The following is a 115,343-nucleotide window of genomic DNA, read 5'->3' on the forward strand; positions in this document are numbered from 1 at the left end:
AATACTTTTTAAATTTTCACTAACTCCAATAAAAACATCTTTTTTATCCAAAGACTTGCTGATATTTTCATAAATCTGGGTGTCGAACTTCTCCTTAAAATTTACAACCAATATTATATTCTCAGTTAATCCCTTGAGAAGGAAATCAAATTTTTGTGCATCATCATTAAATTCCTGACACATAATCATTGAACTCATTTGGGAAATAAATTTATACCCATTACGATTTTTAGCATATAGGTTAATTGAAAATGCTGTTTCAAAAAGTTTGAATTTAACAGTTAAACCTGCAATTGGTTTTAATTTGTGTTTTTGAGACAACTTAAAAAAATCCGCTAGTCCATATAGCGTTTCAATATCATTGTAAATCACAAATTTAAATTTATTATCACTTGCAAATTGAAAATAGTCTTGTAATGTTATTAAAGAATCTTGAAAATTAAAACAGCTTCTCACATTAAGTAAGGGGGTGTACACAAAAATCACCTTGCTTTCTAGTTTAAGATTACAAATAAAAGCAGAGTCACAACAATTAAGGCGATTATTAAATAAATAGTTATTCTAAAAATCATTGGCCCTTTAATTTTAACCTTACGACGGTTAATTTCTCCGCTGCTCAATTCGATGTAGTCATTATTATTTTGATTATTTTTGCTTATTTTAGTAATTGTTAAATCATCATCATTAAAATCTTCTGTTACTACTGTATCATTTGTTTTTTGTTGGTCAATATTTTTTACAAGCGAACCTTGGAAAATACCATATTTACCCTTTTGAATTGACTTCGGTGCCTTTTTGGTTTTTTTCTCCTGTGCCTTCAATTATATTCCCCTCCTTTACTATGTAATGTTTAATTGAGTTTTTTATTGTATGGTCTAATATTTCTTCTCACAAGATTTGCTCTTCTTGTTGCTCTGCACGATACTTTCGTGGTTTTGTAACTGGATTTTTAGGAACATACATACTACAAACATCATCAAATGGTAATATTGAAGTTTCGTAGGTATCAATCGCTTTCGATATTTTGATTATTTCTTCCTTATCATAGGTTACAACTGGTCTTATAATTGGTAAATCTGAGACACTGTCAATAACACCAATACTCTCAATTGTTTGACTAGCAACCTGTCCTAAAGCTTCTCCTGTGATTAATGCTTTGGCATTAATTGTTTTGCTCAATTGGTTGGCGATTCTAATAAACATACGACGCATTAAAGTGATACGATATGATTCATCTTTGATATGCATTAGTTCTTGAAGTAACAATCCAAAATCACAAATATAAAGTGAGAATGAATTCTGATTAAAACGAGCAATTTTTTTAGTTAGACTAAAAACTTTTTCTAAAGCCTCAGGAGTTGTATGTGGTGGGGTCATGAAGTGAAGAAAATCAACTTGCATTCCGCGCTTCATAGCTAAAAAAGAAGCTACTGGTGAGTCAATTCCCCCAGATAGCAAACAAAGTCCCTTACCACTAACCCCAACTGGCAATCCTTTTAAAGCGGTAATTCTTGAGGTGAAAATATAGGTTTTTTCTCTTTTAACAATTATTTCAATTTTAGTATTTGGATTATGAACATCAACTGTCAAATTATCAGTATTAAAAAGGATATTTTTAGCAACCACTTGTTTAATTTCTTGAGATGTCAGCATAAAAGTTTTATCTTTTCTTTCAACCTCTAATTTAAAACTACCTCTGGGTGATTCCTTGGCAATATTTAAAGCTACTTGAGAAATTTTGTCAATATCATTTTCAACTTCATCAACTACAGATAGTGAGTATATTCCAAAAGTGTCTTGAAGATTCGCTAAAACTTCATCTAGTAAATTATCTGAAAGTACATCTATTTTTAAACTGTTATGACTTTTGATAAAAACCACTTCTTCACGAAATGGTTTCAATTTGAACTTAATATTTTGTAGTAACTTATTTATAAAAAAGTTTCGGTTGGAACCCTTTAAAGTTAACTCTCCGTAACGAACTAAAATATGTTTCATGATTATTCCTCTATTTTACTTTCTTTGATTTTTGTTTTTTAAATTGGTGATTTGTTTAAAAGAGTAACCAATCAATTGATCAAGATGTCTGTTGTGGTAATATTGTTCTGCTGTCGCAATTATTTGCTCTGCTGCTGGATGAACATCAACAAACCTTTCAATATATAGGATTATTTCTTGAGAAATAAAATCTAAAAATATTGTATCATTTATTTGACTAGATAGTTTCCAGGCTCTTTTGGCTAAATCGTTAATTTTTTCTGAAAGGTATTTTTTCTCTTCTTCACTGTCTGCGTGAACAATTCTTTTTTCTTCAAATTCAGTAATTGTTTGATTTAATTCATCGATTGAAATTAAGTATTTTTTTAGCTCTGGAACACTGCGGTGTTGGTTTATTTTAACCTCACACTGACTCAAAATTGACTGAATGAAAATAACATCATTTAATAAATGTTCCATGCTTGAAGTTTTACCCTCAATTTCAATTACTGAGTTTTCTAAATTTTCAATATTTTCTAAAGCTCTTTTAATAACAATTTTAGAATTATCTTTCAACAAGCCCAAATCTAACTCTGCAATATTCGAACTTGTATCAATAACTGCAAAAATTTTGTATGCCATTTCCTTGGTTTTCAGAAATTCATAACGGGTTTTTTCAAAATTATTTCATTCCGGACTTGGGGCTTTATTAATTGCCTTGATTGATCTGTGGGCTTTTTCAATATTTGCACAAGCAGTATCGATTTCCTGGATAAAGTATCTCATCTTTTCATCGTTTTCTTCAAAGAAATTTTTTAAATTATCATCATACTCAACTTCATTAATAAAGTTTCTAATCAAATCAAAAATTTCAGCCAGGAGTTTATTCGCTTTTCGGTATTGCAATCTTTTCAGTTCGTTATTAATTTTGATTCTTAGTGTGTCCACATTGCTTTCCAAAATAGAATACTGTTCAGCGGTTTTAGTTATTCTTTCATTGGCTTGACCAAAAGTTACGTACTTATTTTTTAACTCAATTAATTTATTTGGAATAGTGGTTAGAATAGTTGAAATAATTGTTGGTATATTATCTAAAAGCTCAATTAGGAAAATAAGACTATTATCAATTTTATACAAAACATCTCATGATTTACGATAATTTCCTTCTTCTAATTCGATATAAAATTCCTCAAAAAAACCTTCAATTTGTTGAATGGTGTCTGCAAGTTTGACCTCATCAATTTCAATTTTACCAAAGGTTAACATTGTGGCTTCTTCTTTTAAATTTTGGAATACTTCTCTAACAATGATTGAGTTACTTCTTTGAATTAATTCAATTTCAATCGCATCTTCAATTTCCTCGTTAATTTCTTGGACTTTTCTTTTGATTTCTTGTAATGTTAAGTAAATTTCATTAACTTTTCGGTAGTTTGATATTAAGGGTAAAGTTGCTTTACGGTTATTAATTATCCCACTTAATGAGTCAAAAATTTTCTTTAGTTCCTTTTCGAACAATAATTCATATTTAGTTCTTCAAACCATCATTTCTTGTTCAAATACCTTGTTGACATTATTTATATTTGAAATTCTTTGAAGATGAATTTTTAGCGGGGTTCGTTTCAAAATATCTATTGTATCCAAAGAGTGGGCAATTTTAGAAATAATTGCACGATAAACGCAAAATAAGATAACAATAATTACAATGGCGAAAAAAATGGCGAAAAAAACGGTTCAACCAACAATGTCGATTGTGCTTATATTTGAACTTAACAATAGCAAATTTTCTAACATAAAGACCTCTTAAAAACTATTATAGCATAATAAAAAACATTGAAATAGTTGCTTATTGATAATTAATGTTGAGTAATTGAAAAAACCTTGGTTTGCCGTTTGACAATTACTAAAATTTGTATATAATTAATTTGTTATATAAGATATCTGCGAATAAGTATGTTAGGCTAACTGTTTATTAACAATTTACAGTAACCTTTAGCAGTAAAGGCGAATTTATAAACTCTTCCCAACAGGACTTATTTTTATCTCATGTTAACAAAGAAAAACTTTAGGAGGCTTAAATGTCAAGATACACAGGATCGACATTCAAAAAGGCTCGTAGATATGGTTTCTCTATTTTAGAAAATGGGAAAGAATTTAGTAAAGGTAAAAAACGTACAACAGCGCCAGGACAACACGGATCTAAAAGGGTTAAATTGTCTGGTTATGGACTACAAATGCAAGAAAAACAAAAGGTTAAATTCATGTATGGATTGACTGAACGTCAATTCAGAAATACTTATGCAAGAGCAAAAGGTATGCAAGGAATTACTGGTACAAACTTCTTACAACAATTAGAATCTCGTTTAGATAACATCGTTTATCGTATGGGATTAGCAATGACTAGACAAGGTGCTAGACAACTTGTTAACCATGGTCATATTTTAGTTAATGATAAAAAAGTTGATATTCCATCATACAATGTAAAAATTGGAGATAAAATCAAAGTTAAAGAAAATATGGCTAAAAACTCAAAAATTGTTGAAGCATTAACCAATAACCAAGCAACAGTAAGTTTTGTGAAATTTGATAAAACAAAACTTGTTGGTGAATATGTTCGTTTCCCAGAACGTTCTGAATTAAATCAAGAAATCAACGAAGCACTTATAGTTGAATGATACAACCGTTTAATCAAATAAGATTATAAAAAAATGACTCAGATGAGTCATTTTTTTATTTGTAATTTAGACTATCCTATTTGTTTAAAGATGTCTTGAATAATGCTTGTTGTTAAAACAAATGAAGAAGATTCTGAGATTACCCTAGCAGTTGAAATTGTAAGGAATGTCAAGTTGTCAAAGTTACTTTTATCTTCTGAAACTTTTAATTCAATTTTACTATTTGCTATTGCTAAAAACTTTTCGTTGGCTAATAGGAGTTTTTTAGTAGCTTTAATAATATCATTTAAATTGTTTGACTCCAAAATATCGATTAGACACTCTTCAAAAAAACGAAATTGTTCAGGTTTTTCATTTTTATCCACAAACTTGTCAAAAGTTCTAATTAGGCTTGATATATTATTTTTTAGCAATGAGATAGCAAAACTATTATTTACTGTTGAAATATCTAAATTTTCAACCTCTGAATTACTTCCTAAGTATTTAATTTTAGAAATACAAGAGACTGCAGAATCAAGATTTTTTTTAACAACTCTTGAGAAAACCAAAGTTTTCATAAAATCTTTCATATCCTGTTCAGATTTGATATCAACTTTATTAGCAAGTGACTCGATTTTTTCAACACTATCTGAGATAAGAATTATTATATCTTCTAGATTTTCCTTTAAATGTTTTTCATCAATTTCTTTAAGAAGATTAGCTAGTTCACGATTTATTTTCTGATCCATTGGGAATATTTCCCTTAATTCCTCACAATAATATTCAACTAAAGATTTTAGGTTATTTTTCCCTATTTCGCTTAATAGCATTTTTAGACCCCCGTTTTTTACTTAATTATAATAACATAATACTTTCTTTTTCCTCTTTTGATTAAGTAGAAAATTTTATCAATTGCTTTTATATTTTCGATAAAAATACCTTCGTCTTGTATTATTTGTTCATTAATTGAAATGGCTTTTTGTGAAATAAACTCACGTAATTCTCTTTTAGAAGTACCTACACCAACCTTAATTAAGGCTTCAAGAATATCGGTTTTCTTACTTATTTCACAACTAGGTAAACTTGAAATTGCAGTTTTTAAAACATCAGCTTTTAAACTTAAAATATCTCCTGTAAAAAACGCCTTAGTAATTTCTTTGGCTTTTTTTAAACCTTCTTCTTTATGAACAAATTTTGTAACTCATTCAGCTAAGTTAGTTTGCATAACTCTTTTACTAGGTTCACTTTTGTGATCCTTAACGATTTCTTTGATTTTTACTTCATCAAAATCAGTTAAGAATTTTAAAAGCATTTCACAATCATTGTCATCTTGATTGAAGAAAAATTGGTAAAAGTCGTACTCACTAGTTTTTTTAGCATCCAACCAAACAGCCCCTGATTCGGTTTTTCCAAACTTGGTTCCATCTTTTTTGGTCAATAAATTCATTGTAATTCCTGCAGCCTGAGCTTTTTCTTTACCCAATCGAGAAGTAATGTAGTCAATACCACTTGTGATATTACCTCATTGGTCACTTCCCCCAATTTCTAAATAACAATCATTATTTGTGTATAAATGAAAAAAATCATAAGCTTGTAACATTGTGTAAGAAAACTCTGTTACACTTAATCCAGTTTCAACTCTACTAGAAACACTCTCTTTTGCTAATAGATAACTTAGGTTAAATGATTTACCAACATCTCTTAAAAATTCAATTAAGCTCATTGATTTTAGTCATTTAGCATTATCTTGAAAATCAACATTTGGTATTAAAGATTTTAATTGATCATTAATTCCTTTAACATTTTTTTCTAACTGTTCAACTGTTAAAAAAGCTCTTTCATCTTTTTTAAAACTTGGGTCACCGATCATTCCAGTAGCTCCCCCGATTACAGCGATTGGTTTAAACCCGGCTTTTTGGAATCTTAGTAAATTAATAATTTGAATTAAGTGCCCTACATGCAAAGAGTCTGCTGTTGGATCAAATCCACAGTAAACTCCTTTTCCATTTTTTTGGGCAAATTTTATTTTGTCTTCGTTTGTGAACTGCTTTAACAATCCTCTTCATTCTAACTCTTTTAAAATATCCATTTTATACTTCCTTTTTAACTACTCTGTTACTGTCTTCTTGGTTTTAATTTTACGAATTGAAGTCTTGTTTTCTGAATTATTTAACTTAGACTCAATTTGTTGATCGCTTTCTTGGTGCGAAGTTTTTGAAGCTTCCACAATAGGTTTATTTGATTTTTCATAAATATCAGTTGCCCCATCAATGGCGCTTACAGTCATTCCAGCAACATCTTTTGTAATCGCAATCATATTTGGAGACATTGCAACAGACTTACCTATTTTAATGGCACCGATTCCAATTTTTTCTAAAGCTTTATAAGCAATTTCTTTAGTTTTAGCTAAATCCAATTCCTCACTTGCTAATCTTAATGAATCAAGTTGCATTTCAATATTAGCCACAACTTCATCTGATTCTTGTCCTTGAGATTTTTCTCAAACTTCTTCTAAAGTAATTATTAATTTTTTTATTTGTGGACGATATTTTTTAAGGCTCTTGATAAAGTCAGCTCTTAGTTCTACGCCTTTTTTTGGAGCCAACATCATACCAATTGTCATTCAACCGGCAATTTTAACTAATTTAAACACTTAAAAATAACCTCCCTATTAATCTTCTGAATTAGCAAATTCACGTAATTTATCAACTAATTTGTACGCAACATCACGGTTTTTTGTAGCAACCTTTACTCATGACTTTACATTTCTTTTGGCAAAAGCATCAAAAATATCAATATAATTTGAAGCTTTGGCGATTGTTTCAACTGAAGCATTTAGCATTTCTGATTTATATGCTAAATCTTCAAAGAAATAGTCAACTTTTTTAGCAGCAACGCCGATTTTTCTTAGTGTTGCCATTGAGTAAAGAACCAGGATAATTGTAAGTACAAGTAAAACTAAAATCAAAACAATTTGAGTTGTTTGAACTGAAGTGTTTGCGAATAATAAAGTATTTTTCATATCTAATCTGCCCTCTTACTAATACAATTATACATTATAAAAAAGATTATGATTTTTTTTCTTAAAAATCATAATCTCTTTGGGCCTATTTATTAAAGTAATCTTTTCATTTTTTTGTGTCAGGTTTGCTTATAACTTCTTTAAATTCCATTGTTTGTTCCTTATTGTCTAACTCTCTGGCCTTAGCCATAACCATAGTATTATTTCAACCTTTTTGATTTGCCTTGGCAATTGGGGCTTCCATAGTTAAAGTTAAATTGGCCTTTTCATTCATTTTCATCATTCTTTCAAAAATCGGGTTTCGATCACGCATATATTGCATGTTACCATGATTTTGAAGTTGTTTGTGATAGTTTGACTGTCAGGCATCTTTTGGTGCAACCGAACGCTCAAAACCACCTTTTGAAACTTGGCTATTAATAACTTTTAGTTTATTAGCTCTTCCTGATGAGGCGATACTTGCGTTTTCATAAATTTGTTTTCGACGATCTTTTAAACTAAGATTTTGAAAATCAGATTTAATTTTTGGCATTTCCTTATTGATTTTTCTCATCGCTTTAACAAAGTTACTTTTAGTTTCAATTGTTTTAGCAATTAAGTCTGCATCTTGAATGTCGTTTTTTTCTAAGAAATCAAAGTGCATTTCCATTTCAGTGGTTTTTTCGATTAGCTGGTCAATTTTTTTCTCCAATTTTGAAAAATCTTTAGAGATTGCCTTGAAGTTTTTTTCTTCTTGATTTTCGGGTAATTTTTTAATTGATTCCAAACTTTCTAAAAAAACTTTTTCTCTTGGCAGAATTAAGGTTGGATCTAAGAAAGGATCGTTACCTCTGCTATTCTCCTCAACAATTTTCTTTCTAGTGCGAGGAATAATTAAGTTAGATTTTGGGTCTAACTTCGGATTTAAAGGACTTTGATTATTATTAGAACTATTACTTGCCTTTTTGTTTAATAGTTCTAAGGACTTTTTTAGAGACTTTTTCTCTTCTTCATTTTTTTGTAAGTGATTTTGGGTCTCTTTGATTAATTCTTCAGAATGAGCTTTTTTACCATATTTTTTCTGGAAATTCTTAATTTTTTCACTTAACTCTTCAAGCTCTTTTTGCTTTTCGTTTAAAAGTTTCTCTTTTTCTGTCAGTAACTTCAATTTACTTTCGATGTTATCTTGAATCATAATTAATTCGTTTGTTCTTTCAGCATCAAATTCACTACTTGATAAATTAGCGGTTTGGTTTTTATGGAAACGATCAATTTTTTGTGAATTTTTTTCAGCAACGCGGAAATTAAATGAGCGTGTATTTGATAAAGTTGAATCCATATTATTTTCGCGTTTTTTAGCTTGTTCAGCTTCCAATCTTCTAGCTCTCTGTAAATCAGTTTCATATCCCTTTGGGTTATTTTTTTCGATAAAATCTCTTGCGCGATTTGAATAACTGTTAATATCTGATTTGGTTAAATCAGTATACAAATCCTCTGAGTGAACTCCCGATTTTCGAGCCTCTTCAATACGACGTAATTTTGAAATTATGGGGTTATTTTCCTCTAATTCATTTAATAAATTACCACTATTTTTTTGAGCGTTTGCAATAACTTCTCCTAGTTTTCCTGAAAGAGCCGGTTTTTTGGCACGCAATTTCTCTAAGTGTTCTTTAACAAATTGTTCCTCATCAGCTGAACTTCTTGCTGGCTGATTTTGATTAAACTCAGATTGAGCCCCACCGTCTTTATCAGCAAAAACAGGATCTAAATTTAAAACAGGATCATCATCAAATGCTCAATGATTGGGCTGACGTTCTTTAACCTCGATATTCTCATTTTCTAATTCCTTTTTCTTAGCTTTTTTATTAAATAATCCCATAAATATACCTCTACTATTATTTTACTATTTTTTGATACTAAATGAGAGATTTTAGTTAATTCTTACTAAGCGAGTAGATTCCTTGAACTCTCTTCCAAACTTAGCTTGAGGTTGGCCATTTAATAACACACTATCCCCTGTAAAGCTTGCTACCGGTTTTGTAATTGCTTCACCAACCCCATAAATATCTACTGGAGCATTTTGACTCTCAAACTCATTAATTTTTTTAGCATCAAATCCTGAAGAAACTATTATTTTGACATGATTAAAACCCGCCTCATCCATTGAAATTCTTAATTTTTTGATTAATTCAATGCTAACACCATTAAGTTCTTGATTTTTCAAAGGTTTGATATTTTGTAAACTTTTATCAGTTAAATTTTTAGCAGTATCAACACGAACAAACTTTAAACGATCTTTAAATTCTTGACAGCATTTTAAAGCATCTGTGATACAGTCGTTATTATAATCAACCAAAGCTACCAATGGTGCTTGTGGATAGGTTTTTTCAAAATCATGAAGCGCAGCAATTAAATCCCCATTATAAGCTTGAATTAGGGCATGGGGCATAGTTCCCGAAGGTTTTTTAACTCTTAGGTCATCAATAAACTCAATGGCAGCCAAAGAGACAAAATTACGCATTCCTCCGTGATAAGATGCTAGTCCATCAAATGCTTGATTAAAATAAATATCTGCACGATCATTCATGTTTAAAACCATTTTACCCCCAGCCGCTTGAATTATTCTCGCTGAGTTGGTGGCAACACTCGTCATTCTCGATAAAACTCCATCAATCATTCCTTCTAGGAAACCAAAATCTTGATATTTACCTGTTATTCTTAAAACTGGTTCTAAAGGATTAACAATACTTCCTTCTGGGAGAGCCAAAATTTCTAATTCTTCAAAATTTTTGCACGCAAACTTAATCAGTTCAATGACTACATCCATTCCTGAAAGTACAGCATTTTCAGTTCTTTGAAAAAATTGCATTGTTATTTTAGAATCGGGACGATTCTTTTCAATAATAGTTTTAGTTTTTATGAAGTAGTCTGCTAAATACTCATTATTCAATATTTTCTCATTAAAGTAATACTTATTTGTTTTCAAATTCTTCTTCCCTCACTCTCAAAAAATCTTGTCCAATAAACTTCTCTCATTTGTTGTCCAATAAGATAATCCCAGATTCTCCAAAGTTATGATTTTTTAGTTCTAATTCCTTAGCTGAACAAAGCATCCCAAAAGATTCAATTCCTTTTAATTTTGACGCTTTGATTTTCATACCATTTGGCATTCAAGTTCCAATTGATGCTAAAACTGCTAAACTGTTAGAAATAACGTTTTTAGCTCCACAAACTATTTGTAATGTTTCTTGGCCGTTATTTACCTGACACAAGTTTAAATGGGTTTCGCTAATTGGTTCTGCCTTTTCAATCTTAACAATTGTTAGTTGTGGGGTGTGGACGATTTTTTCTTGTTTTAATTTTGCCAAAATTTGATTAACAAAATCTATCACTTCCCTATTATGACTTACCATCCCAGGTGCGATCTTCAATTTTTTTCCCACATTAAAGATATTTAATCCAACAAGATTTTTGTCTTTATATAACAAAGTGTACTCCTTGTTTTCAACTATTTCTGATTTATTTTTATCAATATCATTTAAAATTACGAATAATGAGTCAAATTGATCATTATAATATATTCCTGCCTTAAAATTCATACTAATCTCCAAACTATTTAAATATTTCTATTGAATATTATTATATCAATTATATAATATTATAGTCTCAAAAAGATGGAGGAAATAAAATGAAAATTGCAATATTAACAGACTCATCATTTGATGGTAAGTTGAGCGAAGTAAAAGACTTGTTCAAAGTACCACTAATGATCACTAGAGATAGTGGTGAGCAAATAAAAGATGACGAAAAATTAAGTTATGAAGATTTCTACAAGATGTTAGAAGTTGAGAAATTAAAAACTTCTCAAACAATACCAGAAGAAATGTTAAAAAGTTGAGATAACTTATTGAAGGACTATGATCAAGTAATAGTTGCTTTGTTGTCAAAAGGTTTATCTGGACAATTTAATACTGCAACTATGTTAGCCAACGATGAGCCTTATAAAGGTAAAATCGTTGTTGTTGATACCAACGGTGTTAGTGTTGTCCTTGATCGAATAATAGACAAAATTAGAATGTTTATTGACCAAGGAAAAGATGCATTCGAAATCAAAGAAATTATTGAAAATGAAGTTAATAAAAATTTTAGAGGTTTTATAATTCCTAAAAACTTGGAAGTTTTAAAGCGTGGAGGTAGAATCAAACCTGCTGCTGCTGCTCTTGCCAAATTATTAAAAATAACACCAATTCTGAGATACGATGGTGAAATTGATAAGTTTAACACAACAAGAACTTTCAAAAAAGCAATAAAAGAATCAATTGAACAAATTAAAAAAGAGTGTCCAAATGCTGATACAATAGATATAAGTTATTCTAAATCAGATGAGCTTCTAATACAACAAGTAAGAGGTTTGGTTGAAGAATCAGGGATGAAAATAGGTAAGTTCAATCAATTATCAAATGTAATAGCAACACACACAGGTACAGAAACATTCGCACTGATGTGTTGGCTGAGTTAAAAGGAGTAAAGAAGAATGAAAATAGGTGTTTTATTAGATAGTTCTAGTGGGGCTACGAACGAAGAACTAAAAGGAACTCACGTGGAAGTTATCCCTTTGCACATTATTTTAGAAGATGAAAGTGATTTAAGCGATACCAGAGAAAATATTGAAAAATACGATGTTTACAAACGCGTTAACGAAAAGGAAAATGTAAAAACAAGTCAAGCTTCACCAGGTGAACTTGAAGTTAAATACAACGAAATGTTGGAAAAATACGACCACGTAATTCATATAACAATTACTAAAAACATATCAAGTATGCAAGACACTGCAATTATGGTTTCAAACCAAGAAGAGTTTAAAGGTAAAATTACAGTTCCCGAACATAACCTAGCAGCAACAGCTATCAGGGATTGTGCGCTTTATTTAAATAAACTAATTAAAGAAGGTGAGACTGATATTGCTAAGTTAACTAAGAAAATTGCAGAATTCGAAGCAGGTTTCATAGCTATTATTGTACCTGGTGATTTATCTAAATTAGCTAAAGGTGGAAGAGCTGTTAAAATATTTGCATCAATATTGAATGCATTTAAAACAAAAGCCGTTATTCACTGAGCAGCTAAACCTAAGAAAATTGCTATGGCTAGAAAAATTAGTATTATCATTGAAAAAGTTTCGATGATGTTGGAAAAAACTTATGGTAAAAATGGCTACAACTTAAAGCTATTAACTACTTGAGATATTCCTAAAAAACTTTTAGAGACAACTCGTACTGATTTGGAAGCTGAAGGAATTAAGTTTGAAGAAGCTTATTTACCATCAATTTATGCTGTACATGCCGGAATTGAAACTTTGGGCTTTGTCGCATATAGCAAAGAATTTGATTACTAATAAAATTAAAAATAATGCTAAAAAAAACACCTCTAGGGGTGTTTTTTTTAGCATTATAGGCTCGTTTAAGCATTTTTAGAATCCTGCTGTGGTTTTTATTTTAAACCACTTAAAAAGTGGTATTTTTGTCTAAAATGGCAGGGGTGACAGGACTTGAACCCGCGACACTCGGATTTGGAGTCCGATGTTCTACCAACTGAACTACACCCCTATAAAAAAAGACCACAAATAGTGGTCGATGTTTTTAAAATGGCAGGGGTGACAGGACTTGAACCCGCGACACTCGGATTTGAAGTCCGATGTTCTACCAACTGAACTACACCCCTATTTTTCAACAAAATAATTATACTTCATTTTTGCAAAAAATTCACTAAAAAATAAAAAAGTAAATCAATGATTTACTTTTTTTAAACCTTTTATGTTAAAAATTACTTTTAAAAACTTTCAACAATTTTGTTTTCATGAGTCATATCAACTTGTTGTTTACCTTCGTTTTTACAAGTATCACAAACTCCATGAGCTTCAATTTTCAAGTGATTGCTAGTTAGGTTGTTGGCTCTACATATTTTGTTTATCTCTTCTAAAATACCAATTTGATCTTCAGATTCAGGAACATGTAATACCTTCGCACATAAGTCACATTTTAAGTGAATTGAACTATCACCTAAAACTTCATAAATAATATGTTTACCATTAAAAGTATTAGCAAAAATTAAGTGTTCATTTAATAGCATGTCTAGTGTGTTGTAAACTGACATAACATTTACTGAACCAAATTCTTTTTCTACTTCTTTTATAATTGCACTCGCTGAAACATGTTGCTTTCTTGTGATTACCTTAATTATTGATAATCTAGCTCCTGTTAGTCTTACACCTTTTCTTTTTAAGGATTGAACCATTTTCTCGTACGTTAAAGTCATCTTTATCCACCTTTATTTTTTTAATTCTGATATTATTTTATCGAGCTGCCCAATTGTTTGAATACCCGGCAAGTCTTCATCTGGAATTGTAAATCCCAGATTTTCTTCTAATTCAACTACTAAATCCATCAAATCTAAAGAGTCAAGGCCTAGATTTTTGAATAAAGTATCTTTGGTTATTTCACCTTTTGCACCTTTTTGTTTAAGTGCCTTTTTTATTTCTTCAAAATATTTCATTTAACAAACACCTCTCTCTATTTGAAGTTTTTAACCTTATAAAATCAATGATACGTAAAATTATTATTATACCCATAAATTACTTCGATTTCTCTTGGTCTAACTTTATCGTCAAACTTAAATCTCAATTCTGAATTTATCGGTAGTGGTATTAAGTATAATCACTTCTTAATAAAACTATACTTAAAATATTCTAAGTTAAAGTAATAATAATAAGAATTTAGCCTCTTATCTATATTAACAAAGTTCAAAACTTCATTAACATTAAATTTAAGGCTTTCTGGTGGTAAACCAAATAGCTGTTTTTCGTCTATCTTGGAGCTACCAAATCCGTTTTCTTTCAAATCCAATTCTTTGGAAAACTCTGACTTGAAATCAATCTTGTCATAGGTTTGTTGTTTGATGATTCCATAAATAAGCGATGAGAGAGAACCCAAAAATAGTGAAAAAAATAGTAAAATAAAAATTTTACTTTTATTTCGCCTAGACATTTTTTTCTGCCTGGCTTTCCAATTCCTGAAACTCAGCTAAATTAAAATCATTGATATTTACAAAACGGCTGATTATGTCGGGAGTAAACAAAAAACAAATTTGATATTGTTCTATTGAGTCTCCATTAATAATATTATCATATTTATTTAGAAAAAACATATTATAATTGGAAATCCGCTCATTAAATAGGGGGATTTCAAAATTTATTTTAACTCCGGATATAATAACACCTACATCTAGAATTTCTTGATCATTAAAATTAGGATTTTTAATCAAGCCGTTCACTCCTTCTTGATAGAAGGCTGGACGCACAACCCCCAAAAAGGGGTCAAAAACGGTCTTATTGGCGATGCTAACATTAAATTCGACAGGTTCATCTTCAAATCCCTGTACATGGGAATTATCAGATTCAATTTTGGATAATAAATCCACGGAATAAAAAGGTTTTATTTTAGTACCTGTCAATGATCTCAGATTAAAGTTAACTTCTGGGTTTTGATTAACAATTAAGCCTGCTTGAATGGAGTTAAAAAAATTACTGCTTAAACCAAAATTTTCGAGTTCTTTTGGGTCAATTTCTAGCTGGATTTGAGTTATTACAGTAAAAAGCTTTTCTCTTACCATTGCATCTTTTTTATTCTCATCTGGAAAACGCACCATTACCCTTCTGCTGAAAATCTCGCGATAATACCCAATTTCATCAATATCAGGATTGTATTGCATATAGGCATAAGCCAGAGAATAATCAACAAATTGGTGATAGTTTAATTTCTCAGAAAATTCCCCACCGCGTCTGGCAAAAGTATCAATGGTAATTAAACCTTGGTTAATAATTTTGCCCGGATTTAACGAATCAATTTTTTTGAAACTCAATTCATATTGGATAGTATTACTACCATTTAAATTCATATCCTCCACTGGAATTTCAATTTTTTGAAAACCCTTATAATCATTGTAATTATCCAAGGTTCATTTTAAATTGCCGAATTTAAAAATGTCCTTTTTTTGATTTTCGATTTTTTTGGTGATATCACCGTGTTTAGTAAATAATTTTAACTCGACATTTTTTAGGTCAGCCCCAACATCTCTAAAATTTTTTATGTTTCTTCTGAGTTTTACACCACTTCTACCTGCTGTAGAAAAATTAGGTCTCAAATAGATCTCAAAATGAGCGTTTTTCTCACTTCCAATTACTTGATTAATGAATACTGCATCTAAACCAATTTCAATTTTATCAAGTCCAGTACTTGTGATTGCTTGGACTCTAAGTTTTTGATTTTCAACATAACTTAGGCTGTCTTGACTTGATAATGATTCATCGTTTTTTTGTTCTGTTACTTGCATAAATACCTCCTTAATAATATCGTATAAAGAGCTTATGAAGACAAAAAAACCTAGTCTCATTAACTAGGTGTAAGTATCTTTAATGGGGCGTATAAAGGGAATTGAACCCTCGAATGCTGGAACCACAACCCAGTGCGTTAACCACTTCGCCATATACGCCATTTTTGTTGAAATACAACAAAAATATTATACAAAAAATAATAATTGATTACAAATAAATTTGAAAAATTATTCAAAAAATTTCATAAATCGCTTTTTATCACTTGACACAATATTGGTAAAAATGTTCTGAAATACAAATAAAAGTGAAAATAAGGAACTAGACTTATTAAACCATAATGGATGATCTTTATCTTTGATGTTTATGACACATTCATAATTATCACGATAATTAACAGCCGAATTTATAGAAATGAAAATCACTTTTCCACCTTGATTTTTAACCTTATTAGCATTATCAATTATAAATTCATTAGTTCCATAACAAACAAAGAAGAAGACGAATTTCTCATCACTGTGTCTAACAAAATACTCTAATTGTTGTTGATTATCGATAAAAACTGGGGGAATACCTATTGAAGTCATTTTTTGACTAAACTCTTTGGACATATTTTGAGTATCATCCAAACTTACTAGGACAACAGTTTTGGTGTCAAAGACTAATTGGGAAATATTTGAATAGTAATCCTTGCCTATTAAATTATCGTTTTGCTCTAAAACTTCGTTGATTTCTCTTAAGAGTTTTTTTGAAAAATTATCATCATTGTTAAAAATTACTTTACGATTTTGTTCTTTTTCAGATAAATAAATTTCACAAACAACTCTTAAACCACCAAAACCATCTAGATTAAGTTCTTTACAAAAACGCGTCACCGAAGATGGTGAGGTTAGTGATAACTCAGCTAATTTGTTAAGTGAAAAGGAAGAAATTTGGTTCAAATTTTGCATGACAGTCAGGGCGATATAGTTCTTCTTGTCATTTTTGTTTTGCGATATTTCTTTTATTTTTGAAATAATATTATAAACGTTCATTTTTCCTCCTTTTTAAATTAGCCAACCATCAACAGTTCTGGTTTTTCTAATATTTCTTTTAGTGTTGATAGGAATCTTCCTGATTCACTCGCATCAATAATTCTTTGATCGACTGTTAAACTTATACTCATAATAGCTTTGATTGCTAGTTTTTCTTTTTCAACAACAATTGGTTTTTTAACCACTTTACCGACTCCAATTACAGCAGCATTTGGATAAAAAATTGTTGGTGTAGCGTGAATTGCCCCAACGTTTCCAAAGTTAGCTAACGTAATGGTGCTGCCCGTGGTTTCGTAGTTGAATAGTTCTCCCCTTCTCAAACGATTAGTCATTTCTCTAATATCAATGGCCACTTGTTTGACAGTTAGTTTCTCCACAAATTTTAATACTGGAACAACCAAACCTTCACTAGTTTCAGTTGCTAATCCAATGTTATGATGGTTTTTAACAATCTGCTGGTTTGTTGTTGGGTCATAGGTTGAGTTGATTTTTGGGTATTGCTCTAATGCTAAAGAAACTGCCTTAGTAATAAAAGCAATTGTTGAAAAGGCTAGACCTGTTGGATCATTTTTCTTTAAAACATGTTTTAGTTTTAGAATTGCTGTCATATCAATTTCTGTTGAAATTGATAATGGAGGAATATAATTTTGACTTAAAAGCATCGACTTAACTGCTGGATAGCGAGTTAGTGAAATATCTTCGCGTTTCTCATTTAGTTCATCTGAATTATTAAATTCTTGATATTGCATGTTTTGTTTTGGACTTAAATTAATGAAACTTGTTTGATTGTTTCTAAATAAATCTTGCTCGTAATTAACATCTTGAAGATCTTGATTTTGGTACATTTTTTGTTTGGTCAACGGGTTAGTAAATTCTTTAAACTCTGGTTCTGGTTTTAAGTTCTGATCGAAATATTCTGACCCTGGTTTTGAAACTGGTTTAACTGCATCAAAAGTATCATAAAATTCTTTCATATTACTTTTAATTGCTTGTTTTATCTCTTTATCAAAATCTAAATCTGGGGTGTTTTTGTTAGTTCCAAAAGTTTGCATCATATTTTGCATCATAATGTATTGCATCATTTTATTAAAGAATTCATCATTGTTTTTTTCTGGAATTTTGTTTGAACTATTACGCATAGATTCAATCACATTTTCAAGTTTGTCCACGGATTTTAGTTGATTTTTTAGATTATCAATTTCTTTTTCTAAGTAATCACTAGTTTTATTGTTTAAGTTTAACTGCTCTTCTAATTTTGCGTTTTCATCTTTTAATCGTTGTAACTCGTAATTAGCTTTTTCTTGTTGGAATTTCTCTTCTTGTTTTTGCAATTCTTGAGCTTTTAACATAGATTTTTGAGCTTTAGCAATAGCATCTTCAATTACTTTTTGAGTTTCTTTTTCTTGTTTTTCTTTTTCCAAAAGTTTTTGAGCTTCTTTTTCTTTTCTAAAGACTTCAGGATCTGTTTCTAGTAATTTTTCAATATCTTCCAATTCTTTATCTACGTGTTTTGATAAATTTTCATTTTCCATTCAGTGTTCAAAATCTTTTTGACCATCCTTGGTATCAGTATAATTTCTCAATACTTTTTTACCAGTTTTTGAATCAAAAGTTTCAACTTTTTTCAAAAATCTTTCAGGAACATCATCAATCATTATCGGTAATGAATTGATTAATTCTAGGTTGTCTGCGTCAAATTCCGAATGTTTATTTTGTAAATCAGGACTTTTATCATCCATAATTGCTTTCATTCTATTTTTAATATCGTCTTTTTGAGTTCTAGAAGAAATAATTGATTCACGTCTTTGATCATCATACAAACTAGCCATTTTTTTAAAATTATATGAGCCATCATCTCCGGCATTCTTTTTCTCTTCTAGCAATTGAGATGGTGATTTTTTGGGTAGTTGAACTTGTCCGTGTGAGTCTAAATCATGAGAATCGATTAAAAGGTCATCTTCTAAATCTTCATTTTTAACTAAAGGTTTCTTTGTTGTTCACATATTATCTCCTTCTAAATCTTCTACAACCTTAGGTTTTTCTACTTGCCTTGTACGAACTACTTTTTGAGCAACAAAATTTGGCTCTCCAAGCGCATCAGGATCCCCCCCTGAGGCATTTAAACGTTTCATACGGTCGTTAATAATGTTTCTCATTATCATTGGTCGACCATTTGAATCCAATCTATCCATGGCACTAGTTATTTTTTCTTCCTCTGGAATTTCCTTAAAGTCATTATCCTTTAATAATTTGTTTTTTCTAGCTTCTATTATTTTTCTAAATTTTGATGCCCCAGTTGAATTGTCAATTTTGAACATTTCTGCATCCTTAAAAACTTCGTCATTTTTAACCTTACCTAAATTTGCTTCTTCTTCAGGGTTTGCTTTTTTGGGAGCCGGAGAATTTTTTATTGATTCTGCAATATTTTTACGCATTTGTGCAAATTTATCAAGTGAAGTATCATTTTCCAATTTTGATAACTTTTCTTGAGAATCCATTATATCATCACGAGTAGATGAAAACGGAGTTACTGCCATGAAGTTTTTATCGTATAAAACGGCACCAGAAAAATCGTCGCGATAATCTTCTGCATCCTGAAATTTAGAAATTTCACTTTGAGGAATATTCATCGGTATTTCGATATCAAATTTTTCTTCCTCAAATTCTGTGCCTTGAGTTTCTTCTTCTTCTTCTTTTTTGGCTGATTTCTTATTTTTTTTATCATCAATTTCTTGATCTTCATCAATATAAATATTAGCAATTATACTACCATTTTTAACATTTGAACCAAGTTTTATAGTTTTAACGACAACTCCACTATAATTAGATTTTATTATAGCTTCACCCTTGTTTGTTTCAACGAGCGCAAAGTCTTCACCTATTTTCACTTTGTTGTCATTAAAAAGTCATTGCTTTAAAACGCCTTTAGAAGGCAAATTACGTGCCCTTAAATGAACCATAGTATGCCCCCTCATTAAATTCCTTTTAATTATACCATATTTTAAGCTTTCTAAGGTAGTTAAAATCGCACTGACACCGATTGCGCGGTTAAAAATAAATATAAAAATATTCAAAAAGAACCCTGACGGGTTCTTTTTGAATATTGTTATGAAACAAATTACATTGTTGATTAACCGCAGTTATCAAAAGCGGTTAAAATCGAGTTAAAAGTTTTGCATAAAGAAGAAACATTGCTTTTTACCATTTAGATAATTAATGGAACTCGTAGTTGTAAGTTAGACTTATCTATCATACAACTACACTTATTGTATGATATTTGTATAAAAAGTCAATATAATTTTAAAAAATATTTTAATAAATGCGAAAATAAAAAAATCCTAAACAAGTAGCAATAAAGCACTTATTTAGGAAATTAATGTTATTAAGCCGACATCTCTGCAGAATTTTTAGCAGAATTTTTATTATTTTTCTTACCTGATTTTAGGCTTTCCTCAATTAGTTTCTCAAATTCAGCAAACATTTCTGTTGGTGGTTCGGGTTCTAATATTGGTGCTGGTTCGGGAGCTGGAGCTTGAACAATTACTGGTTCGGGAGCTGGAGCTTGAACAATTACTGGTTCGGGAGCTGGAGCTTGAACAATTACTGGAGCTGGTTGTACGTAAACTGGAGCTGGTTGTACAACAACTGGTTCGGGAGCTGGAGCTGGTTGTACGTAAACATTTTCGTGATTACATCCACCTTGATTTTTGTTAAATAAGTCTTCAACACTTTTTGGCAAACTAGTATCCATGATTATTTTGTCCAAGTTGTAAAAGTAATCATTATTCATTGAATTTCCTAACATTGGTGAAGAAATTGGTCCTACAAAAGTATTTTCTGGATATGTGAAAACACCCATATTATATGTGTAAAATCAACGTCCATTAGCAAAGAAAAATTGATTATTTTGATTGGATCCCATTGGTGAGTTCATGTAATTAAAATTTTGTCCGTTCATAATTTAACCTCTTTCTTAATGTATATTAATTATACCATATTTTTGCTCCATTTGGAATGGTAATCAGCTGATTTCTACTTTTTAGTAATTACTAAGTATTCTGGGTTTGCCTCAATTAGGTTATTATTCTTATTGTAAAAAATATTCACCTTAACTGCTCTTGATTTTGTTGGATTCACCATTGGTGAATTTCTTTTTAGTTCCTTGTTTTTAACATTATCCAAAGAACTACGAAAGAAATTAATTCATCCCGGAATTAGTGCAAAGACAGTTTCTAAGGGACCTATAAATTGTCCATCATCTCAAGTAACAACATCACTTCCGTTTGTTGCATACAAATTATCATTTGCTAAGAAAATAAAGTAACCCTCTTTAGGAATTACTCTTTTGATACTTTTGAATTGTATTATATTGTTCATATTTTAACCACCTTAAATCTAGAAGTTCTCAATAATCTCTTCCATATTAATTGATATTTTTTCAAAGACATCTAAAGGCAAGTTGTTTCTAACTAAGTATAAGAATAAGTAGTTAACTTCAAATTGCTTGTTAAATACAACGATAAGTCCGTTTTGTGTCGCCTCATCTTCAATACAAGAAATGTTTTTAGATCTTAAGAACTCGGCAATTTTTTCTGGGTCTCCAGCAACAACAACTCTGTATTTTAAATCAAGGTCAACAGCTTTAGATTCACCTGAATATAGTAATTTTCCTTCCTCAACAACAGTTAAAGAATCAAATAATCCATAAAATTCATCGATGTTGTGGGTTGTTAAAATAATTGTTTTACCCTCTTCTTTAAGACGTTCGAAAATTGCGTAAATTTTCTTTCTTCAAATAGAATCAAGGTTGGCTCCAGGCTCATCTAAAACGATGACATCTGGATTTTTTAGTAAGGCAATAATTAAACTAACCCTGTTTTTCATTCCGAAAGAAAAGGCACGAATTGATTTAGTTCTATGTTCTCATAATTCAAATAACTTAACTAAGTATCTGATGCGGTCCATTCGGTATTTCTTTGATGTAATTCCTGAAATTCGCGCAATTGTAATTAAGTATTTTCATAATGAATCTTCAACTAATGCGAAATCTGTTGGTTGGTAATAACCTAGGTTTGCATTTTGCTTTCAATTACTTCTACGTTGTCTTCCTTCAAAAGTAACTTGACCACTATATCTATAAATTGATCCAATAATTGTATTAAGAATAACACTCTTACCTGAACCTGATGATCCAAGAACGGCGTGAAATTCCCCTCTTTTAATATTAAAATTAATTGGTCCAATTTTAAATTTCTTAAAAGTTTTAACAAAACCGTTAAAAGTAATTATATTGTCGCTCATAGTACCCTTCCTCTCTAATTGATGTCCATGCGTTTAAATACTATTGCTGATACTAATAATAAGAAGAAACATGCTATTGAATCTCCAACTACAAACATTCAACTATCTGATTTGTAATCTTTTCATTTATCAAACTGAACAAATAAAGCGTTTTCATTATTTCCTGAAGGTTTTGCCTTAATTATTGGTTCATCATATGACAAGAATAAGTTCTTTTGATCTTCAAATGAAATACTTGAATTTGATTCTGGGTTAAATCAGAAATCTGAATATGAGAATCCTCTAGTTGATGTATAGAAATGCAAGAATTTCTCTAGGAAGTTAAAGTTCGAAATTATTTTATAGAAATTAGTTTTACTTTTGTAATTTTTTCATGCTGAGTCATTTTTAATTGTTAGTCCATCAATATAAGTATAATCAGATGTTTGGTTAATGAAGTAGTATTCCAAAATTCTAGCTGCCAAATAAGTTGGTTGGTAAGCTTTTACCATAAAACTAGCCATTGCTGTTGTTGTAGCTGATTCTGTGCTACTTGGACGTAGAGATTGACTACCTTCAACATAAGATCTAACAATACTGTTAAAGTGGTCTTGACTAACTTGTAACTGAGTTCCCCCAGTTCCTTTTTGTACATAACTTGCTTCTTTATTAAAATCTATTAATGAACCAAATTTGCTTGAGTTTGCATAAAACATACGGTATTCACCGATATCTAGTTTTAAACCTTGCGGAATCGGAGTATCTTTTGCATTTGCTTGCGCTGTAAAGAATGCAATTAAATCATCATAGTAGTTAGCAAAATCTGTTAGCACTAAGTATTTTCTTTGGTCTTTTTCATTTCCAGAGTTTTGATATTTAGAAATTAAACCATCGATTTCACTTCTTGACACAAAACTTTTAAAAACGAAGTGGAAAGTTGCTCTTTCTCCTCTTTGAGGGTGAGTTGATGAATCTCAAATGGCATCACCCGGGGGAACACTTTGTAATAAAACGTTGTTTAAATCCGCAGTGTCCTCTGTTGTTTTTAGAAGCCCCAAGTCTCTTCATAGAGCTTGTCTTTCATTTAATGCACAATTATTTTTTCCTGGTTTTTCAATGTCAACAACACAGTCGGCATTTCCTCTTTCTCAATCCATTTGGATATATCTACCACTTACAAAGTAATCGTTTATTCATGATGATAAGTTTGGATATTTAATTCTTCCTGTTCCAACATATTTTTGAAAATTTAAACGGTTTTCAACTTCTTTTGCTTTAAATGAAGTATCTGGTGTATAACCTCATTCTCCAGTGGTATCCGAAAAACTAATTGAAATACCTTCTAAAGATTGACGGTAAAATTGGTAAGGTAGAGAACAAATAAATGTTGCTGCAAGCAAGAATGTAAATAATATTAAAGTAAATGCTTGTGAGAAAATTAAGTTCACGAAAGTACAAAATGCAACCAAACAAAATGCTGCAATAATTGAATAAATAAATAGTGTTAATCAGAATCTTATAAATACAAGGTTAATTTTTAAGTGCGCTGGCATAAATATTGCAAACATTGTAAGTAAATTGATTGATATGATCATTAATATTAAGAATAAACTAGCGAAGAACATTGAGAAGAATAATTTTACTCTCGAAATTGATTGAGCTTGGTAAATTATAATACTCTTATCTTCAAACTGGGTTTTTCAAATTGTTTGAGTAATTTTCATAATTGAAACAAAAATAATGAAACTCATAAATACTACGAAAAAGTAATCAAAGTAGCTTAGAATTTGAGCATTTGTTTTTGCAGTTAAAAATAAAATTGAAAATGCGATTGAAATCGCAACTGAAACAAGTAACAAAACAAACGTTGATTTTTGCTTTAATAATTTAACAAAAATTACGTTTGTAAATGCCGCACCAGTAATTTTTATCTTTGGTTTGGTAAGGTTGGTGTCTTGTTCTACTGCTGTAGGTTTTTCCTTATAAACTTGTGGTTGTGATGCCATCTTACTTCCTCTTTCCAATATAAAAGTAAAAAATGAATTTTTCATTCAAATTTTAATCTTTAATTATTATACACAAATTTCACGAAAAAACAATAAGCAAGCGCTTATTGTTGTCTTTAAATTAATAGTATCACGAATTAATATAAAATAATTTTTTTTTAATTTTTAGTGTATTTTTTTATGTCATTAAGAATCATTTTTTCCTCATCCGTTCTGAAGGCAAAAATATTGATTGAACTTCCCTTTTTGCTAATTTTTTTGAAATCACTGTATGGGGCTATGTTTTTTTCATCGTCAATTTCTAATGGAATTAGTTTAATTTTTTCAATAATTTTAGCTCTAACTACATGAGAGTTTTCACCAATTCCAGCTGTAAAAATAATTCCATCAATTTTTTTAGAATCCAAATTATTTAAGTACTGTACAATTCATTGTGCCACTCTTTGAGTATACATTTCTAAGGCAATTTTAGCCTTTTTATCACCTTTTTCAGCAGCGATTGTAATATCTCTCATATCACTTGAAACTTCGCTTACCCCCAGAAGACCAGATTGTTTATTTAACATTTCAGTTATTTTAGAAGCATCTTGTTTAGTTTCTTTAATCATATACTCAATAATTGAAGGGTCAACACTTCCACTTCTAGTCCCCATCATCAAACCATCTAATGGAGTAAATCCCATAGTGGTATCAAAAGATTTACCATTTTTAACACAACAAACACTAGAGCCATTTCCTAAGTGACAAATCACCAAGTTCAAATCCTGTGGTTTTTTTTGATTTATTTCAGCAAAATATTTACAAATATATTGATAACTTATTCCGTGAAATCCATATTTTCTAACTTGATGTTGTTCATACCAATTATTTGGAACTGGGTATAAATATTGTTCTGCTGCAATAGTTTGGTGAAACGAGGTATCAAATGAAGCTACTTGAAGAACTTTTGGTACTATATTTTCAAACGCTTGAATTGCCACCAATGCTCCAGGATTATGAAGAGGTGCTAATTTTACACTTTTCTTAATGATATCTTTTACCTTTTCGTCAATAATAACACTTTCTTTGATTTCCTCTCCACCGTGAACAACTCTTGACCCGATTGCCTTAATTTCATCATAACTTTTAATAATTTTTAAATCTAAAAGTTGATCTAAAATTATTTTAACAGCCATTTCATGATTTTTCATTTCAATTTCTGCGGTAATAGATTGACCTTGATATTTAATAACAACTTTTCCATCGACACCAATTCTTTCAGCTAATCCTTCGGCAATTGTTGTCTTACCTTCGATATTATCAAAGACCTTAAATTTTAATGAGCTACTGCCCGAATTTATAATTATAAACATGTTATTTAACTCCTTTATTTTTTAACTGCTTGATATAAAGTTATTATCGATGTGTTAAATACGTCAACCAAAGACGCTCCCCTTGATAAATCATTTACAGGAGAATTTAGTCCTAAAATGAAAGGTCCAGCAGCTTGATAACCCCCCATTCTTTGCGCGATCTTATAACCAATATTGCCAGAATTTAAGTCGGGAAAGACAAATATATCTGGCCTTCTTGTCAAAGAAGACTTGGGTGCTTTTTTTGCGCGAACTTCATTGTCAAAAGCAGCATCAAATTGGATCTCACCTGTATAAACAAATTTTTGAGCTGACTGATTTAATATTTCCACAGCTTTGCCAACTTTTTCCACTGACTCTCCTTTTCCTGAACCTAAAGTTGAATAACTAAGTAGCGCTAATTGTGGATTTTTAGTTTCCAAACTGATTGCAAAATCGGCATTCATTTTAGCAATTTCAGATAATTGTTCTGGGTCGGGATTTAAGTTCAATGAACAGTCAGCAAATAAGTAAGATTCATCATATTTTGTCATAATGATTGAAGAACAGGCCAGTTTGAACTCTGGTTTAGTTTTAATAATTTGTAGTGCTGGTTTTAAGGTATCAGCTGTTGAGTATTTTAAACCACAAACCATGCAGTCAACTTTTTGTTGCTTAATTAGCATTGTTGCAAAATAGTTATTTTGTTGAACTAATAAAAAAGCTTCATCATATGATAATTTATTTTTTCTTAATTCCACTAATTCTTGAGCCATTTTCTTTGTGTCATAGGCATCAATACAAATCACCTCAACTTTGGGGTCTAAATTTTTAGGAACTTCTGATTGCTTATTGAAAATCACCACCGGGATTGCAATATTTTCTTGTATTAATTTATTAGCTGTTTGGATTATTTTATCCTCACCACCCTCAGGAAATACTATTCTTAATTTATTATTATTTTTTATTAATCTGTCTTTTACTTCATTTATTTTTAACATATTTACCACCTTTTATTCTTTTTTTTGATAAGAATTTATTTCTTTAATAATGGATGACGAAAGTTGTCTGGTTGGTAGATCTGATATAAAAAACACAGTCTCAATATTGGCGTTCACAGACTTATTACCATCAGCTAACATTATTTCATATTTTAAATCATCAGAGTTGCGCAAACCCCTTACTAAGAAATTAACATTATGTTCCTTGGCGAAGTCAGCTGTCAGTTGGTGTTCATTTTTAAGAACTTTAACATTATTAACTTTAGCTAAAAATTTTTCAATATGAGTTACTCTTTCGTCTAGATTCGTTTGATTGGGTTTATTAATATTTTTTGTGACAACAACCCAAATCTCGTCAAAAACCTTCAACGCCTTATAAATAATTTCAAGATGTCCTTGATGTATTGGATCAAAGCTACCAGAGTAAATTCCTATCATACTTGTAAATCCTTCTTATCTTCCTACTATTATTAAAGCACTTTTTAATAATAACTTTAGTTTTTATTAAAAATAATTGCAAATATTAATTTGGTATAATAATCTTGAGGACACGAATATGGCAAGTACTTTATTAATTGATGTTGGTAATACAACCGTTGACTTTAGGGTTTCAAATAATATCAATCAAGAAATTGTGAAATTAGAGCGAATTTGAACCAAGGATGAAAGCAAGCAAAATGAGACATTTTTGAAAGAAATCTTCAAAAATGGTTTTGAGAAAATTATATTTTCATCTGTTGTACCAAATTGAAGCCAACTAATTTATAAAGTAACTAAAGAATTGGAAATTCCCACATTAGAGGTTAAGAATAGCTTTAGTCACGATTGTGATGATTTTAAAAATATTAGTTTAGAAAAATTAGGGTCGGACTTTATCGCCAATTACTATGGCGTTGTTAAGAACTTAAAGCTAAGTGATTGTGTTGTTGTCAGTATGGGAACAGCTACCACAATTTTTAAAATTGAAAAACATAAATTTCAAGGTACCATTATTGCAGCGGGATTAAAAATAGCCTTAGAAAGTCTGGTTAAAAACGCCGCTCTTTTAAGTGGTCAAGAATTTAATTTTAGTAATGCACTTTATGGTCAAGATACTAAAACTGCCATTGAAATTGGGTCTATTAACGGTCATTTTGAAATGATTAAAGGACTAATTAATAATTTTAAATTAGGACCCGATGTTCCAATTATAATAACTGGGGGCAATGCACACGTGCTTTATGACCAATTTAGAGGACAAAATTATCAAATCATTGAGGAATTGATTTTTCTGGGATTACAGTGACTTAGCTCTCAAAAAAATGATAAATAAAAAAATGGCTTTAAGCCATTTTTTTATTATCTTAAGTTAACCTATTCGTCATCACTTGCAGATGCTTTTTGGGGATTAACTAACTGGGGATTTTGCCCTTCTTGTTTGTTAACTCATCGTTCATAAGATTTAAAGACTTTTTCTTCGGGATATTTTTCATTAACCATATCATAAATCAACTGATGGTTTTGTGATTCTAAACCTTTTCAATCAACTTTGTTTGCTTTTAACACAAAGTTAGTTAAGTTAAGTTCTTTTAAAATTGTAATTAGTTTTTTATCACTAGCTGTTGAGAACATCATTTCACGATGACGTTGGCGAGCTGAAAAGATTCCTAGAATTGTAAATAACAATCCAAAAATTAGTAAGTAACCAAAGTTGGCTAAAATGATCAAGTTGTCTGTGAGATTTTGACCACTAACAGCTATTCCATAAATAATAGCTCCTTGACCGTGAATTGAATATGTATATGGAGCGATATAACTTAGGACTTCAAAAAATCCAGATTGCATAAAAGTGGGGAAAGTTCCTCAACCCGAAGATAAGTTGATTACTAAGAATACAACACATAAAAACTTACCAACGGTTTGATCTCTAAAACTAAATCAAAGGGCATTAATAATTATTGTGAAAATTATTGTTGTAAATACCATTCATAAATAAAGTAGTCCAAAAGAGGCTCCAATTACATGGAATCCTAAACCAAATACTGACAACATTAGAATAGTAATTTGAATAAATGCAGTTGCTATCATTAATGTCAGCTTCCCAAAATAAAAGGAAATATTTGAGGCACTAGAAACTCTTTTTTTGCGATCATATATAAAGGTTTGCATTAGAACTCCAACTCATGCACCAATGCATAAGAAGAACTGTCCTAAACCTAAGCCATAAAGATTGTGTTCAATCCCATCAATATGGCTGGTTAAACCTTTTGAAAAGTCTGGTAGTAAATTATTGGCTGAATTGATTAAGTCAATTCCCATTTGGGTAATTTTTTCAATTATCTTAATAGCTTGACTATTTGTTTCTGGAGCTAATTGTAACATTTGTTGTAAAGTAGCTAGAAGTAAACTTGGTCCCGCATCAACTAAAGCCCCAGTTTTAAAATTGTCAAAAAGATAAATAAATTGTCCAAAAATAAAATTATTTCGATAAGTCGATCAAATATTAATTGGTGAATCACCAAAAGCTGCTAAAAGACTTTTGAAATCACTTGATTCTTTGATATTTGCCTTCTGGTTGATGTGATCAAAAATATTTATTATGTTAACAGAAAAATCATGAGGTATTTGCATTTGCACTCAATATTTTTTAGTCTCAAAAGTTTTTCAAGAACCATCTTCATTTTGGGCGGCAATTTTTGAAGCCTGGTCACCATTTTTATATTCAACATTACTTAGTGTCATTGAGTCACTAATCTTGAATTCAAATTTCTCTTTTTTTGTATCATAGCTAATTCCTGGAATTGTATTTGATTGTCAAGTTTGCATAATCAAATCAAAAACAGAGACATAATAGTGATTAAAGTTTCCATCAACTTCTATTCTGGTATTATTTTGGGTTATGACAGCTGCAGCTTTAGTGAAATCAAATTTTTGATTACCAACTTCAACTTCTTTACCATCTTTATCAATATATGATTTAGCCACTCCAATACCTTCAACTGGAAGCGCTCCTTCAGTTTTACCCGAAACTAAATTAACTTTGCTATCATTGCTAATAATTCCCATTGGAGCTAATCCAATATTGGGAATGGGGTCTCAAAAAGCTCAAATGCAGAAGAAAGCATATAAAAAAGGTACAAAACAAATTGCAACAAATTTTATTACTCTCTTTTTACTGCTAAAGACGCGTTCTTGAAACTCTGATTGAACTACTTTTCAATAGTTTTTCATTTTTACATCTTCTTTCTTTTTACAAAAAATAAGATCAGGTATAAAAACGACTAGAACATTCCGCCGCCAAAACCTTTTTTACCCAAACCTCCAAGATTTGGCATACGTCCAGATTTTAGTTGCTTAGTCATTTCCATAACTTGCTTCTTACCTTTATCAAATTGTTGCAATAATTCGTTGTATTCTTTTTCAGTTCTACCCGAACCTTTAATTATACGTTGTTTACGATTTATTGCTTTTAATACACGCGGCTCGCGACGTTCTTTCAAAGTCATTGAGTTCATTAAAACGTTTGCTACAAACAGTTTTTTTTGAGCTCCCTCTAATTGACTTTCAGTAAGTTTTTGAGCCCCGGGAATCATTTTCATAATTCCTCCAAGATTTCCCATTTTAGCTACTTGAGCTAATTGGTTTCTTAAATCTTCTAGGTCGAATTGTCCCATGAACATTCTTTTCATGGTTTTTTCCATAGTTCTTTGATCAACAACTTCAGTTGCTTTCTCAAAAAGGCTATCGACATCTCCCATCCCCAAAATACGGTCAGCCATACGTTTGGGGTGGAATTCTGCTAAGGCGCTGATACCTTCACCTTCCCCGATAAATTTGACGGGTAAGTTGGTCATGCTTGTAATTGAAAGAGTCGATCCCCCACGAGCATCCCCATCTAATTTGGTAACAATAACTCCTGTTAACTTCAATAAATTATCAAACTCTGTTGTTACATTTATGATATCTTGTCCAGTCATACCATCAACCACAATTAAAATTTCTTGAGGTGATACAGCTTTTCTAATATTATTTAATTCAGTCATTAAATTTTTATCAATTTGCAAACGACCAGCTGTATCTAAAATTACAACGTCAAAGTTTTCTTTGACAGCATAATCCATAGCTTCTTTAGCTGTTTTTACAGGGTCTTGTTTCCCTTTTTCAAAAGTTGTGAAATTGTTTTTACTTCCCAATTCCACTAATTGATCAATCGCTCCGGGACGGTAAATATCTAATCCAACAGCTAAAGGTTTTTTACTGTATTTTTTAGAAACTAAGTTTGCTAATTTACCAACAGTGGTAGTTTTACCAGCTCCCTGTAAACCTACCATCATAATTACAGATGGACGTTTAGCTATTTCTAAACCTTTGTTAGTTTTCCCTAATATTTCAACTAATTCTTCGTGAACTAATTTAACCATTTGTTGGTCTGCACGAACACCCTCTGAAATATATTGTCCAGTAGCTTTTGACTCAATTTTACTAATAAATTTTTTTACAACTTCCAAGTTAACGTCAGCTTCAATTAAAGTCAATCTAATTTCTCTTAGAGTTTCTTTAATATTTTCTTCTGTTAGTGTGGTTTTTTTCATATTTTTTTCAATAGATTTTTTCATTCTATTGGCTAAAAAATCTCCAAATCCCATAATTTCACCTCAACTATCATCTAATAAATTGTATATCAAAAAAACCGTTTCTAAACGGTTTTTTTAAATATTTTAACGGATTATTTTAACTTCACGTTTTTCTCTAATAATGGTCATTGTTATTTCTCCAGGAATTACAACCTCTTTGGTAATTAACTCTTGAAGGTTATTTAATATTCCAACTAGTTGTCAATCTTCAACTAGTTCTGGGTCAACAATGATACGAATTTGTCTACCTGATTGAATCGCATAAGCATTTTGAACTCCCTCAACTGATTTAGCAATTTTTTCAATATCACTCATTCTGTTTAAGAAGTCCTCAGCTGAGTTATTTCTAGCTCCTGGTCTTGATGCTGAAATTGAATCAGCGATTGAAACAATAGCTGCAATCAAGTCCTCTCTTGCAAAATCACCGTGATGTGATGCAATTGAATTAATTACAACTTTATCTTCACGATATTTTTGCGCTATATTAATACCCAATACTACATGACTACCTTCTTCTTCAAAATCCACCGCTTTACCGATGTCATGCAATAATCCCGATCGGATTGCTAATTTTGTATTTAGTCCTAATTCAGCTGCAATTGTACCTGCTAATTTAGCCACTTCAATTGAGTGTAATAAGACATTTTGACCATAACTTGTTCTGTACTTCAATTTACCAATAAGTTTTATTAGTTCTATATCCATATTGAATATTCCCAATTCTTCAATTACTTGAGTTCCAGCCTCAAGAGTTATTTGTTCAATTTCTTTTTGTTGTTTTAGGATTTCTTCTTCAATTTTCACTGGTTGGATTCTTCCATCAGCGATCAAGTTATTCAGTGCTCTTGTTACTATTTCTCTTCTAATGGGGTTAAAACTTGAAATCGTGATTATATTTGGTGTTTCATCGATAATTACATCAACTCCCCCAAAACTCTCCAGCGCTTTAATATTACGGCCTTCTTTTCCAATAATTCGACCCTTAATATCATTTGTTGGCAGTTTGATGAAGCTGGTTGTTTTTTCAGCAACTACTTCTACTGCATATTTTTCCATTGCAGCTACAATTAATTCGATTGCATTTGTTTTAGCATTGTTATGAGCTTCTAGTTGTTTGTTTCTAATAAGTGAGTTTAACTCTTTTGTGAACTTATGTTCAACACTCTTAAATAAAACTTCCTTAGCTTCACTTTGAGAAATTTTGGATGCAATTTCTAATGCTGAAATTACGTCCTCCAATTTTTTTTCATATTCTTTATATTTGTTGTTTGTTAAAGTTTCTCTACTAGAAAGAGACTCTATTTTTAACTCTAGATTCTTTTCTTGAATACTAATTTCGTTAACTTTTTTTTCTAAATCTGTTTCGAGTTTAGAAATTTCGTATTTTTTCTCCATAATTTTCTTTTCTGCTTGAAATATAATTTCATCTGACTGAATTTTTGCATCAGCTGTCGCAGAAATTAGGATTTTTTTGGCTTCGTCTTGAGCTTTTTTAATAAGTCGTTGTCGACGTTGGCTAAAACATAGAACTAAGATCGCTATTATCGCTAAAGAGAATAGGACGGTTAGTGCTATGATAGCCTCAACGGCTGTTCTTGAATTCATTTAAATCTTACCTTTCTTTTGAAAAGCAAGCGGATTTGTGTATAACACTTATTAATTTTACTATTTTTTTATCATAAAGTCCATCAGTTAAAATAAAAAGTTCTTGCAAAAGAACTTTTCAAAATATTAATCAATTATATTTGCATAATCCTCAACGCTAACTCTAATTTTTTCGCGATTGTTGCCTGCATAATTATCATCAGGCTTACCAAGAGCAAATCCAAAAATTGGGCGGCGTCCATTTTTTAATAAATTCATTTCTTGTAAGCTTTGGGTTAGTACATCTACAAAAAATCCTGTCATGATTGTTGAACCTATATTTAGTTCGGTCGCTTTCAATGACATATAACCAATATGAATTCCGGCGTTGATTTTGTCGTATTCTTGGGCGAAAGACATGTTAGGATATATTTTCAAAAGATTATTTTTTATCTCTTTCTTTTTATCTTCATACATTTTAGAAAGTTTCAGTAGTTTTTCGTCCATTAATTTACCATCTTCAACCTCGTAAGTTGGAGTTGTAATTCCTAAGACAATAATCAAAGCACTCGCTGATTTAATGTTTTCGCAGTTATAACCTTGAAATGCTTCAGCAATTTTATCTTTTACTTTTTGATTTAAAATAACAATGGTTTCTACTTGTTGGAGACCAAAACCACTTGGTGCCATTCTTCCAGCATTAACAATCTCTAAAATTTGTTCTTTAGGGAGAATTGCTCCTTGTTGATATTTTTTAATTGTTTTTCGTTCTTTTATTAATTGATCCAAATTTTTCATATTTCCTACTTCTATTTTTCGACGTTTATAACTGCTTCTAGTTCTTCACAAATTTTATCATAATGTTCTGTATTGCTTGTTAATCAGTTCTTAACGACTTCTTTACCTTGTCCAATTTTTATATCTTTATAAGAATATCATACACCTGATTTGGTCAAGATATTGTATAAAGATGCTAGTTCAATAATTTCTGAAAGTTTATCAATTCCTTTATTATAATTGATTGTGATTTGAGCAACTTTAAATGGTGAGGCTACCTTATTTTTGACAACTTTAATTTTAACTTTGTTGGCAATTGGATTACCGTTATCTAAAATTGTTTCTCCCTTTCTTACATCAAGTCTGACTGAAGAATAAAATCTTAAGGCTCTTCCGCCTGGTGTTACTTCAGAGCTTCCAAAAATAACTCCAACTTTCTCTCTTAATTGATTAATAAATATTACCACAGTATTTGTTCTTGAAATTATTCCATTTAATTTTCTTAAGGCTTTTGACATTAATCGTGCTTGTAAACCAATTGATTGATCTGACATCTCTCCTTCAAGTTCCACTTTTGGAACTAAGGCAGCTACTGAGTCTAAAATAACTATATCTATAATATTTGATTTAACTAGCATTTCTAAAATATCTAATGCTTGTTCTCCTGAATCTGGTTGAGATACTAAAAGATTATTTGTATCGACTCCAATATTTTTAGCATACATCGGATCTAAGGCGTGCTCTGCATCGATAAAAGCAGCTCTTCCACCTTTTTTTTGAGCTTCAGCAATGGCGTGCAATCCCAAAGTGGTTTTTCCACTTGACTCTGGGCCATAAATTTCAATAATTCGTCCTTTTGGATATCCCCCGATTCCGATAATGTCATCTATTAAAAAAGATCCTGTTGATATCGCGTCGATTTTTTTTCGCTCAATATCACCCAATCGCATGATAGAACCTTTACCGAAATTTTTTTCAATATTACTTAATACGGTTTTTAGAATTTCTTCTTGAGAATCTTCTTTTTTATCTTTTTCATCAATCAAACTCATAAAAACCTCTTTTGTTGCTTCTTTTACTTTATTGTACATTCTTTACCTCCAAAATTAAATCGTATATTTAATTATGAAAATCATTTTTAATATAATAAATTAGTTGCTCAACACAAATTTTGACAGCTAATTTCTTGATTTTTTTTCTAGAATTTATTTTTAATTCAATTTTAATAACCTTTTCAAAATCACTAGTTACAATTGCTATAAAGCCCAGGCCGATATTTGGATTATCACTTGGTCCTGGTCCAGCATTTCCTGTAAAGCTAACGCAAATATCACTATTAAATTTTTTTAAAGCACCTTTAGCCATTTGCAGCGCAACTTGCGAAGAAACAGTGGTGTAATTTTCCAAAGTTTCTTTTTTAACATCAACTATGTTTGTTTTTGATTCTATTGAATAGGTAACTAAACTTCCAGAAAAAACTTTACTAGCGTTTGGAATATTGGTAATTTCATTTGCAAATAAACCTCCTGTAAAGGATTCACAAGCACAAATAGTTAAATTTTTATCAATAAGCAGTTTTAATAACTTTTTCACTATTACTCCTTTAAAAAATTTCTTACAAAAACACAAATCAAATGTTTGTCCTTTTGTAAGAAATTGAGATTCTATTATCATAACCCACGTTTTGTTCCTATTGCTAGGCATCAATCATCTATCTACCTTACGGTTCAAACATCGGTTCATTTCCCTTTGTCTAATTCCTCTACCAAAATTTGAGTTTCTTGCTTGTGGAGTTTACCCGTTCCATTTCCTGGTTTCCCATTACTCGTCTCTGTGGCACTTTGTAAGCATTCCGTGTGTTAAAAACATTTAGGAATTACTTTTGTCGTCACCTATTGGTGCCTAGGGTTATCTTTTCCCCTAGCACAATCACTACTTCCATCTCAGGATGTGCAAGCGTGGAGTTTCCTCTACAATAATTTTTCAATTGCAGCGATTGATTCAAATAAAACCTCAAATTAGATTTTACACTATTTTTGACCTAAATTTTGCTTTTCTAGGTTAGCAATTCGTTTTAAAATTGAACTACTATTAACACCACTTCGAGCTAGTTTATCTAATTGTTGTTGTGACAGTTGTAAACTGGCAATAATTTTATCATTTTCTTCCATTAAATTTCTGTTTTCAATTTCTAAAGTTGATAATTTGTCCTTAAGTTTTTGTTGCTCGAATTCAGCAATTTCATAATCTCTTGTTATTTCATCTAAAAATAAGTCGACTTCTTCAACTTTATAACCTTTAAATTCAACTGTAAAATCCTTTTTAGCAATATCTTCTTTTTTGTATTTAACGTAATTCATTTTATACCTCTTTTATAAACTAATTTTATCAAATTAAAATTAGTTTAAGTAAAAAAATATTTTTTTGTCGTAATGGTAGTGGAGGTAAAAATGAATTTGCTATTAAATAAGGGAATGTTTCTAGAAACAGTAATCAACCATGCTAACGAATACTACAATGATAATAATATTGCTTTAATTTCTAAAATCAACGTCAATATTAATCTGGTCAAAGTTGAAAATAAACAAATTACTAAAGCTAATTTTAAAAAGAATTTTAATTGCGACTATATTGGCATTTACCAGGGTATTTATCTTGAATTTGAAGCTAAAGAAACTTATAAGGATTATTTCTCCATCGTTAATTTGAAAAAAGACCAACACGATAAATTAACCCGAGTTCAAGAACATTTAGGTTTGGGATTTTTAATCATTTATTTTCATAACTTTAATAAGTATTTTATTGTTAGCATTACTAAGATTAATCTTTTAAAAAGTAGCGATAAAAAAATACCCATGTCTTGATTTGAAGATTACGGGTATGAATTATTTATGAGCAAAAATATTGTTTTTGATTATATTAAAGGGGTTAATCAGCTAATCAATTGTATTTAGTTAGTTCTTTTGGTTTAGACCTAATTGAACTCTTAATTAATTTTTCAAGTGTTTCATAATCTTTAATATCATTTGTAATTATTAATTCTGTAAGTGTTTGAATTGAGATGTCTCTTTCCAAAAAATTCTTAATCGAATTTTTTTGATCTTCATTCATCGGAATTTCGAACTGATCTTGAATTATTTTTACTAAGTTTGATTCACTATTTTTATTAGCCAAAGAGTTTTCACAAATAATAGCTAATTGAGTGAACAATGGTGATAAATTAATTATTGATTTACCATTCTTATTTTCAATTTTAATAAACTTTGATTTAACCAAATTAGAGATTTGCGAATCAATTTCTTCAATAGTTAAAGTCATAAAATCGCTTAATTCTCTAGCTGTTACAAACTTACGATCGTCACTTGATAATTGCATTATTAGCAAAATTATTAGAACTTGATTTTCATTTAGACCGATAGTTTTGTAATAATATAGCAATAAAGATTTTTTTTGAATTATTCGATTTTTAATTAAGTCAACTAACACGATATCTCTCCTTTAAGATTAAAATGTTGCGCGAGCAACATTTTTTATATTTTAAATTGATTATTTACTATTAGCAACTGCTTCTTTAAGTTGTTTTGCAACTTTGAATTTAGCAACTTTTGTTGCAGCAATTTGGATTTTTTGACCACTTGATGGATTAATTCCTTCGCGAGCTGCTCTATCAGCAACTGAGAATTTTCCAAAACCAGCAATTGATACTTCATCCCCAGAAACTAAAGCTCCTGTCAATTCTTCAAAAATAAATGAAACCATTTTGTCAGCCTCAGCTTTTTGTACATCAAAACTAGAAGCTAATTTTTCTGATAATTCTTTTTTTGTCATTTTTAATACCTAATCTTTCTATACTAATATAATATCATTAAAAATATTATTAATAGTCGCACTTGGCACTTTATTATTATAGAGTATTTGATACATGATTTCAAACAAAGGTAAATGAATATTTGCTTTCAAAGCCATTTTATGGGCGATTTTACAAGCTGTTACACCCTCAACTGTGAATCCATAATTTTGCAATACTTTTTGAGCATCGTCTGTTTTGGCTATTTCAAGTCCTAATGAGAAGTTTCTTGATTTATGACTTGTTGCAGTTAAAATCAAATCTCCTAAACAAGCAAAATTTGTGAAGGTTTCAATTTTAGCTCCATATGCTAGACCCAGTTTCATAATTTCATTATTTCCAATGGTAATTAAACTAGCTTTTGAGTTATCTGAACCTTCAAACCCAAATAGTATTCCACTAGCTATGGCCACTGTATTTTTTAAAGCGGCACTAATTTCACAGCCCTTTAAATCACTTGTTGGAAGAACTCTAAAGTACTCGTTGTTAAAAACTTCAGCAATTTGTTTAGCTACTTGAACATCTTCGCTACAGCTCATTATACAAGTTGGTTTTCTTTTGATAACCTCAATAGCCACTGATGGACCAAATAAAGCTCCATAAGATTTTAATAAATTAGTACCCTCAAATAACTTAACAACTTTTTTACTTAAAACATCAAGATTTTCTTCATCTAATCCCTTGGCTACATTTATAATAATCATTTGGTGTTTTGCATATTTCTTAACTTCACTGATTACTTTCTCAATCGCTAAAGTTGGAACCCCTAAAACTAGAATTTCTGTTTTTTCTAAGGCTGCGGGCAAATCGGAGGTTGCTTTAATGTTTGAGTTCAATAATAAATCCTTAAAAAACACAGAGTTTTTATGGTTCAGATTTATATCATCGACTTGATTATTATCGATTCCATACATCACCACTTGATGGGAGTTATCAGCTAAAACATTAGCTAAAACAGTTCCATAAGCACCAGTTCCTATAATTGTAATATTTTTCATATTAATTCCTACTTTCTTTCTCTAAATATTAGATTCATTGGTACTCCGTCAAAATCAAATTGTTGACGGATTTGATTTTCTAAAAATCGCTTATATGAAAAGTGTACATAACTTGGGTTATTAACAAACATTACAAATGTTGGTAAATAAGCCTCCACTTGTGATCCGTAGTAAATTTTTAAACGTCCCCCATTATGATTTGGAGCCGGGTTTAAAAGTTGTGCTTTATTTAAAACTTCATTTAAAACGCTGGTCTTAATTCTTTTTTTCAAGTTTTCATTAACATGCTCAACAGCAGAAAATATTTTGCTAATTCTCAAATTTTCTTTAGCAGAAATAAATACCATATGAGCATATTGAAGATATTTAAAGTACGCTTTAAATTCTTCTTCTTTTTTAATCATTGAATTGGTGTTTTTATTTTCGATAATATCTCATTTATTTCCTATTAATATAATGGGTTTATGCTCTTCAAAAGCCAAACCACCAATATTGGTATCTTGATCTGAAATCGGAACTGAAGCATCGATAATTAGTAAAACAATATCTGCTTTATTAATACTTGTAAGCGACCTAAGATAACTATATTTTTCTAAATTCTCATAAATACGGCCTCTTTTTCTGATACCTGCAGTATCAATCAGGACGTATTTTTGATTATTAACAGTTATCTTACTATCTACCGCATCAGTTGTGGTTCCTGAAATTTCACTAACAATCATTCTATTTTCACCTGTTATTGCATTCACCAAAGATGATTTTCCAACATTAGGTTTACCAATAATTGCAATGTTGGTAACATCTTTTTGATTAATATCGGGTTGTCTTGGCATCGAGTTTACAACTTTATCAAGCAAATCTCCCACTCCGATTCCATGAGTTGAAGAAATTAATGTAGGTTCTCCAAAACCTAAAGTCATAAATTGGTAAGCTTCTTCATCTGATTCTTTCTTATCGTATTTATTCACTGCTAACAGAACTGGTTTTTTTGATTTATAAAGAATTTTAGCAACAACCTCATCTTCAGGAGTAATACCTTCACGATAATTTATAACAAAGACAATAACATCAGCTTCATCAATCGCTATTTCTGCTTGCATCTTAATTTCTTTGGCAAATGGTGCATCTTGTAGGGTGATACCTCCCGTATCAATTACTATAAATGGCAATGTTAGTCATTCAGCAGTACCATACATACGGTCTCTGGTTACACCCGGGATATCTTCAACAATTGCTTTTTTTTCTCTAATTATTCTATTAAAAAGAGTTGATTTTCCTACATTGGGTCTACCAACAATAGCCACAAGACCTTTTTTCTTCATTTATAATCAACTCTTTTCTAATTTATTTTTTTATCAACAGCTTGGAGAATTAAATCAACAGCTTGGTTAATTGTCAGATTGCTATTGTCAACCAAAATCGCATCTTGTGTTTTAACTAAAGGACCTTGTTCTCTTTGCATGTCACTTTGATCGCGATTTTGGATTGCTTTTTTAATATCTTCAATGATATTTGGGGTTATGTTTTGTTCTTGATTTTGTTTAAATCTTCGCAAAGATCTAGATTCCACTGAGCAATCCAAATATATTTTTAGCTCCGCATCTTTTAGAACAACTGAACCAATATCACGTCCAACAACAACAAAACCTTTTCCTTGAACTAAATTTCTTTGTTCAGTTACCATTCAGTCGCGAACTTCTTTATTAATAGTTATTTTATTAATATTTTTGATAATCTCATTTGATGATAATTCATTGGTCACATCAATATTATTAACATAAACTCTGTCTGAATTAATCTTAAAATCAAATTCTTTTAGTAAATTAACAATTTCTGAATTTTCATTAAAGTTGATTTTTTTGTAATTTGCAAATCAAGTAAAAGCACGATACATTAAACCAGTATCAAAAAAATGATAATTTAATTTTTGAGCTACTATTTTCATTGTAGCTGATTTACCACTCCCTGCTGGTCCATCCACGGCAATATTGATTTTTTTCATATTTTACTCCCTTAAATAACTATTGTTATGACAATTGCTAAAACCATTAACAAAATTAAAACTGGCAAGATAAACACAATTCAACTAAAACGGTGTTTATACATTTTGGTTTCTTTCATTAATAAATTATAACCACGTTCATTTTTTTCCCCAACCTCTTTTAGCATTGCTGGAGTTGTTCTCTTATCAGCATTTCTAACTTTGGTTACTGTGGCAAAATTAATATCTGAATTTAAATCAACTTTTTTATCACTTTTACGGCGTAATTCTTGAACTTGATTTTGAAAATTCTGTTCATTCAATGAAATCTTTTGATAGTAATCAATGAATTTTTGACTGGTTAAATTAACAACGTTTTTGTCATCCATTTTTTCAGAAATTGCATCCTTTTTGGTTGATAAACTTTTCAATGAGTCCTCATTTGATAGAAGTTCGTTGTAAAATCGACGCAAATCATATTTTAATTCATCTTTTATTAAGGATTTTGATTTGTCTTTATCTAAATAAGGTTTTTCAATTGTGTTTTTTTTGTCAAATTCATTAACTTTAGCCTTAAAATAGTTTTTATCAATTGCATCTAAGGTTTTAAAAACTGCCGCTATATTTGAGCGTTCCATTTGACTTTCACGTTCAATTATAATATCGCGATTTACTCGTTCATGAAGAGTGCGATTTCTCTCCATTCTAGTTAAATGCTTGTTCACAATATCACCTACCATATCTTAATTATTATAAATTATTTTGCCATTAATTACTAAACAATAGTAATATTATTATAGGTGAAAATATGGACAAAAAAAGAACATGAATCGATCAATCAATTTGTATCGGCTGCCAAGCTTGTGTAGAAATGGACGAAAATGACATTTTATTCATGGATGAAAATGGCCTAGCTCAAGCTAAGCCAAATGATTTAAAACTAGAAGAATCACAAATGGTCTGCCCAACTGGTGCTGTTAATATTGACGATAACTAAAAATACTTTGCTAAAAGCAAAGTATTTTTTTTACATATAACGGTGGTTAACTGGTTTCATACGTTTTTCAACAACTGCAAAAACTATGTAAAATAGAATGTATCTAGCAAGTTGGATTCCAAACGCTGCTCCAGCGAATTTTCCAATAAATGGTTGGATGTTTCCTCAACTAGCGTCTCCAGAATGATCATGGCCTTCATGACCGTGATCGTGGCCCGCATGTCTTGGACTAATGTAACTTCCCATATCATTGCCCATTTCCGCGCCATGATCGTGTCCTGCGTGCCCAGTAGTAATACCCCCACCAGAAAGACTAACAACATATAGTGAAAGTAAGTAAAGAGCTGTTGCTACAAAAGCTGCGGCTGGAACTATTACAGCCATTGGAATTCAGCGTTTCATTGCATCAACTTTCTTATTCGGATCAATATGAAATACTGAGTTTCTAAAGATTAAATAGAAAATTGCTCAGAACAAGAATACTACTACCATGTAAGATAACATATCAAATACGATTTGTACTGGACTGTGATCTGAATGCAACAAGAAGTGAATTCAAGGCACTACAACGGCTATAAATTCTGAGAAGATTAGTCCTAATGTTGGAATTGAAATAATAGTAACAAGTAGGTCTAATATTCTAATATTCATTTTTACCCCATTGATTGGGATTGAAAAAATTGTTTCTGATAAGATATCTAAGAAGGTTGCTACAATTGCTAAACCTAGGAAAACTGAAGTTGCTGCAATTTTAAAGGTTAAGTTTTTCTTGTTAAAAATAAAGTGATTTTTAATAGAAAAATCATCTGGGGTTACATCGTCGTGTTGACCTTTTGATGTAAAGTGATGTTCGTCGTGGTAATGGTCACGTTTATCGTGACCTTGTTCTTCATCTGAGACGAGAACGTCGTGATCTAATATTTCTCCATTGGCACCCTGGCCTAAGGTCGCTTTAGACTTTTTATTTTTGTCATTATCGAAAGCTGACATTTATTTCCTCCTTAATTATATTTAATATAAATAACCTTCTTAATTAATTATATATCATATCTTTTGAAAATCAAGTCAATCGCGTAAAATATTGATAAAAAAATGATCGTGTTTAAAACAACTTTAACAAAGTTGAAAATTAGAATTGGTATCAACAAATAGTTGCGGCTTTCTTGGGGAACCCCATACATTTTTAGCAAGAAAGCTCAATTAATTAAAACTCCAAATCCAGCCCCTGTAATAGCACAAACCATCCCAGCCAAACCTTGAGAAATATAAAGGATTTTTAGGTGTTGTTTTTGGTTTTTAACCCATTTAACAAAAACCTTATAGAAAATGTAATTAAAGACTCAAAAAGTAAGTACCGAAACCAAGTCGATTAAATTAATGGCAAAAATTCCAATGGGCTCATCACCGATTAATAGACGCATTCACGATGCTAAAATCACAAATATCAAGGTGTAAAAAAGATTTAGCACATACAAGCAGATAAAATAGGTAATGAGTGTCAATTCTAACACTAAAAAAGTTACGGGAGGTATTTGAACTAACCCCAAAACATATTTTGAAAAAAGCGCCAGAAAAATATTCAGTGCTAATAGTAAACCTAAAAATGCCACCCTTAAACTAGTTATTTTGAAGTATTTATTTCAATTGATTTTTTGATAACGAGTTTTAAAATCCATATTTATTTGTTCTTGTTTTAATTTCATAAAAACTCCTGCATAATTAATTAAATTTTATCTTATTTTTAACTTTTTTGTAATACAATTTATTTAGTTATAAGGAGAGAAATATGAGTAATAATGTTATTGAGATGATTGTTGAAATTCCAAAAGGAAGCAGCAATAAATATGAGTATGATAGTTTAACTAAAAGAATCAGCTTAGATCGTGTTTTATATGGAGCTAACTTCTATCCAGGAGAATATGGCTTCATTGAAAACACTTTGGATTGAGATGGAGATCCCTTGGATGTTATTAGTTTAGTAACCTATCCAACTCTTCCTGGAGTTGCTGTTAAAGTTAGAATTCTTGGAAGCATTAAAATGATTGATAATGGGGAAATTGACACCAAACTATTTGGAGTATTCAATGATGATCCTCGCTTTAATAGTTATCAAAAACTAAGCGATGTTCCTCAACATTTAAAAGATGAAATTGAAAATTTTTTCCTTCAATATAAAGCACTGCAAAAAAAATCAGTGAGAATTGATGGTTGAGGAGATTTAGCACACGCCCAAAAAGAAATTAAAGAGTGTCAAGAACGCTACAAGAAATACGAAAAACAATTAGCAAAACCAAACGGTAAAGAAGAAATCATGGCTGAATGAAAAGCCAAAGGTTTAGGTCAAGCATAAAAAAGTTCTCAAATTGAGAACTTTTTTATTTTATAAATGTAGAGGTTTATCTTGAAGTGCAATAGCAACTTCCATGATAGCCTCACTAACTGTTGGGTGGGGGTGAACTGATTTAGCTAATTCAGCAATAGTTCCTTCTGCCACCATTAAAGTTGTAATTTCAGAAATCATATCTGTTGCTGTGGAAGCTATGATATGAGCCCCTAAAATTTGACCGTATTTAGGGTCAATTATCACTTTTACAAATCCATCTGTATTTCCATCAGCAATTGACTTCCCATTGGCAATTAAGGGGAATTTAAAAGCCTTATAAGGGATATTATCCTTCTTAACTTGCTCTTCGGTTAGTCCAACAGCTGCAACTTCTGGGGAAGTATAAATACAAGAAGGCATAAAGTTATAATTCATTTTAGTTGGTTTACCAACAATATTTTCAATAGCCACCTCAGCTTGATTTGAAGCCACATGAGCTAACATTATTTTGCTAGTAACATCACCAATTGCATAAATATTGGGAACTGAAGTTTGACAATAGTCATTAATTTCAATACCCCCACGAGGATTTAAATTGATGGCAGCTTTACCAAATTTTGGTAAAACTGGTTTACGTCCAACAGATTGTAAAACGTAGTCAAATTCAACACTCGTTTCAACTCCTTCTTTATTTTTAAAGAAGATTTTTTTACCCTCAATTTTAATGATTTGTGCATTGGTTTCAATTTTAACATTTGGTCGAGTTAGAAGTTTTCTTGTCATCTCTTTTGAAATATCTCTATCAAGGATTTCTAAAATTGTATCTAGTCCTTGAAGAATAGTTACCTGAGTTCCTAGGCGACGAAATAGTGAAGAAAACTCAATTCCAATAACCCCTCCCCCAATAATAACAATTTTTTTAGGTATTTCTTTTAAGGATAAAGCTTCAGTTGATGTAATTAAAGTACCTTTTTTCTTAGCTTCGTCAAACCCTGGCAAGGTCAATTCATTGGCACTACTTCCCGTGGCAATTATCAGATTCTTAAATTTAACAACCTCATTATTAACTGTCAAACTATTGTTGTCAATAATTTCTGCTAAACCATCAAGGCGATCTACTTTATTTTTCTTAATTAAAGCTTCAACTCCACTAACTAGTTGTTTAATAACAGCTTCTTTTCTTTTTAACATCGCGCTTCAGTCGGGTTTAATTGAATCTGCATCCACTTTAATTCCGTATTTTTCCGCATTTTTCATTGTATTATAAACACTCGTGCTTTTAAGTAAGGCCTTGGTTGGGATGCACCCAACATTTAAACATACTCCACCATAGTACTCTTTTTCAATTATCAGAGTTTTCAAACCATGCTGAGCGGCTTTAATTGCAGCAACATATCCACCCGGACCTGCTCCAATTATTGCTAAATCGTATTCTCTCATTTTCTCAATCATCACTTTCTAGTTTATAAATAATGCTAAGGGGTTTTCTAATAATTGGGCAATTTGAGTTAAAAATCTTCCTCCATCTGCACCATCAATTATTCTGTGATCAACTGTTAAAGATAGCGGTAACATATATTTGGTTACAATCTCTTTTTCACTATTAAATCCTAGTTGTTCAATAATAGTTCCAACACCCAAAATAGCTGCTTCGGGGTGGTTTATAATTGGTGTGGCAAACTCAACTCCAGCTGAACCAAAGTTTGAAACTGTAAAGGTTCCTCCTTTAATATCGCTTGGGGTTAAATTATTATTTTTAGCTTTATTAGCTAAATCTCTGATTTCATTTGATATTTGATTAATGGTTTTAAAATTAGCATTTTTAACAACAGGAACAACTAATCCACGAGGAGTGTCAACAGCAATTCCGATGTTATAAAATTTCTTAATCAACAGGTCATCGCCATCAAGACTGACATTAATATTTTCAATTTGTTGCAAAGTAATGGTTACAGCTTTTACTATAATTGGTAGATATGTCACCTTAAATGTTTCTCCAATTTTTGAATTTTTTAATTCAGCACGAAGTTCGACAATTTTTGAAATATCCACAGTTTTAGTTAAAGTAACTGCAGGGATAACGGTGTGTGATTGACTCATCGCTTTTGAAATGGCTTTTCTCATTCCTGTTAATGGTTGGCGAATTACTTCTTCTGTTAAATCTAATTTAAATTCTGAAATTTTATTAACAGCTTCTTGTGTTGGTTGAACCGCTGGTGAATCAACAACAGCTCCGCTTTTTAAAACGTCTTCAACTAAAATTCTATTGTAAGGACCGGTTCCCTTAATTTTACTTAAATCAATGTTGTTACTTGCAGCAATCTTTCTTGCCAATGGGGTTGAACGATAATCATCATTTGTGGTACTTTTCTCAACTTTTTCTAAAGTTCTAGGTTTGATCAATTCATTTGAAATGGGAACAGCCCCCACAACACTAGCCCCTTCTTCAACTTTTTCAGTTTTCTCAGCTTTTTTAGCTGGTTCTTGGGGTTTTGGTGAAGCCTGTCCACCTTCATCAATTTCAATTACCACATCACCAACTTTAATTAACTGTCCTTCTTTAATATTCACAGCAGATATAATACCATTTACTGGTGCTGGAATTTCTGCGGTGACTTTATCAGTTTCAACAGTGAATAACTCATCACCCTCTTCAACTTTATCTCCAACTTTAAAATTAACTTTGAAAACTGTCCCTTCTGTTAATCCCTCTCCAATATCGGCAAATTTTACTTTAAACATATTTATTCCTCTTCTATTAAAATCTAAATTCTATTATTTTTCTAATTTTATCAACAATCTTATTAGTGTCTGGTTGATGGAAGTACTCTGCAGCATCAAACGGAATCATAATATCATATCCTGTAACTCTTTCACAAGGAGCTTTTAAATACTCAAAACATTCATTTTGAACACTGGCAATGATTTCTGATGATACTGAAAATGATTTAACAGCTTCATGAACAACCAATAGTCTTCCAGTTTTCTTAACAGATTCAACAATGGTTTTTTTATCTCATGGTTGAATAGTTCTTAAATCAATTAATTCGATTGTAGCGTTAGGATTTTCCGCTTTATAAGCTTCAACAGCTTTTTCACAGTCAACCACTTGAGCTCCATAAGTAACGATTGTTAAGTCATCTCCCTCTTGAATTTTATAAGCTTCTCCTAATGGTAAAGTGTAATATTCTTCTGGGATTTCTTGTTTAAATGCTCGATAAATTTTAGTTGGTTCCAAAAAGATTACCGGATCATTTGATTCAATGGCTGCTAGTAGCAATCCTTTAGTGTCAAAGGGGGTTGATGGGATTACAACAGTTAGACCTGGACAATGAGCAAACATTGCTTCAACTGCTTCAGAGTGATGTTCCAAGGCTCTAATTCCTCCACCCATTGGCATACGAATTACCATTGGACAAGTTCAGCGTCCTCTTGTACGATTTCTAAAACGAGCTACGTGGGTAAAAATATTTTGCAATGCTGGATAAGAGAAACCTTCAAATTGCATTTCCACAATTGGTCTCATTCCAGCAACACTCATTCCAATTGCTTGTCCTGCTAAGGTAGCTTCTGCAATTGGGGCATCAAATACTCTTGATTCACCAAATTTTTGTTGTAAACCAACGGTTGCTCTAAAGACACCACCTTCAAAACCGGCATCTTCTCCGTAAATTACTATATTACTATGTTTTTCCATAGCTATTTCTAAAGCATGGTTTAATGCTTGAATATTATTGAATGCTGGCATTAGTGTCCACCTCTTTCATAACCGTGTTTATCAAAATGCTCTTTTGCTTCTTGATATTGTTCTTCTAATAGGTCTGGCATTTTCTCATAGTTATATTTGAAAATGTCAATTAATTCTACTTTGTTGTTTTCAACAACTCATTTAAATTCTGCTTTGATAAATTCCTCTTGTTCTTTATCTAGTTGAGCTTGTTTTTCATCATCTCATAGTTTTTTACTTTCCAAGTATTTTTTAGTTCTAATTAAAGGATCTCTAGTTAAGGCAGATTGAAATTCATCTTCGGGACGATAAACTTTTGGATCATCAGATGAAGAGTGAGCTCCAAGACGATAAGTTACAAACTCAATCAAACTTGGTCCTTTACCCTCACGAGCTAAGGCAATTGCTTCTTGAACAACAGCGTAAACAGCAAATAAATCATTTCCATCCACAATAATGTTTCTCATTCCTACAGATATACCTTTAATGGCAAAGTTAATTGCTTTAGTAGCTTTTACTCTAGGAGTTGAAATGGCTCATTGGTTATTTTCAACCATAAAAATACAAGGTACTTCGTGAAGTTTTGCAAAGTTCATAGCTTCGTAAAATTCACCCTCACTACTTCCCCCATCTCCTGTTGTAGTTAAAACTACGTTTTTAGTTTTTTTATACTTTTCTGCAAACGCAATTCCTGAGGCATGTGAATATTGAGTAGCAATAGGAATATTTACTGGTAAAACATTGATTCCTTCTGGAGTTACATTTCCCATTTCATTTCCCGATCAATACAACATTATATTTCTCATTGGAATTCCAGCAGTTAATCATGCGGCGTTATTTCTATAGGCGCCAACGAATCAGTCTTGACCCTTATTAACTTGCATAGCGTAACCAACTTCGGCAGCCTCTTGTCCTGTCGAACTTAGAAAAGACAGCATTTTTCCAAGTCTCTGCATTTTGTTTTGATAATTATCTTGATTTCTAGATAGGTTCATAATTTTGTAAGCTTCTAGAACTTTTTCATCTGTTAGTTCTTTTGGTCGTAAACTTTCATTAATTATTTTTCCATCAATATCTAGAATTTCAACGCGCTGATTTTTGGCTGAATCATATTTTTCAAAAAATTTCATTTTTTTCTCCTTCATTACACTGATTTTTTCAGTAATATTTTCTTCTCTAGTGGTAATCAAAACCTTGGCGTTATTTATTAGATTGTTGTTTTGTTTCTGATTATTTGGTTGTTTTTCGTTATTTGATTTATTTTTACCTTTTTTAACCCTAAGAGTTTTATCCTTAGTGTAGAAATTAGTTAAATAGCAATTCGATAATTTCATTTACTGTAAAATTCTCCCCAAAAACATCAACAACTAATTCGTCAGTTATTATCGGTTTGATTACATCCACTTTATAATTTACATTAATTAATAAATCTTCAATTTTTTTAGTTCCTGAGTTTCCCAGAAAGTCACCATAGAATTTTGCCCGAATAATCTTGTCATCTTTAATATTTAAGTTTACCTCAATTAAGCCTTTGGACTCAAAGTAGGCTTTTTTTGTATAATCAAATTCTTCTTTTTCTTGAAAATTTCAATTATCTGTTATAAATTTATTTTCTCTCAAGTCATTGATACGGTTTAATTCTGCTTCACTAAATTTGATTTCTTCAAAACTTTTGGATATCTCCTCAATTAACATTTCTTTGAAATCTGCTAAACTAAGCTGAAACGGTAAAAAATCTTTAATATTAGCAACTCTTGATGGCACTGATTGAACCTTTTTGGATTTAATCTTTAGTTCATCCACATTTAAATACTTACCAATTAATTCCAAATTCATATCAAAAATAAGGGTTCCATGATGTAGTAACCGATTTTTATAGCGGCATTGGGCATTACCTGAAACTTTTTTGCCTTCCACTACAATATCGTTTTTGCCAGAAAATTTAGCATTTACATTGAGTTTATTTAGAACTTCAATTACTGGTTCTAAAATTTTTTCATAAGTTTTTGGTGAGTCATCATCAACATTAAGGATAAATGAAAAGTTCAAATTTCCTAAATTGTGGTAAACCGCTCCACCCCCAGAAATACGACGAATAATATTAACTTTATCATTAAAACAATTTAATTGGTTAATTTCTTGATAAGTATTTTGATTTCTTCCAACTACAATGGTGTTGTCATTTTGCCATAAAATAAAGATAACATCTTTGGTATCTCGTTCTAAAAGTGTTGATTCAACTGCTAAATTGTAGTAAGGGTCTACTGATTTGTTGTTTAAAAAATGCATTTATTAACTCCTCTCTTTCAAAAATTATACTACCATTATGGTAAAAAAATGATAATAATTTCTAATTTAAATAATATTATACGGAGATTATTATAATAAAGTGTTATTATAATAATGTCAGTAGACAAAAGGAGACTTTCAAATGAAAACTATTATTATCGGTACTAATCATACCGGAACAACAGCAGCTAGAACGCTTAGAAGAACCAATAAAACTATGGAGATAGTTACTTATGATAAAAATGATAATATTTCATTTTTAGGTTGTGGTATCGCTTTATGAGTAAAAGGCGATGTAAAAGATGAAAAAGAATTATTTTATGCCTCACCTGAAATATTGGAGCAAGAAAATATCAAAGTAAAAATGCGTCATGAAATGATTGAATTAAATGAAGCTAAAAAAACTGTTCGTATTAAAAACTTAGAGACAGGAGAAATATTTGATGATAATTACGATAAACTAATCATCGCAAATGGTAGTTGACCAATAATCCCTCCAATCGAGGGTATTAACTTAGAAGGAATTAATGTTGTTAAAATATTCCAACATGGACAAAAAATCTATGAAGCTAATCAAAATAAAAATATTAAAAAAATTGCCGTAATTGGAGCTGGTTATATTGGGATCGAACTTGTAGATGCTTTTGCCGCAAACGGTAAAGATGTAATATTAATTGATGTGGCCGACAGAATTATGCCAAGATATTATGACCACCAATTTACAGATCTAGTAGAAGCTGATATGAAAAAAACTGGGGTTACCCTGAAATTAAATGAAGGGGTAAAAAAATTCAATGGAAAAGATGGTAAAGTAACTGAAGTTGTGACCGACAAGGGAACTTATCAAGTTGATATGGTAATTTGAGCCGTTGGATTTAAACCTCAAACCGAAATGTTCAAAGGTAAGCTTGATTTAGCAGCAAATGGGGCAATTATTACAAACGAATTTATGCAAACTTCAAATAAAGACATTTATGCAATTGGTGATTGTGTAGAGGTGTTGAATTATGCTTCTGGTAAAAAATCTTACTTGGCCTTGGCCACTACAGCTGTGAGAACCGGAATTATTGCAGCCTTAAACATTACAAATGGGAATAAATTACCTTCAAGTGGTTTTGCAGGGGCAAACGGAATATCAGTTTTTGGATGAAATTTAGCAGGAGTCGGAATGAGCGAAACTGCTTGTAAAGCCGATAAGGTTGAATATGATTCGATAATGTTTACAGATAATGACAGACCCGAATTCATGGAAACATATAACCAAGTTTGAATCAAAATAATTTGAGAGAAAAAATCTCGCCGAATTATTGGAGCTCAAATCGGTTCTCTAGCCAACCACACCGAAGTTATGTACATGTTTTCCTTAGCAATTCAAAAAGGATTAACAATTGACGAACTTCCTTTAGTTGACATCTTCTTTTTACCTCACTTCAATAAGCCTTATAATTTTATAACTCTAGCTGGTCTTGAAGTTTTAGGTCTAAATTATTTTAAAAAATAATATTTTAATTAGAAATTATTAAATGCTATCAGATTTTAAAAACATCTATTAATAAGGCTTTGGTTGAGATATACCAGAAATCCTATTATAGATGTTTTTAATTGTCTAAAATGGCAATATTTTAAACTAACTACCTTATTTTTAATAAATAAAAAACCGTGTGGTAAGCACGGTTAGAATCTTATGTTTAACATTGATTTATTTTTTTTAATTTGTTTATTATTGGATTTGACATTCCCGAATCTTGTTCTATTGCATCATCTAAAATTTTTGCTTTATCAAATCTTGAAACAGATGGTTTTAATCGATCACCTGTCTAATCATTTCCAAAATTTCTTAAAACTTTTTCTTTATACTCTGCATCACCCACCAAAGCTTCGCTAAGCGCAGTTGCTCTTTCATCAAATTCCCCAATTTTAGCAACACTATCCTAACGTTCTGCATCAATTGCCAATCCATTTTATGAAATTTTTTCAGAACCTGTTCATTTGATTTCGTTAATATAAGAGTTCTTGATATTCAGGTATCCAATATATTTTTTAAAATCATCTCAATAGATTTAGCCTACTCCAAAGTTGTTCTGTCAATTAAGACATTTACATTTGCAGTTGTAGAAATTCTCTATTATGTGCTTTGCCATTTTCTTTTCTTATAATAAACTAGGCTAGTGAACCCAATTGCTAAAGTAATATTTTTTTCTTTTGGGACGGCGTCAATTGATTCAACTTGGATTCCATCTCTTAGCGGGTTACTTGAATCTAAGACAATTCCATTATAATTAATATTTGTGGTCACTTCTTGAACTATACTAGAAGCTATTTTTTCACCGGAAATATTTTCGTAAATAGGAGTTGAAACCTTTTTAAAAACATTGCTATTTCTATCTTTTAAATCCTCGCCATGATTTTCAAAAACCTTTATTGTTAAATATAAAGGATGAACAGCAGCATCTTCAGAAACTCATTCATATTGTTTAAATGATTCTGCAATGGCTGTTTGAAAAATAGCTGTTACTTCTGCTATAAATTCATTAACAACTTGATGATCGAAATCTAGTTTAGCCTCTTTTTTAGCACAACAAACTACCCCTCAAAGGAGATGAAATCACAGTTGAAGATACTCCAAGAATTGTTAATAATTTTTTCATAAAGTCTCCCACTTGTATAATTTCAAAACCCCTTAGATAATCTAAGGGGTTTTGAAATAAATTTTTAATTTAATTATAGTAGTTGAACATTGATTTGGTTATTCTTATTTCTTTATTTGTTTTCTTTCTCTTTTTTCTGATAAAGGTTTGTTGTCTACCTGGATGCTGATCAAAAAAGAAAGTAACAGTTTTTCGGGTCAAATCTCCGTATGAAAAGAAGTAAGTTTTTAAAGTTACATGATTGCTTTCGGTGAAGTAATCGTTGAAAAAATGAACTCTATAAATTTGAGATGTTTCTCGAGAATAATAACTTTGAACATATTTTGGTAAATCACCAGTCTCGTCGCTTTCAAATGCTGATTTCAAGCTTAATTTCTCCGCAATTAGATCCGCTTCCCTATTGTTAAATAATTTATTACATTTATCTTGAGTAAACGAGATAGGTGACGAGTATCCTAAGTCTCAATTAGGATCTATTTTTTCATCGAAGCGAAAGCGATATGGTTGGTTCCAATAATCACTTAGAACTGTTTGTCCCTTTAAATTAAATAATTTTTGTTGGTATAAAAATGAGTAATAAATAAAATTCTCGTATAATTCTTTACTTGATTTTTTAGTTGTTTTTTGTCTGATAAATATGGTTGAATCAGGAAATTCGTAGATTCCCCCTTCTAATTTAAATTTTATTCCACTAATTTGATAACAATAGGCCGCAATTGTTCTTTGATCTTCGCCACCCACAGTATCAATGGCAAAGGCTGAATTATTTGATGAAATTAAAGATTGCAGCACAAGACTATCATTAATATTGTTTTTTAAGTTGAATTGATTTATTGATTTAGAAATGTCCATATTTTTGTCAATAATGGCATTATCAAGCTCGGCTTCTTCCTCTGATTTAGTTACTAATGGTTTCAACCAATCCCCAGTTTGATCATTATAAAGATTTCTTAAAACATTATCTTCAGAAGTTTCATTACCTGTTAAAGCTTGATTTAAGGCTTCGACTCTTTCATTAAGACTTCCGATTTTAACTTGGCTTACATACCGACCTGCATCAATTGAAGAAGCTGAATCAATTTTTTTCTCAAAATCAAATCAACTAATTTCTTGAATATCGGGGTTAACACTGAGACCCTCAATTCTTGTTTTAATTTGATTTTTCAAACCGCTATCTTTTCAAATTTGTTCTGTTACTTGAGATAAATCACCTTTATCACTTTCAATAAAATATTCATTAGCCATTTTTTCATTAACTAATTTAGTAAAGCTATTAGTAATTTCTTTAGCTTTTTCTGCAGTAGTTTTACTCCTAAAGACATTAATTGTTGTTTGAGTTGAAAGAGGTTGGTTAGTTTTCTCACCGCTAAATTCTTTGTAGTAAATTAACGTTTTAATTCCAACAACAATTTTTAAATTTTTATCATTTTGAGTTACTTTAATACTATCTATTTGAATTCCATCTTTTAAGGGAGTTCCTGTATCAAGTAGTACTGGATTAAAGTTAATGTTAGTCGAAACTTCTCTAACAAGATTGGCATTAATTTGCTCATTTGGTATAATTTGGTAAATACCTGCTGATACTTTTTTATAAAAATCGCTGTTTGTATCTTTCATGTCCTCTTCGTGATCAATAAAATCTTGAATTGATAATCCTAAGGGTTTAAGATAATCTTCCTCTGATATTAAAGCATAAGGCTTAAATGCCTCTATAATGCCAGTATCAAAAATAACAGTTGTCTCAGAAATAAACTGATTTAGTGCTTGTTGATAATCATATTCTCTTTTAAGTTGTTTTTTTTCACAACCCACAACACTTAGTGGTGAAACAACAACAAGCGAAGCTGTTCCAAGAATTCCCAATAATTTTTTCATAATTTCTCCCTTTATTTATAACATATTAATATTATATTAAAAACACACATTTTTCAAGAGCCAGAGCTTTGAAAAATGTGTGTGAGAATATCTTTTAAAATATCGCAAAAGGTCCGAAATATTTCATAAATTCAACATTTTTGGTAATTCTAAAAGTTGGGATTAATAAATAAGGAATTGATCGTGAATAAACTCTAGCTGCTAGATAATCACTTTTATAACCCGTCATTTGATCTTTTACGAAAATTGAAACTTCCATTTCATAGTAATCTTCTAGGCTAATTTTTAAATTCTGAGCCATCAGAAATAGGATAACTATTCCTATAAAAGCAGATATGGAAGTTAATGAAAGGACCGGCACCCTGTATAAAAAAAGTAGAAAACTATTTTGCAAAATTATTTCCTCAAAATTTATTTTTGCAAGAATATATAAAGCGAAAGAAAAAAACATGAATAAGTAATAGATTACTCTAAAATAGATTGGAATTATTACCACAACTCTGCGGTAATTCATTATGTTAGTATTCCTATTATAAATCTTTGATGCTATTCATATTTGTCCTAAAATATAATCAATTTCATAACCCACTGAGTTGAAAGTAACAATCGGAATTAAAATTAATTTCTTCTTACGTTTTAAATTACAAAAAGTTTTAACATAGGGAACATCCCTTTCATAAATAATTTTCAAATCAGTGCAATTGGTATAAAACTGAAATTTTTGAATCATCTCTTCAATCTTGGCACTTGAAATATTTATATCAGCTGACTTGATTAAGGGAACTTCAGTTCTTGAATAATAAAGTGAGAAATATAATCGAATACTTAATAAAAATACAATTGTTGATAACAAAGCAACTATCAAAATTAAATTCATACTATTTAAGTTATTCATTTTGAATTCTCCCTTCTAAAGAAAGAAATATCTATGCGGCATTGTGATAGACATCTTGAACATCTTCTAATTCGTTCAGTCTATCAATTAATTTCTCAAAATTTTTCTTTTTCTCTTCATCATTAATTACTACTTCATCATTTGCTAACATTGTGGTTTCTGCCACTTTATATTCGCTTACCCCTATTTTGTCAAGGCATTGGCGAACCTGGTTAAATCCAGCAAAAGTAGCATAAACAAAAGTTAAGTCACCTTGCTTAACAACATCATTGACTGGTGCTTCAAATTCCATCATAGCTTCTAAAACAGCTTCTACATCAAAACCTTCAAAAGCAAAAACACTAGCTGATTGGAATAAATGGGAAACTGATCCTGAAACCCCAATTTTACCATCATTTTTTTTGAATACGTCCTTTATTTCTGCAATTGCACGATTGACATTTGAAGTCAGAGAGTCAACAATTATAGCAACATTACCCGGTCCATAACCTTCATAACGATTAGAAATAAATGATTCACTATCAGAACCAGCGGCCTTTTTTAAAGCCCTCTCAATTGTATCTGTTGGGACTTGTTTTGACTTCGCTTTATCAATTGCACTTCGTAAAGCCAAGTTGGCATTAGGGTCAACTCCTCCTTGTTTGGCTGCCATATAAATTTCTTTAGCTGCTCTTCCATAAATCGCAGACTTCATAGCTGCGGTTTTTGCCATATCAGCTTTTCTAACTTCATGTGCTCTTCCCATTAATAAATCCTACTTTCTTTGACTATTAATTTATTATATAATATTTTTTAAAACAGAGAAAAATTATTTGAAACTAAATAAAAAACCCAAACTAATAAACTAATTAGTTTGGGTTTAATTTCTTGAATACTATTTCTTAGGTTTTAAGCTTGGGTCCATTTTATAAATTTGATTCATAATTAGTTCCATTTTAGCATCCATGTCATCTGTTTCTGCATCAACCACAAAGAATGGGAAAGTTGCCTTATGTTTTTGATAAAAATCGTTGTAGCGGTTGTTTAAGGCTTCTCAGTATTCTCTACCCATTAGCCCTTCACTGTCGCGGCCTCTAGTTTTAATTCTTTCCATCGCTTTATCTGTTGAAACCTTTAAATAAACAATAATATCGAACTTAACTCTTTCATCAGGAATTGATAAAGTTTGTAAAACCACATTTTCATAAAAATCATTGTAAGTTTTAAAGTCCACATCATTGACGTTTCCTAAATCATGATTTACTTGCATAAAAATAGGATCTTCTAAAATTGTTCTATCAAATATTATTTTCTTTAATTGTTGTGCTTGTTTAAGTTGTTTACTTCTAGCTGCTAACATGAATATTTGCATTTTAAAAACATTGTTTTTAATATCCTCATAGTAAGCTTCAAAGTAAGGGTTGTTGTCAATTGGTTCGGGAAAAATCTCGTGGCCAATTTTTTTACTAATATATTCTGATACTGTCGATTTACCAGCTCCTACAGTTCCAAAAAGTGCTATTCTCATATATTATCCTCATTTCTTAACTTTTTTTTATTATAACTCAATACTAACTAATTTTAATTCATTACTTATTAATATTTGAATCTCTATCCCCTTTTCTTCTCACGGCTGTGAAAATACCATAGAATTGTTTAACTTCATGCGGTTTTAAAGGACGATAAGTTCCCGGGTTCAAGTTGTCGATTCCCAAAAATTCAATCTTAGTTCTTTTTAATTTGACTAAGTAAATATCGGCTGCTATTAGCATTTTCTTAACATGATGTTTTCTACCCTCAGCAATTGTCATTTCAATCACAGAGACATCTTTATCCTCATCATATTTAATTAATTTTGAGGCAATTGCCTTAGTTTTGTAATCTTCATCTATTGTTACTCCACGAGTTAATTGCTTCACTTGAAATTTAGAAACTTTACCCTTGCAAAGTGCTTGGTAAGTTTTTGTAAATTCATAACGCGGGTGCATTACAAAGTTTGCAAAATCCCCATCATTGGTCATTATAAGCAAACCTGAAACATCATAATCCAGACGACCAACAGGATAAACTCTTTCACTCATATTCTCAAAATAATCAGCCACTGTTGGGCGGTTTTTGGGGTCTTTCATTGTTGTTAATACTAATCTTGGTTTATAGAATAAGTAGTAAACTTTTTCCCCACTAGAAATAACTTCTTTGTTAGAAATGGTAATTTTTGCATCAACTGGAAATTTAGTTCCCAGTTCTTTAACAACAATTCCATTTACTTGAACTTTTCCAGCCAGTATTAGTTCCTCAGCTTTTCGTCTAGAGGCGTAGCCACGATTTGCTATTATCTTTTGTAAACGTTCTTCCATTGTGATTACCCCCTATTAAAGATGTCTGTATCTTGTCCATCCTCACTGGTTGGTAATTCTGGTAATTCTGATAAACTGTTTAAATTAAAAAGTTTTAAAAAATCATTGGTAACAGAATATAACATTGGTCTTCCTGGCAATTCTGATTTACCCATTTCCTTAATCAAGTTACGCACTTTTAATTTATGCATAATTTGGTCACAACCAACTCCACGAATTTGTTCTATTTCTGGCTTAGAAATCGGCCCCTTGTAGGCAATGATCGATAGAGTTTCAATTGAAGCCGAAGACAACTTTGATTCTAATTTGATATTGGCCATTTTAACCATATAGTCGTGATATACTTTCTTAGTTGTCATTCTATGTCTATTTCCTGCAAATTTTTGAATATCTAATCCTGAGGAATTATCGTTTTGATACTTTTCTTTTAATTTCTGAAGCGCTTCTTGGATTGTGGTTTCATCTTCGTTTTCTAAAATCAAGTGAATATAGTCTTCACCAATTCCTTCATCTCCACTAATGAATAATAAACCTTCAATAATTCCCATTATTTTTTGTATGTTCATTTTTTCAGTCCTTTCTTAAGCATCTACATTTAATTCTAAACTATTATTTTGATATTGGATATGAATATCGTCTTCAAATTGGTTTATTGATAAAAATTGGTTTTTGGCTAAATCTAAAATTGCCAAAAAACTTGCCACAAGCATCTGAATCGTGAATTCTTGCTCTATCAAGAAATCCTCTAATAATCAAACGCGATTTTTATCAGACTCTAATATTTTAACAATCTGAGCACTCATAAATTCTGGTGAGATATCTTTTCTGGTGATTGTTTTAACACTTGGTGTTTTTAATTGATTTTTCTCGATTGCCTTTAAAAATATATTAGCAAACTTGTTTAAATCAATATTAATTGGTGCTAACGGCAGTTCATCATCATCTATTTTTAAAACCTTAACAATTGACTTGGGTTTTGAATGAGTCTGCATATATTCAGCTTGTTTTAATTTAAAAAAATCTAATGTTTGCTTAATTTTGTGGTATTCTACTAAACGGCCCAGAAGTTCAGTACGTTGGTTTTCCTCAAAATCATCATCTAAATTAACCTCTTCTTTTGGTATTAAAGTTTTAGATTTTAATTCTAGCAGATAGGCCCCCATTACCAAATATTCACTAGCAATTTCTATATCGAGTTCTACAAATGAGTTGATATATTCGATATACTGATTTGAAAGTTCAATTAGATTTACCTCTAAAATACCAATTTTCTTTTCCTTAATTAAGTGCAAAAGCAAATCCAAAGGACCGGTAAAATTATCTAGTTTAACTTCATTTCAAATTTTCATAATATTCTCCTAATTCTGGTTTTTAATTAACTTTTGTTGATACTCTAAAATATTGTTAATTTCTGCGTCATCTTTGAATGTATCATTAATAAGCAACATACATCTACCAATTATAATAAAAAGTAAAATTATCGATAAATTAATGTTATATTGTGATGATGGGTCGGCAAAATCATGCTCTAGATTATTGCGCAACTTTCTAACGTAATGCCAAGCGTTTGAAAATCTAATTGTATTTAATCCTTTTACTAACGTTTCTTGATCTTGAGCAGTTTTGGTAAAATTGCTGGCATCATTGGCAAAATTAATAAAAAATTTTAATGACAATTCCTTATTATCAAAATTAGTGTTTTTAAAATACTTCAAATTCAGGTGATTAATAATATAGGCAAGTTTATCAAAAATTGAAAATAAATACTTAAACATTTCATTTTGCTCATGAAATTGAACAGAATTTATCTTAAATAGCTTTTTATAATCTCTTAAAGATTCATAGCGATATGACTTTTCCAAGTAATATCTTACCATAGATTTGACCTCTGTAAATATCATAAAATTGAAGAAAACAGTTTTTTGAAACAAGCATCGTTCCAAAATTTCCTTGCAGTAATTTAGATTGTCAAATATTAAGTCTAAATCATTTTCAACGTCAAATTCATTCTTAAAATTAATGTCCAAATCTCGACCACTTTTTTGACTAATTTGAGCCAATTGAAAAACAAGTTCATCATTTGAGAAAACTTCTTGGTCAACAAAATTGGTTATTTTACTAATTGTGCTTTTAAATTCTGCTGACTTCATTGGATACCTAGTCAGGTTGTCATTAACATCCTTTAAGGTCATGAAATCTTTATAGTTTTTATTCATTACAATTGTCCTCTATTTTTATTATAGACTATAGCTAATGAACTTTCACCAATAATGGCGTATTTGGTCAAAAAAAATCTTTCAACTTAATAAAAGATTTTCAATATTTACATATTATAATTTGGCGCTTCTTTAGTTATTTCAACGTCGTGAGGGTGAGACTCTTTTAGACCTGCATTAGTTATTTTAACAAATTTGGCCTTATCTCTCAGTTCAACAATGTTTTTAGAACCAGTGTAGCCCATTCCGCCTCTTAAGCCTCCGATTAACTGAAATAAAACTTCTCCCACAGTCCCTTTGAAAGCAACTCTACCTTCAATTCCTTCAGGCACTAATTTTTTAGCATCTTTTTGGAAATAACGATCACTGCTTCCACGTTTCATAGCGGCAATACTTCCCATTCCCACATAGGTTTTATATTTCTTACCATTAACAATTAATTCTTCTCCTGGTGATTCTTGAGTTCCAGCTAAAACACTTCCAAGCATTACACAATTGGCTCCCGCAGCGATGGCTTTGGTAATATCCCCAGAAAATTTAATTCCTCCATCCCCAATTACAGGAATGTTATTTTTAATACATCAAGAAGCTACATCATTAATAGCACTGATTTGAGGAACCCCAACTCCAGCCACCACTCTAGTAGTACAAATACTTCCAGGTCCAATTCCTACTTTAACACAGTTGGCTCCCGCCGCAACCAAGTCCTGAGCAGCTTCTTTAGTAACAATGTTACCTGCAATAATATCCAAATTTGGGAATTTTTTGCGAATTTGAGCTACAACTTCAATTATGCCTTTACTGTGTCCGTGGGCTGAATCAACAACAATAACATCAACACCAGCATTTTCAAGCGCTTCAACTCTTTGCAAAGTATCACTTCCAGTTGAAACAGCTGCTCCAACACGTAAACGTCCTTGACTATCTTTACAAGCGTTTGGATAGTCGTTGCGGTTGTTAACATCTTTGGTTGTAATTAAACCAACAAGCTTATTTTTTTCATCAACTATTGGTAGTTTTTCAATTCTGTTTTTAATTAAGATTTTTTTTGCCTCGTCCAAAGAGATTTTTGGTTTAGCTGTAATTATGTTATCTTTAGTCATAACTGAGTCAACACTATCTTCAAATGAGTTGGCAGCTGCTATATCTCGATTAGTAATAATACCAATTAAAAAGCCTTGATTATCAACTACTGGAAAACCCGATACTCGATAATAAGCCATTAATTTATCAGCTTCCGCAATAGTTGTAGTTTCGCCGATTGTAATTGGGTCATTTATGAAACCAGACTCATTACGCTTAACTTTCTCAACTTCTCCTGCTTGTTTTTCAATTGATAAATTTTTATGAATAATCCCCATTCCACCTTCGCGAGCCATAGCGATAGCTAATTTAGATTCAGTTACTGTATCCATTGCAGCAGATAGGAACGGAATGTTCAAAGTTATTTTATTTGTTAGTTTAGTCTGAAGGTTAACTTCACTTGGAATTAACTCACTTTTTGCTGGCACTAGCAAAACATCATCAAAAGTTATACCTGTTGCTATAATTTTACCATTTAAATCGTTTGTCATATTATTACTCCCATTCTATTGTTCCTGGTGGTTTTGATGTTATATCATAAACTACTCGGTTAACGTGATCTACATTATTAATAATTAAAGAAACTACATTTTCGATAAAATCTCATGGTAAGTGAGAAATGGTTGCTGTCATAAAGTCTATTGTATTTACTGAGCGAATGCTTGCTAAGTAATCATAAGTTCGATTATCGCCCATTACACCAACAGTTTTTACTGGTAGCAATACTGCAAAAGCTTGATCTACTTGATTGTAAAGACCTGCTTTTCACAATTCATTAATGAAAACATCATCAACTTCTCTTAAGATATCAGCCTTCTCTTTAGTGACTTCTCCAATAATTCTAATACCAAGTCCTGGACCAGGAAAAGGATGGCGATTTATCATAACTTCAGGAATACCTAAAGCTAAACCAACTTTTCTAACCTCGTCTTTAAATAAGTCGCGAATTGGTTCAAGTAATTTTAATCCCATTTCTTCGGGTAAACCCCCAACGTTGTGATGAGATTTAATGGTTTTAGAAGCGTGATCTGGAGAACTTGATTCAATAACATCAGGATAAATAGTTCCTTGAGCTAATCACTTAGCTTGTTTCATTTTTTTGGCTTCTGAGTTAAATACCTCGACAAATTCTCTTCCAATTATTTTTCTCTTCTCTTCTGGATCGGTTACACCTTTTAGGGCCTGATAAAATTGCTTAGAAGCATCAACCATTTTTATTTTCATATTAAAGTTATCTTGATAAGTTTTTAAAACTTTTTTAGCTTCATCTTTTCTTAATAATCCAGTATCCACAAAAATACAAGTTAATTGACTTCCGATTGCTTTTGAAATTAGTGCTGCAGCCACACTAGAATCAACTCCCCCAGATAATCCCAGGATTACTTCATCTTGTTTAACCTTATCCTTTATTAAATCAACTGTCTGATTAATAAAAGAACTCACTTCTCAGTTTGCCTCTGCCTTACAAATATCAAAAACAAAGTTTTTAATCATGGTTCCCCCATATTCTGAATGGGTTACCTCAGCGTGAAATTGAATTCCATAAATTTCTTTACTTTTATGCATAATGGCCGCTACACTTGAATCTGAGTGTGCTAATTGAATAAACTCAGGAGGCATTTTAGTCAAGTGATCGGCGTGACTCATTCAAACAAGTTTTTTGTCAGGAACTCCCTTAAATAACTTATTACTTTGATTGTCTAAGAACAACTTTGCCTTACCAAACTCTTGATTATCTGCAAGTTCAACTTTTCCCCCGAATAAGTTAGTTATTAATTGCATTCCGTAGCAAACCCCTAAAATTGGTAAATTCAAATCAAAAAAAGCTGGATCAATTTTATAAGATTTTTCTTCATAAACACTTGAAGGGCCTCCTGATAAAATTATCCCTTTAAGATTTGGATAATCGGTCATTTTGGCTGCCAAAATTCTGTGGTCCAAAACCTCTGCTAAAACTTGATTCTCCCTAATTCTTCGGGCAAGCAATTGGGTATACTGACTACCAAAGTCTAGGATTATTATTTGTGTTTGTATCATAACTTCTCCTTTTAAACCATTAATATTCTTAAAATTATATTATATTAGACAAGCATAAACAACCTTTAATGATTAAATTTTAACTTTTGTAATTTAATATTTATTATATGTGTGCTAATATGAATGTGGAGGGATAAGATGTTTAAATTTAAAAATCATTATAACGATATTCTGGTAAATAACTTCATTAGTTTTAATAACGATCCGGATTTAAATCAAGGACTGATTAAAAAAACGGTTCACGAAAGCGAAAATTGGTTGGAGGTCGATTCAAGTAAAACAAACTTAAAGATCAACTTCTTATATTCAAAACCCTTGTTAACAGCAGAAGACAAAAATAAGAGTAAATCTATTATTGAAAAGTACACCAAGCTTGGGCAAAACATTATCTGGGTGATGCTTTCTGAAAGTAAGGATAAATTATCAAAAGACCAATTTCAAGAATTAAAACTGGATTATGAAGTTACTTATGAAGCTATGATTATGAAACTAAGCGAGGCTGTGATACGCGAGTTTCAAGTACCAGCTGGATATGAATTGAAAAAATTAGAACCAAAATACTTAAACCAATTTATAGACCAAATTGATGATGGGTTTGGTAAAGGTGTTATTGATACAACAAAATATGCCACTATACTGAAAATGAACAATGAGCAAAATATTTGCGAACCAATCTTCCTTTACCACGACAGCAAAATTGTTGCTACAGGAAATATTTATTTTGGATCACAAGCTTGTGTAATAGATGATATTACAGTAAATAGTAATTATCGAGGGAAGGGTCTAGCTTCTATTATACTTTATGAACTTTTATCAAAAGCTAGAACTTTTGGTTGTGAAAACCTCTTGCTGGTAGCTACAAAAGATGGTCTTCCAATCTATAAAAAAATGGGATTTCAAAAAACCGGATTAAATATAGAAATATATGAAACAAGAAATTAGTTTTAATAACTAATTTTTTTTAGTCTCTTTACTTCTAATTATGGTAAAATTTTGGAAATGGGTGGTTAAATGTATACTAGAACGCAAACAAGAAAAGTAATGGTCGGTCCTTATCAAATTGGTGGGGATAATAATGTGATTATTCAATCAATGACAACTACTAAAACTCACGACCTTAAAGCAACACTAGAACAAATAAAACAACTCCAAGAAGAAGGTTGTCAAATTGTGAGAGTTGCTGTATTGGGAATTAATGATGCTCAGGCTCTAAAAGAGTTAGTTGAAAAATCACCAGTTCCGATAGTGGCAGATATTCACTTCAATCACAAGTTCGCTTTAATGGCAGCTGATGCTGGGGTAGCTAAAATAAGAATTAATCCAGGAAATATTGGTTTGAAGGAAAACACAATTGCTGTGGTTAGAAAGTGTCAAGAAAAAAAGATTCCTATTCGTATAGGAATTAATTCAGGAAGTCTTCCAAAAAAAATAGTAGAAAAGTTAGGTTGGACTCCTGCTGCGATGGTGGAAGCCCTTGGAGAACATATCAAGATTCTAGAGGAGTTAAATTTTTATGATATTATTTATTCTCTAAAAGCGACTGACCCATTAATGGCAATAGAAGCTTACAATCTTGCAGCACAAAGATGAAATTACCCTTCTCACTTAGGAATTACTGAGGCTGGAAGTTTGTTAAACGGAGCTATTAAGTCAAGTTTTGGTTTAGGACATTTACTAATGCAAGGATTGGGAAACACAATTAGAATTAGTTTAAGCGAAGATCCCATTGAGGAAATTAAAGTTTGTAAACGTTTGCTAAATGCTTTGGGATTATATGATAATATTGTTGAGGTTATCGCTTGTCCAACATGTGGAAGAATTGAATATTCAATGAATCCAGTTGTTAGTGAAATTGAAAAATTTGTGGAACCACTCCACTTCCCCTTCAAAGTGGCCATTCTTGGTTGTGTTGTTAATGGTCCAGGGGAAGCTAGTCACGCAGATGTTGGTATTGCTGGAGGTAATAAAGGGGGCATCATTTTTAAAAAAGGTAAGATATTTAAAACTGTACCCCAAGAAATGCTTGTACCTGAATTAAAGGAAATTATCACTCAGGCCTATAATGAATATAAAAAAATCAAGTAACTAGTTACTTGATTTTATTTTTTCTAGAATTAGACTAAATGAGTAATTTTGAAATCTCAAAATTTTATTTTTTTCTAATACTCATTGTGTTAGAAAATCTTGAATATCATTTTGATTAAAACAAGATTTCAGTTGGTCATTATTTTTTATATTTAATAATAAGTCTTTGTTTATTTTTATCTGACCGTTTATTCAAATTAAGAGTTCTTCTATTTTTTTAGTACTAATATTTGCAATGTTTTTATTTTCCAAAGCTTCAATTAACATATCCTTAAAATCAGAATTTGTGTTAAGATTTTTATTGATTTCAAAAAACATAGTTTCTTGAATGGCGTTTAGAATAATAGAGATTTGTTCTTCGGGTAAATCAAGTTCTTTTAATACAAACAAGTCCGCTTGATTAACAATATCGCGTTTATTTATTCAGGCGCTTGTACAAATAAAACTTATCAAATCCAAATCACTAATATCGGGCTTAATATTTTGTAAATTCAAGTAATTTATAAAGTCCACAGCCACCTTATGATTTATTGATGAAATTTTGTTTTCTTGGCAAAATTTTGAGAATTCAGTTTTAAGAGATTGGTTTTTTATCTTTAACATTTACTTTAGCTCCATAGTGAAAACATCATTTCAAATTTGGTTTGGTTCTAGGCTTAAAATATTGTCCTTATTTGAAATGAAATTATCTTTTCTATCGTTAAAGTCTGCTGAACCAAACCAAGGTTCGATGCAAATATAATCACTCTTATTATCCTCAGATCATAGAAGGCAAACTGGATATTTCTGTAAATTTATTTTGAAACTTTTCTCGTCATCTTGGTATTCCACAAAATCACTTTGTAATTGATCACTTCAATAAAATTGAGAGCCTTTAAAGTTGATGTCTTTAATTTGAACTTTAGTGAAGTCAAATTTATTTTCAGGATTTCTTTTTAAATAAAGCATATCTTCATTATCGGTGTAAAAGATTTCTTTTTTTGAAAAAGTTAAGCATCCCTCTTGTTTAATTAAGAATGCTGGGTGATATCCAAAGCTAAAAAACATAGTTTCTTTTGATAAGTTTTTAACTATAAAATTAGTTTTTAAACTTGATTCTTCAATTTTAACTTGGAAATCAATTTCAAATTCAAATGGATATTGTTCAATAAACTTTTTACCACTTTTTGTTGAAAAAGTCACTTGCCCTTCAGACTCATTTTTTATTTCCCAATTACTTAAGTCTCTGAAAAAACCATGTCGAGGTAAAGTAAATACCTTATCTTTATGAGTAAAATTATTATTTTTTAAAGTACCACAAATCGGAAATAGTATGGGTCAGTTCTTCTGTCAACTATTTGAGTGTTGATAGGTAAATTCTTTCGAACCCTTTTTAATACTTCTTATTTCCATATTATTTTTATCAATAGTAACTTTTATATCTTTATTTTCTAATTTATACATTCGTTTTCTCCTTTTCAACTATTCGAGTCTCTGCTCTCTGTAGCGTTTGACTATGATTTAATTTTATCATATCCAAGTTAGCCTGCCTAACATCAACATAATTACTTAGAACCTTATCGATCGTGAAGTAAAATATTAAAATTAAAACCATCGTTAGACTTGCTAAAATACTCATCCCTATATTTCAAGCAACAAAATAATGATCTTGGATTTGTTTTAAATCAGGATTGTCCACTAAACTTTGGATGTCTGAATCATAGTTAAATATTCACACCTTATTTTTTTGCAATGATCGTATAACCCCTTCACAAATAAAAGTTGCTAGAATTCCAGAAGAAGCCACAATTCCAGTTACTGGAAAATTCTGAATACGATAATTTCACATAACCGCTAGAGCAAATAGTCCATAAAATATTTGAGCCACTGCCATTGTGATTAGAAATTGAAAAAGAATAATCATAATAGGATTTTTTAAAAATCCTATTATTGATAATCAAATTGCTAGACATAATAAGTTGGTGATGAAATGATATTTATATCCCATTTGTGGGAGAACCATTTTATAGATTAAGTATCCAAAAAATATTTGGGGTAAATAGTAAAGTGACTGATTCAATCGTAGATAAATTTCTATGGTAGAAATTTTGCTATGGTTGACCAGAATTATTTTTAAATATTCCTCAAAAAACAACCCTCCTGAAATTTCTGAGATGAACACAATAACAAAAGTTGCTAAAGATAAATAAATTACATAAATATATTTAAATGAGTCTAACTCACTACGAAATTGAAAACTAAATGTTCCCACATAGTTGGAGTTTTCTTTGTAGACAAATGAAAGTCCAAAAGCTAAAACTGAAGCTATAATAACTAGGCAAAGCAATGTTTGAACTTGGTAACTAACTTGATAAATGCTAACAAGTGCAAAAGTATAATTAGCAATAAAGTTACCAAACAACATCATCGAGGCAACTGTTATAGTTGAACCGATGGGATTTAAACGATAAAAAGTCTGTTCACAAACTATTAAATAGTGCAAAGTGTTGGCCGATAGAGAAAAACCAATTAAAATTAAACTAAAGTACAAAGTTATAAAATTTGGTTCTTTTAAAATAGCAAAATTCAATAGAGCTAAGATAGCGCCCATAAATAAGGTTGCATTTGATATCCAATATCAAAGTCTTCTGCTCTTTAATTTTCCTGTAACTAATGTAGCGATCGGTTTAAAAATTATGGCTACAAAATTTATACCAAAGAAAACTATTAATGTAAAGAACAGATTACTATTTTCAAAAACTAGATGCAGCGAGGTCTCTCACGTAACCACCTTGATAATTAAAGCAGCTGCAAACCAAAATAAAAATATTTCTAAGTAAATCAGTTTTCTTTTTAAATCAGTTTTTTCGTTTTTGAGCATAAAAAAAATTGAAACTAATGCAACTACTATTAAAATCGGGTTTAAAAAAATTAAATCTCAATAGTTTTGCATTACTTTTCAATCCTTTTCTAAATTACATTTCGTTTACAACATTAATACCAATTAATTTAAAGGCGTTTGATAAAACTTGATAAACTGATTTAACCAATGCTGTGCGTTGACTCGATAATGGCTTATTTTCAGTATCAACTATTTTTGATTCTGAGTAGTATGAATGAAATTGTCTTACTAAAGTTTGAACATAGTCACAAATAATGTGAGGCGCTCTTTCTTTGGCGGCATACTCAACAGTTTTGGTAAATTTGTCTAATGTTAACATAATTTGTATTTCTTTCTCACTTGTTAGTAAGCCGAAATCATCTTTAGCTTGTGGAATTTTATTTTCCTCTGCCTGCTTAAGAACTTTAAAACTTCTAGCTGTTGCATATTTAGCATAGTAAACAGGGTTAGAACTATTTTTCTTAGCAACAATATCTAAGTCAAAATCCATATGACTTGAAGCAGTTTTTGATGAAAGCATATATCTTAAAGAATCTTTACCAACTAATTCTAATAAATCAATTAGTCAAACCGCGGTACCGCGACGTTTAGACATTTTGTATTCTTTTCCATCTTTAACAAGACGAACCATTTGAATCATATCAATATCAAGGCAATCACTTGGTGCTCCCAATAATGAAAGTCCCGCTTGCATTCTCACAATATAACCGTGGTGGTCTCCACCTCAGAAGTTAACCAATTTATCCGCTTTACTTCTTAACAAACGTTCTTGGTGAGTTGCTAGATCTGGGGTTATGTAGGTGTAGTCTCCTGAAGATTTAGTTAGTACTCGATCCTTGTCATCATTAAACTGAGTTGTTTTTAATCATAGGGCCCCATCTTTTTCATAGGTTGCTCCCATTTTTTTGTAACTTTCCAACATTTTTTCAATTTGTTTTTCATCATACATTGCTTTTTCAGAAGTATAATGTTCAATTTCTACTCCAAAATCATTTAATTGCTTTTTAATTATGTCCAAGAAGAATTTAGTTGACTTAGTTTTAAATAGTTCCATAACTTCATCATCATTAATTTTTTTATCCTCATAGCTAATGTTTTTAAACTTATCTCCATATTCAGCCACAAACTGCTTTGCAACAAATTCGTACGCCTCTCCTGAATATGAATCTTCGGGTAATTGAGCATTAACTCCAAGTTCTTTTAAATAGTGAACAAAGACAGTAATCGCTAAAATATTAATTTGATTTCCTGCATCATTTGTATAATATTCAGTTTGTACATTAAATCCTGCAAAACTCAAAATTTTGGCCACCGAATCACCGATAGCACCATTTCTAGCATGACCCACATGTAAATATCCAGTTGGATTTGCTGATACTAATTCTAAATTATATGTAAAGTTCTTTTTAGGACCTGACCCAAATTTTTCCTTTGATTTTAAAACCTCTTCAACAACTTTGGCAATTTGTTCTTGCTTTAGATTGATATTAATAAAACCAGGACCAGCCACACTAACTGATTCAAATTTTTTAGAGGCCAATAACTTGTCAGCTACTTGGGCTGCAATATCTTGGGGCTTCTTTCTTAATTGCTTAGCTGCTGCTAAGGCTACGTTAGTTGAAAAATGTCCGTTTGTTTCATTTCTGGGGTTTTCAATTACTGGACTGACATCCAATTTTAACTCTTTTAACACTTTTTTTAACTCGTCTTGAACGATTAACATATTTTTACTCATTTTATATTACCTCTTCTCTTTTTCTATTAATTAATGACTTGCTTCTTTTCAGAAGTTGCTTTTATTGGTTTTGAATTAACATCTAAATTATAAAATCTGGTTTCAAAGTCTTGAAACTTTTTATATAACTTAGCGAATTTAATTTTATCGTCCTCGATTTGCTTTTTAAGTTCTTTAATCGACCTATTACTTTTTGTTAACTGATAATGGTAGTGGGCAATTTTCTTGTATTGTCTAACTAAATTATAAACGATATATGTAAAGAAGTAAAACAAAAATAGACCTCAAACTATCGGTAGGCCGAACAAGATAACTTTTTTGGTAACTTCTGATTTGGCAAACAATTCTAAAAATAATAATATAGCACTAAATGAAATCGCTAATGAAAATAATACCAAAAGTCATATTGTCATTATTTTAAACGAACGAAAAACCTTAGATTTTTTTAATATATCACTCCCCGATTCAGAAGGTTGATTAAATAACGATTTAGTCTCTTGTGAAAAATTGATGCGATATTTTTTAGGATTTTTAGAGCTGCTTGACCCATTTAAACCATCGGTGTTGTGATCAAAGTTATCAAAACTATTAATAAATACTTCAGTTTCTGCTGTTTTACTTTGTAAATCCAAGGCAAGCCGATTTTTGTCCTCCATAATTGTTGGTTTTTCATTTTTAGCTAAGATATCAATATTGCGAATCCTCATAGTTGTTGGTGCAAAATCATCTTCTTCTTCAACTGGATTCAATTCCGCATCATTGGTAATTGAAATCGGCTCCACAAAAGTTGTTTTAAAAGCTGTGTGGTTATTTGTCACTCCAGTATAAGTAGTTTTAGAATTTCCATTGCGTAGAGTATTTTCTTGTAATCGCTTTGGGATAAACTCGGATGTGGTGGTATCTAAAGCTGATTTTAGTTCTGCTATACTATCGTTAACCGATGTTGGGGTTTGATCTAAATTGGAATTAACTGAATTTTGGGAAATATTGTTAATTGTGAGAGATTTTGAACTGCGAGATTTGTCAATGTTTATATGAGATAACTGGTTTTTATTGATTAAAAGTGTTTTTTGATTAATCAAATTCTTGATTTCAAAAAAAGTATCACTGTTTTGTTGGTCTAACAAAATCTCTTTTTTATTTAGTATGACATAATTTTCATTGTGATAAGACACAACCATTCCGATTTTAAAGTCCATAATTTCCATCCCTTTAACTTTAAGTATATATTAAGTATTGACATTTTTTCAAGTTTATTAATCAAAAAAACGGAAAATTAAAAAAACCAAATTAAATTTGGTTTTTTTAAATAGTCATTATGTCTTTTTCTTTATCTTTGGTAACAGTTTCTAATTTAGCAATAGTTTCATCTGTTAGTTTTTGAATCTTGGTTTCTAAATCTTTAACTAAATCTTCTGGAATTTCCTTAGATTTTTTGGCTTTATCCATTGAGTCACGACGTTCGTTTCTAACTCTAATTTTGAAAGTTTCTAGCTCTGCTTTAAGTTTTTTTACCAAGTCTTTTCTAATTTCCTCAGTTAAAGCTGGAATATTAATTCTAATCAAATCAGCTTCTGAAATTGGGTTTAAACCTAAATTAGCCTTATTGATTCCTGCCACAATCGCAGCTATTTGAGAACGATCATATGGTTTAATAACCAATTGTTGAGGTTCGGGTGCTGAAATTTGTGCTGTTTGAGCAATTGGAGTCATTGATCCATAAGCATCAACCATAACTGAGTTTAACATTGACGAGTTAGCTCTTCCAGTACGTATTTTTTTTATATATTCGTTATAAGCCTCTACTGTCTTATTCATATTGTTTTTTGTATTTTCTAAAATTGTGTTGTGCATTTTTTTCTCCTTATTCGATGATTGTTGATTCTATCTCACCATGAGCAACTTTTATAATATTATCTTTACCATTCATATCGAAAACCTCGATTTTTAATTTGGCATCTGCTGAAAGTGTCGCTGATGTTAAATCCATTACTCGAAGTTTTTTATCAGCAACTTCTTGATGAGTTAATTTGTTCAAGAAAACAGCTTTTGGGTTAGTTTTTGGATCCGAATCATAAACTCCTTTAACTCCATTTTTAGCCATTAATAGCGCATCTGCTTTAACTTCGATTGCTCGAATGCTTGCTCCTGTATCTGTTGTGAAATAACTAAATCCAGTTCCCCCGGTAAAGATTAAAATATAACCTTCGCTTAGTTTATCACGAGCTTCGCGATAATTGTATGGTGTGGTAACTGTTTTAATTTCTAATGAAGAATAGACTCTAACTTTTTCGTATCCAAGACTTTTTATAGTTGCCTCTAAAGCCAGTCCGTTCATAATAGTTGCCATCATTCCCATGTAGTCACCATTGATTCTATCCATACCTAAATTGCTAGATAAATTACCTCTTCAAATATTTCCCCCACCAACAACAACAGCTATTTGTAGCCCTTCTTTTACCAAAGAAATTATTTGTTTAGCGACATCTTGTACTTTTTCTTGATCATAGATATCCTTACCCTTTAAGGCCTCGCCGCTAATTTTTAATAAAATTCTCTTATACTTTAAACTCATTATTCTACCTCTTTTTATTATTATATCAAAAAGAATTTACTATTTGTATGTAATACTTTTATATTTGTCCTTAAATAAGCTTAAATTTGAACAAATTAAAGGAACCACTATCAAGAATACAACATAATCAACTATGGTATTTATTGAATTAAAAACTAAAGAATAAGTTCATGCATTGAAACCAGGTCATGGAAATGTTGACCAAAACATTACCCCAGCAATTACTCTTGAGAAGTAAATTCACAAGATTGGGGCACTAATGAATAATATGAAGTCAAGTTTTCGAAATGAGTTAGAATCATTTCTGCTTGGCTTTATTAGTGCTGCAAATGTGATTCCAATTGGAGGCACTCAATAATCAAAGATGAACTGAGGAACGTTTATAATGAAAGTTCCTGGGAAAAACCATTCAAAGCCACCACAAATGACTGAGCAGACTAAAACCTTTGTCCAATCACATATAAAAGCTAGAAAAAACAGCGGGATGAACTTAATTGTAATGGTGATAAAAAATGGCAATTGGGGAACTAATGAAGAGACAAAGCCTAAGGCAAAATAAAGAGCAAAACACAAAGCAATAAAAACATAGTCAAAAATAATTCACTTTTCTGGCTTAAAACTGAAAAACGGTATTGTTTTTTTATCCTTCATTAAAACCATTGTGAATGTATAGAAATCGATGGTAAAGATACCAAAGAAAAGGAGTTGACCCTTAAATGAGTGTTGGTAGGTAAATAATAAAAGCAACTTCAAACTCTGGTTAAGTAAAACAAAAACATTTATTAAAAAAGCTGTAATAATAATCAGACTAATTCTTCCCGAAAAATTATTATTTTCAATTTTTAAAGATTCTTGAATTTTGAGAACTAAAAAAACTGTGGCAACGATTGCTAATACTTCCACAATCAAACTAATAATAGCACTAATTACAAAATTGGTTAATGAAAAATACTTTATTTTATAAAAAGCGTCAAAGTTCTTTTTTATCGGTAATTTTTTATTTCCTAGCACACTCATAATTCAACCTCAAGACAATAATATTTTACCAAAGAAAAATAAAAAAACCTTTTAAAGGGTTTTTTTAAATATTAATTAGAATCTTTTTCATCTTCTGGTTTAGTTGTTTTTGGTTTGGTTGTTTTTGGTTTAGTTGTTTTTGGTTTAGTTGTTTTTGCCTCTGCTTGAGGTTCAACTTCATCTGAACTTTTAAAATTATTCAACTTGTTTTCGGTTGCCAACATCGCAGTATTTGCTGCATCTAGTTCTGATAAAACAATTGAAAGACTTTCTACTCTAATTTTTTGACCTGTCATTTCTGCGTTTTCTAAAACAAATTGTCCAATAACTGTTGATTTTCTAAATTTATAAGTTTTAAAGTTTGATCTTCCTTGACGGTAAACAATTGAAACAATTCCCAATTTGCTATCATCAACTACAGTTACAACTTTTGCATATGGTAAATTTTCACCAACAAGTTCAAAAGTGTTTTCTGAGAATCCAGCTCCAAATAAATGAGCACAAATTATTAATAATGCAAACATTACAATAATCATACCCAATGCTGGGAAAATGATACCAAATAAGATAGTGTTATTTGCTAAATCTGGTTTATCAACAAAAACTGTTGAAGCGTTGAAAAATAATATCATCGCTGTTAAACCTAGAGCTATGGCAATCACACCAACTATTCCAACAGTAATAATTAATGTTTTGTTAAGATAATTTTTACTTGCTTTTTTATTTTTGAACTTCAATAAGTATGTTCCAAAAATTGAAAACAATATAACCGTAATTATTACGACAATAAACGACATAATTAATGGTGAATTATTATCTAACCTACCATCTACAAAACTAGCCAATAAATTCATATAACTAACCTTTTAATTGAGCCGCAACTTCTGCTGCAAAGTCTGTTACAACTTTCTCAATTCCCTCTCCAACTTCGAAACGAATCATTTTTACTAATTTTGATTTTTTAGATTCAATAAATTTACCAACTTTGAATTTATCATCAACAACATAATCTTGTTCTAATAAACTAACTTCAGCTAAACGTTTGTTCAATTTTCCTTGAATCATTTTTTCTTTAACTTCAGCAGGTTTATTTCCAAAATCACTTGTCTCCTCAATTACTTTTAATTCTTGTTTTTTAAAGTCTTCAGGAACTTCGTTTGAAGACATATATTTTGGCGACATTGCAGCTACGTGCATACAAACATTATATGCATCTTCTTTTGCAATAGTTCCTTCAAAACTTAATAAAACTGAGATTCTTTTATTTGCATGGTTGTAAATTGAAACTACATTTTTAGATTTGCTAATTGCTTCAAAACGACGGAATTCGATTTTTTCACCGATTGTTGATGTTAATTCAATCATTTCCTCTTTTACTGTACGATTATTAACTTTAACAGATAAAGCTTCTTCAGTATTTTTAGCATTAGAAGCTAAAAGAACTTCTCCCACCGCATTAATAGCATTTAAAAATTTTTCATTTTGAGCAACGAAGTCTGTCTCTGAATTAACTTCAAAGATGATTGCTTGCTTGTCATTTTCTTTAGCAACTGTAATTCCTTCAGCAGCAACACGATCAGATTTTTTAGCAGCTTTGGCTAATCCATTTTCACGTAATCACATAATAGCATCATCTATTACTCCGTTAGTTGCTTCTAAAGCTTTTTTACAATCCATCATTCCTGCGCTTGTAATTTCGCGTAATTCTTTAATTAGTTGTGGTGTTACTTTACTCATTTTAACTTCCCTCTCTATTCTTCTGTTTTTTCAGGTTTTGATTCCACTGATTTTTCTTCGCTTTTTGGCGCTTCTGAGTTTTCAGGTTTTCTGTCAAATTTAGGTCTTGGTTTGAATTCACCATTATTTTGGTTACGGTCGTTACCAAAACGTCCGCGACGTTCTCCTTCAACAAATTCTTTTTTAGGTGCTACAAATTTCAAAGTAGTTGGTTGCATTTTTACTTTAGCAGCATCAGCCCATACTTCAACAATGTGGTTTACAATTACGTTAATTGCTTCAGGTAAATCATCATTACCTGGGATAATGTAATCAACCATATCTGGATCCACATTTGTGTCACAAATTGCTATAACTGGAATTCTTAGTTTTCTAGCTTCTTTAACTGCGATTTCATCAGTTTTAGGGTCAACCACAAACATTGCGGCTGGCAATTTATGCATTTGTTTAATCCCTCCAAGAGTTTTTTCAAGTTTTTCTTTTTCTTTTTTAATTAAAACTTGCTCTTTTTTCGGTCTTAATGCTAATCTACCTGTTTTTTCTTCATTTTCAATATCTCATAGAGCTTTAATTCTAAGTGAGATAGTTTTCATGTTTGTTAGAGTTCCCCCTAATCATCTTTGGTTAACAAAGAAGTTTCCACTTCTAACAGCAGCATCCTTAACTGCAGCTTTACCAGAACGTTTAGTTCCTACGAAAATAATTTTTTCACCTTTGGCTCCGATGTTTGTAACCAATTTTCTAACATCCTCTAATCTTCATAGAGTTTGTTGTAAATCGATAATATGGTTTTTATTTTTGGCTCCATAAATGAATGGTTTCATTTTAGGATTTCATCTTTTTGTTTGATGACCGTATTGAGCTCCAGCTTCTCAAAGCTGTTCTCTTGTAATTTCTTTTGACATTTTAAAATGTTCCTTTCGTTAAACTTCCATTTGGTTCGAAATCTGACCACTAATATTATTTAGCACTCGACCAGAAAATTCCCAGATGTGATTAAATACCCTTAGATACAAATCCTTTTAATTATAGCCGATTTTACACATATAAATCAACAAAATATTAAAAAACACCTCAAAATGAGATGTTCGATTTTTATATTTTTGCCAGTTTAACAAGAGATTTTGTGTAAATCTCTAGCATTTTTTCTAATTCTTGAATTTTTATCGATTCATTGTAAGCGTGCATTGATGAATTTTCTAAATCAAATTCAGCTCCAAAAGCAACTACATTTGGCATCGATTTGGCAAAAGTTCCCCCACCAATGGCAGCGGGCGGAGTTTTCAAATCTCCTGTAACTTCTTGATAAACACTCATGATTTTTTTAACTAAGTCGGATTCTTTACTCATATAAACCCTAGGTTCAATCGCCACTGTTTTGTAATCCAGACCGTTAGTTTTTAAGTAGGTTTTTAAAACTTGAACTATGTCCTTTTCAACTTCCTTATGAACAGGAATTCTAAAATTAATAGTCATTCTTTGGGAATCCTTTTTAAAATCAAAAATTCCCAAATTAGCAGTTAATTTTCCTGACTCATCGCTTAGATCGCCAAATATTTGCTTTAATTCAAAATTTTGATGAAATTGAAGAGCTATAAGTTTAGTTCAATTATCTTTAATCCCTGCTTCAAACATGGCCTTAAACAATCAAGTACCGGCATTTATCCCTCTTTCAGGGAGACTTCCGTGAGCTGAAATTCCCTCAACTATTAAAAGTTCATTACTTATTTTATTGTTTATTTTATTTTCTTTTAAGTACTTGCTAATGATTTCTTTTTTAGGGCCTTGATAAGTGACAACGTCGTTGACAACATTGTAAGCATCTCCACCCTTAATTTCATAATCCAATTGTTCGCTACCTAAAACATCACAATCTAAAATTCATTTTTCTGCATAAACAAGTGGGAATTGACCATCTGGGGTATAACCGATGTCAGCCAACTGTTCGTGTTTTACATAGCTTTGCATGCACTCCCAAGTTGTTTCTTCTGCCAAACCAAACACCAAACGGATTTTGTAGTCTGGAATAAATTTGTTATCCATTAAATACTTAACTGCAAAGATATTCATTATTGTTGGACCTTTATCATCAAGGGCTCCACGACCAAATAAAACTCCATTTTCAACTTTAGGGTCAAAAGGGTCAAATTTTCATTGCTCTAAGTTGCCTGGTGGAACAACATCTAAGTGACAAAGAATTGCTAAAAGTTTTTCTCCATCACCATAATCTGCATAGCCATATTTATAGTCTTCGCCAACTTTGGTTTTAAATCCTAACTGGTTACAAGAACTTATGATGAAATCTAAAACCTTACTTACTCCAATACCAAATGGTTTTTTTGGTTGAGAATCTTGCAAGTATGACGGGATTTTAATACATTCTTTTAGCATTTCTAAAGCTTTTGGGAAATAGTTATCTTTTAAATTTTTATTATCAACTTTAAGCATTTTTTACCTCTTTTTTATAATTCATCTGTTTTTTCTGGATCTGGACCTAAACGACGTTCAGGTTGAAGATTATTAATAACTTTAATTTCCTCTTCTGTTAGAGCAAAACCTTCGATGTCAAAGTTTTGTTCAATTCTTGAATTGTTTGATGACTTTGGAATAACAATAATTCCACGGTCTCAAGCTCAACGTAAGGCAATTTGGGCAGGTGTAGCATTGTATTTCTTACTTAGGTCCACAATAACATCTATTTTAGAAACCTCTCCACGCATTATTGTTTGTCATGATGTTACTGCAATATTGTTGTCATGGCAAAAATTAACCAAATCAATACAAGGCAATTGGGGGTGTAATTCTATTTGATTAACCATCGGGGTGATTTTTGAAATTTCAAAAAGTTTTTTCAATTGGTTTATTGTAAAATTTGAAACCCCAATTGCTCTAGCTTTCTTGTCTGCGTATTTTTGTTCTAAAACTTTGTAAGTTTGCTCCCATCCTGGGGAAAATCAATGAATTAAACATAAGTCAATATAATCAGTTTCCAATTCGCTCAAAATTCTGTCAAAGGCAGCTTCGGGGTTATTGAAATCTGTGATTCAAATTTTAGAAGTTATAAAAATTTCGCTTCTTGGTATTCCTGAATCCTTAATAGCCTTAGCTATTATTTTATGGTTATTATAGAATTGAGCTGTGTCAATATGGCGGTAACCAACTTTTAAGGCGTGTTTAATAGCTTCTAAAGTTTCCTTCTCATCTGTCATTTTGTAGGTTCCCAAACCAAATTGCGGCATAAGCACTTGATTGTTTAATACTTTTTTGTTTTCCAAAATTTTACTCATAATAATACCTCTTTTCTGTAAATAAAAAATTATATTCCGCGTGCTTTTCGAATAGTATCGTATGCGGCATTTATTTTAGCCATCTTTTCTTTTGCATAGACTGAATCGTTCACATCGGGGTGATATTCTTTTGCTAGTTTTAGATAAGTCCTCTTTAAATCCTTATCCCCAATTTTTTCACTAACTCCCATCATTTTATATGCTTGGGCTAACTCGTTTGTTTGATTATTTGCGAAGCCTTGATTATAGCCTTGCCTTTGATTATTTTGGTTTGTACGTTGTCCTTGATTAAAACCTTGATTATGAGCTCCAGAGAAAAACGAATTAATATTTTGAAATAGATTTTCAATCATCTTATTGATGTCATTTGTAGCGTTATTAATAACTTCATCACATCGACGTTTGTTATAGTCCATAATTATTTTTGAAGAGTCCGCGATTATCTGTTCAAAGTTTCCTGCAGGAAAAATGTCACTAGCGTTTAATCCCAAACCTTTACCAATGAAGGAAGGCATTATTTTGTTACAAAATTGTTCCAAAAAAACTTCCCTAGTTCTGTCTAAATAGTTATTATAATACTTTATATATGTAATATACTTGATTTTAATTGGACTGTTCATTTGAATTTCATCAAATTTTGAAAGCAATCGACTTTCTTGAGTTGATCAGTCCAAAAAAAGTTTCTCAAATGAATCATAAATTTGTTCAAGTATTTCAGCACCCTTGGCACGATCACCTGTTTTTTCAAATAAAAATTTCTCAGTTAGATATAATTTGGTTTGAAAAGGATATTTATCAAACTTCTCTTGGGAATTAAAATAGAAGATATCTACTGGTTCTGCTACTTTTTTTGACTTCATGTTTTTGCGAAAAAGTCTTGCAAACGAAGTATTTCGATTGTGTCAGGAAGACTTAAGAAAAGCAAATAAAAAAAGCAAAATTGACATTACAAATATTGCCAAAAGTAAGCTACCCAAAATCGAAAATAGTCAAGCCATAAATAAAATCACCTTTCATATATTATAGCCTATTTGAAAATAAAAATAAGCACTCAAGAGTGCTTATTTTAATTCTTTATTTCTGCTGGAATAACAACCGCTCTTGTGCGATCTTTTCCAAATTTTTGATATTTAACGATACCTGAAACTAAAGCGAATAGAGTGTCATCTCCACCACGACCAACATTTTGACCAGGGTGAATTTTTGTTCCTCTTTGTCTAAAAATGATTGAACCCGCATTAGCAAATTGACCGTCAGCTTTTTTAGCTCCCAATCTTTTTGATTCAGAATCTCGACCGTTTCTTGTTGACCCTACTCCTTTTTTAGAAGCAAAGAACTGTAAACCTAATAGAAAACGCATATTAATCGACCTCCTTTAAAGTAATATTTTTTGGATATTGAAATTCAATTGTTTTTAATTGTAAAATCATAAACTCACAAATCAATTGAATATCCTTGTTTGATAAATTATTAATTTTAATAATAACCTCATTATCTAAAACTTCTAAATTAGTCTCGCTTTGAAACAGTTGGTCTAAACCGTTCAAGGAACCGTTTATAATAGCTGATACCCCAGCGCATACTAAGTCTTTTCCAAATTGATCTGCTTGCGCGTGACCCTTAATGGAAATGTTCTCGTAATTTTGGTTGTTTTTTTTGATTAAAACTTTAATCATTATAATTATGCAGCCTCATCATTTGATGGACTAGCAGCTTTTGAAGAACCTTTGGCTTGAATAGAATCAATTTTAACTTTTGTAAAAGGTTGGCGGTGCCCGTAAACTTTATTTACATTCTTTTTCGGGTGGTATCTAACAACACGTAATTTTTTCTCTTTACCTTGTTTGATAATTGTCCCTTTTACAGTAGCTCCATTTAAATAAGGTGTTCCTACTTGACCATCGATCATTAGGATTTCATTAAATGTGAAAACAGAACCTTCTTCTCCTAAGATTTTTTCAATAAAAATTTCATCACCGGGTTGAACTTTAATTTGTTTTCCCCCTGTTTTTAAAATTGCAAACATTTCTAAAATCTCCTTCAGTATAGACTCGCCTTGTACGTGAGTTTTAAACTTCTTTATAACGCACAAAAGAGCGGTTGAAACTGTCAACCTCATTAATTATATACACTTGCAATAATTTTTGCAAGGCATTAAATTAACATTTTATATTAAACTAGCAGCTTCTTCATCCACAATAACAGTTACATCTTTGTGATTTTTTAGTACTGTACAAGGTCAATTAATTGATATATTTCCGTTTACCAGCTGTTTTATGGCTTCAGCTTTATTTTTTCCAATTGCAATTAAAACGATTTTTTTAGCGCTCATTATTGAATTTAGACCCATTGAAATTGCTTGTTTTGGCACTTCATCAATTGAGGCAAAAAATCTTGAATTAACATCAATTGTTTCTTGAGCTAAGTCTACAATTGAAGTCATTGAATCAAAACTTGTCCCTGGTTCATTAAAACCGATGTGGCCATTAGTTCCAATTCCTAGTAATTGTAAATCAATTCCTCCATTTTCAGCAATTAATTTATCATATGCTTCTGGGCTTTTGTTGTTTATCCCGTTTGGAACGTGTGTATTTTTAATGTTAATATTCACTTTTGTGAACAATTTTTCGTCCATAAAATAACGATATGATTTTTTATGTGTTGGCTCTAAACCTACATATTCATCTAGGTTGAAAGTTTTCACCTTTGATCAGTCTGTCTTATTTTTTTTAAAATCTTCAATTAAATACTCATAAGTTGACTCTGGAGTACTTCCTGTTGCTAATCCCAAAACTATATTTGGATTTGAGTGGATGTTTTCTAAAATGAATTCAGCTGTCATTTTTCCCACTTCTTTGTTGTTTAAAACTTTAATTACTTTCATAAATTCCCCTTTGTTATAGAATAATATTACCTTTTTAATCCTAATTAAAAAAGGGGTTTTCTCACTTTTTTAAAAAACTATTAAATTATTATAACTAGCGTTCAAACTTTCGGCTTTAATTTTTTCTGAGTTGTCCCAAGTTGTTGAAAAAGCCTTAGTTTTATAACTCCCTGAAACCGCATTTGTGCCGTGCATAAACATGAAAGTAATCCCAGCAATTGTTGAAATTAAGTCAGTGACACCGCTAATGATGCTTCCGATTCCAGAAAAAACCGCTCCACTTAATCCTGCCCCAGCAATAACCTCGCTACATTCAAGAAAATTCAATTCTTTAATAATATCACCCCGAATTAAATTCGTTTAAAATAATGTCCGACCCTATTTTTTATGAAATAAGTCGTATAATTTATTTTTATTTAGACCAAAATCCTTAGCAACTTTGATAATAGCTGATTTGGTATTTAAACCATTATTCTTTTCAAGAATTACCTTTTGAATTTGCTCTTCATCACTCATTGAATCATTATTATCACTAATTTGAGGAATTATAGTCACAACAAATTCCCCCTTTTCAATCAAGAGATTCTGATTTAAGTACTCATTAATTTCGCTCCCAATCAATCAAACAAATTCCTCATTTATTTTGGTAATTTCACGAGCAATAACAATTTTGGATTGTGGGCCAATATTTTGAGATAGAAATAATAAGGTTGACTTTATTCTATGAACCGACTCATAAAAAGTGTATGCTGTATTTTCTTCAAAGCCTTTGATTATCAATTCCTGATTACTTTGTTTTTGATCCCAAAATCCCAAAAAGACATTTTTGATACCAACAAACCCCGAGACAATCAGAGAATGAATATATGCAGGTCCAACATTAACTGGTGCTAAATTAAAATCATCAAATATGTCTTCTTCAAAAAGACGTGAAAGTAAGTGAGCACCTGGATCACAAATCAAAGGTACCCCAGCATCTGAAATAATTGCTATATTTTTATTTTGATTAATAGAGTCTTTAATTTTATCCAAACGACTTGATTCGTTAAATTTATGAAATGAGAAAAGCGACTTTTTGATTTCATAGTGATTCAAAAAAATACTACTTGTTCGGGTATCTTCACAATAAATTTCATCCACTGATTTTAGAGTTCGAATCGCTCTAAAACTTACATCTTCTAGGTTTCCAATCGGAGTTCCTACCAAAAATATTGTTGGTTTTTTGTTCTTAAAAGTCTTCTGTATTTTCATAAATCCTCCAATAAAAAAACCTAATATGTTTATTAGGTGTAATTAAATATTTCAATTATTTCACTGATTTTATAGTAATTTTGTAAGGTTCACGAACCTCTCTTACTTCAACAGTATCTCCGATTGAAAGTCCCAAAATAGCTTTGGCTAATGGAGACTCGTTTGAAATCATATTTTTAAAGGGGTCAGCTTCAATCGCACCCACAATTTTAAACTCAATTTCTGTTGAATTTTTAAGATTTTTAACAGTTACTACGCTACCAATTTTAACATCTCCAACACTTTTTTTAGTGCTGTCAATAACTTTTGCTTTTGAAATCATTGTTTCGACTTCTTTAATTCTAGCCTCAACCTCAGCTTGGCGATTTCGAGCTGCATCATAATCAGCATTTTCGCTTAAATCCCCTTGAGCACGAGCCTCAACTAATTCTTTAATAACATCTTTTCTTACTACGTTTATTAAGTTATCTAATTCTTTTTTTAAGTCTTCTAGACCCTCAGCAGTTAAAATAATTTCAGTTTTATCTATCATATAATTCCCCTTTTTATTAACTATAACATTATATACGATTATTAAGCAATTTTAACAATTTTATCGGAAATCAGTATATGTTTTTATCCACACTTATTTTGTGGATAACTTACTTTAAATTTTCTATGTAGTCTATCAAATTATTATAGGCTTTTGGATTTTTAACTATTTTTTTTAACTCAATCTTGTCGGCCTGTTTTAATTCCTCTAAAGTGGGGTAAATGCTGCGTATTTTGTTTACAGTAACTTGTCCAATTAATGGTATTTGGGCTAAACCATCTTTTACCAAAGCGTTAGATTGATTATTCCTAAATCCTGAAATTGCAAAGTTATGCACACGATCTTGCATTTTTTTTAAAAAGTTGAAAAGTTGGCTTTGTTTTGAAATGATTAAATCTTGTTTGTTTAAGTCCAGAATATGGTCAGTATTATGGTGTTGGTCCTTCACTAATCCAATCACCGGGATTTGTAAATCTAATAATTCCAGTTGTGATTTAATTGCATTAACCTGAATAATTCCCCCATCGGCAATTATTAAATCTGGTAATTCTTGTTGCTCGCGTAGTCCTCGTTGAAAGCGTCGGTAAATCATATGCTGGAATCTTTGATAATCTCCTTTTTTGGGAATATCAATATTGTACTTTCTAAAGTCGTTAAAACTAGGTTTACCACCCTTGAAAACTACCATAGCTCCAATAACAAATTCGTCCAAGATATTTGCCACATCGAAGATTTCGATATGTTGTGGATAATTTGGAAGTTTCAAAGTTTCTTCAAGATTTTTTAAGATAGTTACTTCATTGTTCAAAACTATTGTTTTAGCAAGTTTTGATTGGCGTAAGGCTTCCTTAGCATTTATCAATGCCAGATTTAATAACCTTTTTTCAGTCGGACTAACCACAGTGGTAATCTTACCATTATAATTATTGGAAAATTCTTCAACATTTAAAGAATCGTCCACCAGGATGAAATCGGGAAGCATGTTTTTTGCATAAATTTGAGATAAATAAGACTCATGTAATTCATTTAAATTTTGACCTTCAAATTCTCCAACAAATTCATCTTTAAAAACCAATTTTCCTTGTCTGTAAAAAAGAATAGAGAAAGCAATTTTGTCTTCCTCTACGAAGAAAGCGATGACATCTTGATTTAAATTATCATTGAGTTCCACTTCCTGCTCGACTCTTGAAAAGTTTAAATGCTCAATCAGTTTTTTGATTCTTCCAGCTTCTTCAAATTGAAGATTATCAGCTGCTTGAATCATTTTACTAGTTAACTTATTTTTTACCTCTTCACTACTACTTCTAAAAAAATCATCAACATGATTGATTTTGTCTTGGTAATATTCTCAATTAACTTCTTGAAAACAAGCTCCCGAGCACTGTTGGATGTGATAATACAAGCAAGGTTTACCCAAATTTCCCAAACATCTTCTTAAAGGATAAATCCTTTGCAACATCTTCAAAATCTCTCTAGCACTAGTCCCATCAGGAAGAGGTCCAAAACTTTTCAAAGAGTTTTTATCATACTTTCTTAAATATCGGTATTCTGGATCGGGCTCATTTGTGATCACAATATAAGGATATTGCTTATCATCATTTAAAACAATGTTAAATCTAGGCTTATATTTTTTAATTAAATTCTGTTCTAGAATTAAAGCCTCTTGCTCATTTTCTGTAATAATAGTTTTTATTTCATGGATGTTTCGAACAAGCTGCATTGTCTTTATCCCACTTACTTTTTTAAAGTAACTTGAAACTCTACGACGAAGTCTTTTGGCTTTTCCCACATAAATAACTTTTCCCAAATTATTATAAAACAAGTAGCAGCCTGGATTTTCTGAAATTAGACTAAGCTGCTCTTCAACATTCTTCATTAGATTTCCTCCTAAAACTCAGAGATTTGGCTTAACTTTCTAAGAGTTCTTTTATAATTACTTAAATCCTCAGGATCTAAATTTCAAACCGCACTAAAGTTTTTCAAAATCCCCATATTTGGACTTTTACTTAAAACTAAAGCATGAAAACGCGTTTTACGTTCGATTTGTATTTTTTTAATCTCACGATATATTTCATCAGGAATTTCTTCACCAAGAAAATCTGAAATCATTAACACATCAGCATTTTGATACTCGCTAGTTGTCATAATTTCTAAAGCTTTTTGTAATGGTGTGGCAAAATCTGTTCCTCCATCTGAGAAATTCATTGATAAGAAATCGTAAAGTAGTTTGATATCGCTGTGCATTGCTGTTAAATCTAATGAGTTGATATCAGTAGAGAATGTAATTAAATGGATACTACGACGGTTACGATTAGCCAATGCGCCCATCATAATTGCTGTTGCCTTAGAAATCAATTCTGGATTTCCATGCATACTTCCCGAGATATCAATAATAAGTATGATTGGTCCTCGTTTTTGTTCTTGACTTAAACTTCTTTGTTGTTTAATTCTTGAAAGTTCATTTTCATTCATAGTTTCAGTATTTTTGTAATCAAATGTTTGAAATTTTTGTTCCAAATACTTAACCATGAATAATTTTTTTAAGGCCGGTGTTTTTAAATAGGCTAATTCACTAGATAGGATTCGGTCTATATCTGATGATAATTTCATACCCAAAATTTCTTCAGGATAATTTTGTTCTTCTATTTTTTGTTTCTTTTCAAACGATTTTTGAAGTCTTGATTTATCAAACTCTTGTTTTGCACCTGAAAGTTTTCCTAAGATTTCAAAAAGCCTTTTTAAAACAAGGTTGTTCTTAATCTCATCAGCTAATTTTATCATTAATTCCATTTCCTTCATCGAAACTTTAGTAAAATCTAAACCTCAAGCTGGACCATAAATATCTCTTATTGGTTGAGTTGTGTCAATGAAACTAATGAAACCGTTAATGTCACTTTTAATTTCGCGAGCAACTTTATTTGCCCCTTCATTTATGTAAATAAAAATCTCTGATAAAAATTCATCATAAATATCTGATTCCAAAATTTCTATAATGTTATCGAAATTCTCTTTATTATCAATTTCAGTGTTTATTTTTTCCAATTCTTTTTCAACCGCTATTTTATTCGGTTCAAAAAGATCTGTGATTTGAGTTAAAGTCAAGTCAATGGTTGAATTATCAATAAAGTGATTTTGGGATATATTTTTTTCAACCACTTTTATATTGTTGACTATTTTTTCATTAGGTTTTAAATCACTAATTATCTTAGTTCAATGATTATAGAATCCAATGATTGCTTCTCTAATTTTTCTACTCAATAAAAGATTTTCTTCTCCCTTTAAATGAAATAAATAGTCATTGTATTCAGGAAGGGTTTTCAAAAAATATATTTTTTTATCCAAATAATCGTAAGCAAGTTTTTTGGCTTTTTGTGTATACTTATCAATTTCACGATAATAGTTATCAAAATATATTTGAATTTTTTTATTAAAATCTTTTTCTAAATGTGCAAAAATATCACCAGTCGCATAACTGATCAAAACCTTGACTCAATCATCTATTACATCTTCTTTGTAAATGCTTGGTAGGACATCAAAATCATGCAAAAAATAAGACTCATTTTTATGTAAATACTCTCTTGTTTCGTTGTGTTCATAAACAAAGGTGGCGGCATTCATTTTTTCCAAATAATTTAAATCACTTTTAACTTTATTCTCCATCAAAAAGCGATGAATCAAAATTTCAAAATTACTAAATAAAACTTCTAGTATTTCCTTCATTGTTTTTTTCTCAGAAGCGCTGGCTGCCTCAAAAAAATTCTGGTAATATTCTTGTTTGAATCAGTTCTTTTTGAAATTTGAAATTTGTAAAATTAAAGATTCGCTTATTTCAGACTCAATTTTTTGTTTAAAATTAATCATTTAACCAACCATTTTCTGAAGCTTTGCAAACGATTTTTCAAAATCATTTCTAATTTCTACATCTACTCCGTCAATCCCATTAAAAGCTACAGGAAAGAAAACTGAACTGGCCTTTGTTAAAGTACTACGTTCTTGAGAAATTCTCTTAAGAATTGATTTGTAGCGAGTCCCGATTTCTTTGGTATAGTTCCTGTCAGAAAAGTTATTTTTTAAAACATTTTTTACTTGAACCGTTAAAGACTTAATTTCAGTTTCAGCTCAACTAGCTTCATTCTTGATACCAATTTCTTTATTCATTAATTCTTTGTAAATTAAATTGATTTCATTTCTTTCATTAACGGTATTATTATTTAGTTTATTTCATAAAGTATGATTTACTACAAAAGTGTCAACCATCTCTACCTTATCTCTACCAGAACAGTGAGCGCTAACTTTCATTAGTCGAATAACTTTTTTTCAGCGACGATCTGAAATATATATTCCTGTCTTAGCTTCAATATTAGCTTTTAATTTATCAATAAAGGCGATAACTTCTTCTGATAATGTTATGAATTGGCCTTTTTTACCATCAACTACTTCACTAATCTGAGTGATCATTTCTGGGGTAATTAAATCTTCTGCTTGAAGAGTCACATCCAACTTTGCAGGGTTATAATTTACCATTTTCAATATATTGTCAAAATCTTTTATTGGGGTTATTTCATAGCGAATTAAAAATCGGTCATACAAAGCTTCTAGACCTTGGTTTTCTTCGGGAAATTCATTGGAAGCTGAAATTAATAATTTCAGAGGAACGCGGTTTACCTTGTTACCATTTCTAAATTCTTTTTCGTTGATTATTGTTAGTAAGGTATTTTGGATACTTGGACCTGCTTTTCAAATTTCATCAAGAAAAGCTACATCCGCACCTGGTAAATAACCTTCAGTTCTTCTAAAATATTCTCCGTGTGTTAATTTATCTATGTCCAGGGGTCCAAAAATTTCATCTGGTGTTGAATACTTATTCATTAAATATTCAAAGATTTGACCATTTCTAATAATATTTTTGACCAACTTAGCTAAATTGGATTTTCCTAATCCTGGTTTTCCATATAAAAAAATTGACTCTTCTGCAAACAGCGCTAAAAGCGTCAGATGAATTGCCTCATCTCTTTCATATAAATTATTTGTTAAAAAAGTTATTAATTTCTCGATTTTATTTTTCATGTCTACCTCTTTTATTTATTATATATTTATAGGTAATTTAAGTCAAAATACTGCTCAATTTTTCATCTTTTTTTAAGATAGCTTTAATAGCTTCCTTGACAATCAATTTGAAATCAGAATTATCAAAAACAGCAATCCCTTCCATAGTTGTTCCCCCTGGTGAAGTAACCTGTTTAATAATTTCATTAGGTTTTAAATCAGAATTTAAGTAATTTTTGAAAGTTCCTTCAAATACGCTTAAAAATAATTCCTTAACATTTAAATAGCCTAATTCCATTTCAGCAGCTAGATTTTCAAATAGCTCATAGAAATACAAAATCAATGCAGGAGAACTCCCTGCCAAAGCAGCGAATTTTGAAAAATCACTTTCTTCTATTTTGTAAATGGCTCCAAACGCTTTTAAAAGCATCTCGATATTTATTAATTCAATTGGGCTCAATTCTCAACTAGAGCACCAAGCTGTTGCTGACTTATTTACATTAGCATTAATGTTCGGCATTATTCTAATGATTTTTTTAGACCCTTCTTTTAGTAAAAAACTATTAATTTTTTCAATCGACCAAGAGACAACCATTGAAATAATAATTTTTGAGCTATCAACAAAAGGACTGATTTGTCCTAGAACATTCAGCATATCTTTTGGCTTTATTCCCAAAAAAATAACATCTGTTTTTTCCACTAATTCTTTTATACTATTCAGTGGTGTTGTTAAATTATTTTTTAAAAAACTTTCACTAGTTTTTAAATTCCTATTAAATGTAAAAAGTTTGAAATCACCAAGTTTTTTATTATGTTTAATACCTTTAATTATGGCCATTCCCATATTTCCAGTTCCAATAAAACCAATATTTTTAATTGACATATAATTTAGCCCTCATCTCCATTTTCTTTATTCAAGTATATTGTTTTTGAAAAATTAATTTTAAATTGTTTTTTGCTTTCTTCATCTTTTAAAATTCTAATAATAAAAGCTGTTCCAGATTCATTTAGTTGGTGGATGCTTTTTGTTACAATATTAATTTCATCATGAGAAAAGTTATCTGAATCAAGATCTAGTAAAATTATTTCTGGATTATTCAACATAGCTATTAGCAAGGTTATCTTAAACTTTTGAATTTTACTTAATTTAAAAATTTTAACAAATAATAAATCATCTATTTCAAAATAGCGAATTAGCTCCACTAGTTTTTCCTCTGATTCTTTTTTTGTAATTGATTTTAATTTCCCGCAATATGAAAGATAATTTTGCAAAACCATTTTCTCTGGTAGCTTGTTTAAGTCTAAGACATAGCTAATCTTTTTAACTAGAGAGGCTTCAAAAACATTTAAACCATTTAAGAAAATCCCTCCAGATTGAAAATTACTTTGACCTGAAATTATTTTGAGCATATTGCTCTCATCAATGTCAACAAGCTGATTTATAGATTTTTCCATAATATAAAAGGAAATGTTTTCATAAAAAGAAGTTGCACCCCTTTTTTGAGTGATGTTATTTACAATAAGCAACTTTTCCATGAACCTATCTCCTTTTTACTATTTTCTTATGAAATTCTAAATACCCAATTGAAATTGTCAATAATGCCACAGCTATCCAAGTAAAATAAAGTGTTCAAACTGGTACGATACTTTTTTTAAAGCTGTCTATTTTAACCATTCTTTGTGCATATTCATTTACTTGATTTCTTACAATAAATTCCTCAGGTGCGTAGCCTTCTTTAAACTCTACCTTATAATATTTGTTTGCCATTGCGCCAATTTTTGGATTAGATTTGTGATACTCAATTTGATTATTGTATCAACCGAAATTACTCATTAATCAAAATTGAGACATGTAGTTTATACCCACACTGGTTTTTTGTTTTTTTATGTATCGATTAAGATCGGGTTCGTTTCACAAATTAAAATTGTAGTTGTATGCGTTTCTAATCATTGATAACATAGTTCCAGTTAACACTCTTTCACCCGAGGATGAGTTAAACAACAAATGTTCTTTATTAGCGTTATTGTTTTGCAAACTATTATAAAAGAAATCTTCACTATTTGTTTGGTTTAAATCTAAGGGCGATAAACTTGAAGTATTAAAGTATGAGTAATCATTTATAAAAGTGTTTGCGTAATCATAAAACTGTATGATATCTTCATTCGAATAATTTAATGAGAGTGTTTTAGTTTCTCGAATCTCTTTTAAAGCTATTAATATTTGGTCATTATTGAATGGGTTTAATTTTATATCTTTAATATTTTTTCTCTCTAAATTGAATAAAGAATTTTTTCAATCATTCTCGCGAGTCTGAGAGAATTTATTTTCTAGATAATAGTCCCTTAAGCTTTGGTTAATATCATAAAAAACTTCTAAAGGTCTTAATTTCTTAGAAACCATGTCATTTCCTCATTTAATACTGCCGTCAATTATTTCTCAATTTATTTCAAAGTCATTGTTATCTCCAGTCTTTTTATCAATATCTAAAAAAAGATAGTCGTTAAAAACACTAGAATAAAGTTCGTTTTTGTAATCATTCTCAATTTTGCATTCTTGATTACAGCTCTTTAATTTAAATGCATAGTCTCAGAATTCAAATGACTTAATCAAATCTTCAACAAATTCATTAACTTCGCTCAACTCATAAATATCCACAACTGTTTCAATCCCAATAGTTTGACGACTTAAATTTCTAGCTATTAAGTCATCTCTTGGTGAATCCTTTTTTTGAGTAGTTTGAAAGTGCAGGTTAGCACTTAAACCGCTAATTGATAGGGTAATTGCAAACAATGTGGCAACAATGCTTGGAAACAATCATGGCAGTGTCATTTCAAACAATACCATCAACCCAAAAAATAATAGATTTATAATTCCTGCCGTGAAGAAAATTGGATAAAACATTTTTAAGTAAATGTTAAAATTCTCAAAATTTCGGACCAGAACCATTGATACTGTAACGCAGAATAAAGTTAAAATAAAAATGGTCGCTACTCAAAAATTAATGACCATTCTAATCGAAAAAATTTTTCAATTAGAAATAAAACTGGTTCTTTCTAAATTAATAATTTGTTGTTCGAAATGATTATGAAAAAATTTTCTTGAGAATCATGTTTGAAATAACAGAATTCAAAATATTAAAATTGCAATATTTACAATAATTAAAGTCGTCTCAGATTTAAGAGTAGCATCATTTTTGGCTTTGTCAATGATAAAGTAATTAAAAATTAAATTAATTAGAAGAACAAAAAACGAGAAAACAATTAAGCCTCAAGACTTAATTGTTTCTTTTCAAATAAACGCTCTTATGATTCTTGCTTTACTTTTCATTCTTTCTCCTATCTCAAATTAAAAGTATGGTCTCCTAATATTTTTTGCGTAACTCCAACAAGTCTAATTTTTGAAATACTTAACATTGATGTTGTATCATCAAATTCTTTAAGATTAGTTGAAAGATGGACATCTTCATCGATTCCAAAATCCACATCATATTCCCTTTGCCTTTTAACCAGTTCTTTAAAATCTCTTTTAAAGTCCCCAACTGTTTTATTGCTATTTTTAAAAATAATATCTTCAATCTCCTCTTCAAAAACTTGCATGATGAAGTTATATTTTGTTTCATTATTTATTTTAAACTTAGTAGTTCCCTCAAATGAAAAGTTGTAGTGTAAAAATTTTACATCGCCTTCTTTAAAGTTTATATCCACATCTTGGGTAGCTCTAATTCTAAAATCTAAATATGAGCTCTCAAAAGAATTGAATTCCTTGCTAAATTTAAAACTATTATCAATTAATTCATACTTATTTTTCAATTTTGAACTTTGGTCCAAAATTTTTATAACCTCAGCTTTCGCCTGATCTTCTCTGGCAGTAGGCTTTAATTTAATTCCCGAAAAATCACAATCAAAAAAAGTGATTTCGGGATATTCTAAATAGCTCATGTCCTTCTCGTTGACTGTAAACTTCATTTGCTTATAGTCACCGGTTGAGAAATAGTTTTCAACATTTCCAGTAAACTCTAAAATAAATTCACCTGTTTTTGTTTTGCTATCATAATAAATATTTTGTCCCTTATCAGGATAATATTTTCATTTATTATTAATTCTTGGATCTTGATTTAAAGTATTGCTAATTTCTGACTCTATATCTGCCAAAGAATTTCTGTCGCTGCGAATTTGAATATCCCCTAATGAAGTATCTAGAACTCTTTGACTTGCAACTGCATTTTGTGGGTCAGTTCAGTTAATTTCAAAATCAAAATCAAAAACATCATCAGCTTTATATGCCAGGTCGACATCATTTTTAAATTTTATTTTACAACTTCCATAAGGGTTAAATTTATGTGATTTTAAATAGATGATTTCTGTATTACCTGAAAAATATTTATTTTTATCAATGCCGGTGAAAAGCGTTTTTTCAATAGTATCACTTTCGCTACCAAATTTAACCTTTAGATCTCTAGTGAAATCATAATCACCCAGTTGAGTTTGCCCTTTAATTTCAATTCCGTCAACACTTTTTGTAGTAAAATTAAAATTAAAATCGTCGCCCTCTTCACCAAGACCATCGATATCCTCATTTATTGAAAAAAGAAAAAACCCCATACCAAGTTGTTTGTCATAATCCATCGCTTCAAACTCATATTTATCTTTAATGATTGAATTTTGGTCAAGTTGATCGATAAAGTAATCTTGTATTTGTTCCTTTGTAGTTGTGTTATTAACAAAAATATCTGTTATTTTAATATTCAACAAGTCTAAAATCTCTTCATGTTCATCTCAAGGAATTTCTTCATCTGGAACTAAACAAGAAACCACTCCTGAAGTTGGCACTGTAAATAAGCAAATTGCGCCTAATATAGCTGTTAACTTTTTCAAAATACCAACTCCTTTATTTATTTATTTTATCACATAATTTATCAATTGATTTTTGACAAATCTACGTGAAAATGCAAAAACCAGCAATGCTGGTTTTTATTTTTTTACTGAATTAATGATTATTTCTTTTATTTTTGAAATAACTAATTGTCATCCTTCTGGTTTAGGGGTTTTATCAATTTGTTGATCTAAAACTATAAAAGATGTTGATAATAAAATGGTTGATATAAAGATTAGCACCAAAATAGTTATGCTAATTTTTTTAAGCATTCTAGTTTCTTGTTTGAATGTAGCAAAAGACAGGCACATAAAGAAACTTAAAATTGCAATTGAACCGACTCATAATCAAGGATTTAAAAGTGATAAAAGGATTAATCTAATTGGCATTTGGTTAAATGTTATTGTTGTCATTCCAGGTGTGAATTCATCTTCTAACAGTTGTTCTCTTTGTGATTCTCAAAATTGTGAGCTTTTAACTATATTTATTAGGAAGTATCCAATTGTCAATAGTAACAGTATTCCAAACAAAGTTAAAAATATCTTAAAAAAATTTACTTTTTCTCTTAGCATTGCTTACCTTCCTCTTTTATTTACAATAATTATTATACCAACATTATCCAAAAGTGCAATAAAACTTTAAATTTGCTTTTAAAGTAAAAAAAACCAAAGAATTTGGTTTTTTTTACTTTCTAACGAACATTATGGGGGTATAAATACTAGACGAGAAATTAACTCCCTTTTGTGGTTCGTTTATAGCTGATAGTTGTCGTATCTTGCTTTCGCTTTCTTAACTTGATTTATTTTACAAAAAAACCAAAAAAAAGCAAGTAAATTTGCAAAATATTTACTTTGCAAAAAAACTAGCTTTTAAGTCAGTATTTCAAGATATTTTATCTTCATAATTTTTCTTACTGATATAAAGTCAAAAACCATTAACATTTAATTTATTTTCGTTGCAGACCGCGTGGGTAGCAACCAAATTGGAAGTATTTACATTATTAATATTACCGTCCACTCAATCAATGTTTCAACCTTTTAAACCTGGTTCTGGTTCACTTGTATTCATATCTTTAAATTTCATGATGTCATCACAAATGTAACACATTCGCATTTTTTCTTTATCTTGATTATTAAAGCTGACTGAGTTCTCTCAAGCTATATTGAATTTTTCCATATTGTTACCTCATTAATATTATAGCATAATTGATTATTCCAAGAAAACAGAAAACTGATTAAAAATTAAAAAAAACCTAATAAGGTTTTTTTGTTCTAAATAATTAACTATATCGTTAAAATTTATAATAGATTGTTTTTGCAGTACTTTTACTAGTTCTCGTCAGAAAATGGTGTGTCCTTAGCTCTTTTTCAACCAAATGTTCTACCGGTTTTATTTCTTAAAGACTCTGGACCTTTTGTCTGGTAATTTATACAAGCATTTCTTGCTGCCGAGTAAGAGACGTTGTACATATTTACAAGATCTTTTAGGGGAACATTATTTTCAAAATGCTCCTTCACCATTTCTAATTTTTTTTCATAACTCAAAATATTAGACTTATTTCCCTGGTGGTTCGCCATAAAATTACTCCTTTCTTTTTTTACAATCTATTTATATAATAAACGATTTTTTTAAAAATTTAACAATAAGTGCCACTTTAATATAAAAATTAGGCTAATAATTCAAAATTTTAATAAACTAAAATACTAGTTGATAAAAAATAAAATAAGAATAGAATAAATATCAAGGAGGAATTAGTATGAAAAATAAAATTTTAGTAATAAATGGTTCAGTTAGTCCTATTGAAAAATCTTTTTCTGTAGCATTAACAAATCTATTCATAGAGGAATACAAGAAAATTGACCCTCAAGCAGAATACATTCATTTAGATTTAAACAATGAGGAGATGGCACACAAAACTCTAACTAGAGATAATATGGCTACCTACTTTAATGAAAATGATACCTTTAAATACATAAATCAACTGAAGGAGGTTAATAAAGTTATTATTGGCTGTCCTATGAATAACTTCAACGTTACTGGGTTGGTTAAAAATTATCTAGAACACGTTTTATTAGCCAATGAAACATTTTCTTATAAGTATTCAAAAAAAGGCGAAGCAATCGGATTGTTGAAAGACTTAAAAGTTCAAATTTTGACTACTCAAGGCGCTCCTTTTGGTTGATATTTATTTGGTAACCACACCGAGTTTTTAAAAGGAACATGAGAATTTATGGGGGCCAAAGTAAACTCGCCTGTTTTATTTGCAGGAACTAAAATAGCTCCCGTTGATAAACAAAATCCTAACGAAGCTGTCTTACAAGTTAAAGATGAAATCATTAAAGCTGCTAAAGAATTTTAAAAAAATAGACGTAAGTCTATTTTTTTTATGAAGCAATAATTGTAACGGTTTTGAGATTTAAAACCCTTTTCATACCGTAGTTTATTTCAACATTTAGTTTACTAAATCCTGAATTTAATAACATGTTTTTAAATTCTTCAACCCCATACCAATTCAAATTAAATTGTTGAACCTGTGTTTCAACAATTTTATCTGCTTGAAAATCCTCATAAACCAGTTGTGAGATTGTTTTTTGATTAACTCAATCAATCTCCTTAGATTTATTGGTTAATTTTATAACGCGATTATCATCTATTTGATAGTCAAAACTGTGGTCAACACCAGGTTTAAAATTTGTTGGGTAAATTAAGTCTACTACCAATTTACCTTCTTTTGTTAAAATATTTTTAAAATTCTTTAAAATTTCCATTACCTGATTTCGATCTTCAATAAGACAAATTGTGCCAGTTGGCATTAAAATTGCGTCGTATTTTTGAGTTAAACTAAGGTTGATCAACTCGTCGTGAATTAGCAAAGCCTCTTGGTTATACTTAGTTAAATTGTTTTGACAGATCTCTAACATTTCTTTTGAACTATCAATTCCAACCATTTTGATACCCTTTCTCAAAAATGGAACCATCATTCTACCAGTACCGACTCCGGCTTCCAAAATATTTCCAGTATAATTTTTGACTTGATCAAAATAAAAATCTAAATCACCATCAACAGAGTATCCAACCGGCTTTGTCATGTCATAAATCAAACCACTTAAACTAGGATAATAATTTTTCATTTAAACACCCTGAACAATGCTAAGATTTGCAAGAGACTTTGATTTTTTAACTAAATTTTTAATATAGCGACTCATCAAAATAGCATCAATCACTATTGAAGCTGTAAATAAAATTATAAATGTCACGACTCAATAAACATCAAAAAAGTTCTTAATTAAAACCGTAATAAAAATAACATTTAAAAATGCTTTTATAGTTAGACTAGCTATTAGATAAGATATTTTCAAGCGATTTTCTGAAATCTTTTCTTTGCATGTTGGTTCAAGTGATTTTTTTTGGTCTAAATCTGAGATTATTTTTGGTTCTTTTGGTTTGATTCAATGTCAAAATAAGAATGAAAGCGGGATAGTGGCTAAAGAACTTGAATATTGACTGATTGGAAATTCAACAGCCGCTTCGATTAAAAATACTAAAATAATAATTCCAATCACGGCTATCAAAATATCAAACCATTTTGTTTCCTTAAATACAAAAATTTTAACTAATAAAAATACAATTAGCAGTACTGTCGTTGTTGATTTCAAAAATATTTGAATTCAATTTAATGTCTTGGTTAATCTCATACAATTACCCCCAATATTAAAAAGATTATAGCATATTTGAAAATTATATTGAAATTCTACTATTTAATGTCAGCTTCAATATATTTAACCAACTCTTTTAGGGTCGCTTTAAATTTTTTAATCTTTTTGTTTAATGAAGTCGAGTTAATCGGTTCATCCACAGGAGCCATTAAAGACTCATCTTTGCTAATAATAGCCATTTGCATTGACATGATTTGAACTCAAAACGTGTTAGCAAAAATATCTAAGATTTCGTTTAGAATCGAAACATACCCTTTGGTAATAATGATTCCAACCTCAACTTCTTCTTCTAATGATTTAAACTTATCTAAGAAAAGTTTTTCCATAGCCATTGTTGTAGTTTTAATATCTTCAAACCCTTTGGTCCATAATTCTTGAATTTGGCTTTCTGCCTTTTGAATTTGTGACTCTTTTAAAGTTATTTTTAATTCTTTAAGTAAATCTTTTGGCGGACTAAGGCTAATTGTTATTTTATTACCAAAGTAATCTAAAATCACATCTTTCTTCGCGTTTTTAAAAAAGTCTTTGGTTATTTTTTTAATATCTTGTAATTCAGTATGATAACCTTGGTTATCTTGTGAATTTTTCTGGTTGTTTTTAGTGTTATTTTTTTTCGAATTTCTTACTATAAAAATTAGGCCCGTTGCCCCAAAAAGGATCGCTGCAATTCCTATTCCAAGAACAATTCAATACATATCACTCATATTTATGTCCTCCGTTTCTAACAACTCTAAAATTATACATTAATTAAATAGAAAAATTATTTAATAAGCTTATTAAATAATTTGTCATACTCTACTAAGTCATCTCGTCGATTGATTAGTTGATCATAGTTTTCGTCGGCATATTTTTTTTCTTGAATTCATTTTCTGAAAGAATCTGCTGATTGTTTTTCCATTTCTAAATCAAATTTAAGTTTATCAAAGTTAGGTTCTTCTAATAAACTAGGGTCAATGTTTAAACAATAGCTCAAATAAGGTAATTCGTGATTTCGATCCAAATAATCAATTGATCTCTTCATTTGTTTAAATTTTTCAATAACACTTTCAAAAAAATTGCAATTTTGATCGCGTAAATTTAAAGCCTGAGAAAACAAATCTAGCAATTGAGAGTTATACTCTTTTAAAAATTTATAATTATTGGTAATTTGAATTTCGTTGTCACGGATTTTGCTTAAATGATTTTTTATTTCAATTACATTTGAACCAACCCTGGCACGACGCACATCATTGAATTCTGAGTCGGTCTGTTTTGCAAATTTTTGGTTATCTTCTAAAAGCAAGCTGCTTAAATAGTCGAGTTCCTCAATCTTTTGAATTAATTCTTCAACTTGATCACTATTTTTGCTAATAATTTCCAAGGATAATTCAATTTCGTTGTTTAAAATAATGACCGGGTCAAATTTTTCACGAATCTTTGTGAGTGTTTCTTTAGTTTCGCCGTCCAAATATATACTTTGCAGGAAAATCCTCTTAATACTTAGAGCTTCTAAAACGTCTAGTTTGGTTTTATCGTCAATTACTCCCAGTGGGTTTTTTAGATTATCTAATTTAACACTTGCAAAATTGTTTTTTCTCAAAGTTATGTGATTTTCGGTTTTTGAAATACGATTATAGAAATCAATTTCAATTTTTCTATCTTCAAAAGCAGATCTTTGAATTGAAACAAAGCCGATAACATTTCCCGTGCGATCATAATCAAGTCCAAGCGGAATAAAAAATGTCCTTATAGGCACTTTTTTGCTTATCTTATCGATTTTAACTTCATATGAGTAATTAATTTGAAATACTTCTCATGTCTTCATAAAAAATCTCCTTTTTAAAAATTAATATTCTTCACTACTAATAAATACTTCTCTTGGTTTTGAGCCATTTTGAGGACCAATAATCCCATTCAACTCTAAATCATCAATTATTTTAGCGGCTCTGTTATAACCAATGCTAAAGCGGCGTTGAATTAAAGAAGTTGAAGCCTTTTGAATTTGGATGACATAATCCTTAATTTCTTCATAAAGATCGTCATTTGAACCACCCGAGTAAGTATCGTTATTTTCTTGAATGTTTAAAAAATCGTCATCAAAAATTTGTTGTTGTTGGTTAGAAGCAAAATCAACAATTCTTTCAATTTCTGAATCACTTAAAAAGGCTCCTTGAGCACGGGTTAGGGTTGAACTTCCAGGAGGCATGTATAACAAGTCGCCTCGACCAATTAATTTTTCAGCTCCTGTTGAATCTAAAATTGTTCGTGAATCTATTCCCGAAGACACAGCAAAAGCAATTCGTGTAGGAATGTTTGACTTGATAACCCCAGTTAGAACGTCTGTAGAAGGTCTTTGGGTCGCAACAATTAAATGAATTCCAGCTGCTCGCGCCATTTGAGTTAACCTCATAATACTATCTTCAACATCTTTTTTGTTTGCTGTCATCATTAAGTCAGCCAACTCATCAATTACAATTACATAAAATGGCAAACGACTTTTATCATCAATCACTTTTGAATTATAACCTTCAATATTTTTAACACCAACTTCAGTAAACAAACTATAACGGCGTTCCATTTCATTAATAACTTTTTTTAAAGCACTATTTGCTTCACGCATATCAGTTATTACTGGAGCTAGTAAGTGTGGTAAGTTTGAATAAATTTGTAATTCCACTTTCTTAGGATCGATCATTAAAAATTTAACTTCATGGGGCTTACTGCGTAATAATATCGAGGTAATTATTGTGTTAATCATAACTGATTTACCACTTCCAGTTGAACCAGCCACTAGTAAATGCGGCATTTTATCAAGTTCAGCAAATAATAACTCCCCTGTTACATTTTTACCAATTGCAAATAACAATTTTGAGTTCATTTTTTGAATTGGTGTCTTTTCAATAACCGCTCGTAAAGGCACTAAGCTAGCAACATCATTGGCTAGTTCTATACCAACCAAGGCTTTCCCCTCAATTGGAGCTTCTAGACGGACATTCTGACTTGCTAAAGCTAGTTTTAAGTCGTTTTCCAAAGATATAATACTATTTACTTTGGTTCCTGGAGCTGGTTGTAATTCGAATTTAGTAACTGTTGGTCCAATATTCATATTAACTACCTTAGCATTAACGTTAAATTGTGCTAAAGCATTATTAATTGACTCAGCCTTGGCGTGAGCCATCGCTTCATTTTTACGCAAATCATCTATATTAGTTTTATGTTCGTCCAATAAAGAAATTGGTGGGATTTTATAACCCTTGTTAACGTAAAGTTCTTTTTTAACAATTTTGTTTTTGTCAACTGAGATTTTTGAAAATCCTGATGAGGGGTTGTTTAAGAATCCGTTATTTACAACACGGGTGTTATTTCTTTGTGCAGCAATTTCTGCCATTGGGCTACGAGATTGGTGTTGTTTGGCCAACATTTCATCATAACTTTTTTGTTCGATTTTAGCACTTGAAATAAATTCTTCAATAGTTGATTGACGAGGTTTATTAGAATTTAAGCTTTCCAGACGGTCTTTTTGACTTGGCAAAATTCTGTCTTTATTTTCTTGTGATAAGTGTCCAAATAGTTCAGTGGTTTTACCATTAGCTCCAAATGGGGTGATTTTGGTTTCTTTTTCAAAGATTTCACGAGCTTGATTGGTTGAAATGTTTCCATAAATACTTGATTGAGGAACATCGTATTTTTCAACTTTATAATCGTTTGGTTTATAAATATCCCTTTGAGGTTGTTGGTATCCCTGGTTAACATCGTGAGAGTAAATATTTCTCTGTGAATCTTGATTTGGATTTAAGTTACGTTCAAATTCCTTAAAACTATTGTCATAAAAATCTTCATTAATCTTGTTAATCGGTTTATATCCACGAGCCCCTTTTTGTAAATAACTATCATCAACTTTTTGCATTTGAGTTAAATGATCATCATCTTGGTGAAAATCCAATTGAGTTTTATAAAATCCGTGTCCTTGATTTTGGTATAAATCCTCTTGGCGATGGCGACGAAAACTTGGTAATTCAATTGTAACATCACTTTCCTTGATTGATTCAAGAATCATTCTATCATTAAAACTATCTCCGGGATTAAAATCTAAAACATCCATATAACGACGTTTTGAACTAGAAGCTCGACTACCGCTATTTTTTAATTGTAAAATTCGCAGGCTGCGACCCTTACGCTTGTTTTTTGGTTTAAATAAATAAAACGGGTCTCCTGTAAATATTCACACCAAAGTGATAAAGAACGTGAATGTAGCAATGATAAGACCTCCAAAAATGGTTGTAAATCCTGCAATTGAAGCTAACAGATTACCAAAAATCCCTCCACCCGCTCATAGTGTGAAATAACTTTCTGGTGGAGATATTAATCATGGATTTGAATTTTGATGATTACTTGAAAATACTGAATTTTCTTTTCAATTTGCAAAATAACTTTTCATAACATCAGAAATAATTGATTTTGATCAAAAATCCTTAACCACAAATAATTCTGACTTAGTATCTCAAGCCACGATTAACAAAATAGCTGAAATTAAAAAACATGAAGCCAGGATTGTGCACGTTACCATTAGTAAAAATCTTGGTTTAAATTTGTATTTTATCCCAAAGTAGATTGAAATATCCACTGCAAAAAAGACAAAGTAAATTACGTATTTAAACCACCCGAAAGGCAAAGTAAAAATAACATCGTCAAAAAACTGGCCAACAATTGTTAGTCTAGCGATTGAAACTATGTTAAAAAAGAACAGCAACAAGGCCCCAATAATTCACCCAATTGAATCACCACGGCGCTGTTTTTTGTAGATATTAAAAGCTTTGGTTCGATCATCATTTTGATTTTCAAACTCTTGATCTGTTTCTTTCATTCTAACCCACCTTAATTTGTGTTTATTTATTTAATTATTATACTAAATTAGTGAGGATATTTCAAAGAACCCTTAACGAAAGAAAAATATCTTTTTAAATCTAAAAAGATATTTTTAAATATATGTTAATTGAAATTCTGTATCTGTGTAATGAAGGCTTGAGCTGGTTCCTTTAATGGTAATAGTACCAGTTTCACCATCTTGAGCTTCTATGACTGAGACAATTTCCATGTTTTTTGAATTACAAATTAAATGGTTATTGAATCTTTTTATTCTTTGAAAAATTTCATCTGGTTTTTCAATATCTGCTTTGAAGTCTTTCAAATAAGATTGTAATACCCTATCTTTTAAATCTTTTTTACTATCTTGAAAAGTAACTGCCTCAATAATCATGGTTTTGTCTTCAAAATTTTCGCTTGTAGTTTTAGCAACTATTTGAAAAATAATTGTTTTTCCAATTCCAAAATCAACTTTATCACTGGTGATAACTTCGTGATCTGCATTGTAGTAAATAAATTCAAAGTCTTTTTCCACAATTGGTAAATAAACATCATTTTCCAAAGCTCTAGCAGCATTTCACTCAAATGCTTCTTGTCCTGCTTTAATATCTGAATTTTCTAAAATACCAATATGTGATAATTCTGAAGATGAATAAACCTGTAAATTATTTTTGCTAAAATCCCGATTATGAGTCCTGTCCCCACAGCTAATTACACTAAAAGTGCTAGTTGATGTTAAACCAACTGCTAAAATACTAAATAGTAATTTTTTCATTAGTGAACACCTCCGCTTTTAACATCTTCTAAAATTGCTTTTTTTTGCTCTTCATATCTAATAGCTAAAACATCACGTTCGCGTTGAGTAAGCAAGAATGGTGTTAATTCAACAAAGTTGAATCGGTATTTAGATCCCCCATATGGTGTTAAAGGTTGGGTAAATGGTTTTTTGTATGTCAATTTAACTTGATAACTACCATTTGGCACATAAAGTGGAATTAATAAATAATCACGATATATTAAATTGAATTCAGCCTCTGCATAAGCTTCGTAACGATCTTTTAAGTTATTAGTAATTCTGTCAGCTTCGTTCAATTTAGTTGAATACTCAGCATATCTTTTCATAGTTTCAACTGCTTCTTTACTAGTGCTTAAATATTTATAATCATCATTAAAACTTTTGAAAGTTACTGTGTCTCCTGACTTGTCAAATGTTGCCACTCGATTAGTTCCAGTATAACCTTGTAAATCTCCACCAATGGCATAAGTATTTAAGTAAGTTGATGGGTCTGAGTAATCTGGAGATCATCCTGATACTGCTAAATTTCATCCACCTTTTTTTAGGAGCGTTTGATATTCAGTTACATCAACTGTGACATTTTTAACAATTTCGATTGGATTATTATCAATTGCATTAAATGTATCAACCATGTTTTCAAGATAAATATTTGAAGTTGTTGCTAAGTTACCATTCATTAAAGTTGGGATTTGAACTCTTTCATTTATATCAACTGCTTTTAAGTCTTTTCTGACTTCATCAAATAAAGTATCAATTGTGATATTTGGTTTAGAATCTTTAAATGAATTTTTTAAGTTGTTTTCATTGTGATATAGTGCGTCACTTCCATCAGCTAATAAATCACTAGCCGAACTTGGTTGAGCGGCTGCTTCTGGGTCTGCTAGAGTTTGTGATTCCTTAGTTGTCATCACTTCTTTTTCATATTTATGTTCAATATATGAAGCATAATCGGTTCCATCTTCTTCAACTACGAATTTACGAGCTGTATAAACGTTTCTTAAAAATGAAGAAGTTTTACCACTATCTAGAGCATCAGAGAAATATTTAACAAATAAACTTCTATCTAAATAGTTAGATAGAAGTGCTCTAACTGATTTTGTGGTCATTGCTAAGTTAGCTTTACGAGCTTGTTCATCACGATTTACGTTGGCCATATTCATTGTGTAGTTAAACGTTGTTGGATCTGGAGAAACCTCACTTGTGGCTCCCGAAAAAATTGGGTTCGCAGCATCTTTTCCAACATATTTATTTCATCCCGCTGAGTCAGTTGGAGCAATTACAGCTTCACTTGCATCTCCTGATTCAAATAAAACCCTATTACGACTCACATCAGCATTTTTTAAATATGTATATTGTAAACTGTTAACATGGATATCACTAGCATTTACATAGTTGGGATTTTTTTTCATAACTATTTGTGAAGTTGGTTCATATTTATCAACTAGATAAGCTCCTGAGTATCAAGGAATTCTTCAGTTTCTTCCATAATTGTAATAAGAATCACTTGGTTTATTTTCGTCAATAGCTTTATCTGGAAGTGGTGAAAAGGCTGAATAAGTTACCACTGTATCAAAATATGGCACCCCTTTTGTAAGGTGAACGGTGAATTTTTTGTTATCAGTTTTATCCAATACAATACCTTCAAAATCTTCATACAATTGATCAATATCAAAATCACTGGATGGGGCAATGGCATAGCTACCATCACTTGCTTTCACACCATTCAATTTGCCTTTTAATTCGCTAGCCCCTTTAATAAAGGTTTCTCATAGACCTGCGGTTTCTGAAATACTACGATTATTTAAAACGTAAAAAGCAGCGTTTTTCATATCTTTTCCTTGAATGGTTTCCATTTTAACTCCAGAGGCATCAAATCAATGAGCATCATCTTTGAATCTAAAAGTTCATTCAGTTGAGTCTGCGTTATGCGTTCAACCTTCTTCAACTAAATCACCAACAATTCTTCCATATTGGTCATTTGTTAAAAGAGTTCCTTGCAAGTTATTTAAATAACGTCCATCTTCTGCTTGCATTGTTACTCCAGTCGATCAACTTGTTAATGGGTACAGGTAAGTAAATCTAAAGGTATTAATATCATTTAAACGAGACATTAGTCTACTAGAAGTTATTCCACAACTAGCTACAGAACTAGCTGCTAGAGTAACTGCTGAAAAACTCGCTAGCATTTTTAATTTAAGTCTAAGCATTTGATACCCTCCTTTTATCTTATTTGTTATATTTTCTTATTATAGTGGTTTTTCGGCGATAATACCACTATTTGATATTTAATGTTATAAAAAAATGCCAAACTAATTTGTTTGGTATTTTATTTATTTTTTAATTCTTTATATTCTCGCGAATTAGCCAACACAAAGTGTCCGGGTGTTATTTCCACAAATTCTGGTACGTCAAATATATAATCTGCGTGTACTTCTTCTGGGTTATATTCCACGTGGATCTTAACTTTTTCTTGTTTTGGATCTGGTAGCGGAATTGCTGTTAGTAATGATTTTGTATATGGATGCATTGGATTATTAAATAATTCATTTGCTTCGGCAAGTTCAACAATTTCACCATGGTAAATAACAGCGATTCTATCAGCAATAAATTTAACAACTGATAAGTCATGGGCAACAAAAATGTAAGTTAAATTGAATTTAGCTTGGAATAGTTTTAAAAGATTTAATACCTGTGCTCTAATTGATACATCAAGTGCCGAGATTGGTTCATCTGCAACTACAAATTCAGGACGCATAACCAATGCTCGAGCAATTCCGATTCTTTGTCTTTGACCCCCTGAAAATTCGTGAGGGTATCGAGATAAGTGTTCAGATAAAAGACCGACCTCTTTTAGGATCGAAAGAATTAAGAATTGTTTTACATCCCCATCTTTTACTTTTTCCATTGAAAGCGATTGCTGTCCCTCTTTTAAATTATTGTTGTAAAATTCAACATAATTTGATCGAGCTTCTTCATTCTTGTAAAGTTCAGGGAAGTTCTCTAAACCCTCACCAATAATTTGCCCAACCGCCATTCGGTCATTTAGTGAAGCTGCTGGATCTTGGAAAATCATTTGCATTTTTTTCTTAAATTCTCTTCGAGATTTGCGATTCTGTAAAACGAAGAATTGTGAATTTTTAATAACATCATCAATTGATGGCAGTTTTAAAAACTCTAGAAGCTCAACAATAGCTGAATACTCAATATTTGGTTGCTCATCATTGTTTTTAGCTCATCGATAAGTTTCAATAACTTCCCGATTGGTAATTATTTCATCTTCACTATCTTTAATTGAATCTAAAGCAATTTTGTAGCTTTCTAGCAATCCTTTTTTAGCATCATCAATTTCTTCATCTACACTCAATTTAGAAATTCTTTTTTCAAAAGTATTGATCACTTGATTTTTTGGTGTTTGAATTTCTGCGTTATAAATTTCGATTTGTTTTTTGCGGCTTTTTTGCGAACTTGATAAAGCAACATTCATCTTTTGGTTATCTGAGATTGTTAAGAATATTTTAGAAGCCTGACGACATCCTAAAGTTACTTCTTTTAAAACAGTGAATAGTTCGTTGAAAAAGTCAGTTAAAGAATTGTAGTATCCTTTAATTCTGAAATTGCGACGAATTTTTTCAATTTTTAAAATATTTTCATAAACTTGGTTATTTAATGTTTTGGTTTGCAAAATTAAATCTAAAGTATCGTTTTGCTTTTTCATAATTGATAGTTCAAGTTCTTTGTCAATTTCAGGAATATATTCACTTAGATTATCAATAAATCTTAGTAAACGTTTTTGTAATTTGATTGCGCTAATTAAAGATTTCAAATTATCATTGATTAACATTTTAACTAATTCAAATTGTTTAGCGCTATAATCACTGGTACTAATTTTTTTATAAAAGTTGGTTCCATCTTTAAGAATATAGTTTTGATTACTAAATTCTCTGATTTCATTGGTTTTAATATTGTAGTTTTTGTTTTCAACATATTTGTAGTAAGTTTGCTTAGCGTATTTCAAGTAGTTATTTAAAGCCACAATTGAGCTATTAATATTTAATTGCATATTGTTGATTTTAAACAGAATTTTTTTATTCATTGAATTTAAGTTTGGCAATTTTCCACCAATAACGTTATTCTCTAAATAAACTGTTCCATCATGAATTGGTTGAATACCCATTATAGCTCTTCCGATTGTGGTTTTACCACTTCCTGATTCACCAACTAATCCTAAAGTTTCACCTTTAAGAACATCAAAGTTAACTCCTTTAATTGCTTTAAAGGTTTTACCTTTAGCTCTAAATTGAACTTCAAGGTCGCGAACCATTACAAAAGGTTCTTTTTGATTTGATTTCATAAATTATTCACCAACCTTTGCATCACTGACAGCTTGGGAAAGCATGTCTAATTGTTTTGGTCTTTGAACTTTTGGAGATCTTGGATCTAACAACCAAGTTTTAGCATAATGGTTTTCATTAACTTTAAACATTGGTGGCTCATGAACGTAATCAACTTTCATTGCGTATTTATTTCTTGGAGCAAATGCATCACCTTTAATATTTGAAAATAATGATGGCGGCGTTCCTGGAATTGAAAATAAGTCTTCCCCTTTAATTCCCAGTTGAGGAAGTGAAGATAAAAGCGATCATGTATATGGATGTTGTGGATTAAAGAATATATCGTCAACAGTTCCGTGCTCAATAATTTGACCAGCGTACATTACAGCTACGCGGTCTGCAACATTGGCAACTACACCCAAATCATGGGTAATAAAGATTGTTGTGAAACCATACTCTTTTTGTAATTCTTTAATTAATTCTAAAATTTGTGATTGAATAGTTACATCCAAAGCAGTTGTGGGTTCATCACAGATTAAAATTTTAGGGCGACAAGCCAGAGCGATTGCAATAACAACTCTTTGTCTCATTCCCCCAGAATAGCGTCCCGGAATATCTTTGAAACGTTTTTCTGGATTAGGAATTCCAACTTTACCTAAAATTTTGATAGCTTCGGCTTTAGATTCTGCTCTTGACATATTGTGGTGTTTTCTTAGTACTTCGGTAATTTGAAATCCAACTGATAACAATGGGTTTAAACTAGTCATCGGATCTTGGAAAACAGTCGCAATAGTAGCGCCACGTAATTTAGTAATTTCTTTATTAGCCTTCACTTGAGCTATAAAATTTGGAGCTCAAATATTTTTTCAATTTTTAATTAAGGTGCTGAATTCTAATTCGTTAATGGTTCCCTTTTCCTTAATCACTTCGTTAAAATTTTTCAACTCTTGTTCAAATTCACTTAAAAATTCTCTTTTTGAAAAATACTCATCGATTTTTAAAAAATCAGCTTCTGAAATTGCACCTGGATTATTATAATACTTTTTAATCAAATCAACATTTCTTTTTAAATTAAATTTACGAGCTAATGAAGGTGTTTTAAATTTTTCAATATCGGCTTTGGCAAAATTAATCTCGTTGCCTAGTTTTTCCAACTTTTGTTCACGATATCCTGGAGTTGAAGCAGTCTTGTAAATATCTTCGTATTGTTCAATTTTTTCAATAATCGGAATTGATTTAGTAATTCCTCGATTTGATTTTGAGAATTCATACTTAGCCTTATTTGCTTTTAATTGGTCGTTTAGTGTTTTCAAAATCTCTTCAACTTCTTTTGGATCAAGAGCGTTGATTTTTTCAATTAAACTTGATTTTTGCTTAATGATATTTTTATTCTGTTTGATGATACCTTTTGTAGTAGTTTTGTCTAATAATGTTTTATGCAAGCTTAAAAGATTTGTCTCATCTTTGAAATAAGAGTTTTCATCTTCAATTGATTTTTTTGTTGGGAAGTAAGTGATTGAACCATTACTTACCCATCCATTTTCTTCAAGCATATTGGTTAAAGTTTTTGTCATAACAGACTTACCACTTCCAGATTCCCCAACAATTGCAACAGTTTCACCATCATAAATGTCAAAAGAAACATTACGAATTGCTGTTAAAGTTTTTGAACGGACACGAAACTTAACTATTAAATCTTTTATTGAAATTATCTTTTCCATTCTATTACTTCCTTTCTTTTAACGATGGTTTTTAGGATCTAGAGAATCGGCAAATACACGACCCACTAAGAATACTATAATTGATATACCTGCTATCATTGCTACGGGAATTATTATTAAGTGTGGGAAATCTTGTCAAGCACTATTAGCTAATACTTCATTTAAGATTTTCCCTAATGATGTGTTTTCTCTTCCTTTAATGAAACCAAAGTTGAAGTAATTCAGAGTTGAATCAATGGCTATGGCTCCTGGAATTGAAAATGATGCTGTTTGAATAATAATTGGTAAAATTTTTGGCATAATGTTACGTCCAATAATTTTATATCCTGGGGTTGCTAGAGTTCTTGAAGCGATATTATATTCAGTATTTTTCACCAAGATGATTTGTATTCGAATAATTTCAGCCATCCCGATTCAACTAACAATTGAAACCGCAAAAACTATGACGATTCAAGATTGTCCAAAAGCAAAAATGATAATTAACCATAAAATTAATGTTGGAACCAAACTCATGAAACGAGTTATCTCAATAAATAAAATATCTAAACGACGATAGTACCCTCAGATTGAGCCAATCACAACTCCTAAAATAATTTGAATTACTGAAATTGTAACAGCAAAAATTAAAGTGGTTCTAGTTCCGATTCAAATTTTATTTCAAAAATCTTCTCCTTGGATTCCTAATCCAAATCAGTGATCTCAAGAAGGATCTTTTTGAGTGATATCTCAAGTGATATCTCCAGGTTTAGGAACGGCTATTTTTCCAATTGGAACAATCGCTGCTAATAGAATAATAACCAGTAGAACTGCAGAACATACAAGAAAAATTCAGTTCTTGCATAAAATTGATCCGACAGTTTTTCAATAACTATATGGTTTTGATGTAATTCTCTCGTTTTCTTCATTTTGAGGTCCGATTATTTGGAAAAGATCTTGATCGATTTTTTCAATATCAAAATCTTCTGTAGAACTTTTGTCGATTTTTTGATCTGGCATTTTAAGACCTCCTTTTTTTTATTTAGTTAATTTAATACGTGGATCTAATGAAGCCATAATTATATCTGCAATTAGAGTTGTTATTATACCCACTGAGGCTGAGAAAACTATGTATCCCATAACTACAAATGAGTCTTTAGCAGCTACTCCTGAAACAATGAATTTACTCATTCCTGGAATTGCTCAATTCTGTTCGGTAAAAATACTTGAACCAAAAATGGTTCCCACAAATGCGGCTGGTAAAGTTCTAAAAATTCTGATTCCAGCATTTCTGAAAATATGAATGTTAAAAACGTAAGTATTTGTTAATCCTTTTGAAAGCGCGAATTTAGTATAGTCCGCTGTCATTTCATCGATTACATACCTTCTTGTTGATATTATGATTGGTGGCATAATCATTAACACAAGAGTTAATGTTGGCCAAAATTTGGTGTCGAATGTGCCTGAACTAAATAGTCCGTGCGCCCCAAAGACATTAATAGATATTAGATAAATTCCAACCACAAATACTACTGGGGGAATTGCTGTAAAAACTATGCTGGCTGTATTAATTGAATTATCCAAAGCTTTCTCTTTGCTTTTAGCTGAAAGAATTCCAAGCGGCACTCCGATTCCATATGAGAAAACCATCGCCACAGTTCCAAAAGCAAATGAGTAAGGAATAGCTTCGGCAAATACACTTGTTACGGTTTTTCCTGGCTCTGAAACTCCAGTTGAGAAAACTTCTCCTAAGTAGAATCATTTAATTACTTTATCTCCAGTTAAAACAATTTCTCCTGAAGGTAAGATACTTGCAGTTCCGTTAACAATAACTTCCTTTGGAATAAATGGGATAATGTTTAAAATATAGTTTCAAAGTTGAGTTAAAAGCGGACCATCCACTTTAAACATCGCTTTTCGCATTGCAAGCAAACGATAGTACTCATCATCTCCATATGAGATTCCTAATTTGTTATAGTCAATATTTCCCATATAAACTTCATCGGGGGTTTGTAATCTTAGCATAATAAATACAACACAAACAGCTAATAGCAAAGTAATTAAAGCGAACAGAATTCTTCTTAAAGAATATCCGATTAAAGGAAAACGCTCCCAAAATTCGTCGGTATTACTTTTAGCACTTGAAAGGCTGAATTTCATCTTTGTTCAGATAGAAGATTTGGTGTGCATAATTTCATCATCAAGACAGAAATTATTTGACTCTAAATCGAAATCGATTTTCTTTTTTTCTTCCATTGAAAATACCCCTCTCTTTAATATTAATTATTACTTTATAAATTTAAAAAATTACATTTATTTACATATATTTACATATATTTATTAATATAACATATAATAAATTATAAGTGAAATTATTTTAAATAAAATTTAAAGGGGGGGTTAAAATGAGTCAAAAAGAGAAAAAGAAAAGTTCTTTTAAGCAACTAAAGGAATTAAAAGCTGATCAAAAAGAGATACATAATAAAGAAGTTGACGAGGTAATTAAGGATACTTACTATAGCGAAGATACTTTAAATAAAAAGGCTAAATATCGTTATAATAAATCACTGCGCTGATATGAAGTTTTAATTGCAACCGTTATTTCTGGTATTTTATTAATGATTGCATTTTTAGTTGATGTTTATGCTATGCCGGGAAAATACTTCGCTTCAACCATGACAACAATTCTTATTGTTTTTGGTTTAGTGGTTTGATTGGTTCTAGGTTGAATAAAAAATCGACAAGCAGCCAAACATTACAACGACGCTCGCAGAAGATACCTACCCACTTTATCTGATGAGGAAGCTTGAATTGCTAAAATCAGAAAATTAATGTTAATATTTGTAATAGTTCAAGTTATTGGTGCGGGATTTTCATTCTTATTATAAAAAACAACAGATTTTAATCTGTTGTTTTTTGTCTAGAATTATATCGTCTAGGTTCAAATACTGAACCTGTGATTTCGTTAATTATTACTAAAACAATTGGTTGTTTACCTGTGTCTTGTTTGACAATACTTCTCATTTTAGAAATGATTTCACGTTTGATCATATTTAAGTCAAAGCTTTCAGGTTTTTTCTTAAAGTCTTCTTTTGCTTTATCTAAAATATCCACAACGTTTTTTTGCATTAGTTTAAAGATTGGGTTGTCATCATTGATATAGATTACTCCACGCATTTGAATGTCAATTAAACTTGTCAATTCTTTATCATTTTCATTCAAATTGGCCCCAACAATAATAACCCCATCAGTCGCTAATTGTTTTCTTTCGTTTAAAACGACAGCTCCAATATCTCCAACTCCAGTACCATCAACATAAATGTCTCCAGTTTTAATTTCCTCTTTTGAGAAAACCAATTTTCCTGACTGGCTAATTGTTAAAACTCTTCCATTATCCATTAAACCAACATTTTCAGGTTTAACACCAGCTTCAACAGCTGCTTGCTCAGCTTGAAGGAAGTCCTTATAAAGCGCTTTAACTGGTATAAAGAATTTAGGATTCATAATTTTGGTCATTAACTTAATATCTTCAAAACTGGCATGCATTGCTCAAATGTTTTTTTCACTTAGAACAACTAATTTGGCATTTGTTCGAGCCAATTCATCAAGAATTTGAGCATGACGCATTTCAACTCCAGGGGCTGGTGGGGTTGCTAAAATAATAATATCTTTTTCTGTGAACTCAATAACAGTATCGTTTCCAGTAGCTATTTTGGCTAGACGCGAGTAAAGCAAGTCTCCTGTTCCAGTTACTAAAAGAATTCCATTATCTGATTCCATAAAATCATTAATTGAGAAAATGTTTTCCTCGGAAATATTCAATTTGTTTTTGATAATTGGTGATTCTAAAATAGTTGCCAATGATCTTCCATAAATCGCCATTTTACGATTATTTTTAATAGCTTCTCGAGCTATTTCTGAAAATTTGAAAATATCTTCTTCAAAAATTCCAATAATTAATCTAGCTTTTTCCTTCATTGGACCAGCAATTTTAGCTTCAATTTTATGATTTGGCACTGTGTAAGCTTTTCTTGAAGCACATTCTGCGTCACTAATTAAAGCTAAAACCCCATTTTCTGAAATTTTATTTAGATGGTGAATATCTGTTGAAAAGTATGATTGTTCTTTTCCATCAATTATATAATCCCCAATGTAAACAATGGCTCCTTGATCGGTTTTGATAGCAAAACCAAATGACTCAGGAAAGCTTGATGTTGTTCTAAAAACTTCAACTTCTAATTTTCCTACTTTTATTATTTCTTTATCTTTCACGATTTTAAAGTTGTTTTCACGATTTTTCAAGCGGAATTTTTGAGTTTTATATTTCAATACTAATGTTGTTAATTCATTACAATAAACTGGAACATCCACTTCGCGTAAAATATAATTAATAGAACCCGCATTATAAGCAGCTGGATTTGAAATAAAAACCCCTTTTACTTTATGTTTATTATTTTTGATAAATTCAAGATTAGGAATTACTATATCAATTCCAAGAATTCCCTTTTCGGGAAATTTAATACCTGAATCAAAGATGAATAGTTCATCATCCACATCAACGATAAATAAATTTTTACCGCGCTCGTCTTGACCTCCTAGGGCCATAAATTTAATTACTGACATTTTTTTCTCCTCTATTATAAAGACTGGCTTTACGAAATAAAAACTTTGCTCGTTTTTAACTATTATTTTTATTTAATTACTCGCAATTGCATTTAAGACTTAGTTTTCTATATTATATCTCATTTTGGATTTAAATACCCACAATATATTTGAAATTTAATATTTATTGTCATTCAAATAATGGGGTAAAATACAAGTGGAGGTTAATTATGAAATCAATGACATTTAACGAATATATCAAAGTGCAAGATCAAGCCCGCACAATCGATGTGAGGACTAACAGTGAGGTTAAAACCCTACTAAATTTTAGTTGGGCAGAAAATATTTATGTTGAGGACTTAATCAGAAATTATAAGAGCTATTTTCCTGATAAAAACGAGTTAATAATTACAGTTTGCAACGCTGGGAATCGAAGTGGCCAAGCTGCCCAATTTCTTGAAGAAGTTGGTTATTCCAACGCTTTTGTTTTAACCGGAGGAATTTATAATTACTTTAGAAACAAAAAATAATCAGTTTTACTGATTATTTTTTTAATGGCTCAACAATATTTTCTAAAGTATTTTTGAAATACTTAGTTGTATTGTTAGCTCAAATTTGGTTTGGAGTTGAATACTTATCCAACTTAGACAAAATGTCATTTTTTTGTTTTATAAAATCTGTATCATTGGCAATATTATTGTCGTTAACAATCTCAACATGACTGTTGTAAATGGCTTTGTAAACCAACAGGTCAAAGTTTTTCTTTTCATAATCTTGTAAAAATTTATTATTTCTAAACAGGTAGAAGTAACGCATCATTTTTTCATTATCTGAATCACCCTTGCTTGTTGCAAAGGGTGAATTTCAACCCGAAAGTTCTTTAATATCTTCTAAAGCAACCTTGTAATCACTTTGATATTCTTCAGAATTAATATAATTTTCCAAGTTATCAACATACAATTTCAAAGCGCTAATTGTTAAATTACTTGGCTCAAATCCATTTGTTGGATCTACAAAGTCTTGATATTGTTCTCCATCAGGAATTACATCAACTCCTAAATCGTCTTCTGGCAAAACTGGTTTACTTGGTTTTGGATGAGATGGCTTGATTGGATTGGGAATCGAAATTTCAGGTTTTTCCGGAATTATATTTCCGCCTTTATTTGGTATTCCAAATGTACAAGAAACCACCGAAGCGGGTGCCCCAGCGATTACAGATACCCCAGATAAAATAATCAATAGTTTTTTCATCTCAATCACTCCTTTTATATATAAGTATATTATAACCTTTTAGCGGGCTAACTTTAAGTATTTTTCAAAAGTCTTTTAGTTTTAAGTACGAAAGTTGTGAAATTATAGTCTCTTAAGGATAGAATAATTTTTTCATCCAATTCCTCAGCTTTAATTCCCATTTTCTTCAATCTTCTAAAATCCACTAGACTTTTAGAATACAGATTTAAGCTACATTGTAGGTCAACGCTTTCAATCGCTTCAACATTATCTAGACCACCCAAAGATTCTAAAATATTATCGTACTTAAAAATATGTTTTTCAAAAGTTTTGTCTTTTTTGTTTTTATTAAAATTGGTGTAAAAACCCTTTCTAATAAAGATATACATAATACTTCAAATCGCAATAATTACAGCGATAATTAAAATAACTAATCAGATAATCAACATTACTTGTGTCCATCCTTAATAAAAATATCTCTTAAAAGTTGAATTTTGGTTGGTGGATTTGTAACTGTACTAATGATTTTTACTTTGCTTGGAATCAGACTTATTTCTAGTTGACCTTTTTTTATATTTATCTTTTTTGTATCAACAATTAAAGAATGAGCCGAGCTTTCAATCTTCAGTTTAATTATTACATCCTTACTCAATATAATTGGGGATTGCACTGAATGATAAGTATTATTATTAACTGCCCCAATTTCGGTCATTTGCATCAACGCCAACTTTTCAACAAAAATAGCTCCTGAGTTTGATTTATTAAAACCTGTTGAACCATTATTTGTTGCCACACAAATTCCTGTTCCTTTAAAAACTTGCAGAAATTCATCATTTAGCGAGACAAAAATATCTCTAGCTCTCAAATCACTCACCACTTTAATTTCGTTAACAGCTAAAAAAGCATCATTATCAACTTTGCACAAGAGTACATCAAAACTATTAGTTTCAAAATTTCCTCGCTTAATGACATTGATTATGGTTTCTTCTTCTTTGAGATTGTTGTGATTTGTGTAAAACCCAATACCCCCACTTTTGAAAGGGACAAAAAGAATCTTATCAAGATTATTGTTATATTTTTCAACAGCTCTTAAAAAAGTTCCATCTCCCCCGATTATAAAAACAAAATCGGGATTTTTTAAATCCTCAGTTCAACCCTTTTGCAAGTGGATTTTCTCTAATTTTTTGGCAATAGTTTGACTTTCGTTGTAATCATTTTTTATGATAGCGTATTTTTTCATTGTAAACCGACCTTTTGATAATTTTAACAAAAAAATGGCTTAATTTGAATTTAATAAATAATCTTAGTGAAAATAATCTATAATTTTATTAATAGG

The 115,343-nt window shown here is 30.7% G+C and carries 114 protein-coding genes, 3 tRNA genes, 1 other RNA gene and 1 other annotated feature (1 of these 119 only partly in view); of the genes, 13 read left to right on the forward strand and 105 right to left on the reverse strand.

What is annotated here, in order from left to right:
• The 4 genes in view from dnaE to AACK87_RS03415 are tightly spaced (at most 38 nt apart) and all read right to left on the reverse strand, a layout consistent with a single transcriptional unit that may run on beyond the window.
• Positions 1-456: the 5' portion of a DNA polymerase III subunit alpha gene (gene dnaE, locus AACK87_RS03400; protein WP_338971593.1), read on the reverse strand. It extends 2,556 nt beyond the left edge of the window; the window shows 456 of its 3,012 coding nt (coding positions 1-456); it begins with the start codon at positions 454-456; its stop codon lies off the left edge, out of view.
• Positions 457-494: 38 nt separating this feature from the next.
• Entirely contained in the window at positions 495-821 is a 327-nt protein-coding gene (locus AACK87_RS03405) for a hypothetical protein (RefSeq protein WP_338971596.1), read from the reverse strand.
• Positions 766-1,998, reverse strand: a complete 1,233-nt coding sequence (thiI, locus tag AACK87_RS03410; RefSeq protein ID WP_338971599.1) for a tRNA uracil 4-sulfurtransferase ThiI — start codon at positions 1,996-1,998, stop codon at positions 766-768. Before thiI ends, AACK87_RS03405 begins: the two co-directional genes overlap by 56 nt.
• Before the next feature lie 15 nt (positions 1,999-2,013).
• Positions 2,014-3,768, reverse strand: coding sequence for a septation ring formation regulator EzrA (locus AACK87_RS03415; RefSeq protein WP_338971601.1), 1,755 nt, complete (start codon positions 3,766-3,768; stop codon positions 2,014-2,016).
• A 284-nt stretch (positions 3,769-4,052) separates the two neighbouring features.
• On the opposite strand from AACK87_RS03415, the gene rpsD reads away from it, so the two are divergent.
• A complete protein-coding gene (gene rpsD / locus AACK87_RS03420) occupies positions 4,053-4,670 on the forward strand; it encodes a 30S ribosomal protein S4 (RefSeq protein ID WP_338971603.1) in 618 nt (205 codons plus the stop codon).
• 50 nt (positions 4,671-4,720) lie between these two features.
• Here rpsD and AACK87_RS03425 read toward each other — a convergent pair whose 3' ends face one another.
• The 7 genes from AACK87_RS03425 to ytpR all read right to left on the reverse strand — a co-directional run bounded on the left by AACK87_RS03425 (position 4,721) and on the right by ytpR (position 11,228).
• Positions 4,721-5,458 (reverse strand): hypothetical protein, encoded by a 738-nt coding sequence (locus AACK87_RS03425; RefSeq protein ID WP_338971606.1) that lies wholly within the window; start codon positions 5,456-5,458, stop codon positions 4,721-4,723.
• A 17-nt stretch (positions 5,459-5,475) separates the two neighbouring features.
• On the reverse strand, positions 5,476-6,717 hold the full coding sequence (tyrS, locus tag AACK87_RS03430; protein ID WP_338971608.1) for a tyrosine--tRNA ligase: 1,242 nt from the start codon (positions 6,715-6,717) through the stop codon (positions 5,476-5,478).
• A gap of 18 nt (positions 6,718-6,735) precedes the next feature.
• Positions 6,736-7,281, reverse strand: coding sequence for a hypothetical protein (locus AACK87_RS03435; protein ID WP_338971610.1), 546 nt, complete (start codon positions 7,279-7,281; stop codon positions 6,736-6,738).
• A gap of 18 nt (positions 7,282-7,299) precedes the next feature.
• Positions 7,300-7,650 carry a hypothetical protein gene (locus AACK87_RS03440; protein ID WP_338971612.1) on the reverse strand — a complete coding sequence of 117 codons (351 nt, stop codon included), beginning with the start codon at positions 7,648-7,650 and terminating at the stop codon, positions 7,300-7,302.
• 85 nt (positions 7,651-7,735) lie between these two features.
• Positions 7,736-9,508 (reverse strand): hypothetical protein, encoded by a 1,773-nt coding sequence (locus AACK87_RS03445; protein WP_338971614.1) that lies wholly within the window; start codon positions 9,506-9,508, stop codon positions 7,736-7,738.
• A gap of 51 nt (positions 9,509-9,559) precedes the next feature.
• Positions 9,560-10,615 carry a nicotinate phosphoribosyltransferase gene (locus tag AACK87_RS03450; RefSeq protein WP_338971616.1) on the reverse strand — a complete coding sequence of 352 codons (1,056 nt, stop codon included), beginning with the start codon at positions 10,613-10,615 and terminating at the stop codon, positions 9,560-9,562.
• Entirely contained in the window at positions 10,602-11,228 is a 627-nt protein-coding gene (ytpR, locus tag AACK87_RS03455) for a YtpR family tRNA-binding protein (RefSeq protein WP_338971618.1), read from the reverse strand. Before ytpR ends, AACK87_RS03450 begins: the two co-directional genes overlap by 14 nt.
• A gap of 89 nt (positions 11,229-11,317) precedes the next feature.
• Here ytpR and AACK87_RS03460 point away from each other — a divergent pair, with 89 nt between their 5' ends.
• Together AACK87_RS03460 and AACK87_RS03465 are read left to right on the forward strand one after the other, a co-directional pair.
• Positions 11,318-12,148, forward strand: coding sequence for a DegV family protein (locus AACK87_RS03460; RefSeq protein ID WP_338971620.1), 831 nt, complete (start codon positions 11,318-11,320; stop codon positions 12,146-12,148).
• Positions 12,149-12,163: 15 nt separating this feature from the next.
• Positions 12,164-13,021 (forward strand): DegV family protein, encoded by an 858-nt coding sequence (locus AACK87_RS03465; RefSeq protein ID WP_338971622.1) that lies wholly within the window; start codon positions 12,164-12,166, stop codon positions 13,019-13,021.
• Positions 13,022-13,156: 135 nt separating this feature from the next.
• Here AACK87_RS03465 and AACK87_RS03470 read toward each other — a convergent pair.
• From AACK87_RS03470 to coaD, 16 genes are all read right to left on the reverse strand, one after another.
• A tRNA-Trp gene (locus tag AACK87_RS03470) sits at positions 13,157-13,232 on the reverse strand.
• Positions 13,233-13,271: 39 nt separating this feature from the next.
• A tRNA-Trp gene (locus AACK87_RS03475) sits at positions 13,272-13,347 on the reverse strand.
• Positions 13,348-13,455: 108 nt separating this feature from the next.
• The gene (locus tag AACK87_RS03480) at positions 13,456-13,941 is read right to left on the reverse strand and encodes a Fur family transcriptional regulator (RefSeq protein WP_338971624.1); all 486 of its coding nucleotides are present in this window, start codon (positions 13,939-13,941) and stop codon (positions 13,456-13,458) included.
• A 12-nt stretch (positions 13,942-13,953) separates the two neighbouring features.
• Positions 13,954-14,178, reverse strand: coding sequence for an acyl carrier protein (locus AACK87_RS03485; protein ID WP_338971626.1), 225 nt, complete (start codon positions 14,176-14,178; stop codon positions 13,954-13,956).
• 17 nt (positions 14,179-14,195) lie between these two features.
• Positions 14,196-14,615, reverse strand: coding sequence for a hypothetical protein (locus AACK87_RS03490; RefSeq protein ID WP_338971628.1), 420 nt, complete (start codon positions 14,613-14,615; stop codon positions 14,196-14,198).
• Between the two features lie 46 nt (positions 14,616-14,661).
• Positions 14,662-16,014, reverse strand: coding sequence for a hypothetical protein (locus AACK87_RS03495; protein ID WP_338971631.1), 1,353 nt, complete (start codon positions 16,012-16,014; stop codon positions 14,662-14,664).
• 83 nt (positions 16,015-16,097) lie between these two features.
• Positions 16,098-16,173, reverse strand: a tRNA-His gene (locus tag AACK87_RS03500).
• A 69-nt stretch (positions 16,174-16,242) separates the two neighbouring features.
• The gene (locus tag AACK87_RS03505) at positions 16,243-17,046 is read right to left on the reverse strand and encodes a MurR/RpiR family transcriptional regulator (protein WP_338971634.1); all 804 of its coding nucleotides are present in this window, start codon (positions 17,044-17,046) and stop codon (positions 16,243-16,245) included.
• A 17-nt stretch (positions 17,047-17,063) separates the two neighbouring features.
• Positions 17,064-20,006: a 2-oxo acid dehydrogenase subunit E2 gene (locus AACK87_RS03510; protein WP_338971637.1), complete on the reverse strand. Its 2,943-nt coding sequence runs from the start codon at positions 20,004-20,006 to the stop codon at positions 17,064-17,066.
• Positions 20,007-20,428: 422 nt separating this feature from the next.
• Positions 20,429-21,004, reverse strand: a complete 576-nt coding sequence (locus tag AACK87_RS03515; protein WP_338971640.1) for a hypothetical protein — start codon at positions 21,002-21,004, stop codon at positions 20,429-20,431.
• 74 nt (positions 21,005-21,078) lie between these two features.
• A complete protein-coding gene (locus AACK87_RS03520; RefSeq protein WP_338971642.1) occupies positions 21,079-21,423 on the reverse strand; it encodes a hypothetical protein in 345 nt (114 codons plus the stop codon).
• A gap of 18 nt (positions 21,424-21,441) precedes the next feature.
• A complete protein-coding gene (locus AACK87_RS03525) occupies positions 21,442-22,347 on the reverse strand; it encodes an ABC transporter ATP-binding protein (RefSeq protein WP_338971645.1) in 906 nt (301 codons plus the stop codon).
• A gap of 14 nt (positions 22,348-22,361) precedes the next feature.
• A complete protein-coding gene (locus tag AACK87_RS03530) occupies positions 22,362-24,332 on the reverse strand; it encodes a hypothetical protein (RefSeq protein ID WP_338971648.1) in 1,971 nt (656 codons plus the stop codon).
• A gap of 158 nt (positions 24,333-24,490) precedes the next feature.
• Positions 24,491-25,684 (reverse strand): acetate kinase, encoded by a 1,194-nt coding sequence (locus AACK87_RS03535; RefSeq protein ID WP_338971651.1) that lies wholly within the window; start codon positions 25,682-25,684, stop codon positions 24,491-24,493.
• Between the two features lie 14 nt (positions 25,685-25,698).
• A complete protein-coding gene (gene pta / locus AACK87_RS03540) occupies positions 25,699-26,664 on the reverse strand; it encodes a phosphate acetyltransferase (RefSeq protein WP_338971654.1) in 966 nt (321 codons plus the stop codon).
• 12 nt (positions 26,665-26,676) lie between these two features.
• Complete coding sequence (coaD, locus tag AACK87_RS03545) at positions 26,677-27,102, reverse strand: pantetheine-phosphate adenylyltransferase (protein ID WP_338971657.1); 426 nt, start codon at positions 27,100-27,102, stop codon at positions 26,677-26,679.
• 118 nt (positions 27,103-27,220) lie between these two features.
• Between coaD and AACK87_RS03550 the strand changes: the two genes are divergently transcribed.
• On the forward strand, positions 27,221-27,976 hold the full coding sequence (locus AACK87_RS03550; RefSeq protein WP_338971660.1) for a type III pantothenate kinase: 756 nt from the start codon (positions 27,221-27,223) through the stop codon (positions 27,974-27,976).
• Between the two features lie 41 nt (positions 27,977-28,017).
• Here AACK87_RS03550 and AACK87_RS03555 read toward each other — a convergent pair whose 3' ends face one another.
• From AACK87_RS03555 to AACK87_RS03590, 8 genes are all read right to left on the reverse strand, one after another.
• A complete protein-coding gene (locus AACK87_RS03555; RefSeq protein WP_338971663.1) occupies positions 28,018-29,874 on the reverse strand; it encodes an ABC transporter permease in 1,857 nt (618 codons plus the stop codon).
• A 50-nt stretch (positions 29,875-29,924) separates the two neighbouring features.
• On the reverse strand, positions 29,925-31,289 hold the full coding sequence (gene ffh / locus AACK87_RS03560) for a signal recognition particle protein (RefSeq protein WP_422397206.1): 1,365 nt from the start codon (positions 31,287-31,289) through the stop codon (positions 29,925-29,927).
• 72 nt (positions 31,290-31,361) lie between these two features.
• On the reverse strand, positions 31,362-32,882 hold the full coding sequence (gene rny, locus AACK87_RS03565) for a ribonuclease Y (protein WP_338971668.1): 1,521 nt from the start codon (positions 32,880-32,882) through the stop codon (positions 31,362-31,364).
• A 126-nt stretch (positions 32,883-33,008) separates the two neighbouring features.
• A complete protein-coding gene (locus tag AACK87_RS03570) occupies positions 33,009-33,659 on the reverse strand; it encodes a nitroreductase family protein (protein ID WP_338971671.1) in 651 nt (216 codons plus the stop codon).
• A gap of 11 nt (positions 33,660-33,670) precedes the next feature.
• Complete coding sequence (gene recA, locus AACK87_RS03575) at positions 33,671-34,690, reverse strand: recombinase RecA (protein WP_422397207.1); 1,020 nt, start codon at positions 34,688-34,690, stop codon at positions 33,671-33,673.
• A gap of 67 nt (positions 34,691-34,757) precedes the next feature.
• A complete protein-coding gene (locus AACK87_RS03580) occupies positions 34,758-35,231 on the reverse strand; it encodes a CinA family protein (RefSeq protein ID WP_338971677.1) in 474 nt (157 codons plus the stop codon).
• 75 nt (positions 35,232-35,306) lie between these two features.
• Positions 35,307-35,646, reverse strand: an RNA gene (rnpB, locus tag AACK87_RS03585) — RNase P RNA component class B.
• A 22-nt stretch (positions 35,647-35,668) separates the two neighbouring features.
• A complete protein-coding gene (locus AACK87_RS03590) occupies positions 35,669-35,998 on the reverse strand; it encodes a DivIVA domain-containing protein (RefSeq protein WP_338971679.1) in 330 nt (109 codons plus the stop codon).
• A 90-nt stretch (positions 35,999-36,088) separates the two neighbouring features.
• Here AACK87_RS03590 and AACK87_RS03595 point away from each other — a divergent pair, with 90 nt between their 5' ends.
• Entirely contained in the window at positions 36,089-36,592 is a 504-nt protein-coding gene (locus AACK87_RS03595; protein ID WP_338971682.1) for a Holliday junction resolvase RecU, read from the forward strand.
• Here the strand turns inward: AACK87_RS03595 and AACK87_RS03600 are convergent.
• Genes AACK87_RS03600 through AACK87_RS03625 form a run of 6 tightly spaced genes read right to left on the reverse strand, consistent with a single transcriptional unit; the run spans position 36,567 to position 41,189 of the window.
• On the reverse strand, positions 36,567-37,124 hold the full coding sequence (locus AACK87_RS03600) for a DnaD family protein (protein WP_338971685.1): 558 nt from the start codon (positions 37,122-37,124) through the stop codon (positions 36,567-36,569). The two genes, AACK87_RS03595 and AACK87_RS03600, sit on opposite strands and share 26 nt — an antisense overlap.
• A 60-nt stretch (positions 37,125-37,184) precedes the next feature.
• Complete coding sequence (locus AACK87_RS03605) at positions 37,185-37,466, reverse strand: HU family DNA-binding protein (RefSeq protein WP_338971688.1); 282 nt, start codon at positions 37,464-37,466, stop codon at positions 37,185-37,187.
• Between the two features lie 18 nt (positions 37,467-37,484).
• Positions 37,485-38,483: an NAD(P)H-dependent glycerol-3-phosphate dehydrogenase gene (locus tag AACK87_RS03610; protein ID WP_338971691.1), complete on the reverse strand. Its 999-nt coding sequence runs from the start codon at positions 38,481-38,483 to the stop codon at positions 37,485-37,487.
• 8 nt (positions 38,484-38,491) lie between these two features.
• Positions 38,492-39,805 (reverse strand): ribosome biogenesis GTPase Der, encoded by a 1,314-nt coding sequence (der, locus tag AACK87_RS03615; RefSeq protein ID WP_338971694.1) that lies wholly within the window; start codon positions 39,803-39,805, stop codon positions 38,492-38,494.
• Between the two features lie 17 nt (positions 39,806-39,822).
• Complete coding sequence (gene cmk, locus AACK87_RS03620; protein WP_338971696.1) at positions 39,823-40,485, reverse strand: (d)CMP kinase; 663 nt, start codon at positions 40,483-40,485, stop codon at positions 39,823-39,825.
• Between the two features lie 11 nt (positions 40,486-40,496).
• Entirely contained in the window at positions 40,497-41,189 is a 693-nt protein-coding gene (locus AACK87_RS03625; RefSeq protein WP_338971698.1) for a hypothetical protein, read from the reverse strand.
• 83 nt (positions 41,190-41,272) lie between these two features.
• On the opposite strand from AACK87_RS03625, the gene AACK87_RS03630 reads away from it, so the two are divergent.
• The gene (locus tag AACK87_RS03630; protein ID WP_338971701.1) at positions 41,273-41,461 is read left to right on the forward strand and encodes a ferredoxin; all 189 of its coding nucleotides are present in this window, start codon (positions 41,273-41,275) and stop codon (positions 41,459-41,461) included.
• Positions 41,462-41,491: 30 nt separating this feature from the next.
• On the opposite strand, the gene AACK87_RS03635 is transcribed toward AACK87_RS03630, so the two are convergent.
• Both AACK87_RS03635 and AACK87_RS03640 read right to left on the reverse strand, forming a co-directional pair.
• Entirely contained in the window at positions 41,492-42,451 is a 960-nt protein-coding gene (locus AACK87_RS03635; RefSeq protein ID WP_338971703.1) for a hypothetical protein, read from the reverse strand.
• Positions 42,452-42,498: 47 nt separating this feature from the next.
• Positions 42,499-43,164, reverse strand: coding sequence for a hypothetical protein (locus AACK87_RS03640; protein WP_338971706.1), 666 nt, complete (start codon positions 43,162-43,164; stop codon positions 42,499-42,501).
• Between the two features lie 83 nt (positions 43,165-43,247).
• Here AACK87_RS03640 and AACK87_RS03645 point away from each other — a divergent pair, with 83 nt between their 5' ends.
• Positions 43,248-43,811, forward strand: coding sequence for an inorganic diphosphatase (locus AACK87_RS03645; protein WP_338971709.1), 564 nt, complete (start codon positions 43,248-43,250; stop codon positions 43,809-43,811).
• A 30-nt stretch (positions 43,812-43,841) separates the two neighbouring features.
• Here AACK87_RS03645 and lpdA read toward each other — a convergent pair whose 3' ends face one another.
• The 5 genes from lpdA to AACK87_RS03670 all read right to left on the reverse strand — a co-directional run bounded on the left by lpdA (position 43,842) and on the right by AACK87_RS03670 (position 49,800).
• Positions 43,842-45,224 carry a dihydrolipoyl dehydrogenase gene (gene lpdA, locus AACK87_RS03650; RefSeq protein WP_338971712.1) on the reverse strand — a complete coding sequence of 461 codons (1,383 nt, stop codon included), beginning with the start codon at positions 45,222-45,224 and terminating at the stop codon, positions 43,842-43,844.
• An 18-nt stretch (positions 45,225-45,242) separates the two neighbouring features.
• On the reverse strand, positions 45,243-46,526 hold the full coding sequence (locus AACK87_RS03655; protein WP_338971714.1) for a dihydrolipoamide acetyltransferase family protein: 1,284 nt from the start codon (positions 46,524-46,526) through the stop codon (positions 45,243-45,245).
• A gap of 16 nt (positions 46,527-46,542) precedes the next feature.
• Positions 46,543-47,532, reverse strand: a complete 990-nt coding sequence (locus tag AACK87_RS03660) for an alpha-ketoacid dehydrogenase subunit beta (RefSeq protein WP_338971716.1) — start codon at positions 47,530-47,532, stop codon at positions 46,543-46,545.
• Positions 47,532-48,641 carry a pyruvate dehydrogenase (acetyl-transferring) E1 component subunit alpha gene (gene pdhA / locus AACK87_RS03665; RefSeq protein WP_422397208.1) on the reverse strand — a complete coding sequence of 370 codons (1,110 nt, stop codon included), beginning with the start codon at positions 48,639-48,641 and terminating at the stop codon, positions 47,532-47,534. Before pdhA ends, AACK87_RS03660 begins: the two co-directional genes overlap by 1 nt.
• Before the next feature lie 175 nt (positions 48,642-48,816).
• Entirely contained in the window at positions 48,817-49,800 is a 984-nt protein-coding gene (locus tag AACK87_RS03670; protein WP_338971719.1) for a lipoate--protein ligase, read from the reverse strand.
• A gap of 142 nt (positions 49,801-49,942) precedes the next feature.
• Here AACK87_RS03670 and AACK87_RS03675 point away from each other — a divergent pair, with 142 nt between their 5' ends.
• Positions 49,943-51,301 (forward strand): FAD-dependent oxidoreductase, encoded by a 1,359-nt coding sequence (locus AACK87_RS03675; protein WP_338971721.1) that lies wholly within the window; start codon positions 49,943-49,945, stop codon positions 51,299-51,301.
• A 624-nt stretch (positions 51,302-51,925) separates the two neighbouring features.
• On the opposite strand, the gene AACK87_RS03680 is transcribed toward AACK87_RS03675, so the two are convergent.
• The 11 genes from AACK87_RS03680 to guaA all read right to left on the reverse strand — a co-directional run bounded on the left by AACK87_RS03680 (position 51,926) and on the right by guaA (position 62,890).
• The gene (locus AACK87_RS03680; protein WP_338971723.1) at positions 51,926-52,426 is read right to left on the reverse strand and encodes a hypothetical protein; all 501 of its coding nucleotides are present in this window, start codon (positions 52,424-52,426) and stop codon (positions 51,926-51,928) included.
• Between the two features lie 91 nt (positions 52,427-52,517).
• On the reverse strand, positions 52,518-54,323 hold the full coding sequence (locus AACK87_RS03685; RefSeq protein ID WP_338971725.1) for a hypothetical protein: 1,806 nt from the start codon (positions 54,321-54,323) through the stop codon (positions 52,518-52,520).
• Positions 54,324-54,417: 94 nt separating this feature from the next.
• The gene (locus tag AACK87_RS03690; RefSeq protein WP_338971726.1) at positions 54,418-55,218 is read right to left on the reverse strand and encodes a hypothetical protein; all 801 of its coding nucleotides are present in this window, start codon (positions 55,216-55,218) and stop codon (positions 54,418-54,420) included.
• Positions 55,219-55,249: 31 nt separating this feature from the next.
• Positions 55,250-55,963: a YebC/PmpR family DNA-binding transcriptional regulator gene (locus AACK87_RS03695; protein WP_338971728.1), complete on the reverse strand. Its 714-nt coding sequence runs from the start codon at positions 55,961-55,963 to the stop codon at positions 55,250-55,252.
• A 129-nt stretch (positions 55,964-56,092) separates the two neighbouring features.
• Positions 56,093-56,725 carry a deoxynucleoside kinase gene (locus AACK87_RS03700; protein WP_338971730.1) on the reverse strand — a complete coding sequence of 211 codons (633 nt, stop codon included), beginning with the start codon at positions 56,723-56,725 and terminating at the stop codon, positions 56,093-56,095.
• Between the two features lie 61 nt (positions 56,726-56,786).
• Entirely contained in the window at positions 56,787-57,554 is a 768-nt protein-coding gene (locus tag AACK87_RS03705) for a pseudouridine synthase (RefSeq protein ID WP_338971732.1), read from the reverse strand.
• Between the two features lie 5 nt (positions 57,555-57,559).
• The gene (scpB, locus tag AACK87_RS03710) at positions 57,560-58,120 is read right to left on the reverse strand and encodes an SMC-Scp complex subunit ScpB (RefSeq protein WP_338971734.1); all 561 of its coding nucleotides are present in this window, start codon (positions 58,118-58,120) and stop codon (positions 57,560-57,562) included.
• 15 nt (positions 58,121-58,135) lie between these two features.
• A complete protein-coding gene (locus AACK87_RS03715; protein ID WP_338971736.1) occupies positions 58,136-58,903 on the reverse strand; it encodes a segregation and condensation protein A in 768 nt (255 codons plus the stop codon).
• A 9-nt stretch (positions 58,904-58,912) separates the two neighbouring features.
• Entirely contained in the window at positions 58,913-59,770 is an 858-nt protein-coding gene (locus tag AACK87_RS03720; protein ID WP_338971738.1) for a hypothetical protein, read from the reverse strand.
• Between the two features lie 107 nt (positions 59,771-59,877).
• On the reverse strand, positions 59,878-61,344 hold the full coding sequence (gene guaB / locus AACK87_RS03725) for an IMP dehydrogenase (protein WP_338971740.1): 1,467 nt from the start codon (positions 61,342-61,344) through the stop codon (positions 59,878-59,880).
• Between the two features lie 4 nt (positions 61,345-61,348).
• Positions 61,349-62,890 carry a glutamine-hydrolyzing GMP synthase gene (guaA, locus tag AACK87_RS03730; RefSeq protein WP_338971742.1) on the reverse strand — a complete coding sequence of 514 codons (1,542 nt, stop codon included), beginning with the start codon at positions 62,888-62,890 and terminating at the stop codon, positions 61,349-61,351.
• Between the two features lie 138 nt (positions 62,891-63,028).
• On the opposite strand from guaA, the gene AACK87_RS03735 reads away from it, so the two are divergent.
• Together AACK87_RS03735 and ispG are read left to right on the forward strand one after the other, a co-directional pair.
• A complete protein-coding gene (locus AACK87_RS03735) occupies positions 63,029-63,832 on the forward strand; it encodes a GNAT family N-acetyltransferase (protein WP_338971744.1) in 804 nt (267 codons plus the stop codon).
• A 69-nt stretch (positions 63,833-63,901) separates the two neighbouring features.
• Complete coding sequence (gene ispG, locus AACK87_RS03740; protein ID WP_338971746.1) at positions 63,902-64,975, forward strand: flavodoxin-dependent (E)-4-hydroxy-3-methylbut-2-enyl-diphosphate synthase; 1,074 nt, start codon at positions 63,902-63,904, stop codon at positions 64,973-64,975.
• On the opposite strand, the gene AACK87_RS03745 is transcribed toward ispG, so the two are convergent.
• The 31 genes from AACK87_RS03745 to AACK87_RS03895 all read right to left on the reverse strand — a co-directional run bounded on the left by AACK87_RS03745 (position 64,976) and on the right by AACK87_RS03895 (position 94,370).
• Positions 64,976-65,578, reverse strand: a complete 603-nt coding sequence (locus tag AACK87_RS03745; RefSeq protein ID WP_338971748.1) for a hypothetical protein — start codon at positions 65,576-65,578, stop codon at positions 64,976-64,978.
• Positions 65,579-66,418: a hypothetical protein gene (locus AACK87_RS03750; RefSeq protein WP_338971751.1), complete on the reverse strand. Its 840-nt coding sequence runs from the start codon at positions 66,416-66,418 to the stop codon at positions 65,579-65,581.
• Entirely contained in the window at positions 66,411-67,907 is a 1,497-nt protein-coding gene (locus tag AACK87_RS03755; protein ID WP_338971753.1) for an MFS cation transporter, read from the reverse strand. Before AACK87_RS03755 ends, AACK87_RS03750 begins: the two co-directional genes overlap by 8 nt.
• A 22-nt stretch (positions 67,908-67,929) precedes the next feature.
• Positions 67,930-69,591 carry an arginine--tRNA ligase gene (gene argS / locus AACK87_RS03760; protein ID WP_338971755.1) on the reverse strand — a complete coding sequence of 554 codons (1,662 nt, stop codon included), beginning with the start codon at positions 69,589-69,591 and terminating at the stop codon, positions 67,930-67,932.
• A 26-nt stretch (positions 69,592-69,617) separates the two neighbouring features.
• Entirely contained in the window at positions 69,618-70,790 is a 1,173-nt protein-coding gene (locus AACK87_RS03765) for a hypothetical protein (protein ID WP_338971757.1), read from the reverse strand.
• A 106-nt stretch (positions 70,791-70,896) separates the two neighbouring features.
• Positions 70,897-71,445, reverse strand: a complete 549-nt coding sequence (gene frr / locus AACK87_RS03770) for a ribosome recycling factor (RefSeq protein WP_338971759.1) — start codon at positions 71,443-71,445, stop codon at positions 70,897-70,899.
• 10 nt (positions 71,446-71,455) lie between these two features.
• Positions 71,456-72,166, reverse strand: coding sequence for a UMP kinase (gene pyrH / locus AACK87_RS03775; protein ID WP_338971761.1), 711 nt, complete (start codon positions 72,164-72,166; stop codon positions 71,456-71,458).
• Positions 72,167-72,205: 39 nt separating this feature from the next.
• Entirely contained in the window at positions 72,206-73,183 is a 978-nt protein-coding gene (locus AACK87_RS03780; RefSeq protein WP_338971763.1) for an energy-coupled thiamine transporter ThiT, read from the reverse strand.
• A gap of 71 nt (positions 73,184-73,254) precedes the next feature.
• Positions 73,255-74,037 carry a hypothetical protein gene (locus AACK87_RS03785; protein ID WP_338971765.1) on the reverse strand — a complete coding sequence of 261 codons (783 nt, stop codon included), beginning with the start codon at positions 74,035-74,037 and terminating at the stop codon, positions 73,255-73,257.
• A 4-nt stretch (positions 74,038-74,041) separates the two neighbouring features.
• Complete coding sequence (gene tsf, locus AACK87_RS03790; RefSeq protein WP_338971767.1) at positions 74,042-74,920, reverse strand: translation elongation factor Ts; 879 nt, start codon at positions 74,918-74,920, stop codon at positions 74,042-74,044.
• 14 nt (positions 74,921-74,934) lie between these two features.
• The gene (gene rpsB, locus AACK87_RS03795) at positions 74,935-75,825 is read right to left on the reverse strand and encodes a 30S ribosomal protein S2 (protein ID WP_338971768.1); all 891 of its coding nucleotides are present in this window, start codon (positions 75,823-75,825) and stop codon (positions 74,935-74,937) included.
• Between the two features lie 190 nt (positions 75,826-76,015).
• Positions 76,016-77,368, reverse strand: a complete 1,353-nt coding sequence (locus AACK87_RS03800; RefSeq protein WP_338971769.1) for a Sapep family Mn(2+)-dependent dipeptidase — start codon at positions 77,366-77,368, stop codon at positions 76,016-76,018.
• 14 nt (positions 77,369-77,382) lie between these two features.
• Entirely contained in the window at positions 77,383-78,207 is an 825-nt protein-coding gene (locus AACK87_RS03805) for an aldo/keto reductase (protein WP_338971771.1), read from the reverse strand.
• A gap of 29 nt (positions 78,208-78,236) precedes the next feature.
• Positions 78,237-79,067, reverse strand: a complete 831-nt coding sequence (locus tag AACK87_RS03810; RefSeq protein WP_338971774.1) for a J domain-containing protein — start codon at positions 79,065-79,067, stop codon at positions 78,237-78,239.
• A gap of 206 nt (positions 79,068-79,273) precedes the next feature.
• The gene (rpmA, locus tag AACK87_RS03815; RefSeq protein WP_115558358.1) at positions 79,274-79,567 is read right to left on the reverse strand and encodes a 50S ribosomal protein L27; all 294 of its coding nucleotides are present in this window, start codon (positions 79,565-79,567) and stop codon (positions 79,274-79,276) included.
• 1 nt (position 79,568) lies between these two features.
• Positions 79,569-79,883 carry a ribosomal-processing cysteine protease Prp gene (locus tag AACK87_RS03820; protein WP_338971778.1) on the reverse strand — a complete coding sequence of 105 codons (315 nt, stop codon included), beginning with the start codon at positions 79,881-79,883 and terminating at the stop codon, positions 79,569-79,571.
• A gap of 5 nt (positions 79,884-79,888) precedes the next feature.
• Positions 79,889-80,233, reverse strand: coding sequence for a 50S ribosomal protein L21 (gene rplU, locus AACK87_RS03825; protein WP_422397185.1), 345 nt, complete (start codon positions 80,231-80,233; stop codon positions 79,889-79,891).
• Between the two features lie 11 nt (positions 80,234-80,244).
• Positions 80,245-80,319, reverse strand: a sequence feature (ribosomal protein L21 leader region).
• Between the two features lie 55 nt (positions 80,320-80,374).
• Positions 80,375-81,091 carry a glucosamine-6-phosphate deaminase gene (nagB, locus tag AACK87_RS03830; protein WP_338971779.1) on the reverse strand — a complete coding sequence of 239 codons (717 nt, stop codon included), beginning with the start codon at positions 81,089-81,091 and terminating at the stop codon, positions 80,375-80,377.
• Positions 81,092-81,160: 69 nt separating this feature from the next.
• A complete protein-coding gene (locus tag AACK87_RS03835) occupies positions 81,161-81,418 on the reverse strand; it encodes a hypothetical protein (protein ID WP_338971781.1) in 258 nt (85 codons plus the stop codon).
• Between the two features lie 51 nt (positions 81,419-81,469).
• Complete coding sequence (rsmI, locus tag AACK87_RS03840) at positions 81,470-82,342, reverse strand: 16S rRNA (cytidine(1402)-2'-O)-methyltransferase (RefSeq protein ID WP_338971783.1); 873 nt, start codon at positions 82,340-82,342, stop codon at positions 81,470-81,472.
• A gap of 55 nt (positions 82,343-82,397) precedes the next feature.
• Positions 82,398-82,874, reverse strand: a complete 477-nt coding sequence (gene greA / locus AACK87_RS03845; RefSeq protein WP_338971785.1) for a transcription elongation factor GreA — start codon at positions 82,872-82,874, stop codon at positions 82,398-82,400.
• A 109-nt stretch (positions 82,875-82,983) separates the two neighbouring features.
• The gene (gene uvrC / locus AACK87_RS03850; protein WP_338971788.1) at positions 82,984-84,750 is read right to left on the reverse strand and encodes an excinuclease ABC subunit UvrC; all 1,767 of its coding nucleotides are present in this window, start codon (positions 84,748-84,750) and stop codon (positions 82,984-82,986) included.
• Between the two features lie 11 nt (positions 84,751-84,761).
• Positions 84,762-86,735, reverse strand: coding sequence for a VWA domain-containing protein (locus AACK87_RS03855; RefSeq protein ID WP_338971790.1), 1,974 nt, complete (start codon positions 86,733-86,735; stop codon positions 84,762-84,764).
• Positions 86,736-87,941: an AAA family ATPase gene (locus tag AACK87_RS03860; protein WP_338971792.1), complete on the reverse strand. Its 1,206-nt coding sequence runs from the start codon at positions 87,939-87,941 to the stop codon at positions 86,736-86,738.
• Between the two features lie 37 nt (positions 87,942-87,978).
• Positions 87,979-88,803 carry a pyrroline-5-carboxylate reductase gene (gene proC / locus AACK87_RS03865; RefSeq protein WP_338971794.1) on the reverse strand — a complete coding sequence of 275 codons (825 nt, stop codon included), beginning with the start codon at positions 88,801-88,803 and terminating at the stop codon, positions 87,979-87,981.
• A 5-nt stretch (positions 88,804-88,808) separates the two neighbouring features.
• Entirely contained in the window at positions 88,809-89,456 is a 648-nt protein-coding gene (locus AACK87_RS03870) for an ATP-binding cassette domain-containing protein (RefSeq protein WP_338971796.1), read from the reverse strand.
• A 4-nt stretch (positions 89,457-89,460) separates the two neighbouring features.
• On the reverse strand, positions 89,461-91,248 hold the full coding sequence (locus AACK87_RS03875; RefSeq protein ID WP_338971799.1) for a hypothetical protein: 1,788 nt from the start codon (positions 91,246-91,248) through the stop codon (positions 89,461-89,463).
• An 8-nt stretch (positions 91,249-91,256) separates the two neighbouring features.
• Entirely contained in the window at positions 91,257-92,795 is a 1,539-nt protein-coding gene (locus AACK87_RS03880; protein WP_338971802.1) for a hypothetical protein, read from the reverse strand.
• Between the two features lie 96 nt (positions 92,796-92,891).
• The gene (locus tag AACK87_RS03885) at positions 92,892-93,365 is read right to left on the reverse strand and encodes a hypothetical protein (protein ID WP_338971805.1); all 474 of its coding nucleotides are present in this window, start codon (positions 93,363-93,365) and stop codon (positions 92,892-92,894) included.
• A 274-nt stretch (positions 93,366-93,639) separates the two neighbouring features.
• Complete coding sequence (locus AACK87_RS03890) at positions 93,640-93,969, reverse strand: hypothetical protein (RefSeq protein WP_338971808.1); 330 nt, start codon at positions 93,967-93,969, stop codon at positions 93,640-93,642.
• Positions 93,970-94,121: 152 nt separating this feature from the next.
• Positions 94,122-94,370: a helix-turn-helix domain-containing protein gene (locus AACK87_RS03895; RefSeq protein WP_338971811.1), complete on the reverse strand. Its 249-nt coding sequence runs from the start codon at positions 94,368-94,370 to the stop codon at positions 94,122-94,124.
• A 179-nt stretch (positions 94,371-94,549) separates the two neighbouring features.
• On the opposite strand from AACK87_RS03895, the gene AACK87_RS03900 reads away from it, so the two are divergent.
• Complete coding sequence (locus AACK87_RS03900) at positions 94,550-95,152, forward strand: FMN-dependent NADH-azoreductase (protein ID WP_338971814.1); 603 nt, start codon at positions 94,550-94,552, stop codon at positions 95,150-95,152.
• A gap of 25 nt (positions 95,153-95,177) precedes the next feature.
• On the opposite strand, the gene AACK87_RS03905 is transcribed toward AACK87_RS03900, so the two are convergent.
• The 11 genes from AACK87_RS03905 to oppB all read right to left on the reverse strand — a co-directional run bounded on the left by AACK87_RS03905 (position 95,178) and on the right by oppB (position 110,431).
• Positions 95,178-95,924, reverse strand: coding sequence for a class I SAM-dependent methyltransferase (locus AACK87_RS03905; protein WP_338971817.1), 747 nt, complete (start codon positions 95,922-95,924; stop codon positions 95,178-95,180).
• Positions 95,925-96,488: a hypothetical protein gene (locus AACK87_RS03910; protein ID WP_338971820.1), complete on the reverse strand. Its 564-nt coding sequence runs from the start codon at positions 96,486-96,488 to the stop codon at positions 95,925-95,927.
• A gap of 59 nt (positions 96,489-96,547) precedes the next feature.
• Positions 96,548-97,213, reverse strand: coding sequence for a hypothetical protein (locus AACK87_RS03915; protein ID WP_338971823.1), 666 nt, complete (start codon positions 97,211-97,213; stop codon positions 96,548-96,550).
• Between the two features lie 56 nt (positions 97,214-97,269).
• On the reverse strand, positions 97,270-98,313 hold the full coding sequence (locus AACK87_RS03920; RefSeq protein ID WP_338971825.1) for a hypothetical protein: 1,044 nt from the start codon (positions 98,311-98,313) through the stop codon (positions 97,270-97,272).
• Between the two features lie 21 nt (positions 98,314-98,334).
• The gene (locus AACK87_RS03925) at positions 98,335-101,352 is read right to left on the reverse strand and encodes a DNA translocase FtsK (protein ID WP_338971828.1); all 3,018 of its coding nucleotides are present in this window, start codon (positions 101,350-101,352) and stop codon (positions 98,335-98,337) included.
• Positions 101,353-101,466: 114 nt separating this feature from the next.
• Positions 101,467-102,126, reverse strand: a complete 660-nt coding sequence (locus AACK87_RS03930) for a hypothetical protein (RefSeq protein ID WP_338971831.1) — start codon at positions 102,124-102,126, stop codon at positions 101,467-101,469.
• A complete protein-coding gene (locus AACK87_RS03935; RefSeq protein WP_338971833.1) occupies positions 102,126-104,354 on the reverse strand; it encodes an ABC transporter substrate-binding protein in 2,229 nt (742 codons plus the stop codon). Before AACK87_RS03935 ends, AACK87_RS03930 begins: the two co-directional genes overlap by 1 nt.
• 119 nt (positions 104,355-104,473) lie before the next feature.
• Positions 104,474-106,498 carry an oligopeptide ABC transporter ATP-binding protein OppF gene (gene oppF / locus AACK87_RS03940; protein WP_338971835.1) on the reverse strand — a complete coding sequence of 675 codons (2,025 nt, stop codon included), beginning with the start codon at positions 106,496-106,498 and terminating at the stop codon, positions 104,474-104,476.
• Positions 106,499-106,501: 3 nt separating this feature from the next.
• Positions 106,502-108,199, reverse strand: coding sequence for an oligopeptide ABC transporter ATP-binding protein OppD (gene oppD, locus AACK87_RS03945; RefSeq protein WP_338971838.1), 1,698 nt, complete (start codon positions 108,197-108,199; stop codon positions 106,502-106,504).
• Between the two features lie 18 nt (positions 108,200-108,217).
• Entirely contained in the window at positions 108,218-109,195 is a 978-nt protein-coding gene (gene oppC, locus AACK87_RS03950) for an oligopeptide ABC transporter permease OppC (protein ID WP_338971841.1), read from the reverse strand.
• Positions 109,196-109,213: 18 nt separating this feature from the next.
• The gene (gene oppB / locus AACK87_RS03955) at positions 109,214-110,431 is read right to left on the reverse strand and encodes an oligopeptide ABC transporter permease OppB (protein ID WP_338971843.1); all 1,218 of its coding nucleotides are present in this window, start codon (positions 110,429-110,431) and stop codon (positions 109,214-109,216) included.
• A 149-nt stretch (positions 110,432-110,580) separates the two neighbouring features.
• Between oppB and AACK87_RS03960 the strand changes: the two genes are divergently transcribed.
• Complete coding sequence (locus AACK87_RS03960) at positions 110,581-111,063, forward strand: hypothetical protein (protein ID WP_338971845.1); 483 nt, start codon at positions 110,581-110,583, stop codon at positions 111,061-111,063.
• 13 nt (positions 111,064-111,076) lie between these two features.
• Here AACK87_RS03960 and AACK87_RS03965 read toward each other — a convergent pair whose 3' ends face one another.
• On the reverse strand, positions 111,077-112,798 hold the full coding sequence (locus AACK87_RS03965; RefSeq protein ID WP_338971848.1) for a ribonuclease J: 1,722 nt from the start codon (positions 112,796-112,798) through the stop codon (positions 111,077-111,079).
• A gap of 209 nt (positions 112,799-113,007) precedes the next feature.
• Between AACK87_RS03965 and AACK87_RS03970 the strand changes: the two genes are divergently transcribed.
• The gene (locus AACK87_RS03970; protein ID WP_338971850.1) at positions 113,008-113,307 is read left to right on the forward strand and encodes a rhodanese-like domain-containing protein; all 300 of its coding nucleotides are present in this window, start codon (positions 113,008-113,010) and stop codon (positions 113,305-113,307) included.
• Positions 113,308-113,320: 13 nt separating this feature from the next.
• Here the strand turns inward: AACK87_RS03970 and AACK87_RS03975 are convergent, their stop codons facing one another.
• Genes AACK87_RS03975 through AACK87_RS03985 form a run of 3 tightly spaced genes read right to left on the reverse strand, consistent with a single transcriptional unit; the run spans position 113,321 to position 115,247 of the window.
• A complete protein-coding gene (locus tag AACK87_RS03975) occupies positions 113,321-114,028 on the reverse strand; it encodes a hypothetical protein (protein ID WP_338971852.1) in 708 nt (235 codons plus the stop codon).
• 53 nt (positions 114,029-114,081) lie between these two features.
• The gene (locus AACK87_RS03980) at positions 114,082-114,456 is read right to left on the reverse strand and encodes a hypothetical protein (RefSeq protein ID WP_338971855.1); all 375 of its coding nucleotides are present in this window, start codon (positions 114,454-114,456) and stop codon (positions 114,082-114,084) included.
• Complete coding sequence (locus AACK87_RS03985; RefSeq protein WP_338971857.1) at positions 114,456-115,247, reverse strand: hypothetical protein; 792 nt, start codon at positions 115,245-115,247, stop codon at positions 114,456-114,458. Before AACK87_RS03985 ends, AACK87_RS03980 begins: the two co-directional genes overlap by 1 nt.
• Positions 115,248-115,343: the final 96 nt, after the last annotated feature.

The organism is Spiroplasma endosymbiont of Panorpa germanica, assembly GCF_964019765.1.
Taxonomy (GTDB): domain Bacteria; phylum Bacillota_I; class Bacilli_A; order Mycoplasmatales; family Mycoplasmataceae; genus Spiroplasma_B.